Raw genomic sequence first — 115,343 nt, 5'->3', positions numbered from 1 at the left:
GGTGCCCGCCACCGGCACCGTGCGGGTCGTCGACTCCAACGGCACCGCGCTGCTGGAGCAGACGGTCAGCGCCGGCGACATCTTCCGCGCCTGCCAGACCAAGGACATCCCGATCCGCGACTGGGTGAAGCTGGCCGTCACCCGCGCCCGCGCCACCGGCGACCCGGCCGTGTTCTGGCTGGACGAGGGCCGTGCGCACGACGCGAACCTGATCGCCAAGGTCAAGCAGTACCTCCCCGAGCACGACACCGAGGGCCTGCAGATCGAGATCATGTCCCCGGTCGAGGCGACGAAGTTCTCGGTGGAGCGCATCCGCCGCGGTGAGAACACCATCTCGGTGACCGGCAACGTGCTGCGTGACTACCTCACCGACCTGTTCCCGATCCTGGAGCTGGGCACCAGCGCCAAGATGCTCTCGGTCGTACCGCTGATCAACGGCGGCGGTCTCTTCGAGACCGGCGCCGGCGGCTCCGCGCCCAAGCACGTCCAGCAGCTGGTCAAGGAGAACTACCTGCGCTGGGACAGCCTGGGTGAGTTCCTCGCGCTCGCGGTGAGCTTCGAGCACCTCGCGCAGAAGACGGGCAACGCGCGTGCCCAGATCCTCGCCGACACCCTCGACCGCGCCACCGGCACGTTCCTGGCCGAGAACAAGTCGCCCAGCCGCAAGCTCGGCGGCATCGACAACCGCGGCAGCCACTTCTACCTGGCCCTGTACTGGGCCCAGGAGCTGGCCAAGCAGACCGAGGACGCCAAGCTGGCCGAGGCGTTCGCGGAGCTGGCCAAGACGCTGGCCGAGCAGGAGCAGACGATCGTCGACGAGCTGATCGCCGTCCAGGGCAAGCCGGCCGACATCGGCGGCTACTACCAGCCCGACTCGGCGAAGGCCGCGGCCGTCATGCGCCCGTCCGCGACGCTGAACAAGGCCCTCGCCGCGCTCAGCGCCTGACGCGCCCCGGCCCCGTCGCCGTACGCGAACCGCCCCTCCCGGCTCCGTGCCGGGAGGGGCGGTCCCTTTCTGCGGGAGGCGGCGCCGCGCGGACGCGATGACCGGGACGGCGCCGTTGCCGTCGCGGGCGCTCACGCCGCGGCGTCGAAGAGGTGGTGCATCGCCCGCCGGAGCCCCATCAGGTCCCGCACGGGCGTGGGGAAGTCGAAGCGGGCGTCGAAGGTCTGCGTCTCGGGGTCCGAGAAGCGCACCCGCAGACCGAAGCGGTCCAGCGCCACGGGGACGACGGAGCCGCGCGCCGCGCAGATCTGCCCGGCCCGGTCGCCGAGCAGCCCGCACAGGTCGCGTACCTGCTCGCCGTGGGCGGTGTGCAGGTGCTGCAGGAGCTCGGCCTCGTGGCCCGCCACGGGGTCCGGGGCGGCCTGCGCGAACTCCTCCGGCTCGACGGAGGCGGCGCCCCACAGGTCGTCCACGGTGGCCTCGCCGACCTCCAGGCGCAGCATCATCCAGGGGGCGCGCTGCACGGCGCCCGGGGACGGGTCGGGGCGCAGTGCCTCGCCGATGCCCAGCAGCTCCCCGACGGGGTGCCGCTCGGCGAGCAGCCGGGCGGCGTGGGCCCGGTCCTCGCCGCGTACGGGGGTGAGCCAGCCGGCGATCCAGGCCCGGCCGCGGATGCGGTGGGGCACCGAAACGGGTGCGACGTCCGTGAGTTCCATCACGGCGGTGACGTCGTCGTCCTGCGCGTGAGCTGCGGCGCGAGCGGCTGCCGAGTCCCCAGGAACCAGCAACAGCACGTCTCCTGAGCCGTCGACCGTTCTGCAGGCGGGCGCGGCGAAGCCGGTGTCGTCGGGATCGTGGACTCCGGGAATGGTCAGGGACGCCATAGCATGGGAATCCACGAGGGTTCGCACACGCTCGGCGGCGGTGGGCTGCTGGGCGTCTTCCGTGGGACGCGGCTGACCCGCCTCTGTGCTCTGGTCTGCACTGGGCAGGGGGTTCCCAGGTCGAAACATGCGGTCTCCTCGCGCTGCTAAGGTAAGCCTCACCTAACTTACATGGAGGTCCGTTCCACGTGAACCAGTCGCGTCCCAAGGTCAAGAAGTCCCGCGCGCTCGGCATCGCCCTGACGCCGAAGGCCGTCAAGTACTTCGAGGCCCGTCCCTACCCGCCCGGCGAGCACGGCCGTGGCCGCAAGCAGAACAGTGACTACAAGGTCCGCCTGCTGGAGAAGCAGCGTCTGCGTGCGCAGTACGACATCAGCGAGCGCCAGATGGTGCGCGCCTACGACCGCGCTCGGAAGGTCGACAGCAAGACAGGCGAAGCGCTGATCATCGAGCTTGAGCGCCGTCTGGACGCGCTCGTCCTGCGTTCGGGTCTCGCCCGGACGATCTACCAGGCCCGCCAGATGGTGGTCCACGGCCACATCTCGGTGAACGACCGCAAGGTCGACAAGCCGTCCTTCCGCGTCCGCCCCGGCGACGTGGTGATGGTCCGCGAGCGCAGCCGCGAGAAGCACCCCTTCCAGGTCGCCCGCGAGGGTGGCTACGCGGGTGAGGGCGAGACCCCGCGCTACCTGGAGGTCAACCTCCAGGCGCTGGCGTTCCGCCTGGACCGGGACCCCAACCGCAAGGAGATCCCGGTCATCTGCGACGAGCAGCTGGTCGTCGAGTACTACGCCCGCTGAGCGAGCCCGGTGCTCCGCGCGCCGGGCGACTCGCCCGGCAGCGCACGGCTCGCGCGCCGCACTCCGGCGCGCACCGCGTCAGCCCGCCGTCTCCCCGCCGTTCGTGGCCGGGGAAACGGCGGGCTCGCCCGTTTCCGGGGCCCGCTCGCCCGCGGCGGAGCCACGCGGCCGCGGCAGGCCGCCCAGCACCCGCCGCACGGCCGCGTCCAGGCCCAGCGCCTCGCCCCGCCGCACGGCCGCCGCGTACCCCGCGTCACCCAGCTCCGCACGCGCCAGCCGCTCGCACAGCTCGTGCGGCCGGTTGAAGCTGCGCGAGCCGAACAGCTGCGGCCCGACCGACGGCCAGATCCGCGCCGCGACGCCCTGCAGCACCGCCGCCTCCGCCGCGTCCCCCTCGTCCGCCGTGACCAGTGCCAGCAGCTCCACCGCCAGGACCGCGCCCAGCAGGTCGTGGAAGGCGTGGTCGATCGCCAGGCACTCGGTCAGCAGCCGGCGGGCGCCCGCCAGGTCCCGCCGCGTCCAGGCCGCATAGGCCAGCACGTACAGCGCGTACGCCCGTGCCCAGCGCTCACCGTGCTCCGCGCACACCTCCCGCACCTCGGCGCACAGCTCCTCCGCCGCCGCCAGGTCCCCGCCGAACGCCACCGCCATCGCCAGCTCGACCTGCGCCATCAGCACGTTGCTGTTCAGCTCGCCGACCTCCCGGTAGGCGGCCAGCGCGGCCCGCAGCAGCGTCTCGGCGCGCGGCATGTCGTCGCCGGTCAGCGCCAGGCAGCCCAGCCTGTGCTGCGCGTAGGCGGCGGCCCGCGCGTTCCCCGCGTACCGCGCCTCCGACCAGCACTGCTCCAGGACGCGCCGGGCCCTGGCCGGATCACCCTGGAGGACCGCGACGTAGCCGGTCACCCACAGCGCCTTCAGCCGCGCGTCGTGGTGGTCGGCGGGCAGCGCCAGGGACCGCTCCAGCCAGTGCCGCCCCTCCGAGAGCCGGCCGCAGCCCACCCAGAAGAACCACAGCGTCCCCGCCAGGAACTGCCCCAGGTACGCCTCCTCCGGCACCTCCAGGCTGTGCTCCAGCGCCAGCCGTACGTTGGGCAGCTCCACGTCGATCCGCGTCGCCACCTCGTCCTGCCGGGGCCCGAACCAGTCCAGCTCGCACCAGGTGGCCAGGCCCACGTACCAGTCGCGGTGGCGGCGCCGCAGCCGCTCGGTGTCGCCCAGCGCCGCCAGCCAGTCGGCGCCGTAGGCCCGTACGGTGTCCAGCAGCCGGTACCGCACCCCGGCCCGGGTCTCCTCGCGGACCACCACCGACTGCCCGACGAGCTCGGACACCACGTCCATCAGGTCCTCGGCCGGCAGGTCGGGCCCCGAGCACACGTACTCGACCGCCGCCAGGTCGAACTGCCCGCCGAACACCGACAGCCGCGCCCAGAGCAGCCGCTCCGCCGGCGTGCACAGCTCATGGCTCCAGCCGATGGCCGTGCGCAGCGTCTGATGGCGGGGGAGGGCGAGCCGGTCGGCCCCGGTCAGCAGCCGGAAGCGGTCGTCCAGGCGGTCCACCACCTGCTGGACGGAGAGCACCCGCAGCCGGCCGGCGGCCAGCTCCAGGGCCAGCGGGATGCCGTCGAGCCGGTGGCACAGCTCGGCCACCGCGGCACTGTTCGAGTCGTCCACGGTGAAGCCGGCGACCACGCAGCCCGCCCGGTCGGCGAACAGCTCCCCGGCGTCCGCGTCGGGCAGCGGCAGCAGCGGCTGGTTGTGCTCCCCGGGCAGGCCCAGCGGGCGCCGCCCCGCCGCCAGCACCCGGAGCTCAGGGGCCCGCCGCAGCAGCCGCGCCACCAGCGGGGCGCACGCGTCCACCAGGTGCTCGTAGCCGTCCAGGATCAGCAGCAGCTCGCAGTCGGCGAGGTCGTTGCAGAGCGCGTCCCGCGTCGGCCGGCCGCTGTGGTCGGCCAGCTCCAGCGCCTCCGCCACGGCGTGGTCCAGCAGGTGCGGCTCCCGCACGTCGGACAGCTCGACCAGCCACACGCCGTCGCGGAAGCGGTCCCGCAGCGCCCGGCCGGCCTGCGTGGCGAGCCGCGTCTTGCCGACCCCGCCCATGCCCGTGAGCGTCACCAGCCGCGCCTCCGCCACCCCCGCGGTCAGGGCGGCCAGTTCGTCCGCGCGTCCGACGAACCGGTTCAGTTCCGCGGGCAGATTTCCCGGGTGCGGTGGTCGGCTGCGGTGGTCTCGGAAGGCGGGATCCGGTCCCCGGGAGCGTCGCATGGCACACGGAGCGTACTCGGCACTGTGCGGACCGTACAATCGCGCCGCGGTGCTGCCGGTACGCGGTCGCTGCCGCGTGGCGAACCCTCGGGACCGGCCGTGGCACACGGGAACACGGTGCGGACGGGGAGCCCCGGCGCGATAGGGTCGACACCTGCCGATCGAGCAGGACGAGACAAGCAGAGAACCAGTCGGAAAGTGGTGTGCGCGTGTCCGGTGGAGAGGTGGCCGGGATCCTCGTGGCCGTCTTCTGGGCGATCCTCGTGTCGTTCCTCGCCCTCGTGCTGGTGAGGCTCGCACAGACGCTGAAGGCGACGACGAAGATGGTCTCCGAGGTGTCCGAGAAGGCCGTGCCGCTGCTCGCCGACGCGTCCGAGACGGTCCGCTCCGCGCACACCCAGCTCGCGCGCGTCGATGCGATCACCTCCGACGTGCAAGAGGTCACGGCCAACGCCTCCGCGCTCTCCTCGACCGTCTCCTCCGCCTTCGGCGGACCGCTGGTCAAGGTCGCGGCGTTCGGCTACGGCGTCCGCCGCGCGATCGGCCGGAAGGGCGCGCCCGCGCCCGAGCCCCCCGTCGTCGTCGGCCGCACCCTGCCCGCCGCCCGCCGCAACGGGCGCCGCAACCGCCGTACCAAGGACTGATCACCGCGATGTTCCGCCGCGCATTCTGGTTCACCACCGGCGCCGCCGCCGGGGTGTGGGCCACCAACAAGGTCCACAGCAAGCTGCGCAAGCTCCAGCCCGACAGCCTCGCGGCCCAGGCAGCGGACAAGGCGGTGGAGACCGGCCACCGGCTGCGCCGATTTGCATTGGACGTACGCGACGGAATGGCGGACCGTGAAGAGCAGTTGCACGAAGCGCTCGGTCTGACGGAGACCGGGGCGGCGCGCGAACTGCCGCCTGCCCGCCGGACCGAAGCGCTCGCGCCACACCACCCCACGACACGTATCACCCGGACAACCGGACCGAACCGAAACGAGGACCACTGATGGAGTCGGCTGAAATCCGCCGCCGCTGGCTGAGCTTCTTCGAGGAGCGCGGGCACACCGTCGTGCCCTCGGCGTCGCTCATCGCGGACGACCCGACGCTGCTGCTGGTCCCCGCGGGCATGGTGCCCTTCAAGCCGTACTTCCTCGGCGAGGTCAAGCCGCCGGCCCCGCGCGCCACCAGCGTCCAGAAGTGCGTGCGCACGCCCGACATCGAAGAGGTCGGCAAGACCACCCGGCACGGCACGTTCTTCCAGATGTGCGGCAACTTCTCCTTCGGCGACTACTTCAAGGAAGGCGCCATCACGTACGCCTGGGAGCTGCTGACCAGCTCGCAGGCGGACGGCGGCTACGGCCTGGACCCGGAGAAGCTCTGGATCACCGTCTACCTGGACGACGACGAGGCCGAGCGCATCTGGCACGAGGTCGTCGGCGTGCCCAAGGAGCGCATCCAGCGCCTGGGCAAGAAGGAGAACTACTGGTCCATGGGCGTGCCCGGCCCGTGCGGCCCGTGCTCCGAGATCAACTACGACCGCGGCCCGGAGTTCGGCATCGAGGGCGGCCCGGCCGTCAACGACGAGCGCTACGTGGAGATCTGGAACCTGGTCTTCATGCAGTACGAGCGCGGCGAGGGCACCGGCAAGGAGGACTTCGAGATCCTCGGCGAGCTGCCCAGCAAGAACATCGACACCGGCCTCGGTCTCGAACGCCTCGCCATGATCCTGCAGGGCGTACAGAACATGTACGAGACCGACACCCTGCGCGTCGTCATCGACAAGGCCACCGACCTCACCGGCGTCGCCTACGGTGCCGGCAAGGACACGGACGTCTCGCTCCGCGTCGTCGCCGACCACATGCGCACCTCCGTCATGCTCATCGGTGACGGCGTCACGCCCGGCAACGAGGGCCGCGGCTACGTGCTGCGCCGCATCATGCGCCGCGCCATCCGTAACATGCGCATCCTCGGCGCCACCGACCCGGTCGTCGCCGACCTGGTCGACGTGGTCATCAAGACGATGGGCCAGCAGTACCCGGAGCTCATCCAGGACCGCAAGCGCATCGAGACCGTCGCCCTCGCCGAGGAGGCCGCCTTCCTCAAGACGCTGAAGGCCGGCACCAACATCCTCGACACCGCCGTCAGCGAGACCAAGGCCGCCGGCGGCACGGTCCTCGCCGGCGACAAGGCGTTCCTGCTCCACGACACCTGGGGCTTCCCGATCGACCTCACCCTCGAAATGGCCGCCGAGCAGGGCCTTTCGGTGGACGAGAACGGCTTCCGCCGCCTGATGAAGGAGCAGCGGGAGCGCGCCAAGGCCGACGCCCAGGCCAAGAAGCACGGCCACGCCGACATGTCGGCCTACCGCGAGGTCGCCGACAAGTCCGGCTCCACCGTCTTCACCGGCTACACCGACACCGATGGCGAGTCCACGGTCGTCGGCCTGGTCGTCAACGGCGCCTCCGCCCCGGCCGCCCACGAGGGCGACGAGGTCGAGGTCGTCCTGGACCGCACCCCGTTCTACGCCGAGGGCGGCGGCCAGCTCGCCGACACCGGCCGCATCAAGACCGACACCGGCGCCGTGATCGAGGTCCGCGACGTCCAGCAGCCGGTCCCGGGCGTCACCGTCCACAAGGGCTCGGTCCAGGTCGGCGAGATCACCGTGGGCTCGCCCGCGTTCGCCACCATCGACGTCAAGCGCCGCCGGGCCATCGCCCGCGCCCACAGCGCCACCCACCTCACCCACCAGGCGCTGCGCGACGCCCTCGGCCCCACGGCCGCGCAGGCCGGTTCGGAGAACTCCCCGGGCCGCTTCCGGTTCGACTTCGGCTCGCCGACCGCCGTGCCCGGCACGGTCCTCACGGACGTCGAGCAGAAGATCAACGAGGTGCTCTCGCGCGAACTGGACGTCACCGCCGAGGTGATGAGCATGGACGACGCCAAGAAGCAGGGCGCCATCGCCGAGTTCGGCGAGAAGTACGGCGACCGCGTGCGCGTGGTCACCATCGGCGACTTCTCCAAGGAGCTGTGCGGCGGTACGCACGTCCACAACACCGCCCAGCTGGGCCTGGTGAAGCTGCTCGGCGAGTCCTCCATCGGCTCCGGCGTGCGCCGCGTGGAGGCCCTCGTGGGCGTCGACGCGTACAACTTCCTCGCCCGTGAGCACACGGTCGTCTCGCAGCTGACCGAGCTGGTCAAGGGCCGGCCCGAGGAGCTGCCGGAGAAGATCTCCGGCGTGCTGGCCAAGCTCAAGGACGCCGAGAAGCAGATCGAGCAGTTCCGCGCGGAGAAGGTCCTGCAGGCCGCGGCCGGGCTCGCCGAGGGCGCCAAGAACGTCGGTGGCATCGCGCTGGCCTCCGGTCAGGTGCCCGACGGCACCTCCGCCGACGACCTGCGCAAGCTCGTCCTGGACGTGCGCGGCCGGATCCCGTCCGACCGCCCGGCGGTCGTCGCCCTGTTCTCGGTGGCCAACGGCCGCCCGCTGACCGTGATCGCCACCAACGAGGCGGCCCGCGAGCGCGGCATCAAGGCCGGCGACCTGGTCCGTACGGCCGCCAAGACGCTCGGCGGCGGTGGCGGCGGCAAGCCGGACGTCGCCCAGGGTGGCGGCCAGAACGCCGCGGCCGTGCCCGAGGCCCTGGAGGCCGTCGAGCGCCTCGTCGCGCAGGCCGGCTGAGGCACGTGAGCGGTATGCGACGCGGCAGGCGGATCGCCGTCGACGTCGGGGACGCCCGGATCGGGGTCGCCTCGTGCGACCCCGACGGGGTCCTCGCGACCCCGGTGGAGACCGTGCCGGGACGTGACGTCCCGGCCGCCCACCGGCGCCTGAAGGCGATCATCGAGGAGTACGAACCGCTGGAGGTCGTCGTCGGCCTGCCCCGCTCCCTGAACGGGGGAGAGGGGCCGGCCGCGGCCAAGGTGCGGGCCTTCGCCAAGGAGATGGCGAAGAACATCGCGCCGGTGCCGGTGCGGCTGGTCGACGAGCGGATGTCGACGGTCACCGCGGCCCAGGGGATGCGCGCCTCCGGCGTGAAGGCCAAAAAGGGCCGTTCCGCCATCGATCAGGCGGCGGCCGTGGTCATCCTTCAGAGTGCACTGGAAACCGAACGCACGTCCGGACAGGTCCCTGGTGAGAGCGTCGAGGCGGGCGGCTGATCGCGGTACGGTAACGTTCCGCGCGACCGGCCGCGTTCGAACAGTGGCGCGCGCAAGAAGAGGCGGTCAGAAAATAAGCCGCGCTGCGACCACGGAGCGCACCGCCTCGCGGCTCTAGGGGATCGATGACTGAGTACGGCCGGGGCTACGGCTCCGAACCCTGGCATCCGGAGGACCCTCTCTACGGAGAGTCCTACGGTGACCAGGGCGCCTACGGCGGCCAGGCTTCCTACGGGAACCAGGACCCCTACGCGGGGCAGGGTCAGCAGCAGGGCTGGGGCGGCGCCCCCGACCCGCAGCAGCACCAGTACGGCCACCAGCAGCAGTACGACCCGTACAGTCAGGCCGGACAGAACGGCGGCGTGCCGTACGACCCGTACGGCCACCAGTCCGACCCGTACGGTCAGGCCGACCCCTACGGTCAGCAGCCCGACCCCTACTACGGCCAGGCCGACCCGTACGGCCGGCAGCCCGACCCCTACGGCGGCGCCGGACCGGACCACTACGGCACGCCCGACGGCTACCCGGCGCCGCACCAGGCCCAGCCGGTGCGGCACGACCAGACGGCGCCCATGCCCGCCGTCCCCGGCGGCGCGCAGGGCGACGACTGGCAGGAGGCCGGGCACGACGCGCCCTGGCAGGACGAGCCGGCCCGGCCCGAACCCGAGCCGGACCATGCCTTCTTCTCCGGCGGGGACGCGGACGGCGATCCCGACGAGGAGCCCGCGCCGCGCGAGAAGCGCCGGTCGGTGGGTGACCGCCGCGGCCGGGAGCAGCGCCCGAAGCGGCGCGGCCGGGCGGTCGCCGCGATCGTCGCCCTCGCGGTGATCGGCGGCGGTGGCTACCTCGCCTACGACCGCTTCGCCCCGCCGCCGGACTTCGAGGGCGAGGGTTCCGGCAGCGTCCAGGTGGAGATCCCGGACGGCTCGCCCGTGCTCCAGATGGGGCTGCTCCTCAAGAAGGAAGGCGTGGTCAAGAGCGCCGATGCGTTCACCGCCGCGGTCACCGAGAACCCCAAGGCGAAGGCGGGGCTCCAGCCCGGCGCCTACACGCTGCGCAAGGGGATGTCGGCCGCGTCGGCGGTGGAGCTGATGCTCAGCCCGGCGAGCCGCAACGGCCTGACGATCCCGGAGGGCATGCGGGCGGTCTCGGTCTACGAGCGCATCGACAAGAAGCTCGACGTGAAGGCCGGTACGACCAAGAGCGTCGCCGCGAGCGAGGCGAAAAACCTCGGCCTGCCGTCCTGGGCGGACGACGACCCCGACATAAAGGACCCGCTGGAGGGCTTCCTCTATCCCTCGACCTACGCGGTGAGTCCGAAGGCGAAACCGGCGGACGTCCTCAAGCAGATGGTCGCGCGGGCCAAACAGAATTACGCCCGCTACGACCTGGCGGCGAACGCGAAGAAATTCGGGCTGAAATCCCCGATGCAGCTCGTCACGGTGGCCAGCCTCACCCAGGCCGAGGGCACCAGCCACGACGACTTCCGGAAGATGGCCGAGGTGGTCTACAACCGCCTGGACCCGGCCAATCCCGAGACCTACGGCAAGCTCGAATTCGACTCGACGTACAACTACATCAAGAACCAGAGCGAACTCGACATTCCGATCAGCGCCATCAAGAACTACAACAACCCCTACAACACGTATTACTACAAGGGGCTGCCGCCGGGCCCGATCGGCAACCCCGGTGACGATGCGCTGAAGGCCGCGGTCAACCCGACCGACGACGGCTGGTACTACTTCGTCGCCATCGACGGAAAGACGAAGTTCGCCAAGACCTACGCCGAGCACGAAAGGCTCGTCGCGGAATTCAACAAGACCCGTTAGCCCTGGCGACCGCCAGGACAGGACCCGTGAGAGAACGGCTGAGGGCAGTACCCGTGTCAGGAACCCACCACAAGGCGGCGGTCCTCGGATCGCCCATCGCCCATTCGCTCTCCCCGGTGCTGCACCGCGCCGCGTACGACGAACTGGGGCTGGCCGGCCGCGAGTACGGCCGCTTCGAGGTCGACGAGGCGGCGCTGCCCGGCTTCCTGGCGGGACTGGACGACGCCGAGTGGGCGGGCCTCTCGCTGACCATGCCGCTCAAGCGCGCGGTCATCCCGCTGCTGGACGCCATCAGCGACACCGCCGCCTCCGTCGAGGCGGTCAACACCGTCGTCTTCACCGAGGACGGCCGCCGCCTCGGCGACAACACCGACATCCCCGGCATCCAGGAGGCGCTGCGCGAGCGCGGCGTGACGAGCGTCGAAAGCGCCGCCATCCTCGGCGCCGGCGCCACCGCCTCCTCGGCGCTGGCCGCGCTCGCCCGGATCTGCACCGGCGAGGTGACCGTCTACGTGCGCAGCCAGGCGCGCGCCGATGAGATGCGCGGCTGGGGCGAGCGGCTGGGCGTCGCCGTCCGCACCGCCCCCTGGGACGAGGCGGCGGGCGCCTTCGACGCGCCGCTGGTGATCGCCACGACCCCGGCCGGGACCACCGACGCGCTGGCCGCGGCCGTGCCCGCCCGGCCCGGCACCCTCTTCGACGTGCTGTACGAGCCGTGGCCCACCGCGCTGGCCGCGGCCTGGTCCGAGCGCGGCGGCGCGGTCGTCGGCGGCCTGGACCTCCTGGTCCACCAGGCAGTTGAGCAGGTTGCGCTGGCTGACGGCGGGGGAGTCGCACGGCCCCGCACTGGTGGCGACGCTGGAGGGCCTTCCGGCCGGCGTCCCCGTGACCACGGACATGGTGGCGGACGCCCTGGCCCGTCGCCGGCTCGGCTATGGCCGCGGTGCCCGGATGAAGTTCGAGCGCGACGAGGTGACCTTCCTCGGCGGCGTCCGGCACGGTCTGTCGCTGGGCTCGCCCATCGCGATCATGGTGGGCAACACCGAGTGGCCCAAGTGGGAGAAGGTCATGGCGGCCGACCCGGTCGACGAGGCGGAGCTGGCCGAGCTGGCCCGTAACGCGCCGCTGACCCGCCCGCGCCCCGGCCACGCGGACCTGGCGGGCATGCAGAAGTACGGCTTCGACGAGGCCCGCCCGGTGCTGGAGCGCGCCTCGGCGCGCGAGACCGCGGCCCGTGTCGCGCTGGGCGCCGTGGCCCGCTCCTTCCTCAAGGAGACGGCCGGCATCGAGATCGTCAGCCACGTCGTCGAGCTGGCCGCCGCCAAGGCCCCGTACGGCGTGTACCCCAAGCCCTCCGACGTCGAGAAGCTGGACGCCGACCCGGTGCGCTGCCTCGACGAGGAAGCCTCGAAGGCGATGGTCGAGGAGATCGACCAGGCCCACAAGGACGGCGACACCCTCGGCGGTGTCGTCGAGGTGCTGGCGTACGGCGTACCGGTCGGCCTCGGCTCCCACGTCCACTGGGACCGCCGGCTGGACGCCCGGCTGGCCGGTGCCCTCATGGGCATCCAGGCGATCAAGGGCGTCGAGGTCGGCGACGGCTTCGACCTGGCCCGGGTGCCCGGCTCGAAGGCGCACGACGAGATCCTGGCGACGGACGACGGGATCAAGCGCGCGTCGGGCCGCTCCGGCGGTACCGAGGGCGGCCTGACGACCGGCGAGCTGCTGCGCGTCCGCGCCGCGATGAAGCCGATCGCCACCGTGCCGCGCGCCCTGGCCACCATCGACGTGACGACCGGCGAGGCCGCCGCGGCCCACCACCAGCGCTCCGACGTGTGCGCCGTGCCGGCGGCCGGCATCGTCGCCGAGGCCATGGTGGCCCTGGTCCTCGCGGACGCCGTCGCGGAGAAGTTCGGTGGCGACAGCGTGCCGGAGACCCGCCGCAACGTGCAGTCCTTCCTCGACAACCTGGCGATCCGGTGAGCGAGCCGGTGACCGGGCCGGCCGTCGTGCTGGTCGGCCCCATGGGCGTGGGCAAGACCACGACCGGCATGGCGCTGGCCGAGCGGCTGGGCACCACCTTCCGGGACACCGACGCGGACATCGTCGCGGGCGCCGGCAAGCCGATCTCCGAGATCTTCATCGACGAGGGCGAGCCGCACTTCCGGGAGCTGGAGCGGCAGGCCGTGGCCGCCGCGGTGCGCGACCACGCCGGGGTCCTGGCGCTCGGCGGCGGCGCGATCCTGGACGCGTCCACCCGCGAGCTGCTGTCCGGACTGCCCGTCGTCTTCCTGGAGATGGGCGTCGCCGAGGCCGTGAAGCGGGTGGGCCTGGACGCGCCGCGCCCGCTGCTGGCCGTCAACCCCCGGCAGCGCTGGCGCGAGCTGATGGCCGAGCGCCGGCCGCTGTACATGGAGGTGTCCCGCGCGGTGGTGTCCACGGAGGGGCGCACCCCCGAGGACGTCGCCGAGGCCGTCCTTGACGCATTGGAGCTGAGGAAAGCATGACCGACGCACCCACTCGCATCCACGTCGGCGGCTCCGCCGGTGCGGACCCGTACGACGTGCTGGTCGGCCGGCAGCTGCTGGGCGAGCTGCCCGAGCTGATCGGCCACCAGGCCAAGCGCGTCGCGGTCCTGCACCCCGAGGCGCTGGCCACCACCGGTGAGGCGCTGCGCGAGGACCTCGCGGGCCAGGGCTACGAGGCCATCGCGATCCAGCTGCCGAACGCCGAGGAGGCCAAGACCGCCGAGGTCGCGGCGTACTGCTGGAAGGCGCTGGGCCAGACCGGCTTCACCCGTACCGACGTCGTGATCGGCGTCGGCGGCGGCGCCACCACCGACGTCGCGGGCTTCGTCGCGGCCACCTGGCTGCGCGGGGTGCGCTGGATCGCCGTGCCGACCACCGTGCTGGGCATGGTGGACGCGGCCGTGGGCGGCAAGACGGGCATCAACACCGCCGAGGGCAAGAACCTCGTCGGCGCCTTCCACCCGCCGGCCGGCGTGCTGTGCGACCTGGCGGCGCTGGACTCGCTGCCGGTGCACGACTACGTCTCGGGGCTGGCCGAGGTCATCAAGGCGGGCTTCATCGCCGACCCGGCCATCCTGGACCTGATCGAGGGCGACCCGGAGGGCGCGAAGCGGCCCGACGGGCCGCACACCGCCGAGCTGATCGAGCGCGCCATCCGCGTCAAGGCCGAGGTGGTCTCCTCCGACCTCAAGGAGTCGGGCCTGCGGGAGATCCTCAACTACGGCCACACGCTCGCGCACGCCATCGAGAAGAACGAGCGGTACAACTGGCGGCACGGCGCCGCCGTTTCGGTGGGCATGGTCTTCGCCGCCGAACTGGGCCGGATCGCCGGGCGGCTGGACGACGCGACCGCCGACCGGCACCGTGCCGTCCTCGGCTCCGTCGGCCTGCCGCTGACCTACCGCGGTGACCAGTGGCCCAAGCTGCTGGAGACCATGAAGGTCGACAAGAAGTCCCGGGGCGACCTGCTGCGCTTCATCGTGCTGGACGGGCTGGCCAAGCCGACCGTGCTGGAGGGCCCGGACCCGGCGATGCTCCTCGCGGCGCACGCCGAGATCGCCGCCTGACGCCCGCCGGGCACTTCCCGCCGCCCCCGGCCGTTCCCACAACTACGGCCGGGGGTTGTACCGTTCGGGAGAATCCCGGGCCTGACGACCCCACCACCTCACCCCACGAGACGGAGAGCCACCGGATGCAGCACCCAGGGGGGGCTCCGCTGCCATCGCCTCACCAGCCGGGCGGTGCCGGCGCCTGGGCCGAGCCCCAGGCCCGTTCCATACCCTCCGGGCCGCAGCGGCCCCCGGCGCCCGTCGCGCCGCCGCCTCCGCCGCAGGGTGCACCGACGGGCCCGCCGCCCCCGCAAGGGGCGCCCACGGGCCCGCCGCCCCCGCCGCAGGGCGCGCCCGCGGGCTGGACCGGTAACCACCAGGCGCCGCGGCCGGAAACCACGGGCCACATCCAGCTGCCCACCGGCAACCCCGTCGCGCTGCCCACGCCGCCGCCCGGCACGGCCACGCCCGACGCCGCGCACGCCGCCGTCGCGGTGCTGCTCATCGGCCCGGCCGGCGCCGGCAAGACCAGCGTCGCCCGGCACTGGGCCGACATCCGCCGCGTCCCCACCGCGCACATCAGCCTGGACGACGTGCGCGAATGGGTCCGCTCGGGGTTCGCCGACCCGCAGCAGGGCTGGAACGACCACTCCGAGGCGCAGTACCGCCTCGCGCGCCGTACCTGCGGCTTCGCCGCGCGCAACTTCCTCGCCAACGGCATCTCCTGCATCCTCGACGACGCCGTCTTCCCCGACCGCCCGGTCGTCGGGCTCGGCGGCTGGAAGCGCCATGTGGGCCCGGGCCTGCTGCCCGTCGTCCTCCTGCCCGGCCTGGAGATCGTGCTGGAACGCAACGCCCAGCGCAGCGGAAACCGCCGGCTGACCGACGAAGAGGTGGCCCGTATCCACGGCCGGATGGCCGGCTGGTACAGCTCGGGGCTGCCGATCATCGACAACTCCCAGCACGACGTCGCGACCACCGCCCGGATGCTCGACGAGGTCGTGGCCCGCAGCCTGGCCAGCCCGCCGGCCTGGTGACCGGCTGACGGCCTGGTGACGGGCTGACGGCCCGGTGACGGGCTGCCGGCCCGGTGCCGTCGCGGGCGGCCGCACCGTACGGCCGCGACCGCCCGCACCCACCGGGCCGGGAACCCCCTCAGACGCGCTCAAAGCGCGCGAGGCCCGACGTACTCGTACGCTCGGTACATGCCAGACATGTACGCAACCCGACGCGCCCGGTTGCGTGACCGCTATGCCGCGGCCGGCACCGGCGCGGGCGCGCCCGACACCGCGGCGGCGCTCGTTTCGAGCCCCGCCAACATCCGCTACCTCGCCGGCTGCGCGCCGCGCGGGGCCGCTCTGCTGCTGCACGGTGGCGGCGACACCCTGCTCTGTCCCAGCGCCCCCACCGGCGAGCCCTCGGAGGGGCGGCCGGCGGAGGACCTGCGGATCAGCCTGCTGCCCGCGCACACCGGCGACCCGGTCGTCGCCGCCGCCGACCTCGCCGTGAAGGCCGGGGCCGAGGCGCTCGCCGTGGAGGAGCACCACCTCACCGTGGCCCGCCACCGCGCGCTGCGCTCCGTGGCGCCCGACCTGCGCCTGGCGGATCTGGGCTGCGCGGTGGAGGCGCAGCGGCTGGTGAAGGACCAGGACGAGATCGCGTGCCTGCGCATCGCGGCGGAGATCACCGACCAGGCCCTGGGCGAACTGCTGGAGTCGATCCTCGTGGGCCGCACCGAGCGCCATCTCGCGTTGGAGCTGGAGCGCCGGCTCGTCGACCACGGCGCGGACGGCCCGGCCTTCGCCACCTCCGTGGCCACCGGCCCGAACTCCGGCCGCCCGGGCCATCTGCCCACCGATCGACGGGTCGAGGAAGGCGACTTTCTCACCGTGAGCCTGGGCGCCGACTACCGCGGTTACCGTTGCGAGATCGGCCGCACGTTCGTCATCGGCACCACGCCGGCGGACTGGCAGATCGAGCTCTACGACCTCGTCTTCGCAGCCCAGAGGGCCGGGAGGGAGGCTCTCGCGCCGGGGGTCGAGTGTCGCGAAGTGGACCGCGCGGCGCGTCAGGTGCTGGCTTCAGGGGGGCACGAAGAGGGCCTCGGACCGTGGACCGGACACGGTGTCGGGCTCGAAATCGCCGAGGACCCTCAGCTGTCACCTGCGGCCATGGGTAAACTGGACGCTTGCGTGCCGGTCACCGTCGATCCGGGGGTCCACCTCCCGGGCCGCGGCGGTGTCCGGATCGACGACACACTCGTCGTCCGCCCCGAGGCGGACGGCGGGCCAGAGCTACTCACGATCACGACCAAGGAGCTGCTCGCCCTCTGAGCCTTGACGGGCTCGGAGCGTGCGTCTTCCGGGTCCCCACCACCTGCAGTCCAGGAGATACCGCAACCGTGGCATCCACGAACGACCTCAAGAACGGCATGGTGCTCAAGCTCGAAGGGGGCCAGCTGTGGTCCGTTGTCGAGTTCCAGCACGTCAAGCCCGGCAAGGGCCCGGCCTTCGTCCGTACCAAGCTGAAGAACGTGCTCTCCGGCAAGGTGGTGGACAAGACCTTCAACGCCGGCGTGAAGGTCGAGACGGCCAACGTCGACAAGCGCGGGATGCAGTTCTCGTACATGGACGGCGAGTACTTCGTCTTCATGGACATGGACACCTACGACCAGCTGCACGTCGACCGCAAGACCGTCGGTGACGCCGCGAACTACCTCATCGAGGGCTTCGAGGCCGTCGTGGCGCAGCACGACGGCGAGGTGCTCTACGTCGAGCTGCCCGCCGCGGTCGAGCTGACCATCAAGGAGACCGAGCCGGGCGTCCAGGGCGACCGCTCCACCGGCGGCACCAAGCCCGCCACGCTGGAGACCGACCACGTCATCCAGGTTCCGCTCTTCATCACCACGGGTGAGAAGATCAAGGTCGACACCCGCTCCGGCGAGTACCTCGGTCGGGTGAACAGCTAACCGTGGCTGCCCGTAACAAGGCCCGCAAGCGCGCCTTCCAGATCCTCTTCGAGGCCGACCAGCGCGGCGCCGACGTGCAGACCGTGCTCGCGGACTGGATGCGGCACGCCCGGACCGACCCCCGGCAGCCCCCGGTCAACGAGTACACCCTGGAGCTCGTCGAGGGGTACGCGGACCACGTCGAGCGCATCGACGAGCTGATCGCGCAGTACGCGGTCGGCTGGACGCTCGACCGGATGCCGGTCGTCGACCGCAACATCCTGCGGCTCGGCGCCTATGAGCTGATCTGGGTGGACGCGACTCCCGACGCGGTCGTGATAGACGAGGCCGTGCAGCTGGCCAAGGAGTTCTCCACCGACGATTCGCCGTCCTTCGTGAACGGCATGCTCGGCCGCCTGAAGGACCTCAAGCCGAGCCTGCGCCGGGGCTGACGCCGGCGCCCAGGCTCCGCACGCATCCACCGGGCCCGGAGACGGAAGGGGTTTCTTCCGCCCGGGCCTGGTGCCGTTGCGGCGCCTGCCCTACGTTCGGCCGGATGTCCGCATCTGCCGCACCTCGCGCCGCCGGGGACGACCCCGGCACCCTCCTCGCCCGCCTGGACGCGCTGCGCGCCGCCGACCTGCCCGTGCGCGGCGGCCGGACCATGGCGTACGTCTACGACTCCGGGCTGCCCGGCACCGAGGAGCTGGCGACCGCCGCGTACGCCCGCTTCGCCGGGGTCCACGGCCTGGACATGACGGCCTTCCCGAGCGTCGTGGCGCTGGAGAACGACCTCGTACGCGCCGCCGCCCGGCTGCTGGGCGGGACGGGGGCCACCGCCGGCACCTTCACGAGCGGTGGCACGGAGAGCTGCCTCCTGGCCGTGCTCACGGCGCGTGAGCACGCGCGGCGTACGCGCGGGGTCGACGCGCCCGAAGTGCTCCTCCCCGAGACGGCGCACGCCGCCTTCCACAAGGCAGCGGCCCTCTTCGGACTGCGCGCAGTAACCGTCCCCGTCGACCCGGCCACGTTCCGGGTGCGCGCCGCGGACGTCGCCGCGGCGCTCACCGACCGCACCGCGCTCGTGGTGGCCTCCGCGCCCTCGTACGCGCACGGGGTGATCGACCCGGTCGCCGAGGTCGCGGCGGTCGCCGCGGCGCGCGGCGTGCTCTGCCACGTGGACGCCTGCATCGGCGGCTGGTACCTGGGCCATCTGCGGCGGGCCCCCGACGCGCCGGAGCTGCCGCCCTTCGACCTGTCCGTCCCCGGCGTCAGCTCGCTCTCGGTGGACCTGCACAAGTACGGCTACACGCCCAAGGGCGCCTCGATCCTGCTGCTGCGGAACGCGGAGCTGCGCCGGTACGGCTGGTTCGCGCACGCCGCCTGGCCCGGCTGTCCGGTCGTCAACGCCACCCTGCAGGGCACCAAGTCCGCGGGGCTGCCGGCCGCGGCCTGGGCAGTCGTGGAACACATCGGTACCGAGGGCTACACGGAGCTGGCGCGGCGGGTGCACCGGGCGACCGGCGAACTGGTGCGCGGCATCGGCGCCATCGACGGCCTACGGGTGCTCGGGTCGCCGGACGCCTCGCTCGTCGCGGTGGCGGCGGACGAGCCGGGCCTCGACCCGTTCGTGGTCGCCGACGAGATCCGGCAGGCCGGCTGGTACCTGCAGCCGCAGCCGGCGTACGGGAGCTCGCCCGCGACCCTGCATCTGACGGTCACGGCGGCGGTGGCGGGGGAGGAGAGCGTCGCCGCGCTGCTGGAGGCGCTGACGGCGGCGGTGGCGCGGGCCCGCGAGCGCGGCCCGGCGGTGGTGGACCCCGCGCTGCGGGCCGCCGCGGCTGCGTCGGACCCGGACGCGCTGACGCCCGAGGAGATCGACGTGGCGCTCGGTTCGGCCGGAATCGGCACGTCAGGGGCGCTGCCCGACCGTATGGCGCCGGTGCTCGCGGTCCTGCAGGCGATGCCGCCCCGGCTCACCGAACGGCTGCTGCCCGAGGTCATCGGGCGGCTGTACCGGGCGGCGGAGTGAGCGGTGGCCGCCCATGGAGACGCCTCGGGGCGGGAGCAAGCGGCTCCCGCCCCGAGGCGTGTCGTTTCTGCTGCGGTGCCGAGGCTCAGATGTCCTCGTGCTGTACCGCGCGGCGCGCGTCGGCGTCCAGGACGCCCCAGCTGATCAGCTGCTCGGTGAGGACCGAGGGGGACTGGTCGTAGATGACCGCGAGCGTGCGCAGGTCGTCCTGGCGGATCGACAGCACCTTGCCGTTGTAGTCGCCGCGCTGGCTCTGGATCGTCGCGGCGTAGCGCTGCAGCGGGCCGGCCTTCTCCTGCGGGACGTGGGCGAGCCGCTCCAGGTCCAGCACCAGCTTCGGCGGGGGCTCGGCGGCGCCGCCCGGGGTCGTGCCCGGAAGCAGCTCCTGGACCGGCACGCCGTAGAAGTCCGCCAGCTCGGCCAGGCGCTGCACGGTCACGGCACGGTCGCCGCGCTCGTACGAGCCGACCACCACGGCCTTCCAGCGACCCTGGGACTTCTCCTCGACACCGTGGAGGGAGAGGCCCTGCTGGGTGCGGATGGCGCGGAGCTTGGCCCCGAGCTGTTTAGCGTATTCGCTGGACATAAAGCTCCCCAGACAGCTGTCTCGATATGCGGCTCGGCCGCGCGGCTGGTAACTCACTGTGAGGTTACGCAGCGTAATTTGGCTTCGTCAAGCCGAATGAGGCATACCGTGTAACGGCAGGGGTGCTTACGGCCGATGTTCGGGCCCCTGGTACCGTGAATGCGGTAAATCCGACGTCCTTTAAGGTCCGTCCCGTGAGGCGGAGAAGGAGGTCCGTTTCGTATGGACGCAACACCTGCGACTCCGGCGCGCCCCGTTCTGGAAGGCCCGGACATCGCGCGGATGCTGACCCGCATCGCCCACGAGATCGTGGAGCGCGCCAAGGGCGCCGAGGATGTGGTCCTGCTCGGCATTCCCACCCGCGGGGTCTTCCTCGCCCGCCGGCTCGCCGCCAAGCTCGAAGAGATCACCGGCCGCGCGGTCCCCGTCGGCTCGCTCGACATCACCATGTACCGCGACGACCTGCGCCTGGGCCCCGCCCGTACGCTCGCGCGCACCGACATCCCCGGTGACGGCATCGAGGGCCGCGTGGTCCTCCTCGTCGACGACGTGCTCTTCTCGGGCCGCACGATCCGCGCGGCCCTGGACGCCCTGAACGACATCGGCCGGCCGCGTGCCGTGCAGCTCGCCGTCCTGGTCGACCGCGGCCACCGCGAGCTGCCGATCCGCGCCGACTACGTCGGCAAGAACCTCCCCACGTCGCTGCGGGAGACGGTCAAGGTCCAGCTCGCCGAGGAGGACGGCCGGGACGCCGTGCTGCTCGGCGTCAAGCAGGACAAGCAGGCGCAGGCCGCTCAGGCCGCCGAGCGCTAGGCCCTCCCGTACGCCCCGGCCGTGCCCGGGTGCGTAGCCATGCCCGCTCGACGGACATTTCCGCATACCTGCCTCACTCACGGAGTAACCGGATGAAGCGTCATCTCATCTCGGCCGCCGATCTCTCGCGCGACGACGCCGTCCTGATCCTCGACACCGCCGAGGAGATGGCCCGGGTCGCCGACCGGCCGATCAAGAAGCTGCCCACCCTGCGCGGGCGCACCGTCGTCAACCTCTTCTTCGAGGACTCCACCCGTACCCGGATCTCCTTCGAGGCCGCCGCCAAGCGGCTCTCCGCGGACGTCATCAACTTCTCCGCCAAGGGCTCGTCCGTCTCCAAGGGCGAGTCGCTGAAGGACACCGCGCTGACCCTGGAGGCGATGGGCGCCGACGCCGTCGTCATAAGGCACCACGACTCCGGCGCGCCGCACCGCCTGGCCACCTCCGGCTGGATCGGCGGCTCGGTGATCAACGCCGGGGACGGCACCCACGAGCACCCCACCCAGGCCCTCCTGGACGCCTTCACCATGCGCCGCCGGCTGGCGGGCGGCGAGGGCGACCTGAACGGCCGCCGCATCACGATCGTCGGCGACATCCTGCACAGCCGCGTCGCGCGCTCCAACGTCCACCTGCTGACGACGCTGGGCGCCGAGGTCACGCTCGTCGCGCCGCCCACCCTCGTCCCGGTCGGCGTCGAGACCTGGCCCTGCGAGGTCTCCTATGACCTGGACGCCGTGCTCGCCAAGTCCGACGCGGTGATGATGCTGCGCGTCCAGCGCGAGCGGATGAACGCCGCGTTCTTCCCGACCGAGCGGGAGTACGCGCGCCGGTACGGCCTGGACGGCGAGCGGATGGCCCGGATGCCCGAGCACGCCGTCGTGATGCACCCCGGCCCGATGAACCGCGGCATGGAGATCACCGCCGAGGTCGCCGACTCGCCGCGCTGCACCGCCGTCGAGCAGGTCACCAACGGCGTCAGCATCCGTATGGCGGTCATGTACCTGCTTCTGGGCGGCAACGAGCCGGCCCTCTCGACCCCCAGCACGACCAGCACCACTCGCACCGAGGAGAGCAAGTAACCATGGGCAAGATCCTTATCCGCGGCGCGAAGGTCCTCGGCGGCGAGCCGCAGGACGTGCTGATCGACGGCGAGTCCATCGCCGAGGTGGGCACCGGCATCGAGGCGGGCGACGCCCAGGTGATCGAGGCCGACGGCAAGATCCTGCTGCCGGGCCTGGTCGACCTCCACACCCACCTGCGCGAGCCCGGCCGCGAGGACTCCGAGACGGTCCTGACCGGCACCAGGGCCGCCGCGGTCGGCGGATACACCTCCGTGCACGCGATGGCCAACACCTTCCCGGTCGCCGACACCGCCGGCGTCGTCGAGCAGGTCTGGCGGCTGGGCAAGGAGTCCGGCTACTGCGACGTGCAGCCGGTCGGCGCCGTCACGGTCGGCCTGGAGGGCAAGAAGCTCGCCGAGCTGGGCGCCATGCACGACTCCGCCGCGAACGTCCGGGTCTTCTCCGACGACGGCAAGTGCGTCGACGACGCGGTGATCATGCGCCGCGCCCTGGAGTACGTGAAGGCCTTCGACGGCGTCGTCGCACAGCACGCCCAGGAGCCCCGCCTCACCGAGGGCGCCCAGATGAACGAGGGTGTCGTCTCCGCCGAGCTGGGCCTGGGCGGCTGGCCGGCCGTCGCCGAGGAGTCGATCATCGCCCGCGACGTGCTGCTCGCCGAGCACGTCGGCTCCCGCGTGCACATCTGCCACCTCTCCACCGCCGGCTCCGTCGAGATCATCCGCTGGGCCAAGTCCCGCGGCATCGACGTGACCGCCGAGGTCACCCCGCACCACCTCCTCCTCACCGACGAGCTGGTGCGCACGTACAACCCGGTCTACAAGGTCAACCCGCCGCTGCGCACCGAGCGCGACGTTATGGCGCTGCGCGAGGCCCTCGCCGACGGCACGATCGACATCGTCGCCACCGACCACGCCCCGCACCCGCACGAGGACAAGGACTGCGAGTGGGGCGCGGCGGCCATGGGCATGGTCGGCCTGGAGACCGCGCTGTCCGTGATCCAGCACACGATGGTCGACACCGGCCTGCTGACCTGGGCGCAGGTCGCCGACCGGATGTCCGTACGCCCCGCGGCCATCGGCCGCCTGGCGGGCCACGGCCGTCCCGTCTCGGCTGGCGAGCCCGCCAACCTCACCCTGGTCGATTCCGCTTACCGTGGACCTGTGGACCCCGCAGGGTTCGCCTCCCGCAGCCGCAACACCCCGTACGAGGGCCGCGAGCTGCCGGGCCGCGTCACCCACACGTTCCTGCGGGGCCGGGCAACGGTCGTGGACGGGAAGCTGGCGTGACACCTGATTTGACCTTGATCCCTCTGGCCGCCGCGCAGAAGTCGGCCGAGGTCACCAACTGGCCCGCGCGCATCGGCTGGGTCGTCGGCCTGCTGCTCTTCATCGCGCTGCTGTACTGGCTGATGCGCGAGGGCTGGAAGTGGCGCGGCACGCTCCAGGGCGACCTGCCCGAACTTCCGCAGACCCCCGAGGCCCTCGGTGAGCCGCGGCTCACGATGGCCGGCCGGTACCACGGCTCCACCACCGCGGGGCAGTGGCTCGACCGGATCGTGGCGCGCGGGCTCGGCACCCGCAGCCGGGTCGAGGTCACGCTCACGGACCAGGGCGTGGACGTCGTACGGCCCGGTGCCCAGGACTTCTTCATCCCGGCAGCCGACCTGAGCGGCGCCCGCCTGGACAAGGGCATCGCCGGCAAGGTCCTGCCCGAGGGCGGGCTGCTGGTGATCACCTGGCGGCTGGGTGACAAGGAGATCGACTCCGGTTTCCGCTCCGACCAGGCCGCCGAGCACCCCGCCTGGGTGACCGCACTCAACGAGACCATTCAGCGCAACGAGGCGCTGACCAGCACGACCACCGAAACGGAAGGCGCACGATGACGACCTCCACCCGGGGAACCGAGAAGGTTCCCGCCGTACTCGTCCTGGAGGACGGCCGCAGCTTCCGCGGCCGTGCTTACGGGGCCGTGGGGGAGACCTTCGGCGAGGCGGTGTTCTCCACCGGCATGACCGGCTACCAGGAGACCCTGACCGACCCCTCCTACCACCGCCAGGTGGTCGTCATGACCGCCCCGCACATCGGCAACACCGGCGTCAACGACGAGGACCCCGAGTCCAAGAAGATCTGGGTCTCCGGCTACGTCGTCCGCGACCCCGCCCGGGTGCCCTCCAACTGGCGCTCGGTCCGCACCCTGGACGACGAGCTGGCCGCCCAGGGCGTCGTCGGCATCAGCGGCGTCGACACCCGCGCGCTCACCCGCCACCTGCGCGAGCGCGGCGCCATGCGCGTCGGCATCTTCTCCGGCGAGGCGCTGCCCGACGAGGGCACGCTGCTGGAGAAGGTCCGCCAGGCCCCCGAGATGAAGGGCGCGAACCTCTCCGCCGAGGTCGCCACCCAGGAGACGTACGTCGTCCCGGCGATCGGTACGAAGAAGTTCACCGTCGCCGCGATCGACCTGGGCATCAAGGGCATGACCCCGCACCGCATGGCCGAGCGCGGCATCGAGGTGCACGTGCTGCCCGCCACCGCCACGATCGAGGACGTCTACGCGGTCGACCCGGACGGCGTGTTCTTCTCGAACGGCCCCGGCGACCCCGCCACCGCCGACCACCCGGTCGCCCTCATGCAGGGCGTCCTGGAGCGGAAGACCCCGCTGTTCGGCATCTGCTTCGGCAACCAGATCCTGGGCCGCGCGCTCGGCTTCGGCACCTTCAAGCTGAAGTACGGCCACCGCGGCATCAACCAGCCGGTGCAGGACCGCGTCACCGGCAAGGTCGAGGTCACCGCGCACAACCACGGCTTCGCCGTCGACGCGCCACTCGACAAGGTCTCCGACACCCCCTACGGCCGCGCCGAGGTCTCCCACGTCTGCCTGAACGACAACGTGGTGGAGGGGCTCCAGCTGCTCGACCAGCCGGCCTTCAGCGTCCAGTACCACCCCGAAGCGGCGGCCGGCCCGCACGACGCCGCCTACCTGTTCGACCGCTTCGTTAGCCTGATGGAGGGCCAGCGTGCCTAAGCGCACCGATATCCAGTCCGTCCTGGTCATCGGCTCCGGCCCGATCGTCATCGGCCAGGCCGCCGAGTTCGACTACTCCGGCACCCAGGCCTGCCGGGTCCTGAAGTCCGAGGGTCTCCGTGTGATCCTCGTGAACTCCAACCCGGCGACGATCATGACCGACCCGGAGATCGCCGACGCCACGTACGTCGAGCCGATCACCCCCGAGTTCGTCGAGAAGATCATCGCCAAGGAGCGCCCCGACGCGCTGCTGCCGACGCTGGGCGGCCAGACGGCCCTCAACACGGCGATCTCCATGCACGAGCAGGGCGTCCTCGACAAGTACGGCGTCGAGCTGATCGGCGCCAACGTCGAGGCGATCAACAAGGGCGAGGACCGCGACCTGTTCAAGGAGGTCGTCGAGGAGGTCCGCAAGAAGATCGGCCACGGCGAGTCCGCGCGCTCCTACATCTGCCACTCCATGGACGACGTCATGAAGGGCGTCGAGGAGCTGGGCGGCTACCCCGTCGTCGTCCGCCCCTCCTTCACCATGGGCGGCGCGGGCTCCGGCTTCGCGCACAACGAGGAGGAGCTGCGCCGCATCGCGGGCCAGGGCCTCACGCTCTCCCCGACCACCGAGGTGCTCCTGGAGGAGTCCATCCTCGGCTGGAAGGAGTACGAGCTGGAGCTGATGCGCGACAAGAACGACAACGTCGTGGTCGTCTGCTCCATCGAGAACTTCGACCCGATGGGCGTGCACACCGGTGACTCGATCACCGTCGCCCCGGCGATGACGCTGACCGACCGCGAGTACCAGATCCTGCGCGACGTCGGCATCGCGATCATCCGCGAGGTCGGCGTCGACACCGGCGGCTGCAACATCCAGTTCGCGGTCAACCCCGTGGACGGCCGGGTCATCGTCATCGAGATGAACCCGCGCGTCTCCCGGTCCTCCGCGCTCGCCTCGAAGGCCACCGGCTTCCCGATCGCCAAGATCGCCGCCCGGCTCGCCGTCGGCTACACGCTGGACGAGATCCCGAACGACATCACCGAGAAGACCCCGGCGTCCTTCGAGCCCACGCTCGACTACGTCGTGGTCAAGGTGCCGCGCTTCGCCTTCGAGAAGTTCCCGGCCGCCGACGCCACGCTGACCACGACCATGAAGTCGGTCGGCGAGGCCATGGCCATCGGCCGCAACTTCACCGAGGCCATGCAGAAGGCGCTCCGCTCGACCGAGAAGAAGGGCAGCTCCTTCACCTTCACCGGCGACCCCGGTGACAAGGCCGAGCTGCTGGCCAAGGCGCAGATCCCGACCGACGGCCGGATCAACACCGTCATGCAGGCCATCCGCGCCGGGGCCACCCCGCAGGAGGTCTTCGACGCCACGAAGATCGACCCGTGGTTCGTCGACCAGCTCTTCCTGATCAAGGAGATCGCCGACGAGATCGCGGCCGCCGACAAGCTCGGCCCCGAGATCCTCGCCGAGGCCAAGCGGCACGGCTTCTCCGACGCCCAGATCGCCGGCATCCGCGAGCTGCGCGAGGACGTCGTCCGCGAGGTCCGGCACGCGCTCGGCGTCCGCCCGGTCTACAAGACGGTCGACACCTGCGCCGCCGAGTTCGCCGCGAAGACGCCGTACTTCTACTCCTCCTACGACGAGGAGACCGAGGTCGCGCCGCGCGAGAAGCCCGCGGTGATCATCCTGGGCTCCGGCCCGAACCGCATCGGCCAGGGCATCGAGTTCGACTACTCCTGCGTCCACGCCTCCTTCGCGCTCAGCGACGCGGGCTACGAGACCGTGATGGTCAACTGCAACCCGGAGACCGTCTCGACGGACTACGACACCTCCGACCGCCTGTACTTCGAGCCGCTGACGCTGGAAGACGTGCTGGAGATCGTGCACGCCGAGCAGGCCGCGGGCCCGGTCGCGGGCGTCGTCGTGCAGCTCGGCGGCCAGACCCCGCTGGGCCTCGCGCAGGCCCTGAAGGACAACGGCGTGCCGATCGTCGGCACCTCGCCCGAGGCCATCGACCTCGCCGAGGAGCGCGGCGCCTTCGGCCGCGTGCTCACCGAGGCCGGCCTGCCCGCCCCGAAGTACGGCACCGCTTTCTCGTACGACGACGCCAAGAAGATCGCCGCCGAGATCGGCTACCCGGTCATGGTGCGTCCGTCCTACGTGCTCGGCGGCCGCGGCATGGAGATCGTCTACGACGAGCCGTCGCTCGGCGAGTACCTGGAGCGGCACGCCGGCCTCATCGACCAGCACCCGGTGCTGATCGACCGCTTCCTCGACGACGCGATCGAGATCGACGTCGACGCGCTCTACGACGGCCAGGAGCTCTACCTCGGCGGCGTCATGGAGCACATCGAGGAGGCCGGCATCCACTCCGGCGACTCCGCCTGCGCGCTGCCCCCGATCACCCTCGGCGGCTTCGACATCAAGCGGCTGCGCGCCTCCACCGAGGCCATCGCCAAGGGCGTCGGCGTCCGCGGCCTGATCAACATCCAGTTCGCCATGGCCGGCGACATCCTGTACGTCTTGGAGGCCAACCCGCGCGCCTCCCGTACGGTGCCCTTCACCTCGAAGGCCACCGCGGTACCGCTGGCCAAGGCCGCCGCCCGGATCTCGCTGGGCGCGACCATCGCCGAGCTGCGCGCGGAGGGCATGCTCCCGAAGACCGGCGACGGCGGCACGCTCCCCATGGATGCGCCGATCTCCGTCAAGGAGGCCGTGATGCCCTGGTCGCGCTTCCGCGACATGCAGGGCCGCGGCGTGGACACCGTCCTCGGCCCGGAGATGCGCTCCACCGGCGAGGTCATGGGCATCGACTCGGTCTTCGGCACGGCGTACGCCAAGTCCCAGGCCGGCGCGTACGGCGCGCTGCCCACGAAGGGTCGCGCGTTCGTCTCCGTCGCCAACCGCGACAAGCGCGCGATGATCTTCCCGGCCCGCGAGCTGGTCCAGCACGGCTTCGAGCTGCTCGCCACCTCCGGTACGGCCGAGGTCCTCAAGCGCAACGGCATCAACGCCACCGTCGTGCGCAAGCAGTCCGAGGGCGAGGGCCCGAACGGCGAGAAGACCATCGTCCAGCTGATCCACGACGGCGAGGTCGATCTGATCGTCAACACGCCGTACGGCACCGGCGGCCGCCTGGACGGCTACGACATCCGTACGGCGGCGGTGGCCCGCTCCGTGCCCTGCCTGACCACGGTCCAGGCCCTCGCGGCCGCCGTACAGGGCATCGAGGCGATGTCCCGCGGCGAGGTGGGCGTGCGCTCCCTCCAGGAGCACGCGGAGCACCTGACCGCGGCCCGCGACTAAGCAGCCCGTCGATCGAGGGGGACACCGGCCACCCGGTGTCCCCCTCTTCATGAGGACACCCCTGTGTACAAGCTGTTCTTCAACCTGATCTTCAAGCGCATGGACCCCGAACAGGCCCACCACCTGGCCTTCGGCTGGATCCGGCTGGCCGCGCGCATCCCCGTCCTGCGGACCTTCGTGGCCGCCGTCCTCGCGCCCCGCTACAAGGAGCTGCGCGTCGAGGCCCTCGGGCGCCGCATGCACGGCCCCTTCGGGCTCGCCGCCGGCTTCGACAAGAACGCCGTCGCGATCGACGGCATGACCATGCTCGGCTTCGACCACGTCGAGATCGGCACGGTCACCGCGCAGCCGCAGCCCGGCAACCCCAAGAAGCGCCTCTTCCGCCTCGTGAAGGACCGCGCGCTCATCAACCGCATGGGGTTCAACAACGAGGGCTCCGCGGCCGTGGCGGCCCGCCTGGCGGCTCGCAACCCGGTGTTCAGGACCACCCTCGGCGTCAACATCGGCAAGACCAAGGTCGTGCCTGAGGCCGAGGCGGTCGGCGACTACGTGACCTCGACCGAGCGGCTGGCCGGCCACGCCGACTACCTCGTCGTCAACGTCTCCTCGCCGAACACCCCCGGGCTGCGCAACCTCCAGGCCGTCGACCACCTGCGCCCGCTGCTGTCCGCCGTGCGCGAGGCCGCCGACCGCACGGTCACCGGCCGCCGCGTCCCGCTCCTCGTCAAGATCGCTCCCGACCTGGCCGACGAGGACGTCGACGCCGTCGCCGACCTCGCCGTGGAGCTGGGCCTGGACGGCATCATCGCCACCAACACCACCATCGCGCGGGACGGGCTGGGCCTGAAGTCCGACCCCGCGCTCGTCCAGGAGACCGGCGGGCTCTCCGGCCGCCCCGTCAAGGAGCGCTCCCTCCAGGTGCTGCGCCGCCTGTACGCCCGTGTCGGCGACCGCATCACCCTCATCGGGGTCGGCGGCATCGAGAACGCCGAGGACGCCTGGCAGCGCATCCTGGCGGGCGCCACCCTCGTGCAGGGCTACAGCGCCTTCATCTACGAGGGCCCGTTCTGGTGCCGCGCGATCCACAAGGGCCTGGCCGCGCGACTGCGGAACAGCCCGTACGCCACCCTCGCCGAGGCCGTCGGCGCCGAGCACAAGAAGGTGACCGCATGACCTCCCAGGACACCGCGAACGGGGCTCCGGAGCCGTTCGGCGCCCGGCTGCGCCGCGCCATGGACACCCGCGGCCCGCTCTGCGTCGGCATCGACCCGCACGCCTCCCTGCTGGCCGACTGGGGCCTGAACGACGACGTGGCGGGCCTGGCGCGGTTCACCCGTACCGTCGTCGAGGCGCTCGGCGAGACCGTCGCGGTCTTCAAGCCGCAGGCCGCGTTCTTCGAGCGCTTCGGGTCGCGCGGCCTCGCCGTACTGGAGACGGCCGTCGTCGAGGCACGGGAGCGGGGCGCGCTGGTCCTGATGGACGCCAAGCGCGGCGACATCGGCTCCACGATGGCCGCCTACGCCGACACCTTCCTCGGCAAGGACAGCCCGCTCTTCTCCGACGCGCTCACGGTCAGCCCGTACCTGGGCTACGGCTCCCTGAAGCCCGCCGTGGAGCTGGCCAAGGAGAACGGCTGCGGCCTCTTCGTGCTGGCACTGACCTCCAACCCCGAGGGCCAGGAGGTGCAGCACGCGGTACGGGCCGACGGCTCGACCGTCGCCGCCACCATGCTCGCCCACCTCAAGGCCGAGAACGCCGGCGCCGAGCCGCTGGGCTCCTTCGGTGCGGTCGTGGGCGCGACGCTGGGCGATCTGTCCGCGTACGACCTCGCCGTGAACGGGCCGCTGCTGGCACCCGGCATCGGGGCCCAGGGGGCGACGCCCGCCGACCTGCCGACGGTCTTCGGGGACGCCGTGCGCAATGTGGTGCCGAGTGTCAGCCGGGGTGTTCTCCGTCACGGTCCGGACGCCGCAGGTCTGCGCGATGCGGCGGCTCGGATCGCCGCGGATGTGGCCGCAGCGGTCGGTTAGTGGCAGGCACCGGCACTTTCACCGGTGCTTTGGTCCCGAAATGTCCTGGTCGGCAGAGGCTGACCAGGACTTTTCGTCTGTTCTCGCTGACTCCGGCGCCCTCGCCCGCTAGTCTCCGACGAGAGCACCGCACGTAAGCGCGTTGTTCGTTGCTCCGCAGGTGCGGGGCGACTAGGTTCCACACCGGTCCGTATCCGACAGTTCGACATCCGAGGTGACGTAGGCGTGGCTCTTCCGCCCCTTACCCCTGAACAGCGCGCAGCCGCGCTCGAGAAGGCCGCCGCGGCTCGCCGGGAGCGCGCCGAGGTCAAGAATCGGCTCAAGCACTCCGGTGCCTCCCTCCACGAGGTCATCAAGCAGGGCCAGGAGAACGACGTCATCGGCAAGATGAAGGTCTCCGCACTGCTCGAGTCGCTGCCCGGCGTGGGCAAGGTCCGCGCCAAGCAGCTCATGGAGAAGCTGGGCATCTCCGAGAGCCGTCGTGTGCGCGGTCTCGGGTCCAACCAGATCGCCGCACTTGAGCGTGAGTTCGGCAGCAGCGCAGCCAGCTAGTGCCGGGGCACTACCCGGAAGCTGGAATAATTGCTGCATGAGTTCTGCAGTCTCCCGGGGGGCGACCCCGGCAACCCCGGACAGACAACCGCGGCTGACCGTGCTCTCCGGCCCCTCCGGGGTCGGCAAGAGCACGGTCGTCGCCCATATGCGCAAGGTCCACCCCGAGGTGTGGCTGTCCGTCTCGGCCACCACCCGTAAGCCGCGTCCCGGCGAGCGGCACGGAGTCCAGTACTTCTTCGTCGAGGACGAGGAGTTCGACAAGCTGATCGCCAACGGCGAGCTGCTGGAGTGGGCCGAATTCGCGGGCAACCGCTACGGCACCCCCCGCCAGGCGGTCCTGGACCACCTGGCGGCGGGCGAGCCGGTCCTGCTGGAGATCGACCTCCAGGGCGCCCGGCTGGTCCGTGAGTCCATGCCCGAGGCGCGGCTGGTCTTCCTGGCCCCGCCGAGCTGGGACGAGCTGGTCCGCCGGCTCACCGGCCGCGGCACGGAGTCGCCCGAGGTGATCGAGCGCCGGCTGGCGGCCGCGCGTGTCGAGCTGGCGGCGGAGAAGGAGTTCGACGAGACGCTCGTCAACACCTCCGTCGAGGATGTCTCGCGTGAGCTGCTAGCCTTGATGCTGAATAACTCCGGAGAATGATCTTCGCGCTCTTCTTTGCGGAAGACGCGGAATTCCCGGAAATTCCCTGATCACACCCTTCGGAAGGCAGAGAGTGTCCTCTTCCATCACCACGCCCGAGGGCATCATCAACCCGCCGATTGATGAGCTTCTCGAGGCCACCGACTCGAAGTACAGCCTCGTGATCTACGCCGCGAAGCGTGCGCGCCAGATCAACGCGTACTACTCGCAGCTCGGCGAGGGCCTGCTCGAGTACGTCGGCCCCCTGGTGGACACCCACGTCCACGAGAAGCCCCTCTCCATCGCGCTGCGCGAGATCAACGCGGGTCTGCTGACCTCCGAGGCCGTGGAGGGCCCGGCCCAGTAAGGGCCTGCTCCGGCGAAAAGTTTCATGGACCAAGGGCCCGGCGGCCGCGCTGCCGGGCCCTTGGTGTGTCATGGGTACGTACACCGCGTACGGGTGGAAGTGTTCGGCGCATGGGCGCCCTGGCTCGGGAGCAGCGAAGACGATGGACAAGCCCAAGGTCGTCCTGGGAGTCAGCGGCGGGATCGCCGCGTACAAGGCGTGCGAGCTGCTGCGGCGGCTGAGCGAGTCCGGGCACGACGTCCGCGTGGTGCCGACGGCCTCCGCGCTGCACTTCGTGGGTGAGGCCACCTGGGCCGCGCTCTCCGGGAACCCGGCCTCCACCGAGGTCTGGGAGTCGGTCCACGAGGTGCCGCACGTCCGCATCGGGCAGGGCGCCGACCTGGTCGTGGTGGCTCCCTGTACGGCCGACATGCTGGCCAAGGCGGCGCACGGCCTCGCCGACGACCTGCTGACGAACACGCTGCTGACCGCCCGCTGCCCGGTGATCTTCGCCCCGGCGATGCACACCGAAATGTGGGAGCACCCGGCCACCCAGGAGAACGTCGCCACCCTCCGCGCCCGCGGCGCAATCGTCATCGAGCCCGCCGTGGGCCGCCTGACCGGCGTCGACACCGGCAAGGGCCGCTTCCCCGACCCGGCCGAGATCTTCGAGGTCTGCCGCCGGGTGCTGGCCCGCGGCCCCGAGGCGGTCACCGCCGATCTGTCCGGCCGGCACGTCGTGATCAGCGCGGGCGGCACCCGCGAGCCGCTGGACCCCGTCCGCTACCTCGGCAACCGCTCCTCGGGGAAGCAGGGCTACGCGCTCGCCCGTACGGCCGTGGCGCGCGGCGCCAGGGTCACGCTGGTCGCGGCGGAGACCGGGCTGCCCGACCCGGCCGGCGTGGACGTCGTCCGCATCGGCACGGCCGTGCAGCTGCGCGAGGCGGTGCTGAAGGCGGCGGCCGACGCGGACGCGGTGGTCATGGCGGCGGCCGTGGCCGACTTCCGTCCGGCCCGGTACGCCCCCGGAAAGATCAAGAAGCAGGACGACGTGGAGCAGCCGCCGCTCGACCTGGTCCGCAATCCGGACATCCTCGCCGAAATCTCTGCCGATCGGGCGCGTCCCGGACAGATCGTCGTCGGGTTCGCCGCCGAGACCGACGACGTCCTGGCGAACGGCCGCAAGAAGCTCGCCCGCAAGGGCTGTGACCTGCTGGTCGTCAACGAGGTCGGGGAGCACAGGACCTTCGGCTCCGCCGAGAACGAGGCGGTCGTACTGGCCGCCGACGGCACGGAGACCCCGGTGCCGCACGGGCCCAAGGAAGCCCTGGCCGACACGGTCTGGGACCTGGTCGCCGAACGATTTTCCTGATCGGCGGACGAGCCCGTTCCGGCCCGTGCGTCACGGCAAAATCCCTTGTCGCGACCTGCCGTTGGGTGGCGCACCGGGGCCGGCGGGCAGGGTGTCCCTGGTCACGGCGCATCCACAGAACGAGACTCCGTGCCCGAACAGGGCGTCCGACCGATAAACTGGCCGTGGATCGCGCCGAGCGCAGCTCTCGGCAGATCCGTCAATGATCAGACAGCAGCCGCTGCAACCCCAGGGAGCGATGTGTCCCGCCGCCTGTTCACCTCGGAGTCCGTCACCGAGGGCCACCCCGACAAGATCGCTGACCAGATCAGCGACACCATCCTCGACGCCCTCCTGAAGGAGGACCCCGCCTCCCGGGTCGCCGTCGAGACGCTGATCACCACCGGCCTGGTCCACGTGGCCGGCGAGGTGACCACGAAGGCCTACGCCGACATCCCCAACCTCGTACGGAACAAGATCCTGGAGATCGGTTACGACTCCTCCAAGAAGGGCTTCGACGGCGCTTCCTGTGGTGTCTCCGTATCGATCGGCGCGCAGTCCCCGGACATCGCCCAGGGCGTCGACACCGCCTACGAGAAGCGGGTCGAAGGTGCCGCCGCAGGTGAGGATGGCGACGAGCTGGACAAGCAGGGCGCCGGCGACCAGGGCCTGATGTTCGGGTACGCCTGCGACGAGACCCCGGAGCTGATGCCGCTCCCGATCAACCTCGCGCACCGCCTGTCCAAGCGGCTGTCCGACGTGCGGAAGAACGGCACCATCCCCTACCTCCGTCCCGACGGCAAGACCCAGGTCACCATCGAGTACGACGGCCACAAGGCGGTCCGGCTGGACACCGTGGTCGTCTCCTCGCAGCACGCCTCGGACATCGACCTGGACTCGCTGCTCGCTCCCGACATCCGCGAGTTCGTCGTCGAGCACGTGCTGAACGAGCTGATCGAGGACGGCATCAAGCTCGACACCGAGGGTTACCGCCTCCTGGTCAACCCGACCGGCCGCTTCGAGATCGGCGGCCCGATGGGCGACGCGGGCCTCACCGGCCGCAAGATCATCATCGACACCTACGGCGGCATGGCCCGCCACGGCGGCGGCGCCTTCTCCGGCAAGGACCCGTCCAAGGTCGACCGCTCCGCCGCGTACGCCATGCGCTACGTCGCGAAGAACGTCGTGGCCGCGGGCCTGGCCCAGCGCTGCGAGGTCCAGGTCGCCTACGCGATCGGCAAGGCCGAGCCGGTCGGTCTCTTCGTGGAGACCTTCGGCACCGCCACGGTCGACGTGGAGAAGATCGAGCAGGCCATCTCCGAGGTCTTCGACCTCCGCCCGGCCGCGATCATCCGCGACCTCGACCTGCTCCGCCCGATCTACGCCGAGACCGCCGCCTACGGCCACTTCGGCCGCGAGCTGGACGCCTTCACCTGGGAGCGCACGGACCGCGTCGACGCGCTCCGCAAGGCGGCGGGTCTGTAGGACCCGTGAGCCGTTGAGGCTCCGCTTTTCCCGGGCTTTTCCTGGGCTTTCCCTGGGCTTTCCCTGGGCTTTCCCCGGTTTCACGCCTCCGGGCCCGTACCGCCGTCGCGCGGTACGGGCCCGGAGGCGTTTCCGGCCCCCGTCGCCCCGCGGCCACTGTCGGTGGGGTCTGCTAAGACTGGGGGTGTGAGCAGCGAGAACGGGGCGGGGGCCGGGGAGCAGGGAGAGCAGCTGGCCCTGATCCGGGAGACCGTCCGGGAGGCCAAGAAGAAGGCGCCGAAGGCCCGGCCGCGGACCTGGCGCGGCGCCGAGCTGGCCAAGGAGCGGCCGGTGGCGCGGGTGCTGGTGGACAAGGGCCCGGTCCACCTCGACAAGCTCTGGGACTACGCCGTGCCCGCCGCGATGGACGAGAAGGCGCAGCCCGGTGTCCGGGTCCGGGTCCGGTTCGGCGCCGGGACCGGCCGGGTGCGCGAGGGCCGGCGCGAGGGCGGCGGCCTCCTGGACGGGTACATCGTCGAGCGCATCGCCGAGTCCGACTACCGCGGCCCGCTGGCCGCCCTCGCCCAGGTCGTCTCGCCGGAGCCGGTGCTGACGCCGGAGCTGCTGGCGCTGTGCCGCGCGGTGGCCGACCGGTACGCCGGCTCGCTCGCCGACGTACTACAGCTCGCCATCCCGCCGCGGCACGCCAAGCCCGAGGCGGAGCGCTTCCCCGCGCCGCCGCCCCCGCCTCCGGTGCCGTCCCTGGCCAGCTGGGAGCGCTACCCGGACGGGCCCGGGTTCATCGAGACCCTGGCCGGCGGCGGCTCGCCCCGGGCGGTGTGGACCGCGCTGTCGGGGCCGCACTGGCCGTGGGAGCTGGCCGCCGCGGTGGCGGCGACGCTGGCGTCCGGGCGGGGCGCGCTGGTCGTGCTGCCCGACGGGCGGTCGGTGGCCCGGGTGGACGCCGCGCTCACCGAGCTGGTCGGGCGCGGAATGCATGCGGTACTGGTGGCGGATTCGGGCCCCGAGGAGCGGTACCGCCGCTGGCTGGCGATACGTCGGGGTGCGGTGCGCGCGGTGGTGGGGACCCGCGCGGCGATGTACGCGCCGGTGGCGGATCTCGGGCTCGTGGCGATCTGGGACGACGGACATTCGGCGCACAGCGACGACCATGCGCCGTATCCGCACGCGCGCGACGTCCTGCTGCTGCGTGCCGTGCACGAGAAGGCGGCGTGCCTGATCGGCGACCTGGGGCGCACCGTCGAGGCAGCGCAGCTCGTGGAGAACGGCTGGGCGCGCTCCCTGGAGGCCGGCCGCGACCAGGTGCGCGCCGCGGCGCCGCTGGTCCGCACGATCGGCGATGCGGAGACCGCCCGCGACGAGGCGGCGCGCGCGGCCCGGCTGCCCTCGCTCGCCTGGCAGACGGCGCGCGCGGGACTGGCCCGCGGCCCGGTACTGGTCCAGGTCCCGCGGCGGGGCTACGTACCCCGGCTGGCCTGCGCCCGGTGCCGCGAGCCCGCGCGCTGCCGGCACTGCGCGGGGCCGCTGGAGGCGCAGGACCAGGACGCGGCGCTGTGCTGCGGCTGGTGCGGACAGGAGGCGCCGGACTGGCACTGTGCGGAGTGCGGGAACGCGCGGCTGCGGGCGCAGGTCGTGGGGGCGCGGCGGACGGCGGAGGAGCTCGGGCGGGCGTTCCCCGGCGTACCGGTGCGGACGTCCGGGCGGGATCATGTGCTGGACACGGTGCCCGACCGGCCGGCGATCGTCGTGTCGACGCCGGGTGCGGAGCCGGTCGCGGTGGGGGGCTATGCGGCGGCGTTGCTGCTGGACGGCTGGGCGTTGTTGAACCGACCCGATCTGCGGGCCGGGGAGGAGGCGTTGCGGCGGTGGCTGGGCGCGGCGGCGCTGGTGCGCGGGGCTGAGGACGGGGGCGTCGTCGTGGTGACCGGGGAGCCCACGTTGCGGCCCGTGCAGGCGCTGGTGCGGTGGGACCCCGTCGGGCACGCGGTACGGGAGCTCGCGGAGCGGGCGGAGCTCGGGTTTCCGCCGGTGTCCCGGATGGCTTCGGTCGCGGGGCGGGCGGAGGACGTGGCGTCGCTGGTGCGGGGGGCGGCTCTGCCGCCGTCGGCCGAGGTGCTGGGGCCGGTGCCGGTGTCGGCTCCCGCCTCCGGTCGTCCGCGGCGGGCGGGGGAGCCGCCGGTGGGCGAGGAGTGGGAGCGGGTGCTGGTCCGGGTGCCGCCGGGGGAGGGGGCCGCGATGGCCGCCTCTTTGAAGGCCGCTTGGGCGGCTCGGATGGTGCGGCGGGAGGGGGGTGCGGTTCGGTTGCGGATCGATCCGCTGGATGTGGGGTAGTCGGTGCCTGTTGTGGCTTTTGGCTTTTGGCTTGTGGCTGGGCTGGTGCCCCCAGCGGTGCCGTTTCGTCGGGGCGCGCCTCGGGGCGTTGTCCTCAAGCTCCCCCAGCTACCGCTGGGAGGTGCCCCCAGGACGGGCTGGGTTGTGCTGGGTGCGGTGGCGGCCCTCCGCGGGTGGGGGTTCGGACTGCTTCGCTTGACGTCCGAACCCCCACCCGCTGCGGTCCACCCCCTCCCGTCGGGGGGAGGGTGCACGGTGTGTTGTGGCGCGCGTGGGTGGGGCGGTGTCGTTCCGTAGTACGTCGGCGTGCGTACGGGGCGTCGGTGTGTCAACCGTTGCGGGGGCCCGGGAAGGCGTTGGGGCGGTCCTGGGCGGGGTGGGGCGGCATGGCGCGGGCGGCGGGGACGGACGCGGGGGTCACGGAGACGGCGCGGGCGGCTGCGGCGTCGGGGGTGCGGGGCGCGTCCGGGGTGTCGGCCGGGGGCTGGGCCGCGGCGCGGCGGGCGCCGTAGCGGCGGTGGACGGCCTGTTTGGTGACGCCGAGTGCCGAGCCGACCGCGTCCCACGAGAAGCCGAGCGAGCGGTCGAAGTCGACCGCGGCCGTGACGAGCGTTTCGACGCTGTCCCGCAGCTCCTGGGCGAGGCGCACCGTGGGTGCCGGGGCGCGTCCGTACACGACGAAACCCGTGGACGGGCCGGTGCGCCGCGGACGGTAGACGTTACCGAGCTGCGCGGTCAGCGTACGCAGTGCGTCCACCTGCCGGCGGACCCGCTCGATGTCCCGCACCAGTAGATGAAGACTGGCGCGTGCCTGGGCGTCGTGGGTTGCGTGGTCGGCCATGAACAAGCCTCTCGAACCGGCGTTGATGCGGAAGGTGAATGCGTGGACCGGCTGGCGGCCCGGTGTGGTCAATGTCGTTTGACCAACGCGGCAGCGCCGGGTGGGGTCACGGTATGGGGGCGTACGAGCTTTCAGCTGGGGCGCGCGGTAACCCGTACGCCCCCGTGTCTGACGCCCCATAGACTGGTGTGTCCTTCCGCAGCGCTGAGAGGTAGTACGCCACCCATGAAGCTCGTCTTCGCCGGCACCCCCGAGGTCGCCCTTCCCGCCCTGGACGCCCTGATCGCGTCGGACCGGCACGAGGTGGTGGCCGTCGTGACCAGGCCCGACGCGCCGGCCGGTCGCGGTCGCCGGCTCGTCGCCAGCCCGGTCGCGCAGCGTGCCGAGGAGGCCGGCATCGAGGTGCTCAAGCCCGCGCGGCCGCGGGACGAGGACTTCCTGGCCCGGCTGCGCGAGATCGCGCCGGACTGCTGCCCGGTCGTCGCGTACGGCGCGCTGCTCCCGAAGGCCGCGCTGGAGATTCCCGTCCACGGGTGGGTGAACCTGCACTTCTCGCTGCTGCCCGCGTGGCGCGGCGCGGCACCCGTGCAGCACGCGGTGCTGGCGGGCGACGAAGTGACCGGAGCCTCCACCTTCCGGATCGAGGAGGGGCTGGACTCCGGGCCGGTGTACGGCGTGCTGACCGAGGAGGTCCGGGCGACCGATACCAGCGGCGATCTGCTGACCCGGCTGGCGTTCGCCGGGGCCGGGCTGCTCGCCGCGACCATGGACGGCATCGAGGACGGCTCGCTGAAGGCGGTGCCGCAGCCGGCCGAGGGCGTCACGCTCGCGCCGAAGATCGAGGTCGAGGACGCGAAGATCGACTGGTCGGCGCCCGCGCTGCGGGTGGACCGGGTGGTCCGGGGCTGCGCGCCCGCGCCGGGTGCGTGGACGCTGTTCCGTGGGGAGCGGCTGAAGGTGATGTCGGTGGCGCTGGTGCCCGACCGTACGGATCTCGCGGTCGGTGAGGTCGCGGCCACGAAGAAGGCCGTGTTCGTGGGGACCGGCAGCCATGCGGTGCAGCTGCAGTGGGTGCAGCCGCAGGGCAAGAAGCCGATGGCCGCGGCGGACTGGGCCCGCGGCGTGCGCATCGCGGAGGGCGAGCGGGTCGGGGACTGAGCGGTCCCGGCCGGTGATTGCTCAAGTTTGACTAGGGGGGGATCGGGTAGAGGGTGGATTGAGTAGTCAAGTTTGAATAGAGGGGGTTGTGATGGGGGAGTTCTTGGTGCCCGAGGCGGGCGGTTACGTGCCTACGGAGCGGGAGCTGCGGGAGGTCGAGGAGTGGTTCGCGCGGTATGACGCGTTGAGTGTGGGGGTGGATGTCGAGGGGATGGCGGACATGGCCGTCTTTCCGCTCAACCTCGTCAGCGACGGCTCGGACGGCAACGGCTGGACCGGGCAGTGGGGCCGCGCGGAGTTCGTGCGGACGATGCGGGAGGTGATGGGCGGTGACGAGGAGGTGTCTTTCGACTCGGTGCGGACACCGCACTTTCTGAGTGCGGGGATCGTGGTGGTGTTCACGGACGCGGTGTTCACCGTGGGCGGGCGGTCGCAGTCGGTGCGGTACGCGGACGTGCTGGTCAGGCGGGACGGGGGGTGGGCGTTCCAGACCATGATCCAGGGCGGCTGGGGTGACCTGCTGCGACGGTAGGCTGGTGGGGATTCGTCCTCGTCAGCAGCGGAGCACCTTACTCGTGAGCGACCAGCCTCGTCGTCGTCCCGGCAAGCCCCATCGGAGGCCGAAGAAGGACCCCGTACGCATCCTCGCGTTCGAGGCCCTGCGTGCGGTCGACGAGCGGGACGCGTACGCGAACCTCGTCCTGCCGCCGTTGCTGCGCAAGGCGCGCGAGAAGGGGGATTTCGACGCGCGTGACGCCGCGCTGGCGACCGAGCTGGTCTACGGGACGCTGCGCCGGCAGGGCACGTACGACGCGATCATCGCGGCGTGTGTGGACCGGCCGCTGCGGGAGGTCGATCCGCCGGTGCTGGACGTGCTGAGCCTGGGGGCGCACCAGCTGCTGGGTACGCGGATCCCGACGCATGCCGCGGTCAGCGCCAGTGTCGAGCTGGCGCGGGTCGTGCTGGGGGACGGGCGCGCGAAGTTCGTCAACGCGGTGCTGCGGAAGATCGCCGCGGAGGACCTGGACGGCTGGCTGGAGCGGGTCGCGCCGCCGTACGACGAGGACCCGGAAGATCATTTGGGTGTGGTGCACTCGCATCCGCGGTGGGTCGTCTCCGCGCTGTGGGACTCGCTGGGTGGCGGCCGGGCCGGGATCGAGGATCTGCTGGCGGCGGACAACGAGCGGCCCGAGGTGACGCTGGTCGCGCGGCCCGGGCGGGCGACCCCCGAGGAGCTGCTCGACGCGGTCGGCGAGGAGAACGGGCTGCCGGGGCGCTGGTCGCCGTACGCGGTGCGGCTCAGCGAGGGCGGTGAGCCGGGCACGCTGGACGCGGTACGGGAAGGCCGCGCGGGTGTGCAGGACGAGGGCAGTCAGCTGGTGGCCGTCGCGCTGGCCAATGCGCCGGTGGACGGGGCCGACGAGCGCTGGCTGGATGCCTGTGCGGGGCCCGGCGGCAAGGCGGCGCTGCTGGGGGCGCTGGCCGCGGAGCGGGGGGCTTCGCTGCTCGCCGCGGAGAAGCAGCCGCACCGCGCCCGGCTGGTGGCGCGGGCGCTGGCGGGCAACCCGGGGCCGTACGAGGTGGTCGCCGCGGACGGTACGCGTCCGGTGTGGCGGCCCGGCTCCTTCGACCGGGCGCTGGTGGACGTGCCGTGCACGGGGCTGGGGGCGCTGCGCCGCCGTCCCGAGGCGCGCTGGCGGCGGCGGCCCGAGGACCTGGACGGTTTCGCGCCGCTCCAGCGCGATCTGCTGCGGCAGGCGCTGAACGCCGTACGGGTCGGCGGGGTCGTCGGGTACGCGACCTGCTCGCCGCACCTGGCGGAGACCCGCGCGGTGGTGGACGACGTGCTGAAGGAGCACGGCGAGGCGACCGCCGAGCTGATCGACGCCCGGCCGCTGATGCCCGGCGTGCCTGCTCTGGGGGACGGGCCCGACGTGCAGCTCTGGCCGCACCTGCACGGCACGGACGCGATGTACCTGGCCCTGCTGCGCCGCACGGCCTGAGGGGCAGTTGGGGGACGCTCTGTTCCCGAAGGGGGAGTCGGTTGCGGGTGGAGGGGGGCGGGGTGCCGCCGCCGAGCGGGAGCGCGCGGCAGGGGACGAGGCGGTCCGCGTCCTTGACCCGCTTATGGTTGTCGCGGCCGGCGCGACATACTAGGTGGCATGGCCTTGATCAACCCCAGCATTCTGTCCGCCGACTTCGCCCGGCTCGCCGAGGAGGCGAAGGCCGTCGAGGGCGCGGACTGGCTCCATGTCGACGTCATGGACAACCACTTCGTGCCCAATCTGACGCTCGGCGTCCCCGTCGTGGAGTCGCTGCGGAAGGCGACCGACACCCCCCTCGACTGCCACCTGATGATCGAGGACCCGGACCGCTGGGCGCCGCAGTACGTCGAGGCGGGGGCCGGCTCGGTCACCTTCCACGCCGAGGCCGCGGCCGCGCCGGTCCGCCTCGCGCGGGAGATCCGGGCCAAGGGCGCCCGTGCGTCGATGGCCCTGAAGCCCGCCACGCCCATCGAGCCGTACGAGGATCTGCTCCCCGAACTCGACATGCTGTTGATCATGACGGTTGAACCGGGCTTCGGCGGGCAGGCGTTCCTCGACATTATGCTTCCGAAGATCCGCCGCACCCGCGCGCTGATCGCCAAGCACGGCCTGGAGCTGTGGTTGCAGGTGGACGGTGGGGTGTCCGCCACGACGATCGAGCGCTGCGCCGAGGCGGGTGCCGACGTCTTCGTCGCGGGGTCGGCCGTGTACGGCGCCGAGGACCCGGCGAAGGCCGTGCGCGATCTGCGGGACAAGGCCGACGCCGCCACCGCGGCGGCCGGCTGGGGCTGCGCACACTGACGCGGCCGAGGGGCCGCGCGCACGGCGTGGCCCCCTACCTGGGGCGGCGCTGCCGGGCGACGGGGATTGACCTCGCGGCCATGCAGCGTTCATCGCGGACCGAGCGGTCACGGTCCACGCCGACCTCGGGTTTCTGGAAGGATGAGCGCAGAGTCGATCAGGTGCGCAGTAGGGGAGATTTTCGTGGTTGCCAGCCGCCCACATTCCGGGATGGGCCCCGCCGAGCTGGTGCAGGCTGCGGCCATGGCCCGCCGGTTCTATCTCGAGGGCAAGTCCAAGATCCAGATCGCCGAGGAGTTCGGCGTCAGCCGCTTCAAGGTCGCGCGGGTGCTGGAGACGGCACTGGAGCGTGACCTGGTGCGGATCGAGATCCGGGTGCCGGCCGAACTGGACGCCGAGCGCTCGGACGCGCTGCGGGCCCGGTACGGCCTGCGGCACGCCGTCGTCGTGGAGTCCGCCGCCGACTCCGACGACGCGCCCGACCCGGAGAACCTCGGTGAGGTCGCCGCCGACCTGCTCGGCGAGCTGGTCACCGAGGGCGACGTGCTCGGCCTCGCCTGGGGCCGGGCGACGATCCACATGGCCTCGGCGCTGCACCGGCTGCCCCCGTGCACCGTCGTCCAGCTGACCGGGGTGTACGACGCGGGCACCGCCGACCGCGGCTCGGTGGAGGCGGTGCGCCGCGCCGCCGACGTCTCCGGCGGCGAGGCGCACCCCATTTACGCGCCGATGCTGCTGCCCGATTCGGCCACGGCGGCGGCGCTGCGGGGCCAGACGGGCATCGCGCGGGCGTTCGACTACTTCGACAAGGTCACCGTCGCCTGCGTCTCCATCGGCTCCTGGGCGCCCGGCATCTCGACGGTCTACGACATGCTCTCGGAGGGCGAGCGCGAGCACTACGCCTCGCTCGGCGCCGCCGCGGAGATGTCGGCGCACCTCTTCGACGCCGAGGGCCGGCGCATCGGCCGCGACCTGGGGGAGCGCTGCATCACGGTCGAGGCCGACCGGCTGCGCCGCATCCCCGAGGTGGTCGCGATCGCCGGCGGCCACCGCAAGGCCCACGCGATCGGCGCGGTCCTCAAGTCCGGCCTGGTCACGAGCCTGGTCACGGACACCGCAGCGGCCGACCACCTCCTCCTGGAGGCCACCCCCGGGCCGCGCCCGGCCCTGGACCGCGCGGACCCGGACGGCTCCTGACCGCCACGCGCCACCCCGGCCGCCGTACGCGGTGATCCGTACGGCGGCCGTTCGCCCGGCGCGGCGGCCGGGGCTGTGACAGCATCGCGGCATGCCCGAAACCCCCGGAGTTCCCGGCCAAGGTGCCGGCCCGCGCGACGGCGCCCGCACCGAGAAGGACGGCGTGCCCAGGTCGCTGTCCGCCGTGCTCGACGGACGGACGCTGCCGGGCGTGCTGTCCTGGCCCGCGGGCCGGCCCGTGCAGGAGGCGTTGGACGCGGCGCTCGCCGCCGGCTGGCAGGGCACGGTGCTCGACCTCGAAGGCGTCACCGACAAGGCGGAGTTCATGACGCGCGCCGCGACGGCGCTGCGACTGCCGTCCTGGTTCGGAGCCAACTGGGACGCGCTCGCCGACTGCCTCGGCGACCTGTCCTGGTGGCCCGCCGAGCACGGCGGCCGGCTGCTGGCCGTACGGGCCTGGCAGGGGTACGCCGCGGCCGAGCCCGAGGAGTGGCGGGTGGCGGAGTCGGTCCTCGCGGACGCGGTGGCCCGCTGGCGGGACACGGACACCGGGCTGGCCGTGCTGCTGACCCGCGACGCGGGCGGCCCGGCGGCGGCCCGCCGCTGAACAGCCCGCGCCGACCGCTTACAGCACCCGCTCGAAGCACCACGACGACGCCGCGCCCGCGTACGCCCCGAAGTTGGGTATGCGGGCATACCCCGCGCGGGTGTAGAAGCGCACCGCGGCGTCCTGGCGGTCGCCGGTCTCCAGCCGGAGCCGGTGCCAGCCCCGGCCGCGTGCCCAGTCCTCCAGGGCGCGCAGGATCTCCGCCGCGGCGCCCGAACCGCGCCGGTCCGGCACCACGTACATCCGCTTGATCTCACCGGTCCCGTCGCCGAGGGCGCGCAGGCCGCCGCAGCCGACCGGTATGCCGTCGTCCTCGTACGCGACGAAGAACGCGGCGCTGTCCGCCGCCGAGGGCGGGACCCCGGGCTCGCTGTCCGGGGTCCCGTAGATCTCGGCGATCTCCGTCCGCTGCCGGGCCCGCAGCACGGCCGCGTCCGGATCCTCCCAGGCCACCTGCTCGATCTTCATGGCCGGGATTCTGCCGACGCCGCGTTTCGGGTGCGTTACGCCGCGGGGCCCTCGCAGAACGGGTCAGTCGTCGAGGTGGTCCAGCAGCACCGAGCCGCCGAAGTCCTCGTCGTCGGTGCCCCACAGCGCCCGGTCGCCGGGCAGCAGCGCGACCGCCTCGATCTTGCGGTTGTCCGCCGTGGTGTACCGCCGGACCTCCTTCGGCCTGCTCAGCTTCAGCTCGGGGCGGCCCTTGTCGACCGCCAGCCGGCCCGCTTCGAAGACCGCGGAGCTGAACGGTCCGGAGTTCTTGTTCGGGTCCTGGGCCGCCGACAGCACCACGGTCCCGTCCGCCGCGATCTTCAGGTCGCTGATGTGCCGCACCTCGTCCCGCGCCGGCCACGGCGCGCGGAACGCGACCGGGTCGGTGACGTGCGAGAACACCGCCTTCGCGGACGCCGACGGGTGCAGGACGGCCGACCGCACCTGCGAAGCGGTGCCGTTGCTGCCCCGGGTCGCCCAGACGGCGACGTCCTTCCCGGTGGCCCGGTCCCGGTGGACCGCGAACGCCTCGTAGTTCTGCGTGTCGTCGCCCTTGTAGTGCCTCGTCTCGGGCAGCGGGGTCGACCAGCGGACCGTCGCCGTGTCGCCACTGATCTTCAGGCCGTAGACCGTCGGGCGGAACTTCCCGCCGTCGCCGCTGCTCAGCGTGGTGTACTCGCCCGGCCGGCCGGGCACCGCGGCCACCGACTCCAGATCCTTGGGCACCTCGCTCCCGGCCCACTGCAGATCCCGTACGACGGGTGCGTGGCCGGGCGCCAGCCGTACGGCCGACAGCCGGACCTGGCCCGCTTCCTTGTTGTCCCGCGCCACGATCGTGTCGATCCGGCCGTGACCGGTACCGGCGACGGCCAGCCCGCTGACGCCGCCGGTCATCCCGTCGCCGACCTTCTGCCACCCGGACGCCGCGGTGGCCGGCCGCTCGGTGCCGTCGGCGAAGGCGACGGTGGCTGCGATGGTCGCGAGGGACACGCCGGCGATGCCCGACGCGAGAAGTGCTTTTCTGATCATCACGGCACGGTAAGCGAGCATGTCGCTCCGCAAGCCGTCCGTATGCAGAGGGTTTACCTTCACCCGCACAATTTCGGGTGAAGCCACAGCCTGCGCGAGCACCGGTCGGGTGATGACACAGAACCTGGCCGAACGGCGGCCGAAGCTCGTCAATCCGGTGCCCGATCGGCGATGATGGACTAGGAGCTTGATGCCTGATCCGCTGCCGGCACAGCCGTACCCGCCGCCGGACCGGTGCTGACTCCCCGCCCGCTACCGAAGCACAACCGCAGGTGAGAGAGTTAGCATGCGATTTCTGAACGATTCGAAGCCGCCGTACGACCTGACGTACGACGACGTGTTCATGGTGCCGAACCGCTCCGCGGTCGGCTCCCGGCAGGGCGTGGACCTCTCCTCGCCGGACGGCACGGGCACCACCATCCCGCTGGTCGTGGCGAACATGACCGCGATCGCCGGCCGCCGGATGGCCGAGACGGTGGCCCGCCGCGGCGGTCTCGTCGTCATCCCGCAGGACATCCCGATCGACGTCGTCACCGACGTCGTCAGCTGGGTCAAGCGGCGCCACCTGATCTTCGACACCCCGATCGTGCTCTCGCCGATCGCGACCGTCGCCGACGCGCTGGCCCTGCTGCCCAAGCGGGCGCACGGCGCGGGCATCGTCGTCGAGGGCGGCCGGCCCATCGGCATCGTCACCGAGCACGATCTGACCGGCGTGGACCGCTTCACCCAGGTCGCCGAGGTCATGTCCAAGGACCCGCTGGTCCTGGACGCCGACATCGACCCGCGCGAGGCGTTCAACCAGCTCGACGCCGCCAACCGCAAGCTCGCCCCCGCGGTCGGCAAGGACGGTCAGCTGGTCGGCATCCTGACCCGCAAGGGCGCGCTGCGCGCGACCCTCTACACGCCCGCCACCGACGCGAACGGCAAGCTGCGCATCGCCGCCGCCGTCGGCATCAACGGCGACGTCGCGGGCAAGGCCAAGCAGCTCCTCGACGCCGGCGTGGACACCCTCGTGGTGGACACCGCACACGGCCACCAGGAATCCATGATCAGCGCGATCAAGGCGGTCCGGGCGCTGGACCCGCAGGTCCCGATCGTGGCGGGCAACATCGTCGCCGCCGACGGCGTGCGCGACCTCATCGACGCCGGCGCCGACATCATCAAGGTCGGTGTCGGACCGGGCGCGATGTGCACCACCCGCATGATGACCGGCGTGGGCCGTCCGCAGTTCTCCGCCGTCCTGGAGTGCGCCGCCGAGGCGAAGAAGTACGGCAAGCACGTCTGGGCCGACGGCGGCATCCGGCACCCGCGCGACGTCGCCATGGCGCTCGCCGCCGGCGCGTCCAACGTCATGGTCGGCTCGTGGTTCGCCGGTACGTACGAGTCGCCCGGCGACCTCCAGCAGACCGCCGACGGCCGGCTCTACAAGGAGAGCTTCGGCATGGCGTCGGCCCGCGCGGTGCGCAACCGCACCAGCGAGGAGTCGGCGTACGACCGCGCCCGCAAGGGCCTCTTCGAGGAGGGCATCTCCACCTCGCGGATGTTCATCGACCCGGCCCGGCCCGGCGTCGAGGACGTGATCGACTCGATCATCGCGGGCGTGCGCTCGTCCTGCACCTACGCGGGCGCCTCCAACCTCGCGGAGTTCGCCGAGAAGGCCGTGGTCGGCGTGCAGAGCGCGGCCGGCTACGCCGAGGGCAAGCCGCTGCACAACAGCTGGAGCTGATCCGACGGCACGGCCGACGACCGCTCCGAGCGGCCGGCCGTCCCGCCTCACGGGCCCGGTCCCGCGCGCACGCCGCGTGGGACCGGGCCCGTGCGCGTGGTGGGGCCCGCATTCTGCCGGGTCCCGGGCGGCATCGCGGGGACCGCGCGGCGTGAGATCGCTTACTTCCGGGCCGACACGGCTGCACGCCCGATATCGCCGCCCTTGGAATCCATGGCCTCAACACGCCGCCAAGGCGCAACAAATGGCCGCCGTGGCCGTTCGTGCGCAAGGATCGTGCGCGAATGCGCAAGGAACCCGCATTACGGCAGGTCGCGCGCGGGCCTTAAGGTCAGGCAAGTTACGTGGAGTGGCGGGGACCGTCCGCTCGGCGGTTCCCCCCGTGCGGGTTGCTTCGTGCTGCCCGAATGTGGACCGCCTCGGTCACCGCCGCCTGATTGGCAGCGATTAAGGAGCCACCCCGTGTCGGACACCGGCGCCCCGCCTGACCTGGGTACCAGCAGCTACTCCCCGCCCCCGCCGCCCCGCGGGGGCAAAACCGGCACGCTCGGCGCCCTGATGCGGCGCAAGCCCGTCGAACGCCTGGTGGCCGATGCCGGCCACGGTGAGGGCGGCAGCCTCCGCCGCTCGCTGGGCATGTGGCAGCTGACGATGATCAGCATCGGCGCCACGCTCGGCACCGGCATCTTCGTGGTGCTGGGCGAGGCCGTCCCCGACGCGGGCCCCGCCGTCGTCATCTCTTTCGTGATCGCGGGCATCACCGCGCTCTTCTCGGCGCTGTCCTACGCCGAGCTGGCCGGCACCATCCCGGTCTCCGGCTCCTCCTACTCCTACGCGTACGCCACGCTCGGTGAGCTGGTCGCCTGGGTCTGCGGCTGGTGCCTGATCCTGGAGTACGGCGTCTCGGTGGCCGCGGTCGCGGTCGGCTGGGGGCAGTACCTCAACGAGCTGCTGTCGGGCACCGTGGGCTTCACCATCCCCGACGTGATCGCCGCGCCGCCCGGTGACGGCGGCATCTTCAACCTGCCGGCGCTGCTGGTCGTGCTGCTCGCGATGGTCTTCCTGCTGGGCGGCGCCAAGGAGAGCGCCCGGGCCAACGCCATCATGGTCGCCGTGAAGATCGCCGCGCTGCTGCTCTTCTGCGGCGTCGCCTTCCAGGGCATCCGGGCCGGCAACTACGCCCCCTTCATGCCGCTCGGCATGGCCGGTGTCAGCGCCGCCGGCGCCACCCTCTTCTTCTCCTACATCGGCTTCGACGCCGCCTCCACCGCCGGCGAGGAGGCCAAGAACCCGCAGCGCGACCTGCCGCGCGCCATCATGCTCTCGCTGGTCATCGTCACGGCGCTGTACTGCCTGGTCGCCGCGGTCGCCGTGGGCGCGCTGCCCTGGAAGAAGTTCTCCGGCACCGAGGCCGCGCTCGCCGGGATCATGAAGAACGTCACCGGCCAGAACTTCTGGGCCGTGCTGCTCGCCCTCGGCGCGGTCGTCGCCATCGCCTCCGTCGTGCTGACCGTGCTCTACGGCCAGACCCGCATCCTCTTCGCGATGTCCCGCGACGGCCTGGTGCCCAAGGTCTTCTCCAAGGTCCACCCGAAGACCGGCGCGCCCCGCGCCAACACCGTCATCGTCTCGCTGTTCTGCGGCATCCTGGCCGCCGCCGTGCCGCTCGGCCAGCTGGCGGACGCCACCAGCATCGGTACGCTCTTCGCGTTCGCGCTGGTCAACGTCGCGGTCATCGTGCTCCGCAAGACCCGCCCCGACATGCCGCGGACCTTCCGTACGCCGCTGTCGCCGCTCTTCCCCGCGATCGGCTTCGTGCTCTGCCTCTGGATGATGGGCAGCCTCGACCTGATCACCTGGGTGGTGTTCGGAGTCTGGATGGTGGCCGGTCTCGTGTTCTACTTCGCTTACGGCATGCGCCGCTCCCGATTGGCCACCGACCAGAAGTGAACAACCCCTCGTGCGACTGAACGACCTCGACGAACGCATCGTCCACGCCCTCGCGGAAGACGCCCGCCGCTCCTACGCCGACATCGGACAGGAGGTCGGGCTCTCCGCACCGGCCGTCAAACGCCGGGTGGACCGGCTGCGGACCGAGGGAGCCATCACCGGGTTCACCGTACGGGTGGACCCGGCGGTGCTCGGCTGGGAGACCGAGGGCTTCGTCGAGCTGTACTGCCGTCGCAACACCTCGCCCGAGGCCATCCACCGCGGCCTCGCGCGCTATCCCGAAGTGGCGTCCGCCTCCACCGTGACCGGTGAGGCGGACGCCCTCGTTCAGGTCTTCGCCTCCGACATGCGCCACTTCGAGCGGGTCCTGGAACGCATCGCGGGCGAGCACTTCGTCGAGCGGACCAAGTCCGTCCTGGTGCTCTCGCCGCTCCTGCGGCGCTTCTCCTCCGGCTCCCCCGTCTGACACCCCCGCCCCGACCCCCTCGGGCGTACGGACCTGCCCCCTCGGGCGTACAGACCTGACCCCCCTCGGGCCTCGGGCGTGCGGACCTGCCCCCTGTCGGGCGTACGGACGCGCGCGGGAGCGCAACGAATCGCCGAAAGCGGCTCGAAAGGCGCAACGAATCGGTACGTGGAGCGCAATGGTGCAGCCTTGTACCACTTGCTCCGCGGACCGTACCGTCTAGACGTCTTCCGGTCCTCCGGCAGCGCGCCCCTTCGGCGGGGCGCCTCCCGGGCGACGTCTTCCGCACACCCGTACGGCACGTAGCTGCCGTACGCACCATCCGAGGGGTCCCATGTCTGCGCTGCGCACCGCCCTGCTCCAGAGTTCGGGACGGCCCGGCGACGTGGCGTACAACCTCAAGGCGCTGGCCCGGGCCGCCGAGGACGCGGCCGCTGCCGGCGCCGGGCTGCTGGCCTGCCCGGAGCTGTACCTGACCGGTTACGCCATCGGCTCCGGCGTACGCGAGCTCGCCGAGCCCGCCGACGGCGAGAGCGCCGACGAGATCGCGCGGATCGCCGCCGAGCACGGCATCGCCGTCGCCTACGGCTACCCGGAGCGCGCCGGCACGGAGGTGCACAACTCCGTGCAGCTGATCGGCCCGGACGGCACGCGCCTCGCGAACTACCGCAAGACCCACCTCTTCGGCTGCTTCGAGCAGGAGATGTTCACCCCCGGCGACGAGCCCGTCGTCCAGGCCGAGCTGGCCGGCGTCCGGATCGGCCTCCTGATCTGCTACGACGTGGAGTTCCCGGAGAACGTCCGGGCCCACGCCCTGGCCGGCACCGACTTCCTCGTGGTGCCCACCGCGCAGATGCACCCGTACCAGTTCGTCGCCGAAGCGATGATCCCGGTCCGCGCCTTCGAGAGCCAGCTCTACGTCGCGTACGTCAACCGCACCGGCCCCGAGGGCGAGTTCGAGTTCGTCGGGCTCTCCACCCTGGCCGGGCCCGACGGGGTCGTACGGGCCCGCGCCGGGCGCGGCGAGGAGATGGTCCTCGGTGACGTCGACCCCGGCTTCCTCGCGGCCTCCCGCGAGGCCAACACCTACCTGTCGGACCGCCGCCCGGAGCTGTACGGCTCCCTGGGCTGAGCCCGCCCCGCCCGCCTCCCGGCCGTCCGGCCCCGGCCGCCCCGGTGCGGCTCTCGCCTGCCCGTTTCCTCCCTTCCCGCATGGTTTTCCAAGGAGCCCCGCCCTCATGACGTCCACGGTGCCCACCGCTGTCCAGCACACCGACGCTCCACCGGCCGACGGCCGGGGGCGCCCCCTGCCGCCGATCACCATGTTCGGACCGGACTTCCCCTTCGCGTACGACGACTTCCTCGCCCACCCCGCGGGCCTGGGCCAGATACCCGCGACCGAGCACGGCACCGAGGTCGCGGTCATCGGCGGCGGCCTCTCCGGCATCGTCACCGCCTACGAGCTGATGAAGATGGGCCTCAAGCCCGTCGTCTACGAGGCCGATCAGATCGGCGGCCGGCTGCGCACCGTCGGCTTCGAGGGCTGCGACCCCTCGCTCACCGCCGAGATGGGCGCCATGCGCTTCCCGCCGTCCTCCACGGCGCTGCAGCACTACATCGACCTGGTGGGGCTGGAGACCAAGCCGTTCCCGAACCCGCTCGCGCCCGAGACGCCCTCCACCGTCGTCGACCTCAAGGGCGAGTCGCACTACGCCGAGACCGTCGACGACCTGCCCGAGGTCTACCGTCAGGTGGCCGAGGCCTGGAACGCCTGCCTGGAGGAGGGCGCCGACTTCTCCGACATGAACCGGGCCCTCCGTGAGCGCGACGTCCCGCGCATCCGCGAGATCTGGGGCAAGCTCGTCGAGAAGCTCGACAACCAGACCTTCTACGGCTTCCTCTGCGACTCCAGCTCCTTCAAGTCCTTCCGGCACCGGGAGATCTTCGGCCAGGTCGGCTTCGGCACCGGCGGCTGGGACACCGACTTCCCCAACTCCATCCTGGAGATCCTCCGCGTCGTCTACACCGAGGCCGACGACCACCACCGCGGCATCGTCGGCGGCAGCCAGCAGCTCCCGCTGCGCCTGTGGGAGCGCGAGCCCGCGAAGATCGTGCACTGGGCCCAGGGCACGTCCCTCTCCTCGCTGCACGACGGCACGCCCCGCCCGGCCGTCACCCGGCTGCACCGCACGGCCGGCAACCGGATCACCGTCACCGACGCCTCCGGCGACATCCGCACCTTCCGGGCGGCGGTCTTCACCGCGCAGTCCTGGATGCTGTTGTCAAAGATCGAGTGCGACGACGCACTGTTCCCCATCGACCACTGGACGGCGATGGAGCGCACCCACTACATGGAGTCCTCCAAGCTGTTCGTGCCCGTCGACCGGCCGTTCTGGCTGGACAAGGCCGTCGACGACAACGGGAACCCGACCGGCCGCGACGTCATGTCGATGACGCTGACGGACCGGATGACCCGTGGCACCTACCTCCTCGACAACGGCCCGGACGAGCCGGCGGTCATCTGCCTCTCCTACACCTGGTGCGACGACAGCCTGAAGTGGCTGCCGCTGAACGCCAACGAGCGCATGGAGGTCATGCTCAAGTCGCTCTCGGAGATCTATCCGAAGGTCGACATCCGGAAGCACATCATCGGCAACCCGGTGACCGTGTCCTGGGAGAACGAGCCCTACTTCATGGGCGCGTTCAAGGCCAACCTGCCGGGCCACTACCGCTACCAGCGCCGTCTGTTCACGCACTTCATGCAGGACCTCCTTCCCGAGGACAAGCGCGGCATCTTCCTCGCCGGTGACGACATCTCCTGGACCGCTGGCTGGGCCGAGGGCGCCGTGCAGACCGCGCTGAACGCCGTGTGGGGCGTGATGCACCACCTCGGCGGCGGCACGGACGCCACCAACCCGGGCCCGGGCGACGTGTACGACGAGATCGCCCCGATCGAGCTGCCGGAGGACTGATCCGGGGCGGCGGCCCGCGCTCGCCGGGGTTCGGAGGGGGAGCCCCGGCGGTCGTCAGCCGCTGGTCCACCGCGGTCCGGGAGCCGGTGCGAGCTCCCGGACCGCCGTCATATCCCGGCCGCGCGCGCCGCTTCGTACACCTCCGCCGCCAGGTCCTTCAGCTCCTCCGCATCCCGGCACCGGCCCTGGAGGTCGAGCAGGATCTCCCCGACACCCACCTCGGCATGGGCCGCCAGGTCCGCCACGATCTGCGCGACGCTGCCCTGGAACGGGGCGCGGTCCTGGCCTTCGTACGCCTTCGCCGTGTGCTGGGTGTTCACCCGCACCACGTTGTCGAACGGGGCCGTGCGGCCGCGCTCGGCGGCCAGCTCCTGCAGCTGCCGCCACTGCTCGGCCAGCTTGTCGGCGCCCATCGCCGCCGGCATCCAGCCGTCGGCGCGGTCCACCAGCCGCCGCTGCGCCCGCGGGCTGTTGGCCGGCAGCAGCACCGGGATCGGCCGGGCCGGCTTGGGGCCGACCTCGGACGGCGCGATCGTGGTCAGCTCGCCCTCGTACGCCACCGGGTCCGGGCCCCACACCGCGCGGCACACGTCCAGCAGCTCGTCCAGCACCTTGCCGCGCTTCTCGAACGGAGCCACCGCGGCCGCCGCGTACTCGTCCAGGGACCAGCCCGTGCCGAGCCCGGCGACCACCCGGCCGCCGCTCGCCGCGTCCAGCGAGGCAAGGCTGCGGGCGAGCTGGAACGGCACGTGCAGCGGGGCGACGAGCACGCTCGTGCCCAGCCGGGCCCGCTCCGTGGCCGCCGCCGCCAGCGTCAGTGTCACCAGCGGATCGGCCACCGAGCGGTACTGATCGGGCCAGGGCAGACCCGGTATGCCGTACAGCCCCTGGGTCGCGGGCTCGGGGAAGAGCACGCGCTCGAAGACCCAGAGGCTGTCGTAACCGGTCTGCTCCGCGGCGCGCGCCACGTCCGGCACGTCGCGGCCGAGGTCGTACTGGCGCATCTGCGGGAGGCTCAGTCCGAGTCGGACAGTCATACCGTGCTCCTTCGGATCCGGTTCGCCGGCGGGTTACGTGCGATCAACGTCCGCCGTACGCGCAGGAGTTCCGGCCGCCGGGGGCGCAATGGCGCGCGGCACCGGCGTGCACTGCCGGTGAGGTTCCGGGCATGGCTTTGGTCCGATCCGGTCACACCCCCACCGCGCCGTCCCTGCCGCCCGCCCGCCCCTGCCACGCTGATCGGCATGACGACGATGCAGCCGAGCTGATCGGCATGACGACGATGCAGCCGACAGGCGCGACGGTGGGCGTGGCACGGGTCCTGGCACGGATGCGCACGCTGGACGCGACGCTGCCGCCGCGCGACGGCGTCGCGGTCTTCAACCGGGTGTACCTGCAGGCCACCGAGGAGGTCGGGCGGCAGATCGGGGCGGGCGGCTTCCGGGACGCGGGCGCGGCCGCCGAGCTGGACGTACGGTTCGCGCTGCGGTATCTGGGCGCGGTGGACGCCGTCACTGCCGGGCTCCGGCCACCGGCGTGCTGGCGCCCGCTGTTCCAGCTGCGCTGCCATCCCGGCGTCAAGCCGCTGCAGTTCGCGCTGGCCGGGATCAACGCCCACATCGGGCACGACCTGGCGCTCGCCCTGGTGGACACCTGCCGGGCGCTGGGGTGCGAACCGGCCGCGCTGGAGGCGGACTTCGACCGGGTGGGGCAGGTGCTCACCGGCCTGGAGGAACGGGTGCGGGAGCGGCTGATGCCGGGGCCCGACCTGTTGGACATCGCCGACCCGCTGACCCACCTGGCCGGTGCGTGGAGCCTGGAGGCCGCCCGGGACGGTGCGTGGACGGCGGCCCGCGCGCTGTGGAGCCTGCGCGGGCTGCCGGAGGTGGCGGAGGAATTCGTGCAGCGGCTCGACGCGGGCGTCGGCCTGGCCGGCCGCATACTGCTGACGCCGCTGCGCGGCTGAGCCCCGCCGCGCCCAGCGGCTACTTCTCCGCCGACCCCGCCGACCCCGCCGACTCCGCCGACTCCGCCGACTCCGCCGATTCCTCGTCGTATGCCGACGTGCCCTCGTCCAGGAGAGGCTGCTGGGTCTTGAGATGGGCCGGGGCCAGTGCGCGCAGGACGTGGTAGCCGGAGAGGACGACGATCGTGCCGAGGGCGATGCCGCCCAGCTCGAAGTTGTCGGAGATCTTCAGGCTGACGCCGCCGACGCCGATGATGACGCCTGCCGCGACCGGCACGAGGTTCAGCGGATTGCGCAGATCGACCTTGTTGTGGACCCAGATCTGCGCGCCGAGCAGGCCGATCATGCCGTACAGGATGACCGTGATGCCGCCGAGCACCCCGCCCGGGACCGCGGCGACCACCGCACCGAACTTCGGGCAGAGGCCGAAGAGGAGGGCGAAGCAGGCGGCGGCCCAGTAGGCGGCGGTGGAGTAGACGCGGGTGGCCGCCATGACGCCGATGTTCTCGGAGTACGTGGTGTTCGGCGGACCGCCGAGCGCGGTGGAGAGCACGGAGGCGGCGCCGTCGGCGGAGATCGCGGTGCCGAGCTTGTCGTCCAGCGGATCACCGGTCATCTCGCCGACGGCCTTCACGTGCCCGGCGTTCTCGGCGACCAGCGCGATCACGACCGGCAGCGCGACCAGCACGGCCGACCACTGGAAGCTCGGCCCGTGGAAGGACGGCAGGCCCACCCAGTCGGCCTTGGCGACGGCGGAGAAGTCCAGCCGCCAGTGGTCGGTGACCTTTCCGGCGCCGTTCTGGGAGTGGATCATCCCGAAGACCAGGTCGAAGAGCCAGGAGACGAGGTACCCGAAGACCAGCCCGAGGAAGATCGCGATGCGGGACCAGAAGCCGCGCAGGCAGACCACGGCCAGCCCGGTGAACAGCATGGTCAGCAGCGCCACCCACTGGTCCTGCGGGAAGTAGGTGCTCGCGGTCACGGGGGCGAGGTTGAAGCCGATGAGCATGACGACCGCGCCGGTGACGACCGGCGGCATGGCCGCGTGGATGATCCGCGCGCCGAACCGCTGCACGGCCAGCCCGATGGCGAACAGCACCGCGCCGACCACGAGCACCGCGCCGGTCACGGTGGCGCTCGTACCGCCCTGGGCCCGGATGACGGCCGCGACGCCCACGAAGGAGAGGCTGCACCCGAGGTAGGAAGGCACCCGGCCGCGGGTCGCGAGCAGGAAGATCATCGTCGCGACGCCGGACATCATGATGGCGAGGTTCGGGTCCAGGCCCATGAGGACCGGGGCCACGAACGATGCGCCGAACATCGCCACGACGTGCTGCGCGCCGAGGCCCGCGGTGCGCGGCCAGGACAGTCGCTCGTCGGGTCTGACCACGGCTCCCGGCGCGGGGGTGCGCCCGTCTCCGTGGAGGGTCCAGCGCACGCCGAGGCCCATGGAAGCTCCCGTTCTCGTCAAGTCGTCGTGAGGCCACCGACCGGCGGTGACCGGCCAATGTTAGTGCGGGCCAGGTCCGCTTCCTCCGGCTATGGGCGGATTGAGCGCGCATGGTCTCGGTCACGCGGCCCGGCGCCGCAGCAGTCTAAGCGCATGCTTACGATGAGATGGTTCAACTTTTGAACGCCTCTGTACGCCTCGGTCCCGAGCACCCGGCCATGCCTCGTCGCCTCGGTCCCGAGCGTGCCGGCCATGTCCCGCCGTATCGGCTCGGGCGTGACCGACCCCGTTCGATCCCGTCCGACCGCACCGCAGCATCAGGAGTACGACCGTGAGCGCCCCCGCCCCGTATACCGCCGAGACCCTCCCGTACGGCGAGCTGGTCCCCGTGACGGTTCACTTCGACGACCTCGACGCGCTGGGCATGCTCCACAACTCGCGCTACCCGCTGCTCGTCGAGCGCGCCTGGGGCGCGTACTGGCACTCCTACGGCTTCGGGTTCACCGGCGACTGGGCGACCGCGGGCGACATGGCCAACGTCATCAAGGAGATGCGCGTCTCCTACGAAGCGCCGATCACCCGCCCCGGCACCTTCGCCGCCCACCTGTGGGTCGAGAAGCTGGGCCGGACCAGCCTCACCTACGGTTTCCGGATCTGCTCGGCGGACGGCGCTACCACGTACGCGCAGGGCCACCGCATCCTGGTCCGCGTCGACGCGCAGACCCTGCGCCCCACGCCCTGGACCGACGAGGCCCGTGCGATCGCCCGCAAGCTGGCCCGCCCGGAGGCGCTGCCCGACGCGAGCTGACCGCGGCCGCGGGGCCCGGCCCCGCCCCGACCCCCGCCCCGGCCTCGGTCGGCCCGCCCCGGCCTCGGTTGGCCCGCCCCCGGCCTCGCCCCGGCCTCGCCCCGGCCTCGGGCGGCCGTCACGAACCCTTGAGATCGAAGGTGGCGGAGCTGACCGAGGCGCGGCGCTCCGGTACGCGGAGGACGCCCGCGGCCAGCACCAGGCCCGCGGCCAGCGCCGTGACCAGGAGGAAGGAGCCGGTGAGCGAGGTGGCCTGGGCGATCGAACCGATCGCGGAGGGCGCGATCAGGCCCGAGGTGTAGGTGATCGTCGCGACGCCCGCGATGGCCTGGCTCGGTGCCGGGCCGCTGCGCCCCGCCGCGGCGAACGCCAGCGGCACGACCACCGCGATGCCCAGGCCGATCAGCGCGAAGCCCGCCACCGCCATGGCCGGGTGCCGCGCCGTCACGATCAGCAGCCCGCCCGCCGTGGCCAGCAGGCCGCTCGCGCGCACCGTGCGCACCGGGCCGAACCGGGCCACCACGTGGTCGCCGGCCAGCCGGGCCGCCGCCATCATGCAGGTGAACGCGGTCGTCGAGGCCGCAGCGAGCCCGGCCGACGTGCCCAGCACGTCCCGCAGGTACACCGCCGACCAGTCCAGGCTCGCCCCCTCGGCGAACACCGCGCAGAACCCCACGGCACCGATGATCAGCGCCGACTTCGGCGGCAGCGCGAACCGCGGCGGCGGGTGCTCGTCCGGGGCGCTGCGCAGGTCCAGTACGCCCTGGCAGGAGACCGTGCCGAGCACGGTCAGCACGCCCGCCGCGAGCGCGAGGTGCAGCCGGGCGTCGGTCTCGGCGTGCGCGGCGACGGTACCGGCCGCCGAACCGAGCAGCGAGCCCACGCTCCACATGCCGTGCAGCCCCGACATGATCGGTTTGTCGAGGCGCTGCTCGACCTCGACGCCCAGCGCGTTCATCGCCACGTCGGACATCCCGGCGGTGGCTCCGTAGACGAGCAGGGCGCCGCACAGCGTGAGGAGGTTCGGGGCGACCGCCGGAAGGATCAGCGAGAGCGTCCAGAGGGCCAGGAGGCCGCGCAGCGCCGCACGGGCGCCGAAGCGGTGGCTGATCCGGCCCGCCAGCGGCATCGCCAGGGACGCGCCGATCGCGGGAAAGGCGAGCGCGATCCCGAGCTGCCCCGTGCTGACCCCGGTGTGCTCCTGAATCCAGGGAACGCGGGTGGCGAAGTTGCCGGTCACCGCGCCGTGCACGAGAAAGACAAGCGCCACCGACCAGCGTGCGCGGCGCAGTTGGCGGGGCGGTGCGGCCGTGGGGGAACCACCGTTGGCTGGCATGACGAGGAAACTATCAGGGTCCCTTCCTATTAGCTTCCGAATAACTGGCCAGCCGCCGCATCACTGTCAGCCTCCGTATCGCTGTCAACCTCCGAACAAGGCGGTGCGCACGGTCTGGAAGGATTCCGCCATGCCTGACACCACCGCGCGACCCGGCCGTACGCCCGCACGTGCCGCCCCCCGGGCCCGGTCCCGTACGGCGTCGCCGCGCACCGCGCGGGCCATCAACGACCGTCTCGCGCTCCAGCTCCTCGAAGCGGACGGGCCGTTGACGGCCCATCAGCTCAAGGAGCGGACCGGACTGTCGCGGCCTACGGTGGCCGATCTCGTGGACCGGCTGGGCGCCGCCGGGCTGATCGAGGTCGTCGGCGAGGCGGGCGCCGACCGCCGCGGCCCCAACGCCCGGCTCTACGGCATCGTCGCCGGCCGCGCCCACCTCGCCGGGATCGACGTCCGCACGCACGGTGTCACCGTCGCCGTCGCCGACCTGCTCGGCACCGTCCGCGCGCAGGAATCCGTGCCGGTCGCCGAGGACGCCCTGCCCGAGGAGGCGGTGGCGCGGGCGTACGCCGCGCTGGACCGGGCGCTGGCGCGTGCGGGCGGGGTCCGGCCGCACACCGTCGCGGTCGGTGCGCCCGGCCTCGTCGATCCCGCCACCGGCCGGCTGACCGGCACCGGAACGCTGCCCTCGTGGCACGGCGCGCTGGTCGCGGGGTTGCGCGACCGGCTCGGCGCACCGCTGCTCCTGGAGAACGAGGTCAACCTCGCCGCCATCGCCGAACGGCGGGACGGCGCGGCCCGGGACCGGGACACCTTCGTCCTGCTGTGGCTGGGGCACGGGGTGGGGGCCGCGGTCGTGCTGGACGGCCGGCTGCGCCGCGGTGCCTCCGGTGGCACCGGCGAGATCGGCTTCCTGCCCGTGCCCGGTACGCCGGCCCTGCCCAGCGCCACCGGCTGCGACGGCGGCTTCCACTCGCTGGCCGCCTCCGGGGCGATCGTCGAACTGGCCGGGGAGTACGGCTTCGCTGCCGCATCCGACGGCCCCGCCGCAGCCGGGTACGAGGCGGGGTCCGGTGCCGACGACGACGCGCCCGCCGCCGAGCGCGTCGTCCGGGCCGCGGTGGCCGCCGGGGCCGCCGGGGCGGACTTCCTCGACGCGTTGGCGCGGCGGATCGCCGTGGGTGTGGCGGCGGTGACCGCCGTGCTCGACCCCGGCTGCGTCGTGCTCGGCGGCGAGATCGGCCGGGCGGGCGGTGCGGCGCTCGCCACGAGAGTGGCGGCCCGGGCGGCCGGCATGTCACCGCTGTGCACCGAGGTACGGGCGAGCACCGTCGGCGGCGGTGCCGTGTTGCGCGGTGCCGTGCTCGCGGCCAAGGACGCGGCTCAGGACGACCTGTTCGCCCCGGACGACGCGGCACGCTGAACCGCGCCCGTCGAGGCGAGAAGAACCCTCACGGCGTCGGCGACTCGGGCGCGTCCTGCGGCCACGGGGACGGATCGCCGGCCCAGTCGGAAAGCAGGCGGTCGAGGGCGGTCAGGCTCAACGGCGTGGCCAGGTGCGCGTCGAAACCGGCCCGGGGCGACCGGTCGCGGTCGGCCTGTTGGCTGAATCCGGAGACGGCGATCAGCCGCGTACGGTCGGCCGGCAGGGACTCCCGCAGCCGGCGGGCCATGTCGTGGCCGTGCACATCGGGCAGCGCCAGGTCGCTCAGTACCAGGTCGAAGGGGGCGGCGCGGGCGGCGGCCAGCCCTGCCACGCCCGTGTGACGCACCGTCACCCGGTGGCCGCCGCGCTCCAGCAGGGCGCGGTGGCCGGCGGCCAGGTCGGCGTTGCCCTCGATCACCAGGATGCGCAGCGACGGGTGGTGGAGCGCCGTGATCCGCTCGTCGGGCGGGCGCTGCGGCGGGGGAGCGGGGGAGGCCAGCGGCAGGCGGATGCGGAAGCACGCGCCGCTGTCGGGGCCGTCGCTGTGTGCCCGTACGGTGCCGCCGTGCAGCTCGACGAGGCCGCGGACGACGGGCAGGCCGAGCCCGCCGGCCGTGGTGTCCGAGGGCGGAGCGGCGCGGACGAAGGCGCCGAAGAGGGTGTCGGCGACGGCCGGGTCGAAGCCGATCCCGTCGTCGCGCACGGTCAGCACCGCATGGCCGGAGTCCGTCGCAGCGGAGCCGGCCACCGTCTCCAGTTCGAGCTCCACCCTGCCGTTGGGCCCGGTGTACTTGCGGCCGTTGTTGAGCAGATCGGCCGTCAGCTGCGCGAGCCGGGCCCGGTCCCCTTCGACGGGCACGGGGCCGGACGGCATCACCACCAACAGCCTGCGCCGCGTCCGGGAGAACTCGGGCAGCATGTCCTCGGCCGCGGTGGTGACCACGGAACGCAGGTCGAGCCGCTCGCGCGCCAGGTTCAGCCGGCCGGTCAGCGCCCTGGTCGCGTCCAGCAGGTCGTCGGTCATCCGCGCCGTGTGCGTGATCTGCCGCTGCAGGGCGGCCAGCGCCTCGCGCGCGGGCGGACCGTCCACGCAGAGCAGCTCGCCGGCGGCCTGGAGGGCGGCCAGCGGGTTGCGCAGTTCGTGCGAGAGGGCGGCGAGGAACCGGTTCTTGGCCTCCTGCTGCTCGCGCAGCGCGGCCCCGGCGGTGGTCAGCGCCTCGTTGGCCTGCCGCAGCCGCTGGTTCGCCGCCCGCACCGCACGGCTGCGGGCGAAGAGTTCGCCGTCCATCCGGTCGGCGCACTGCCGCGGTTCGGCGGCCGCCCGCCGCCGCCGGCGCCGCCCGGCACGGCGCACCCGCACGGACTCGGTGACGTCCTCGACCCGGTGGATGATGTGCGTGAGCGTGCCGGCGGCGTCCAGGACGGGGGTGTTGACCGGCGACCAGTACCGCTCCACGAAGGCGCCGCCGGGGCCGGCCGGGATGTCGTACCGCTGCGTGGCCATCGTGTCGGGCCGGCCGGTCGCCAGCACGGTGCGCAGGGAGCGGGCCAGGTTGCGGACGCCGTCCGCTGCCGGGTGGGCCGGGTCGTCGGGGAGAACTTCGAGGATCGGCCGGCCGATGAGGGACCGGCGTTCGGTGGCGGTGGCGGCCAGGTACGCCCGGTTGACCTCGACGATGCGCAGTCCGGGGTCGAGGACCAGGTACGGCGAGGGGGCCGCGTCGAACAGCGCGTGGTAGTCCGGTGCGGCGGGGACGTGGGCAGCGGTGCGGTCCCGGTCGTCGGGCCCCTGAGCCATGGCAGGTCACCTCGTGCGGAGTGCGGGTGTGTCAGGTGCTCAGCCGTCCGTCGCTTCGTCGGTTCCCACCACCCGCAGTCCCGGTATGTGCCCGCCGCGCTCGGCCAGGAAGTCCGCGTAGCGGAGCTTGCCGACCGCATGGTCGGGGGTCAGGTTCCCGCCCGCCCGCAGCGCCCGGTAGGTCGCGCCCGGCAGCAGCACCGGTAGCGCCAGGCGGCGGCGCCCGCCCGCGCGCAGCGTGAGAGCGACCAGGTCACGGGCGGCGAGCACCTCGGGGCCGCCCATTTCCGGGACGTGCCCGGCCGGCTCCCCGTACGCCAGCTCCACCAGCCGCGCGCCCACCTCGCGGACGTCGACGGGCTGCACGCGTACGCCCGCCGGGGCCGGCAGCACCGGCGACCGCGCACCGGCCTTCACCAGCCGCAGCACCAGATCGTGGAACTGCGTCGTGCGCAGCACCGTCCACGGCACGTCCGACTCCGCCAGGAGTCGCTCCACCTCGCGCTTGGTGCGGTAGTAGCGCAACGGCACCCGGTCCACGCCGACGATGGAGATATACACCAGATGCCGTACGCCCGCCGTCCGGGCCGCGTCCACCAATTGTCCTGCCGCGGCCAGGTCGCCCCCGGTCGGCGAGGAGGCGCAGTGCACGATCACCTCGACGCCGGCCGTCGCGTTCGCGAGCCCCACACCATTGCGCAGGTCGACCGCGTACGCGCGCAGCCTGGGGTGTTCCGTCCGGGTGTGCGGCCGGCGGCTGAGCACCCGGACGGTGTGCCCGTCGGCCAGCAGCCGGTCCACCACGACCCGCCCCAAGGTCCCCGTGCCGCCGGTCACCAGAAACGTCGTCATCGCCCGCTCCTCCCGGAGACTGTCCTGTCATTCGACCGCGCCGGGGCGCGGTCCGTCACCGTAAGAACTCCCCGGGAACGCGCGGGAAACTCCCGGGGCCGGTGCGTACCCGCACCGCTACCCGGTGTGAGTCAGCCCACAGGGACGCCCCTTCATGGCCGACGATCAGACGTGGCAGACTGGAGGGGTACTGACATACGCAGCGCACTCCGGGGTCGGTGAAAGTCCGAACCGGCGGTTACAGTCCGCGACCCGTCCGCAGCCAGCGGCCGGTTGAGCAGGTGAAATTCCTGCACCGACGGTTAAAGTCCGGATGGGAGGCAGTGCGCGGCGGTCGAGCAACACCGGTACACCGCCGCCGGCGGTCCCGTCCACGAAAGTCGGGATCACCCGCCCGGCCTCGGTGATCGTGCTGTTCCGTACCGCTCCTGTCGCTCGCGACAGCCCCGGAGTCCGTGCCCGAAGAGGCAGGAGGACCCGGTGGCCGCCACAGCCCCCGCTGAGACCACGGCGATGCGCCGGGCCATCGAGCTCGCGGCGCGCGGCCTCGGGCACACCAGCCCCAACCCCGTCGTCGGCTGCGTGATCCTCGACGCGCACGGCGTCGTCGCCGGTGAAGGCTGGCACCGGAAGGCGGGCGGCCCGCACGCCGAGATCCACGCCCTGCGGGCGGCCGGCGAGCGTGCCCGCGGCGGTACGGCCCTGGTCACCCTGGAGCCCTGCAACCACACCGGCCGTACCGGTCCCTGCGCCCAGGCCCTCATCGACGCCGGCGTCGCCCGGGTCGTCTACGCCGTACCGGACCCCAACCCCGCCGCGACCGGCGGCGCCACCACCCTGCGGGCGGCCGGCGTCGACGTCGAGGGCGGGCTGCTGGTCGACGAGGCCGCCGCCGGGAACGAGGCCTGGCTGACCTCCGTACTGCGCCGCCGCCCCTTCGTGCTGTGGAAGTACGCCGCCACCCTGGACGGCCGCAGCGCCGCCGCCGACGGCACCAGCCGATGGATCACCTCCCCGCAGTCCCGCGCCGACGTGCACCGGCTGCGCGCCGAGGCCGACGCGGTGATCATCGGCTCCGGCACCGCCCGCGCCGACGACCCCCAGCTCGCCGCCCGGCTGCTGGACGCCGAGGTCACCCAGCCGCTGCGGGTGGTCGTCGACTCCTCGGCGACGGCCGTGAAGCCCGGCGCCCGGGTCCTGGACGGTACGGCCCCGACCCTGATCGCGGTCGCCGAGGACGCCGACGCCACCCACCTCGAAGCGCTCGCGACGGTCGTCCGGCTGCCGCGTGCCGCCGGGGGGCGGGGCCTGGACGTCACCGCCCTGCTCGGCGCGCTCTACGACCGCGGCGTGCGCTCCGTCCTCCTGGAGGGCGGACCGACCCTCGCCGGGTCCTTCCTCGCCGCCCGCGCCGTCGACAAGGTCGTCGGCTATCTCGCCCCCGCACTGCTCGGCGCCGGCCCGGCCGCGCTGGGCGACGCCGGAATCTCCACCATCGCCCGGGCGTTGCGCCTCGACGTGACCGACACCGAACGGCTCGGTCCCGACCTGCGCATCACCGCCACCCCCGCCCTCCACGAGGAGAACTGAAGTGTTCACCGGAATCGTCGAAGAACTGGGTGAGGTCGTCGCCGTCGAGGAGCTGACCGACGCCTCCCGCTTCCGGCTGCGCGGCCCCGTCGTCACGGAGGGCGCCAAGCACGGCGATTCCATCGCCGTCAACGGCGTCTGTCTGACCGTCGTGGAGACCGAGCACGGTGAATTCACCGCCGACGTGATGGCCGAGACGCTGAAGCGGTCCAGCCTGGGCGCGCTGGAGAAGGGCTCCCGGGTCAACCTGGAGCGTCCGATGGCGCTCGGCGGGCGGCTCGGCGGCCACCTCGTCCAGGGGCACGTGGACGGTACGGGCACCATCGCCGAGCGCACCCCCGGCGAGCACTGGGAGATCGTGAAGATCGCCCTGCCGGACGGGCTGGCCCGGTACGTCGTCGAGAAGGGCTCCATCACCGTCGACGGCGTCAGCCTCACGGTCGTCGAGGCCGGGGACGACTACTTCACCATCAGCCTCATCCCCACCACCCTCGACCTCACCACCCTCGGCATCAAGAAGATCGGCGACCCGGTCAACCTGGAGGTCGACGTCCTCGCCAAGTACGTCGAGCGGCTGCTCGGCAAGGCCGGCAAGGACAGCGACGGAGGCGCGCGATGACCGCACTGAACTGGCTGAACGGCGAGGCGTTCGCCGCCTTCGGCCAGCACGTCATCTGGTCCGACATGATCGGCAACACCGTCGGCCTGATCGCCCTGGCGCTCGGCTGGCGGCGCTCCATATGGACCTGGCCCGCGCAGTTCCTCTCCGGCGTCATCCTCGTCGCCGCCTACGCCTCCGCGCAGCTCAGCGGCGGGGTCGGCAAGCAGCTGCTGGTCATCGGCGTCGCCCTGTGGGGCTGGCGGCAGTGGCAGCGCGGCCGGCAGCAGGCCCAGGACGGCACCATCGCCGTCCGCTTCGCCACCTGGCGCGAGCGCTCCACCCTCCTCGCCGGCACCGCCGTCGGCACCCTCGCCGTCGGCTTCCTCTTCACCCAAGTACCGCAGCTGAGCTGGAACCCCTGGCCGGACGCCTACATCTTCGTCGGCACGCTCGCCGCGATGGTGGCCCAGGCCCGCGGCCTCGTGGAGTTCTGGTTCGCCTGGCTGCTGGTCGACGTGGTCGGCGTCCCGCTGGCCTTCAGCAGCGGCCTGGCCTTCTCCGGCCTGGTCTACGTCGTCTACCTCGGTCTCGTCCTGTGGGGCCTGCGCGACTGGTGGCTGCGCTCCCGCACGAGCCCGCAGCCCGTCCTGGAAGGAGCGGCGGCATGACCGCACAGCAGAACTGGTACGAAGGCCCCGACGCGACCGACCTCACCCTCGACCCCGTCGAGCGCGCCATCGCCGACATCGCGGCCGGCCGCCCCGTCGTGGTCGTCGACGACGAGAACCGCGAGAACGAGGGCGACCTGGTCATGGCCGCCGAAATGGCCACGCCCGAGATCGTCGCCTTCATGATGAGCGAGTGCCGCGGCCTGATCTGCGCCCCCATGGAGGGCCCGGAGCTGGACCGGCTGGAGCTCCCGCAGATGGTCCAGCACAACACCGAGTCCATGCAGACGGCCTTCACCGTCTCCGTGGACGCCACCGGCGAGCACGGCGTGACCACCGGCATCTCCGCCGCCGACCGCGCCATGACGCTGCGCCTGCTGGCCTCCGGTGAGTCCGCGCCCGGCGACTTCGTGCGCCCCGGCCACATCTTCCCGCTGCGCGCCAAGCCCGGCGGCGTCCTCGTACGCAACGGCCACACCGAGGCCGGCGTGGACCTCGCCCGGCTCGCCGGGCTGCGCCCCGCCGCCGCCATCGTGGAGATCGCGGGCGAGGACGGCACCATGCTGCGGTTGCCCGAGCTGATCCCGTTCGCCCGCAAGCACGGTCTTGCGATCATCTCCATCGAGGACCTCATCGCGTACCGGCGCAGCTCCGAGCCCACCGTCCGCCGCGAGGCCACGACGAGACTGCCCACCGCCTTCGGCGACTTCACCGCGCACGGCTACCGCTCCATCGTCGACGGCGTCGAGCACGTCGCGCTGGTCGCCGGCGACCTCGACGACGGCGAGGACGTCCTGGTCCGGGTCCACTCCGAGTGCCTGACCGGCGACATCTTCCACTCGCTGCGCTGCGACTGCGGCCCGCAGCTCCAGGAGTCGCTGCGCCGCATCAGCGAGGCGGGGCGCGGCGTGGTCATCTACCTACGCGGCCACGAGGGACGCGGCATCGGACTGCTGTCCAAGCTGCGCGCCTACGAGCTCCAGGAGCGTGGCCGGGACACCCTGGACGCCAACCTGGAGCTGGGCCTGCCCGCCGACGCGCGGGACTACGCGGCCGGCGCCCAGATCCTCACCGACCTGGGCGTGCGCTCGCTGCGCCTGATGACGAACAACCCCGAGAAGACCGCGGCCCTGGCCGGGTACGGCCTGCACATCACCGGCCGCGAGCCGATGCCGGTCCAGGCCGGCGAGCACAACCTGCGGTACCTGCGCACCAAGCGGGACCGGATGGGGCACGACCTGCCGTGGCTGGACCCGGCGGACCGCGCCTCGGCCTGCGGCAGCCAGTAGGCCACGGCAGCCGGCAAGACACGTACGTACACACCCACCCCCGATTTCGCACCATCAGCACGAGGAGCAACGTGAGCGGCAAGGGCGCACCCGAACTGTCCGTGAAGAACTGTGGCGACCTGCGGGTGGCCGTCATCGCGGCCCAGTGGCACACCCAGGTCATGGACGGTCTGGTGAACGGCGCGCTGCGCGCCCTCTCCGAGCTGGGCATCGACGAGCCGACCCTGCTCCGCGTGCCGGGCAGCTTCGAGCTGCCGGTGGTCGCCAAGGTTCTCGCCGGCCGCGGCTACGACGCGGTCGTCGCGCTCGGCGTGGTCATCCGCGGCGGCACCCCGCACTTCGAGTACGTCTGCCAGGGCGTCACCCAGGGCCTGACCCAGGTCTCGATCGATACCGGCGTGCCCATCGGCTTCGGCGTGCTGACCTGTGACGACGAGCAGCAGGCGCTGGACCGCGCGGGCCTCGAAGGCTCCCGCGAGGACAAGGGCCACGAGGCGGTCACCGCGGCCGTCGCCACGGCCGCCACGCTCCGTTCAGTATCCGAACCCTGGCGTTAGTCCGGGGCGGGCGACCGCTAGGGTAGGTACCACCATGTCCAAGAAGACGTTCGAGGAGCTCTTCGCCGAGCTCCAGCAGAAGGCCGCCACCGGCGACCCCGCCACTTCCCGCACCGCCGAGCTGGTCCAGTCCGGCGTCCATGCGATCGGCAAGAAGGTCGTCGAAGAGGCCGCCGAGGTGTGGATGGCGGCGGAGTACGAGTCCCACGACGCCGCCGCCGAGGAGATCTCCCAGCTCCTCTACCACCTTCAGGTGATGATGGTCGCCAAGGGCATCAGCCTGGACGATGTCTACGCCCACCTCTGAGCCTTCTCGCACCGCTCCCGTTCCACCCGGTCACACCGAACACCCACCTCCCCCGAAGGAAGATTCCCTCATGCTGCGCATCGCCGTCCCGAACAAGGGTTCACTGTCCGAGCCTGCGTCGGCGATGCTCCATGAGGCCGGCTACCGCCAGCGCAAGGACCGCAGGGAGCTGGTCCTGGTCGACGCCGAGAACGAGGTCGAGTTCTTCTTCCTGCGCCCCCGCGACATCGCGGTCTACGTCGGCTCCGGCAAGCTGGACATCGGCATCACCGGGCGTGACCTGCTGCTGGACTCCGGGGCCAAGGCCGAGGAGATCATGCAGCTCGGCTTCGCCGGCTCGACCTTCCGGTACGCCACCACGCCCGGCACCGCCAAGGACGTCAGCGAGTTCGGCGGCATGACCGTCGCCACGTCCTTCTCCGGCCTGGTCACCCAGCACCTCGCCGACAACGGCGTGGACGCCTCCGTCGTGCACCTGGACGGCGCGGTGGAGACCGCCATCCAGCTCGGCGTCGCCGAGATCATCGCGGACGTCGTGGAGACCGGCACCACGCTGCGCAACGCCGGCCTGGAGATCATCGGCGAGCCGATCCTCAAGTCCGAGGCCGTCGTCATCCGCGGCAAGGGCGCGCCCGTCGACGACCCGAAGGTGCAGCAGTTCCTCCGCCGCATGCAGGGCGTCCTGGTGGCCCGCCGCTACGTGATGATGGACTACGACATCCGCGTCGAGCACGTGGAGAAGGCCGTGGCCCTCACCCCGGGCCTGGAGTCGCCGACCGTCTCCCCGCTGCACCACGAGGGCTGGGTCGCGGTCCGCTCGATGGTCCCCTCCAAGGACGCCCAGCGCATCATGGACGAGCTCTACGCCCTCGGCGCCCGCGCGATCCTGACCACCGGCATCCACGCCTGCCGCCTCTGACCCCTTACGGCCGGGCCGTACGTACCTTTACGTACGGCCCGCGCCGCCACCCCCGCCACGGAAGACGACGACGTGTCCGCGTCCCTGCCCGACCTGCCGGTGACCTTCCGGCCCGCCCGCACCCGTGCCGTCCTGTACGTCGTCGGCATCGCCCAGCTGGTGGCCCTGACGGTCATCGCGTTCCTGCTGCCGGCCCTCAGCGGCGGCGAGCGGATCAGCTTCGTGTTCACCGGCCTGATCGTGCTGGCCGTGCTGCTGCTGCTCGCCCGGCCCAAGGTCGTCGCCACCGAGCACGGGATCACCGTCGTCAACCTCACGACCAAGCGGACGCTGGCCTGGGCCGAGGTCCTGCGGGTGAATCTGCGGGTCGGCGACGCCTGGGTCCATCTCGACCTCGCCGACGGCACGAGCCTGCCGGCGATGGGCATCCAGCCCGGCATCGCCAAGCAGCAGGCCGTTCAGGACGCCCGTACGCTGCGCGCTCTCGCCGAGGCGCACGGCAGCGGCGACCACGCCGGCTGACCGGTTCCGCCGCCCCGTACGTATCCGGACGGACCGGATCTGCGGCATACCGCACGCCCGTCCGCTCTCCCCTTGCCGCGCCCGGCCTGTTTACTCTGTAGCCGGGGCCGTGCCGCGGCCCCGCCCCCCACGCGGGGACCCTGCGACCCGAGGAGTGACTCCTTCCAGCAATGGACGGATCGTCCTGTAGTACCTGCGCCGCCCCTCCCGGACAGCGCCCGCGCACCGCGGCTGTCCTGCGTACCACGGAGGCGGCGGCATGACAGTCCCCCTGCTGTTGCTCGCCGCGGCCTTCGTGCTGATCCTGGCGAACGGCTTCTTCGTGGCCGCCGAGTTCGGCCTCGTCACCGTGGAGAAGGCGGCGGCCGAACGGGCCGCCGAGGCCGGTGACCGCCGCGCCCGTACGGTCGTCACCGCGCTGAGCGAGCTCTCCTTCCAGCTCTCCGGAACCCAGTTGGGCATCACCATCACCTCGCTGGTGGTCGGCATGCTCGCCGAGCCCGCGCTGGCCGACCTGCTCGGCGGGCCGCTCGCCGCGATCGGGCTGCCCGCCGGCGCGGTGCCCGGCATCGCCGTCGTCATCGGCATGCTGCTGGCCTCCGCCGTCCAGATGGTGATCGGCGAACTGGTCCCGAAGAACTGGGCGGTCTCCAAGCCGCTCACCGTCGCGCGCTTCGTCGCCGGGCCGCAGAACGCCTTCTCGCGGTTCTTCCGCCCGGTCATCGCGCTGCTCAACACCGTGGCCAACCGCCTCGTGCGGGCCCTCGGCGTCGAGCCCACCGACGAGCTGGCCTCGGCCCGCACCCCCGGCGAACTGGTCTCGCTGGCCCGGCACTCCGCACAGGCCGGCGCCATCGAGCAGGACACCGCCGACCTCTTCGTACGGACCCTCTCGCTCGGCGAGCTGACCGCGGAGAACGTGATGACCCCGCGGGTACGGGTCTCCGCGCTGCAGTCCTCCGCGACCGCCGAGGACGTCCTGAACCTCACCCGCGCCACCGGCCTGTCCCGCTTCCCCGTCTACCACACGCGGATCGACGAGATCGTCGGCATGGTGCACCTCAAGGACGCGCTCGCCGTGCCCGCCGAGGAGCGGCTGCGCACCCCCGTCGGCCGGATGACGGTCGCCCCGCTGCTGGTCCCGGAGAGCCTGCCGGTGCAGCCGCTGCTGGAGCGGCTGCGCAGCGAACAGCCCATCGCCGTGGTCGTCGACGAGTACGGCGGCACCGCCGGCGTGGTGACCCTGGAGGACATCATCGAAGAGCTGGTCGGCGAGGTCCGCGACGAGCACGACCGCGCGGACCTGCCGGAACTGGTGCTCGCGCCCGCCGAGGACGGCCACTCCGCCTGGGACGCCGACGGCGGCTGCCGCGTCGACACCCTCCGCAGGATAGGGCTGACCGCGCCGGACGGCCCGTACGAGACGGTGGCCGGACTGGTCGCCCACATTCTCGGCCGGATCCCCGCGCCCGGGGACACCGCCGAACTGGACGGCTGGCGGCTGCGGGTCCGGCTGGTCGCGCACCACCGTGCCGACCGGGTGCGCCTGATACGGACGGGGCCGGCGCAGCCCGCTGTCGCCGCGCAGGCCGGCGAGCGGGCAGGTGTCCGATGAGCGCACTGCAGCTGTTCTTCGCCGCCCTCCTCGTCCTCGTCAACGGCTTCTTCGTCGGCGCGGAGTTCGCGCTGGTCTCCGTACGCCGCAGCCAGATCGAGCCGCTCGCCTCCGAGGGATCCAAGCGCGCGAAGCGGGTGCTGTACGGCCTGGAGAACCTGCCGCAGATGATGGCCGCCGCGCAGTTCGGCATCACCGTCTGCTCGCTGACGCTGGGCGCGGTCGCCGAGCCGACCGTGGCCCGGCTGCTGGAGCCGCTCTTCCACGCCGTACACCTCCCCGAGGCACTGATCCACCCGCTCGGCTACGCCCTCGCCCTCGCCCTGGTGGTCTTCCTCCACCTGGTCATCGGCGAGATGGTGCCGAAGAACCTGGCGATGGCCGCGCCGGAGAAGGCCGCCCTCTGGTTCAGCCCGGGCCTGGTCGTCTTCGCCCGGCTGTGCCGCCCGGTCACCGCCCTGCTGGGCGCGTGCGCCCGCGGCGTCCTGCGGCTCTTCCGAGTCGAGCCCAAGGACGAGGTCGAGGCGGTGTTCACCACCGAGCAGCTCACCCACCTCGTGGCCGACGCGGGACAGGCCGGGCTGCTGGACCCGGGGGAGCAGGAGCGCCTCTCCGACGCCCTGGAACTGGGCCGCCGCCCGGTCACCGAGGTGCTGATCGACCGTGCGTCCCTGGTCACCGTCGACCCGTCCGTCACGCCGCGGCAGGTCGAGGAGCTGACCGTGAAGACCGGCTTCTCGCGCTTCCCGGTGTGCGCGCCGGGCGGCGCCTACATGGGCTACCTGCACGTCAAGGACGTACTGGACCTGGAGGAGCGGGACCGGGCCGTGCCGCAGCACATCTGGCACCCGATGACCACGCTGCGCGCCGAACTCCCGCTGGACGACGCGCTGACGGCGATGCGCCGGGCCGCCTCGCACCTCGCGGCGGTCTCCGACGGCGCGGGCCGGGCGCTCGGCCTGGTCGCGCTGGAGGACGTACTGGAGAAGCTGGTCGGCGAGATGCGCGACCCGGCCCACCGCGACCCGGCCCACCGCGACCCGGCCCACCGCGAAGCGGCGGAGCCGGTCCGGATCGCCGAACCGCGCGGCGCCGGCGATGCCCGGCCCCGGGAAGTGCAGCCAGGGGAGCGGGCGATGGCGGGCTGACCACGGGCTACGGGGCCGGCCCGGTGCGCACCGCCGGGCCGGCCCCGGTCACGGCTTCGGCACGGGCGTCGGCTCCGGTCTCGGCCTCGACCCCGGCGTCGGCTCCGGTCTCGGACCGCGCTCAGGTCACGGCCTCGGCTCCGGCGTCGGCTCCGGTCTCGGACCGCGCTCAGGTCACGGCCTCGGCTCCGGCGTCGGCTCCGGTCTCGGAGCAGGCTCAGGTCACGGCCCCGGGTCCGGCGTCGGCCCCCGCCCCGACAGCACCTCGCCGTACGCCTGCATCAGGTCCGGCAGCCGCAGCGTGGCCAGGTCCTCGCGGGACGGCGTGCCCGACCACGTCGACAGCCGCAGGTCCCGGTAGGCGCAGCTCTTCTCGTACAGCGTGCGCAGGAAGCGGCCGTTGCCCAGCTCGTCGATCCAGCCCTGGTCGACGACGTGCCCGGCGATGCTGCGCAGCTCGTCCAGCGACTCCTCATCCCAGCGGTCGCCGTTGTCCGCGGCCAGCACCTCGCCGATGGCCGTCAGCTCCAGCGGCCGGTAGCTGGGGAAGTCCACCCTGGTGGTGAAGCGCGAGGAGAGGCCGGGGTTCGCGGCCAGCAGCCGGTCCATGCCCTCCGGATAGCCGGCGAGGATCACCACCAGCCGGTCGCGGTTGTCCTCGGCGCGCTTCAGCAGCACCTGCAGGGCCTCGTCGCCGTACGCGTCGCCCTTGGTGTAGCCGGAGTTGGAGAGGGAGTACGCCTCGTCGACGAAGAGCACGCCGCCCAGCGCCGAGTCGATCAGTTCGTTCGCCTTCACCGCCGTCTGGCCGAGGAACTCGCCCACCAGATCGGCGCGTTGGGCCTCCACGAGATGGTCGCCGCCGAGCAGCCCCAGCGCGTAGAAGACCCGCCCGAGTATCCGGGCCACGGTCGTCTTGCCGGTCCCGGACGGGCCCGAGAAGACGAAGTGCCGCTTGGGCGGCTGGACGGGCAGCCCCTGGCCGGCCCGCAGCCGCGCCATCCGCAGCTGCGCCGACAGCGCCCGCACCTGCCGCTTCACCGGCTCCAGGCCGACCATCCGCTCCAGCTCCTGGAGCGCCTGCTCCAGCAGGACGGGATCGGCGGGCCCGGCCGGCAGCTGATCGGAGCCGCGCTGCTCCGGCACGCTCTTGAAGCGGGCCGGTCCGGCGCCGGCGGCCGGCGTGCCGAGCAGGTCACCGTCGTCCGGCCCGTCCGGATCGGCCGTCGTCAGCAGGTCCCGGCCGTCCATCGGGTCCAGCGGCGCCAGCGGATCGAGGTCCCCGGCGTTCTCCTGGCCCAGCCCGGCCGACACGGTGGCCAGGTCGGCGCCCTCCTCCAGCCCGTCGCACTCGGCGATGGCCGCGAGCCGGGCCGCGGTGTCCATGAAGGCCGGATCCACGCGGTGCACGGCGCGATACAGCGGGAGCGCCGCGGCGCTGCGCCCCGTGCCCTCGTGCGCCCGCGCCAGCCAGTACCGCAGCTCCTTGCGCTGCGGCTGCTCGCTGCGGCACCGCATCAGCGCGGCCGACAGCAGCGGCTCGGCCTGTCCGTACATCTCCAGCCGGACCCGGGCCATGCCGCCGAACAGCCCCGACTCGATGCCCAGCAGCGGGTCGTCGATCAGCGGCTCGGTGTGCCGTACGAGCTGCTCCCAGTCCTTGACCAGGTAGGCGCGGCAGGCGTGCAGGAAACGTACCTGCGGGTCGGTGTCGACCGGCGGGCAGCCGGCCAGCGCCTGGTCCAGCTCGGCGACGTGCCGGCCGTCGAGCCAGTGCGAGGCGTGCGCGAGCAGCAGGTCGCGGCCGGTCTCCAGCACCGGCTGCACCCACCAGCCCAGCCAGTACCAGGAGTTCAGGGTGCGGCGGTGGCGGGCGCGCTGCTCGCCGAAGCGGTCGCGGTGCCGGTACATGCGCAGCAGCGCCGTGGTGGTGTCCGCGCGCAGTGCGTGCAGCCCGAGCCAGGCGTCCGCCATCGTGGGGTCGATCCGCACCGCGGCCCGGAACTCCTCCTCGGCCTGCGCGTACGCGCCCATGGTGTACGCGTCCACCGCGCGCAGCCAGGCGAGTTCGGCCGGGGCCGCCGTGCCCTGCGCGCCACAATCCATCCTGTCCCCCACAAAAGATCCCCCACGCCCTGCCCGCCAGGTGGCTACCCGGCAGCGGCGTGATCGAAGCGGCGTGCTGTGGACGGGATCTGCACGCCGTCGCGCGCCCGTCGATTCGTGTCCGTATCAAATGGCCCGGGGCCAAGGTATGGCACGAACTGGCATCGTACCTGCGGTGCGGACCCCTGCCGTAGAGGGACGCAGCGGGGAAGCTGGGACTCGGCGGCGCGAAGGGGCCGGTGACCGAGGGTGAGGGGGAAGCGGCGCGAAGCGCGGGATTCGGGGGATGAGGACAGAACGAAGCCCCCGATCACGGGGGAACAACCGGGGGCTTCGCGTCTGCGGGCGGTCCGTCAGAACCGCACATTGAGAACGTAAGTCCTGTACGGCCCCCAGGTCAAGCCGAGTTGAGGCACTCGGCGGGAGCCTGTCGGCCCTCCTCCGTGTACCGGCCCCGACCCGTCACGGAGTGTGAAGGAATGGGGGAGTCAACGCGCGTCCACCGACCTCGCACGCCACTCGTATCTCACCTGTCCCTGTGTCACCAGTAGGTCGGCGTAGGGGCGGGAAGGATCGACCGCGAAGTGCGCGCGCTCCGCAGGAATCCAGCCATCCCAGAACGCTGCCTGCTGCGGCCCGTCCCGCCGCCGCCCCCGTGACCAGGCGGTATCTTCGGCCAGCTCCATCCACAGCAGACATGCCAGATGCGGGCGCAGTGCGCGGCGGCCGGCTCCCACGCCTTCCAGGAGCACGATCGGGGCAGGCGCCAGCGTGCGCTCCCGCGCGAAGCGCCGTTCCACCCAGTCGTACACGCCGTACCGCGCACTCCGCCCGGCGGAGAACGGTTCGATCACCTGTTCCCGCAACCGCCCGTCCCACGCGAACAGCTCCTCGTGCGTGGCCAGGTCATCGAGGTGAACGACGGGAACGGCGGTGGCGGGGCCGCCGCTCCTTGGGGAACCGGTCGCCGCCGCCTCCTCGGCCCTCACCCCCGCCCCCGTTCCGGCCGCCGCGGCCTCGCCGAGCGTCGCCGCCAGCCGCCCCGCGAACGTGCTCTTGCCCGACCCCGCATGCCCGTCCACGGCCACCAGCCGCACCGGACCGCACGACGGGGGCAGGGCGCGCAGACGCGCCGCGAGCGCGCCGAGACCGTGATCGACGGGGCTTTCCATCACGCCAGCGTACGACACTGGTCCACACCAATATTTCGTCCCGCGACGCGCGTCGAACCGCTGGCCGAACAGCGATCGTGCGGTGATAGTTGAGCCACGACTGCCGTGACGCTCATCCCGCACCCGACTGGGGGACCTGACGCCCATGACCAGATACGCTCCCCGCCGCACCGTGCTCGCCGCGGCCCTCGCCGTCGCCGCCGGAGCGGCGGCCCCGCTCCCCGCCTTCGCCGCCGGCCGCCCCGGGACGCCCGACCCGCAGGGCGCCGCGCACCCCGACGCCGGCCCGCTCGTGGACTACCACGGCTGGACCGGCGTGGCCGACTGGCTCGCGGGATCGGGACAGGGCACCCGCATCGAGCCCGGCGCTCGCCCCGGCGTGCAGATCGCGGTCCCGATCGGCACCATCGACTACCGCGACCCGCACCTGAACAAGACCTCCACCTGGGAGTACGCCACCTGGACGGCCCCGGTGCACGAGCTCCGGGTCCCCGCCACCGAGCTGATCGCGTCCTGGAACGCGCACACCCCCGCCGGCACCTGGATCGCCGTCGAGGTGCGCGGCACGTACTCCGACAAGACCCGCACCCCGTGGTACGTCATGGGCCGCTGGGCCGCGGGCGACCAGGACATCCGCCGTACGTCCGTGGACGGCCAGACCGACGACAAGAGCACGGTCTACACCGACACCCTCTCGGTGGACTCCCCGGCGAGCGGCCTCCGCCTGGTCTCGTACGAACTCCGCGTCACCCTCTACCGCAAGCCCGGTACCGACCTCACGCCCACGGTGTGGCGGGTGGGCGCCATGGGCTCCGACATCCCGGACCGCTACACCGTCCCGGCCTCCAAGCCGGGCATCGCCAGGGGCCGTGAACTCGCGGTGCCGTGCTACTCCCAGGAGATCCACAAGGGCCAGTACCCCGAGTACGACAACGGGGGAGAGGCATGGTGCAGCCCCACCTCCTCCCAGATGATCATCGAGTCCTGGGGCCGCCGGCCCAGCCCCGACGACCTCGCCTGGGTCAACCCCGACTACGCCGACCCGCAGGTCTGCCACGCCGCCCGCTACACCTTCGACTACCAGTACGAGGGCTGCGGCAACTGGCCCTTCAACGCCGCCTACGCCGCGACGTACCACGACCTCCAGGGCGTGGTGACCCGCCTGCGCTCCCTCACCGACATCGAGAAGCTCATCCACGTCGGCATCCCCGTCATCACCTCCCAGTCCTTCATCGCCTCGGAACTGGACGGCGCGGGCTACGGCACATCGGGCCACCTGATGACGGTCATCGGCTTCACCCAGTCCGGCGACATCATCGCCAACGACCCGAACTCCCCCACCAACGCCGCCGTCCGCCACGTCTACAACCGCCGCCAGTGGGAGAACATCTGGCTCCGCACCAAGCGCAAGGACGCCAGCGGCAAGGTCAAGTCCGGCACCGGCGGTGTCTGCTACCTCTACTTCCCGGCCAACCCCACGGGACCCCAGAAGCGTGCGCTGCGGGAGCTGGGGATCTGCGCGTAACCGCACCTGAACCCACTTCCAGCGGCAGGTGACAGCGGCCGACCGTGATCTTGATCGACCGGTGCCCGAGCCATCGGGGCGCCTCGTGAAGGGACACCCCATTCGTCAAGGTCACGGTCGCCCACTTGTGCCGGAGATCTTCAAGGCTTGGAAGGTCGCGTTCGCCGCCATCGGTGGGGATTACTCGGACACCTCCGCGGGTGCCACCCCCCGTACCAAGGCGTCGATGGCCTGTGGCCATGGTCCGAATCGTGCTACCCAGTCGGCTACCAGGTAGATCACCCCGTTCTCGTCCATGCCGAGGAAGAACCGCCCCTGGTCCAGCTCCCCGAGCGGGAACAGCTGAAGCCCCAGCTCTTCACCCCATTCGGAGAAGCGGTCTTCCTCGCCCAGGCAGAGTAGCGGTTCCAGTTCGAACGGCTCACGGGCGCAGTTGATACCGGGGCCCGAGATGTCGACGTTCAGGCCGCCGAATTCGGCGAGGAAATTCCGCACCGCTTGGTGTGCTTGGATTCCTCGCTCCTCGAACGCATTCGTCCATTGCGCGGTGTCCACGGTTCGCTGAGGGGTCCAGCCGGATGAGCGGAGGACGTCCGCTACTTCTGGGGAGAAATTCGCTGCCATCCTCACCCTCCTGTGATGAAGTCGATTCCGTCATGGCGGACCAGCGCCTTGCAGCTGTCGCAGGGGGTCCCTGCCCTCATGCAGTGCCGCGGAAAGCGCCTGGGGCAATCCGCATGGACGCGGTTCAGGGCGTGATACGCGCGTGCTCGTCGTAGGTGAGCTGGAAAGGCCGGCCGGACGAGTCGTAGATCTCGTTGTGGTTGCCGTCGCCGTCGCCGTCGCCCCGGGGTTTCCCAGGGTGTGGCCCACAAGCGGTGGCCGCCTCCCCGTTGGTGGCTTTCGCGGGGCGGACTACCTCAGGCCGAGGCGGCCCTGGACCTCGTTGTTGTCGGCTGCGGCCACGGAGCAGACCTTGTTGAAGCCGCCGACGCTGTGTTCCCTGGCGGCGTTCAGGAGCCAGAAGGCCTGGCGGAGTTGGGCGTCCCGCTCATGGGGGAGCGGACGGGAGATCGGGTTCGGGTCGCCGAGGTATCTCGCGGCCAAGGTGATGGCGCGTCCCCGCTCGAACTTCGTCACGATGGATTCATTGCCGTGTGCTTCCTGCAGCACCCGGCACGCATCGAAGCAGTCGTACGCCCGCCGGGCATGGTCGGCTGCCTGTTGTGCGGTGTCGGAGCCGGGCTCCGGGGCGAGACCGTGCGTCTTCTGGTAGCCGGTGATGAGGTCGTCCGCCCGGTGCAGGTACAGCTTGCCGAGCCCGCTCAGCAGCCGCACGCTGGTGAATTCCGTCAGCAGTAATTCGCCGAGCAGCTCGGACGCGTACTGGCCCGGATCCTCGACCCCGACGAGTGCCTCCGCCGGGTCGGTCGGCAGAGCGCCCTCCTGGTCGTTGTCCGGGGACAGCGCGGGATCGTCGCCGTCACCGGACGGGCTGTTGGCGGTGGCGGTGGCGGTGGTGGTGGGGGCGGCGGTGGCCTCGGGGACGTAGCCGTATTTGCGCAGGAGTTGGGTGAGTTGGTCCGGGTCCACCGAACCGGCGCCGCCCTTGACGGTGAAGCGGGCGCGGTCGCCGACCTGGTCGGAGGTCCGGTCCCGGCCGTAACGGCGGCGGTCCAGGAAGCGTCCCACCGTCCCCGCGTAATCACCGCCGACGACGGATTCGAAGGCCTCGTCGACGGGGGCCCAGTTCACCGGCTGGCCCAGCCGGAGCGCCAACCGCTCCCGCAACACCATGACCAGCCCGCCCTGGATGTTCGGGCTGAACGCGGCGTCGAGGTGGTTCTGGGCGGCGACCAGCCGGTCGTGCTCGTCGCGCCGCTGCGCCCGGGGCGTGTACTCCAGGTCGGCCAGCAGCGCTTCCGCCGCGGACAGGTGTGCGCTGCGCCTGACCTCGCCGTTCGGCGCGGTCCGGGCGAGGTACTCGTACAAGGAGACGGCCTTGGCGTAGTCCCACACATAGCGGTGGAGGGCGGCTTCGGCGGCGATCAGCCGGGCGTCACCGGGCCATCGGGTCGCGGCATCGCGGTAGATGGCGAACAGGGGGGCGTTGTCGACCTGCGGGGTCCTCGTCGCGGGGCCGGGGCCGCGACCGTACTTGGCGTCCTGCTTCGCCTGTTTGAAGTCCAGGACGCTCGACCAACGGCGGTACTCGCGTTCCAGCCGGGACTCCAGGGCGCAGAGGGCGATCGAAGGGCCGTACCGGTGCCGGTGGGTCTGCAGCTTCTGCCGGCGCTCACGGTGCAGCGCATCGATGAGCAGCCGCTGCCGATGGACCTTGATCTGCAGGAAGTCCTCGCCCCCCGGCAGGCGTCGCTGGGCGGCACCCCGCAGGCTGCCCTCCTCGGCCCAGTCGGAATCGATGCAGGAGATGTCGAGCATGGCATGCGCGTACGAGCGGCTGTCCTGCTCGGCCAGCCAGCCGCGTACCTCCTTGACGCAGGCCCGCCGGCGCTTGGCCGCGGCGTCCCCGGCCGCCCCGGTGCGCGGTGTCATCCGTCGGATGTCGAGGATCTGCCGCAGCCAGACCGAGTAGGAGAACGTGCTCGGGGAGAGCCGCACCGCGGTGTGGGCGCAGTGCGCGGCGCGCTCCAGACGGTTGCGTGCCGCGCCGGTCCGCCCGTTCTCCCGGAGGACGTAGGAGGAGAAGCCGTATGCCTGGGCGAGGGCGCTGAGGACCTTCGCGGCCTCCTTGCCGTTCGCGGGGGTGCCGGCGGCGGGGTCCGCACTCCGCGCCTCGGGCAGCTGCTCCAGCAGGTCGACGGCCTCTTTGGCGCCGCTCTGCCGCAGGGCGGGATCGGAGCAGCGCAGGTGGAGCTTGCGCAGGAAGCGGGCCGCGGGCACGCTGACGCTCGGCGGCCAGCACGCACGATCGCCCCAGCATTCCTCCAGGGCGTCCGTGACGAGGAGCCGGGCTTCGCTCAGCTCCTCGTCGGTGCGACTCTGCTGGACCACCAGCAGCGCCGCGTCGAACAGCCGCGAGGTCCACAACGCCGGCGAATCGCCCTGGGCATGCGCGAGTCGCAGGCCGGCGACGACGCTGAGCGCGCCGTCGAGCAGCGCCTGCCGGCTCTCCGCGGTGTCGGTCAGCAGACGGCCGCGCAGCCGGGCCGTACGGCTGTGGAGCTGGAGCCTGGACGACACGCTGCGCGGCGCGTCGTCCTGCGGAAGCTCCTCCCGCACCAGAAGGTCGGCCTGCTCGACCAGGGTCCCGGCCTCCTCGATGCGGTCGGCGTCGATCAGCGCGTCGGCCGTGTTCAGCAGCCAGGACACCGTCAGGGTGATCCTCCCGGCCTGTCCGGGGCCGCGCCGGCGCGCCCCCGTCAGCAGCATGTCGACCGCGGCGAGCCGGACGCCGAGGAGTCGTGTCCGCAGGCCGAGCCGGTTGCCGGTGAACGCCAGCGAGGCGTCCGCGGAGCGCAGCAGGGTGTGCGGGACCTGCTCGGCGTCGCAGTCGGCGAGTGCCGCGGAGACCTCCTCCGCGGCGGTGGTGAAGCGCGCACCCGTCTGCTCGGCCGGCCCCTCGGCACGGGCGGCCAGGGTCAGCGACGCCACGGCGTGGTACAGGCGGTAGAGCGCGGCCAGAGAGGTGACGCCCTCCTCCTCGGCCGGCTGCTCGGCCGGGGCGGGCTCGGGTCGGGGGACGGTCTGCTGCTCGGTGGTGGTCGGGGGCGCCAGCGGCTCGCCCGACGTGGGCCGGTAGCTGGCGTCGCCGGAGGGGGCGAGGACGAGCGGGCGGATGGCCTCGTGCAGAGCCGGCAGGCGTTGGTCGCCTTCGTCCTCGATCCAGCCGAGCGCCTGCCGCAGCTTCACCCGGTAGGCGCCGTCCACCTCGTCGTTCTTCGGCGCGCCGGCCGTGAAGAGCGGCAGGGCGGCCGTGGCCAGCCGGTGGTCCAGGTCGGTCGGGGTGAGCCCCTTGGGGATCAGCGCCTGGAGGAGCGCGGCATCGACGAGTGGCCGGCCGGGCTTGTCCGCCTCGTCCAGGTCGCGGTGGACCGCGGCGAGGACGACGTTGCGCAGCGCCTGTTCGCCGGCCTGGCCGAGCAGGAGCTGCCCGGAGTCGGTCCGGGAGAGGACGCGGGCGTCCAACAACTGGTCCAGGATGTCGCGCGGGAAGCCGACGGCGGGGTCGAGCAGAACGTGCTGCGGCAACGGCAGTTGGTCCGCGAGCGCCCACGCCGCGAGCACGGCGAGCGGCTCCGGGGCACCGGGCACGCCGGGGGTGGCGGGAAGGCCGCAGCCGAGTTCCCGCAGGGTCCGGATCGTGCTGGAAGTGGTGCCTTCCACCAGGCCGGCGGCCATGGCGACCGCGTCGTGCACGCCCGTACCGCCGGCCCTGTTGCGGCGGAGGTAGTCCTTGGCGCTCTGGCTCAGTACGCCCGGGAGGCGCAACCGGCGGTCCGCGATGCCGTTCATCACCTCCGCGCCGTCGACCGTCACGCGTTCCTGGGCCATGAGGGCGGTGAGCAGGTCGGCGGCCTCTTCGGGGGGCAGCTCCTCCAGCAGCACGGGGATCTGGTGGTCGAGTTGTTCTTCGCTGTGGACGGGCTCGTTCAGCTCGACACGGGAGATGACGATGTTGGCGGTGTCCCGGAAGTACGGGTGCGCGAGCAGCTCGTCCAGCTCGGCGCTGATGCGGTGCGAGTCGTACCCGAGGCGTCCGCAGTCGATGACCAGCAGCAGAGTGCGGCCACGCGCACGCTCGCGGAGCCGGTCGATGACCAGGTCACGGCGCGAGTCGCCGTCGGCCTCGGTGCCCTGGCCGCCGCCCTGGAGGTCCTGGAGCCCGACGTCCAGGGCGGAGGCCAGGGCCTCCATGACCGGGGACTCGGCACTGGCGTTGATGACCGTCAGCTCCAGCAGCAGCCAGGGCTGTTCGACGGGCTCGGAGCCCTTCACCTCGGAGGCGGCCAGCAGCTGGCGGACGAAGGCCGACTTACCGGCGTAGCGCGGCCCGTACACCGGCAGTACCGTACGTTGCCGGAAGCGGTTCCGCGCTTGCTCCAGCTCTGTGGTGCGGCCGACGAAGAGGGCTTCGGGGACCGGCCAGGCGGAGAACCCGTGCGGGACGGCCGGCTGGGGTCCGGCCGGCCGGCCGGTGGCGAGGTCTGCGTAGTCGTACGGGGTACGGGTCGGTCTGACGTGCCGGCGGTTGCGCAGCCACGGCCGTTGTGCCCAGGCGGCCGGTGCGTGGTGCGGCAGCATCTTGGCGCCGTCCGCTCCGGCCGTGCGGGCGATGATGTCGCTGACGGCCTCGAAGACCCACTGGACGGAGAGGCTGGGCTGAGTGAGCGGCACACCCTCGAACGACTTGAGCAGGGCTCCGGTGAAGAAAGTGGTCCTGCGGTCGGCATCCGCGCGGGCGAACTCCTCCGGCGCGCACGCGGTGATGACGTGCCAGCCGTTCTCGCTGCCGGCCGTGGACGCCTCCGCCGGCATGGCCTTGATGGCGCTGCCGGAGAAGCAGCAGTCGAGGATGAGCAGCAGCCGGTCGGCCATCCGCTCCTGTGCGGCCACCGTCTCGTAGATGTCGGTGATCGACACCATGGACTCTTCGGGGAACAGCGGGTTCCCGGCGTCGTGCGGCGCCAGGTACAGCATGCCCTTGCTGTCCTGCTGCGCGTGGCCCACGAAGTAGAGGACGAACAGACCACCCGGGTCCGTCATCCGGTAGGTGTTGCGGATCGCCTTCAGCATCCGGCTGCGCGTCAGGTCGAGGTGTGACTGCACCTGGTCTTCGACACCCCACAGCTCGGGGTTCTCGAAGGCCTCGGCGAGCTCGCGGAGGTTGGTCCCGGCGGCGGGGACGGGCGCCAGCTGGGTCCCCGGATACTCGCTTCCGCCCAGCAGGAGCACGGCGGAGCGGGACGGGTCCACCCGCTCCTCGTCCGGATTGGCTTCGGTGTTCACTGCAGTTCCTTGAGAGCCGCAGTGACGTCCTTCGCCTTCCCCTCCAATATCAGCTCGGTGCGGCGGGTGCCGTCGGGGAGGTCGGTCCGCACGGCGTGGATCTTGAGGTCCGCACGCTTTGGCTGCCAGAGCCGCTGTGCCGTGTAGTCGTACAGCGCCTGGAGGACGATGGGGAGCGCGACGTTCTCCCCGAGGAACTGGAGCACCTCGACGGCTCCGAGCGCGCCCTGCTGCACCTCGCTGACGGTGCGCACCGTTCTGACGCCCTGCGGCTTCAGCTTGTTCTTCACGGCTCGCTCAAGACTGCCGAGCTCGTCCGCGCGCCCGCCCTCGATCGTCACCACGACGTCCACGTGTCCCCCCGAGTGTCCGCATCCTGACGAGCCCCACGCGTCAAGAAACTCTATTTTCATGTTAGTTCAAAAAGGCGGACCGCTGGATGCTCCCGGGTCTCACTTGTGTTGCTGCCCGGTGGCGCCTGCGGGGCCCGGGGCAGGCAGCCGGCCCGGGGCGGAGGGGTGTGCCGGGGGACGGGCGGCCCTCCGCTCCGGAGGTCAGTCGGTGATCTTGGTCAGGCGGAAGGGGCCCGCCGCGCCGGGGCCGTACATGGCCGGCAGGTCCTGGCCCCGGGGGACGACGACGAGGGGCTCGTCGCGGTACTCCTTGAGGAATTTCTCCAGGGGCTGCCAGATGAGCTCCTGGTAGCCGGACTCGGTTCGCTGGCGTTCGAAGGACAGGGTGAGCGCAGAGTCCATGACGGTGACGCTCACGCAGTTCACCTCGAGCCATGCACCCCCGATCCAGGCTTCAAGCCGCACGTAGGACATGGCGTAACACTGCCTTGTCACGCGGGCCGCTCGCAATCGGCCACGGCCACGCGCGTCACTTCCGTACCTCCCGGCCCGCCGGCTCGTCCGACTGGTGTGCGAAGGGTGAGGCGGACGGGGGAGTGCATCCATTGCTGCGATTCGTGCGTCTCAAGAGTGAGCGGCACTCTCGTGTGACCGCACGGCAGGGTAATGGAGTAGTCGATTTGAACATTGGCATCAATGGCACGCGTCGTGCGTCCGCGGTCCTGGTGACCGCGGGAGCGGTCCTGGCCGCGGGGGCGTTCGCCGCTCCCGCGCAGGCCGCCACGCCCAAGGCGCCCTCGATCACCGCCAAGGGCGGGTTCGTGATGAACAACGGCACGGGGAAGAGTCTCTTCACCAAGGCCGCCGACACCCGGCTGTCCACCGGGTCCACCACCAAGATCATGACCGCTCGGGTGGTGCTCGCGCAGAAGAACCTGAACCTGGACTCGAAGGTCACGGTCCAGAAGGCGTACAGCGACTACATCGTCGACAACAACTGGGCCTCCTCGGCCAAGCTGATCGTCGGCGACAAGGTCACGGTCCGCCAGCTGCTGTACGGGCTGATGCTCCCCTCGGGCTGCGACGCCGCGTACGCGCTGGCCGACAAGTTCGGCACCGGGTCCACCCGGGCCGCGCGCGTGAAGTCCTTCATCGGCAAGATGAACACCACGGCCAAGAGCCTCGGGCTGAAGAACACCCACTTCGACTCGTTCGACGGCATCGGGAAGGGCGCGAACTACTCGACCGCGCGCGACCTGACGAAGCTGGCCAGCAGCGCGATGAAGTACTCCACGTTCCGTACGGTCGTGAAGACGAAGTCCACCAAGCAGAAGGTCACGACGAAGAGCGGCGGCTACCGCTACATGTCGTGGACCAACACCAACAATCTGCTCGGCAGCTACTCCGGCACCATCGGCGTCAAGACCGGTTCGGGTCCGGAGGCCAAGTACTGCCTGGTCTTCGCGGCCACCCGCAGCGGCAAGACCGTCATCGGCACCGTCCTCGCGTCCTCCTCGGTGGCCAACCGCACCGCCGACGCGAAGAAGCTGATGGACTACGGCTTCAAGAAGTAGATGGACTACAGCTTCAAGAAGTAAGTGCAGCACGGAAGGGGCCGGGCCGGCCGGGGGCGCGTCCCCCGCGCCGGTCCGGCCCCTTCTTCGGCGGTCTTCGGCGGTCTTCAGCGGCCTTCAGCGGTCTTCGGCGGTCTTCCGCGGCCGTCAGGCCGCGGCCGCGTCACGTACCGGTACGTGGCCCAGCGAGCGGGAGCGCAGCCGGGCGTAGCCGGGGCGGATGACCTCGTCGACGAGGGCGGTGCGCTCGTCGAAGGGCAGGAAGGCCGCCTTGGCCGCGTTGACGGTGAATTCCTCCAGCTCCGCCGGGCCGTAGCCGAACGCGGTGGCCAGGTGCTGGAACTCCTGGGTCATCGTGGTACCGCTGACCAGGCGGTTGTCGGTGTTGAGGCAGACCCGGAAGCCGAGCCGGCGGAGCAGGTCGATCGGGTGGCCGGGGTAGCTCGTCGCGGCGCCGGTCTGCAGGTTGGAGGTGGGGCAGACCTCCAGCGCGATCCGCATGTCGCGTACGTAGGAGGCGAGCCGGCCGAGGCGTACCGAACCGTCCGCGGCGATCTCGATGTCGTCGGTGATGCGGACGCCGTGGCCGATGCGGTGGGCGCCGCAGCGCAGCACCGCCTCCCGGATGGACTCCATGCCGACGGCCTCGCCGGCGTGCACGGTCACCCGGGCGCCCTCGCTGCGCAGGTGGTCGAAGGCCGCGGCGTGCCGGCTCGCCGGGTTGCCGATCTCGCCGCCCGCGATGTCGAAGCCGGCCACCCCGCGGTCGCGGTGGGCGACGGCCAGCTCGGCGATCTCCAGCGCGCGGTCGGCGTGCCGCATGGCGCACAGCAGCGTGGAGACGCGGATCCGCCGGCCGGCGGCCGCGGCCCGGCGCTCGCCCTCGCGGAAGCCGGCGTTCACCGCGTCGACGACCTCGTCCAGGGTCAGGCCGGCGGCGAGGTGCTGCTCGGGCGCGAAGCGCACCTCGGCGTAGACCACGCCGTCGGCGGCCAGGTCCTCGGCGCACTCGGCGGCGATGCGGAACAGCGCGGGGGCGGTCTGCATCACGGCGCAGGTGTGCGCGAAGGTCTCCAGGTAGCGCTCCAGCGAACCGGAGTCGGCGGCGTCGCGGAACCACTCGCCCAGCGCGGCGGGGTCGGTGGTGGGCAGCGCGTCGTAGCCGGCCTCCTGGGCCAGTTCCACGACGGTGCGCGGGCGGAGGCCGCCGTCGAGGTGGTCGTGGAGCAGCACCTTGGGGGCCTGGCGGACCAGGTCCTCGGGCAGGGGGTGCGCCGGGGAGTGCGGGAGAGCATCGGTGTACTTGTCAGACAGCGTCATGGGGCCGGAGTATGACACGGCGTCCCGGGTGCGGGCGACCGCGTCTCAGTGACGGGCGGTCCGCACCGCACCCGAGGCGCCCGGCGAGAGCCCCGTCGGCACCCGGGAGTTCGGAACGAGGCGGCGTCAGCGCGCCTGCCACACCGGAAGCGCCGGCGCCCCCGGCGGCAGCATGTGCTTGGCCGCGAGCAGCGGGGTGCGGTCCAGCCGTACGACCTGGGTGACCAGGACGGCGGGGGAGTCCGCCGGGCGGCCGAGCTGCTCGCCGCGCTGGCGGCCGAGCGTGGTCGCCACGATGCTGCTGCTGCCCGTCAGCGGCAGTTCGCGGCCGGCCTCCAGGAGGAGCCGCAGCATGGACGAGGTCGTCGAGGCGGGCCCGTCGAAGGCGGCCGCCGCGTCCGGCAGCAGCTCGGCCAGCGTCTCGTCGCGGGCCGCCCACTCCTGGGTCAGGCAGGCCGGCAACCCGTCGACCTCTATCAGGCTCTCCCAGAAGCGCACCCGGCTGGTGCCCGGCAGCAGCAGGTGCTGGGTGGAGAAGTCGGTCGGCTCCTCGTAGGCGCGGGCCAGCGCCGAGGTCCGCACCTGCCGGCCCTCGCTGAGCAGCTGCTCGACGGACTTGAGGTACTCGAAGCCGCGCGGCGGCAGGTGCGGGCTGACCGTACGGCCCACCCCGCGCCGTACGGTGATCGCGCCGTCCTCCTGCAGCAGGATCAGCGCCTCGCGCAGCGCGGGGCGGCTGACGCCGAGCTCGGCGGCGAGCCGCGGCTCGGTCGGCAGCGTGGAGCCCGGCGGGTAGGTGCCGTCCCGGATGGCCTCGATCATGCGCTCGTACAGCGCGACGACCGGCCGCCGTTGTGGCGGTGCGGGCTGTCTGCCGGCCATGTTCATCTCCCTGGGGCCGCGGTCCGACGTCGCCCCCGCGAGGGGTGGCGCTCCGCGCGCTCGCGGAAGCGCGCGGCCCCAGTTTCGCATCGCGGGAAGCGGCCGTACGCAGCTCGAACGGTGGGCCGTCCGGTGCCGGGCGCAGCGTCGGTGATCTTCCGGCGGACTCTTGACACCCTCAGGGGCGCGGGGTAGACCAGAGCGCACGACGCGTTCCTGTCTGACAAGTGACGCCGAACGAGCGTCGCCGATGCCACGTGACGCGCACGAGCGTCGCCGGCGCCCTCCGTGCGGGACGGGCGCCCGGTGCAGCGGGCCGCGAACCGGCCGCGACCGGTGCGACGCGTCCGCCCGCCGTCCCGCCCCTCAGCCCCAGGAGCCGTCATGCCTTTCCGGAGCCGCGAGCGCGCTCGCACCGCGCCGCCGCCCGCCACCCCGCGCTTCCTGCTGCCCGCGCTGGTGCTGGCCGTGCTCGGGTACCAGATCAACGCGACGATGCTCAGCCCGGCGCTGCCCGACATCGCCCGTCGGCTGGACACCAGCAGCAGCCTGGTCGGCCTGTCGCAGACGCTGTTCTTCCTGCTCGCCGCCGTCGGGCAGGTCACCATGGCGCGGCTCAGCGACTACCGCGGCCGCAAGCCGATCATGCTGCTCTGCGGCGCGCTGCTCATCCTCGGCAACCTCGCCTGCGCCCTGGCGCCCGACATCTCCGTCTACCTCGCCGGACGCGTCTTCCAGGGCGTGTCGGCCGCGATGTTCTCGCTCTCCTTCCTCACCCTGAACGACCTGCTCCCGCCCGCCGCCTTCGGCCGCGCCGCCGGCATCATCAGCGCCGTCAACGGCGGCTTCGCGGGCGTGGACGCCATCGTCGGCGGCCGGCTCGCCGACACGGTCGGCTTCCGCGCCATCTTCCTCGGCGGCCTGCTGCTGTCGGTCGCGGGCACGGCGGCCGTGGCCCGGTACGTGCCGAACGTGGCGCCGAAGGCCCAGGGGACCATGGACTGGCTGGGCGCGACGCTGCTCGCGCTGGGCCTCTCCGGCCTGCTCGTCGGCCTGGCGCAGGGCGCCGGCTGGGGCTGGACCTCGGCGGCCACGCTCGGCTGCGTCCTCGGCGGCCTGGCCGCGCTGACCGCCTTCGTCCTGGTCCAGCGGGCCCGCTCGACCGGCGGCGGCACGGGCCCCGGCACGGCATCCGGTACCGGCGCCCGCACCACCACCCCCGTCATCGACATCCGGCTGCTCGCCTCGCGCCGGGCCTGGCCGCTGCTGCTGACCGTGACCCTCACCCTCGCCGGCGCGTTCGGCGCCCTCGCCCTGACGGTGCCGCTCTTCACCCAGGACCCGCACGCCGGCTACGGCCTCTCCGCGACCCGCGCGGCGCTGCTGTACGCGACGCCCGCCGCGGCGATCGGCGTGATCGGCGCCCCGCTCGCGGGCTACTTCGGGCCGCGCGTCGGCTGGCGCCGCGTCGCCCTGGCCGGCTCCGCCGGCTCGCTGCTGGCCTTCGCCGTCGCCGTGCCGTTCCGGGACCAGCCCTGGGTGCTCTTCGCCGCGCTCGTCGTCCTGGGCCTGACGTACAACGGCCTCAGCATCACCGGGCTGAACGGCTTCGCCGTCGTCTCAGCGCCCAAGGACCAGCAGGGCGCGCTCACCGGCCTGACCGGCGCGTGCTTCGGCATCGGCGCCTCCCTCGGCACCGCACTCGCCTCCGGGCTGATCACCGCGGCCGGCGCCGGCGGCGCCACCGGCTCCGCCGCGTACACCGGCGCGTTCGTGGTCGCCCTCGTCCTGCTGGCCCTCGCCATGGTGACGGCCCTCGCGATCAAGGCGGTACCGGAGGACGCGGGGAACGCGGCCCGCGACGTGGAGCGGGTGCCCGCCGTCCACCTCTGACGCCACCCGGCCCGGCCGGTGCCGGCGCACTCTGCGAACGTGTGCGCATGATTCCGCACGCAGTGATCGGTGTCGACATCGGCACCTCCAGCAGCAAGGGCGTCCTGGTCGGGCCGGACGGCACACTGCTCCGCTCGGCCGTCCGCGAGCACGCCGTCGACCGGCCGGCACCGGGCCACGTCGAGATGGACGCCGCCGTGTGGTGGGAGGAGTTCGGCTCGCTCGTCCGCGAACTGACCGCGGACGGCGCGCCGCCGGTGGGCGCCGTCGGCGTCAGCGGCATGGGCCCCTGCGTCCTGCTCACCGACGCCGACGACGTACCGCTGCGGCCCGCGATCCTCTACGGCGTCGACACCCGCGCCACCGAGCAGATCACCCGGCTCACCGACCGCCTCGGCGAGGAGGAGATCAGGGCACGCTGCGGCTCAGGGCTCAGCAGCCAGGCCGCCGGAGCGAAGATCGCGTGGGTCGCGGACGAGGAGCCGGAGGTGTTCGCGCGCGCCCGCCGCCTCTACATGCCCAGCTCCTGGCTGGTCCGCCGGCTCACCGGTGCCTACGTCCTGGACCACCACTCCGCGAGCCAGACCACGCCGCTCTACGACACCACCGCCCGCACCTGGTACGCGCCGTGGGCCGAGCTGATCTGCCCGGACCTGGAACTTCCGCCGCTGCGCTGGTCCGGCGAGGCCGCCGGCACCGTCACCGCCGAGGCCGCCCGGCTGACCGGACTGCCCGCCGGCATCCCCGTCATCACCGGCACCGTCGACGCCTGGGCCGAGGCCCTCAGTGTCGGCGCGCACGCCGTCGGCGACCTGATGCTGATGTACGGCACGACGATGTTCCTCGTCCACACCGTCCCCGACCTGCTGACCGCGCCCGCGCTGTGGAGCACCGTCGGCGCCCTGCCCGGCACCCGCAACCTCGCCGGCGGCATGGCCACGTCCGGCGCCGTCACCGGTTGGCTGCGCGACCTGACCGGCGCACCCGACTACGCCGACCTGCTGCGGGAGGCCGACGCGTCCGGCACCGGGGCCAACGGCCTGTTGATGCTCCCCTACTTCGCGGGCGAACGCACCCCGCTCATGGACCCCGAGGCCCGCGGCGTCCTCGCGGGCCTCACCCTCTCCCACACCCGCGGCGACCTCTACCGCGCGGCGCTGGAGGCCACCGCGTACGGCGTGCGGCACAACATCGAGGCCATCGAGGCGGTCGGCGGCGACATCCGGCGGGTCGTCGCGGTGGGCGGCGGCACCCAGGGCCGGCTCTGGACGCAGATCGTCTCCGACGTCACCGGCCGGGAGCAGGAGGTGCGCACCACGTCCATCGGCGCGAGCTACGGCGGCGCGCTGCTCGCCGCCCAACTCCTCGGCGACGTCTCGGCCGACGACTGGAACCCGGTACGGGAGACCGTCGTACCGGACCCCGAGGCCGCCGCGGAGTACGCCGAGCTGTACGGGCTCTACCGCGACCTCTACCCGGCGACTGCGGACGTCGTGCACGCCCTCGCCGCCCGGCAGAGCCGCTGACCACGGCGCGGACGCCCGCCTCGACCGCCGGATCACCCGACGCACCGGAAACCGTCCGCGCGGCCGGGGTCGCCGCCGGCATAGCGCGGCCACGTCGGCCAGGCGCAGAGCGGACGCGTACGGCCGTGCCCGGCGGGGGAGTTGTCGGCGACCACCGGGTGCGCGGGTGCGGTGCCCCGCTCCACCCAGGTGTCGAGGGCGCCGAGCGAGTCCCAGCCCGCGGCGAACGCGGCGTCGACGTTGGCGTGGTTGGCGCCGGGCACGAGGTAGAAGCGCGAGAACGCGTCCGCGGCGCGCTTCCCCATGGTCTTCCGCATCCGCTCGACGTACTCCACGGTCGACCGGTGGCTGACCAGTTCGTCCGCGGTGCCGTGCAGGAGCAGCAGCCGGCCGCCGGCCGCCGCGAAGGGACGCAGGTCCGCGTCGTTGACGTCCTGCAGGGCCGAGAGCGCGCTGATCCGGTCCCGCCAGGCGCCGGGGCGGCGCGGGTCCACCGACAGCGCCGACCGGTCCGGATCGCGGGTGACGAAGTGCTTCACCCACTGGTCCCAGAACTTGACGCCGTACCCGGCGGTCGCCGGCATCGGGTCGGCCGGCGCGGCGGTGCCCATGCCCAGCCGCGGCGTCGTCATGTCGGCCCCGGAGAGGAACGGGAAGCCGGGATAGCCGGTCTCGCCGCTCGCGATCCGGTACGGCCAGGTGAAGCGGGAGGACAGCGTGCGGACGGCGCGGATCTGCCGGTCGGAGAGGCAGCCGTCACCGCGGTCGGCGCCGCCCCGGCAGCGCAGCACGCGCGGGTCGAACCGGCAGCCAGCCTCATCCGAGACCACCCCGTCGCGGAGCCCGTCGTCGCCGTCGCAGGCCGCCAGCACCCCCTCGTACAGCAGGCGCTGTTCCGCCTGGTTCAGGAAGGCGCCGGGGCGCGCGAGGACCTGCGCCTCGTACCCGAAGAACAGGTCCAGGCTCGCCGCGTTCCAGGCCGGGTACGCGGAGATCACCCCGTCGAAGTCGCGCGGCCGGCGCTGCGCGACGGCCAGCGCCTCCCGGCCGCCGGTCGAACCGCCCGCGAAGTAGGCGCGTGCGGGCGGCCCGTCGCCGTACCGCTTCCCGATGACGTACAGCGCCGCGTCCCGGGTCTTCTTCAGCGCGTCGCCGGCGAAGTTGCGCAGCGCCTCGTCGTTGCGCGCGAACGCGCCGTCCAGCGAGGGATCGGCCGCCGTCGAGCGGTGGCCGGAGTCGCTCGCGAAGGTGGCGTACCCGCGCGCCAGCGGCGTCGGGCCGCCGGCCGGCCCGAACGGCACGTTGCCCGCGACGTCCGGCACGGCGCCGTCGTAGCCCCCGCCGCCGAACATGACCGCCTTGTGGTTCCAGTCGGCCGGCAGCCCGATCCGTACGGTGATGTCCGGCGCCGCCGGGTCCACGGGGTGCACGGCCAGCTCCACGCGGCAGTACGCGCCGAGGGCCGGGGTGCCGGGCACCTCCTGGGCCGCCGTCACCTCGCCGCCCGTGGTGGGCAGTCCGATCGCGGTGGCCGGTACCGCCGTGCCCCGGAGGCCCGCGCAGTCCGAGGGGGCCGCGCCGTGCGCCGGGGGCGCCGGCACGGTGCCGAGCAGCAGGAGCAGCCCCGCCGCCGTGCAGGAAAGAACGTGTCGCATGCGCACCTCCGGGCACCCGTCGTCCACCACCGCACCGGATCCTGCGCGCGGGCACGGCGCACGGCAATGTGAACGGGCCCCACCCCCGGGTGCCGGATCCTGTGCGCACCGGGGGTTCCGCCACCCGGCGGGGCGCCGCGCTGAGGCACGCGCCGGTACCCCGTCGGCGCGGTACCGCCGTGGTAGATGTTGCTTGCCCCGCGCCGTGGACAGGAGAATGCGCATGACCGAGCAGAATCCGGACCCGGACCCGCGGCGCACGCCGGGACTGGAGCCCGGCGGCGGTGTGCCGCCGGGCGAGACGCCGCCCGCCGAGGGCAGCACGCCCTGGGCGGGTCCGGAGGAGACCTACAACCCGGCCAAGGGGTGGTCCAAGGGGCCACTGATCGCGATCGGCATCGTGGTCGTGCTCATCGCGGTCTTCTTCATCGCCTACGCGCTCATGCTGTGAGCCCCCGCGGCCGTCCCCGGCCGGCTCAGGGGTAGGAGACCACCGTCGACGGCACCGTGTCGGTGCCCGAGGTGCCGGCACCGGTGTCGTTGATGACGTGCTCGAACTGGCCGTGACCGCTGAGCGAGACCACGAGCAGGTCGTGGAACTTCACGCCGGACTTGCGGGGCGCCGCGAAGGCGTGGTCCTGGCGGATGGACGGGTCCACGTTGTAGTAGCAGTAGCTGCCCAGGCCCCAGCCCTCGTGCGTGGTGACCGCGTCGGCGACCTTGTACGCCGCGAACCCTTTGGTGGCGCCGTCCTGGACGGCGGCCTGGTTCGGCGCGTCGTAGGACTTCTCGTTCTGGAAGAAGATGGTGCGGCCGCGCTCGCCGTGCCACTCCACGTCGTACTTGTTGAAATGTTCCACGAACAGGCCGGTGGCGAGGACGTCGGCGCCGTTGACGCGGACGCCGTAGTCGGCGCGGTTGGTCTCCCAGCCCACGCCGTCGCCGTGGTCGGCGCGCCAGACCCAGGTGTGGTCGACGATGGTGTGGTTGCTGTTGATCACCATGCTGGTGGTGGCCTTGCCGGGGCCGGCGCCGCCGATCCGGAGGAACACGTCCTGCACGGTGGTCGGGTTGGCGGCGTGGTTCGCCGACGCGCCCTGGGGCCCGACCTCCAGCAGCGTGGTGGAGTTGACCGTACCGGCGTCGATCAGGAAGCCGGCCAGCCGTACCCCGTCCACGTCGGCGACCTTCAGGGCCGTCACGCCGTTGTCCGGGACGAGGGTCGCGTAGCCCAGGCCGAGCACCACCGTGTTGGCGCGTTTGACCTCGACCGCCCGGTCCAGGTGGTAGATGCCGGGCGTGAGCAGCAGGTGCAGGCCCTGGTCGAGGGCGGCGTTCAGGGTGGCGGCGGTGACACCGGGCTTGGCGACGTAGAACTGGCTCAGCGGCACGGACGTGCCGCGCGGGGTGCCGCTGCCCCAGGTGGTGCCGCGCGCGTCGGTGCGCTTCTCGGGGAGGAAGACCCGGTACGCGCCGCCGTCCAGGTACAGGAACGGCTTCTCGCGGGAGACCGGCGTGGTGTTCAAGGTGGTGTACGGCGGGTTGGGGAAGCTCTGCGCGGGGGCACCCTCGACGCCGGAGAAGACCATGTTCCAGACGGCGTTGGTCCAGCCACCCACCGAGCTGTCGCGGGTGTACCACTGCTGCTGCGAGTACGGCCCCACGGTGCCGTCGATGCGGCTGTCGGCGATGTAGCCGCCGCTGGCCCAGCCGTAGCCGTCGGGCGCCAGGTTCAGCCCGCCGCGGATGTGCATCCGGCGGAACGGCGCCGCCTGCGCGACGGCCCAGCGGTTGGTGCCGTTGACCGGGGTGAGGGCGAGGTTCTCGGCGGAGCGCCAGAAGTTCTGCGTGGCGTTGCCGTCGAACCAGCCGGCGTCCACGGTGACGTCGCCGTTGATGGCGGTGTCGTCGGGGGAGAGGCCGAGGCCGGCGATGGAGGTGTAGAAGCCGAGCTGGGCGTTGAGGCCGCTGTACGTGCCCGGCTTGAAGAACAGGGCGTACCGGCCGGTGCCGAACTGGGCTCTCTCCTGCTTCCGGAAGATTTCGTCCAGCTTGCCTTGGATGTCGGGCGTGCCGGGGTCGAAGACGATGACGTTGGGGCCGAGGTCGCCGCCGCCGGGCAGCGCGCCGGCGGCGGGTGCGGCGGGGGCCGCGGAGGCGGTGGTGGCGAGGGCCGGGAGACCGGCTGCGGGGAGTGCGGCGGCCATGGCGGCCAGGACGGTGCGGCGTGCGGGCATGGCGACTCTCCTGAGTTCAGGAAATGAACAGTGGAATTTCCTGGGAGCGCTCTCTTGCTCGACGCATGTTCATTGCTTGAGCGTTCACCGTCAAGAGGTCCGGACCAACCCGGCCCGTATTGCCCCCGGTTGACGCCACGACACGAGGGAGCCGGCCGCTGACCGCGGCCGGCTCCCTCGGATGTTCCGCTCCCTGGCTTACTCCTTGCCGACCTCCCTGTTCACCGCGGCGGGGGAGTCGTACTCCGACTCCGGCAGGTTCTTGAGCGCGCCCATGATGTCCTTGTTCGCGCCGTGCTGCTCGGCCTGCCGCATGATCTCGTCCTTGGAGGCCGGGTAGCTGACGCCGCCCAGGCACTTCTGCATTTCGATGGGGTCCACGTTGTTGTCCATGTGGCGGAGGTACCCGGGCGGCCGGCCCGCGCTGCGCCCGCCGGCCCCGTACCGCCCCGATGGAGCAGGATCCGATGCGCCGTTCAGCGGCGCGGCGGCAGCCGGTGCAGCGTCACGTCACTCAGCCGGCCGTCCGCCGCCGTCAGGGTCAGGTACGTGCAGTACGGCTGGCGGCGCCGGTCCGTGGGGGAGCCGGGGTTGAGCAGCCGCAGGCCGCCCGGCGCGACGGTGTCCCAGGGGATGTGGCTGTGTCCGAAGACCAGCACGTCCAGGTCGGGGAAGCGCTCGGCGCACCGGCGCTCGCGGCCCTGCGCCGCGCCCGTCTCGTGCACCACGCCGAAGCGCAGGCCGCCCAGCTCGGCGCGCGCCACCTCCGGCAGCCGGGCCCGCAGCTCCGGCCCGTCGTTGTTGCCGTACACCCCGATGACCCGGCGGGCCCGCGCCTCCAGCAGGTCCAGCGTCGCGGCGTCCACCCAGTCGCCGGCGTGCAGCACGGCGTCGGCGCGCTCGATCTCCGCGAGGAGCGGGTCCGGCAGGACCTTGGCGCGCTTGGGCAGATGGGTGTCGGCGGTCAGCAGCAGACGCACCGGCGGCCTCCCTGTGACGTACGGGCTCGTCACGGTACACGTGGTCCGCCCCGCGGCCCGGTCGCATAGGCTCACCGGGCGATGAAGAACACTCAGGTGCCGCCGGCGGCGAAGGCGGACAGATCCACCGTGCGGCGGCACAACCTCAGTCTGGTGCTGCGGGTGGTGCACGACGAGGGCGAGGTCACCCGCGCGGCGGTGGCGGCGCGCGTGGGGCTGACCCGCGCGGCGGTGTCCTCGCTGGTCGAGCAGTTGCTGGCGGGCGGCTTCCTGGTCGAGTCGGGCAAGACGTTCAGCGGCCAGGCGGGCCGCCCCGGCACCGTGCTGAAGGTCGCGGGCACCGGCCCGGCCGGGCTCGGCGTCGAGATCAACATCGACTACGTCTCGGTGTGCGTGGTGGACCTCGCGGGCACCGACCGGGTCCGGCTGACCACGCACCTCGACAACCGAGGCGCGGCGCCCGAGGAGGTCCTCGACCGGGCCGCCCGGATCGCCGCGCGCACCCTGGACTCGGCGGCGGAGCAGGAGCTGCGCCCGGCCGGGGTGCGGCTCGCGGTGCCGGGCCTGGTCTCCGGCGGCACCGTGCGCCAGGCCCCCAACCTCGGCTGGAACGGGGTGGCGGCCGAGGGGATGTTCGCGCAGGCGTTGGCCCGGCTGCGGCCCGGGGCACGCGCGCTGCCGGTCGGCTCGGACAACGAGGCGAACAGCGCGGCCCTCGCCGAGCTGTGGTTCGGCGGCCTGGACCGGGCACGCAGCTTCCTGTACCTCACGGGCGAGACCGGCGTCGGCGGCGCGCTCGTCCTGGACGGTGAACTGCTGCGCGGGGCGCACGGTTTCGCCGGCGAGATCGGGCACGTGGTGGTGGACCCGGACGGGCCCGAGTGCCGCTGCGGGGCGCGCGGCTGCCTGGAGCAGTACGCGGGTCAGGCGGCGCTGCTGCGCAACGCGGGGCTGGAGCAGGGCGCGGCAGGCGCGCCGGCCGTCACGGAACTGGAGCGGCGGGCGCGGCAGGGCGAACCGCGCGCGGTCGCGGCGATCGAGGAAGCCGGGCGGCGGCTGGGGCTGGTGCTCTCCGGCGCGGTGAACCTCTTCGACCCGGACGCCGTGGTGCTGGGCGGCAGTTACCGGCTGCTCATGCCGTGGCTGGCGCCCGCCACCCACGCCGAACTGGCCCGGCGGGTGGTGTCGGGCCTGTGGAGCGCGGACGGCGGGCGGCTGCGCGCCTCGTCCTCCTCGGGTGACGCCGCGCGGGGCGCCGCGGCCCAGGTGGTACGGGAGGTCCTGGCGGACCCGGTGGCGTACACGGAGGGGCAGCCGGGCTGACCGGCTGCCCCCGGGGGACGCGCGGCCCCGTGTCCTGACGGTGCGTCAGCGGACCGCGAGCAGGTGCTCCATCGCGAGCTGGTCGAGGCGCTCGAAGGCCATCGAGCGGCCGGCCGCCGCCGCCACGTCGAACTCCTCGAAGGCGCTGCGGTCGGCACGCAGCGCGGCGAGGCCGTCGGCGGCGGTGGGCTGCGCCAGCTCGTCCAGGCGGGAGTCGCGCAGCGCCTGCTGGACCTCGGGGTCGGCGCGGAAGGCGGCGGCGCGCTCGCGCAGGATGAGGTAGTTGCGCATGCAGTTCTTCGCGGACTCCCACACGCCGTCGTAGCCGTCGGTGCGCACCGGCTTGAAGTCGAAGTGGCGCGGGCCCGCGTACCCGGCGGTCTCCAACAGGTCCACCAGCCAGAACGCCTGCCGCAGGTCGCCGGCGCCGAAGCGCAGGTCCTGGTCGTACTTGATGCCGTTCTGGCCGTTGAGGTCGAGGTGGAAGAGCTTGCCCGCCCACAGGGCCTGCGCGATGCCGTGCGGGAAGTTCAGCCCGGCCATCTGCTCGTGGCCGACCTCCGGGTTCACGCCGAACAGCTCGGGCTTCTCCAGCCGCTCGATGAAGGCCAGCGCGTGCCCGACGGTGGGCAGCAGGATGTCGCCGCGCGGCTCGTTGGGCTTCGGCTCGATGGCGAAGCGCAGCCCGTAGCCCTGCTCGGTGACGTACTCCGCCAGCAGGTCGAAGGCCTCCTTCATGCGGTCCAGGGCGCACCGCACGTCCTTCGCGCCGCCGGACTCCGCGCCCTCCCGGCCGCCCCACGCCACGTACGTCTCGGCGCCCAGCTCGGCCGCGAGGTCGATGTTGCGCATGGTCTTGCGGAGCGCGTAGCGGCGGACGTCGCGGTCGTTGGCGGTGAAGCCGCCGTCCTTGAAGACCGGCTGGGTGAACAGGTTGGTGGTCGCCATCGGCACCTTCATGCCGGTGGCCTCCAGCGCGGCGCGGAACCGCTTGACGATCGCGTCGCGCTCGGCGTCCGGCGTGCCGAAGGGGATCAGGTCGTCGTCGTGGAAGGTGACGCCGTACGCGCCCAGCTCCGCCAGCCGCTCGACGGACTCCACCGGGTCCAGGGCCGCGCGGGTGGCCACGCCGAAGGGGTCGATGCCGGTCCAGCCGACGGTCCACAGGCCGAACGTGAATCGGTCCTCGGGGGTGGGGGTGAAGCTCATGGGGCACCTCTCTTGCGTCGCACCTATTAGTAAAGGCAGGAAACAAATTAGTATGCGACGCAGTCACGGGGAAGCCCCCGCGGCGGGCCGACCGGGAAATCCGTCAAGGAGGAAACGTGCGCGGACAGCAGCGCGTGGTCATCGGTGTGGACAGCTCGACGCAGGCCACCAAGGCCGTCGTCGTCGACGTCGAGACCGGCCGTATCCAGGGGCAGGGGCGCGCCCCGCACACCGTCACCGGCGCGGACGGCGCCCGGGAGAGCGACCCGGAAGCGTGGTGGAGCGCGCTCGGCGAGGCCGTCGCCGCCGGGCTGAAGGACGCGGGCGCCGACCCCTCGGCCGTCACCGGCATCGCGGTCGCGGGGCAGCAGCACGGACTCGTCGTCCTGGACGCGGCCGGCCGCCCCGTGCGCCCCGCGCTGCTGTGGAACGACACCCGCTCGGCGCCGCAGGCCGCCGCCCTCACCGAGGCGCTCGGCGGCCCCGGCGCCTGGCTCGCCCGCACCGGCTCCGAGCCGGTCGCCTCCATGACCGCCACCAAATGGCAGTGGCTGCGGGAGCACGAGCCGGCCGCCGCCGACGCCGCTGCCGCCGTCCGGCTGCCGCACGACTTCCTCACCGAACGCCTTGCCGGTACGGCCGTGACCGACCCCGGCGACGCCTCGGGCACCCTCTGGTACGCCACCACGACCGGCGGCTACGACCCCGAACTCCTCGACCTCGTCGGCATGGACGCGAACCTGCTGCCCGAGGTCGCGCCGACCGGCGCGGCCCGCGTCGGGACGCTGACCCCGGCCGCCGCCGAAGCGCTGGGCCTGCCCGCCGGGACCGTCGTGGCCGCGGGCACCGGGGACAACATGGCCGCCGCCGTCGGCCTCGGCCTGGGCGGCGCCGGCCTGCTCGACCACCCCGTGGTCAGCCTCGGCACCTCCGGCACCGTCTTCGCCGCCAGCCGCACCCGGCCCGCCGCGCCCGGCATCGCCGGCTTCGCCGCCGCCGACGGCGGCTACCTCCCGCTCGGCTGCACCCTGAACTGCACGCTCGCCGTCGACCGGATCGCGGCGCTGCTCGGCCTGGACCGCGCGGACGCCGAGCCGGGCGGCGCGGCCGTCCTCCTCCCGTACCTCGACGGCGAGCGCACCCCCGACCTGCCGCACGCCTCCGGGCTCCTCACCGGCATCCGCCACGACACCACCCCGCGGCAGCTGCTCGGCGCGGCCTACGAAGGCGCCGCCTTCACCGTGCTGCGCGCCCTGGACGAACTGCTGCGCGCCTGCGGCCTGGACCCCGCGGCGCCCGAAGTACGGGACCGCCCGCTGCGGCTGACCGGCGGCGGCGCGCAGGGCCGGTTCTGGCGGGACACCGTACGGCGGCTCTCCGGACGCCCGCTCGTCGTGCCGCACCACACCGAACTGGTCGCGCTCGGCGCCGCGGCACTGGCCGCCGGCGCGGTGACCGGCGACGACCCGGTGGCCGTCGCGGCCGCCTGGGGCGCGGGCGAGGGCGAAGCGCTACCGCCGCTGCCGCGCGATCAGGAGGCCTGGGACCGGATCGGGAGCGTGCTGGACCGGGCGGCACCGACACTGCTGAGCTGAGCCGGGCGGGGACGCGGGCCCGCGGCCGGACCCGGGTGGCGGCCCGCGGGCGCTCCCGTCAGGCCACCGCGTCCCCGAACTCCCGTACCGCCTCGTCCACGATGGTCTGGAGCTTGGCGTGGTGGGCCCCGCGCCAGTACACCCGGTCGCAGGCGGTGCACTGCGCGAACACGTCGTACGTGCGCCGCGTGCCGTGCTCCAGCCGCTCGCGCACCGACTCCTTGTCCGCGTCCGTCAGCTCGCCGTTGCACGCGGTGCAGCGCGTCCAGGGGGCCAGCCGGGGCGCGAACCGCCCCAGTACGTCCGGGAGTTGCTCGTCCGGCCGGTCGCTGTAGACGAACGCGCCGGCCCACAGCTCCCGGCGGCGCAGCAGGCCGCGGTCCCGGGAGAGCAGGACCCGGCGCTGCGCCGCGGAGCGGCTGGCCAGCTCGGGATCACCGATGTCCTCGCTCTCGTACGCCGCGTCCACGCCCAGCAGCCGCAACCGGCGCGCGAGCGTGCCGAGATGGACGTCGAGCAGGAAGCGCAGCGGCGCGCCGGGCACCTGCTGCGGCCGGCGGACGGCCAGCACCTCGACGCGCTCCTTCTCCCGCGGCACGTGCGAGACCGGCCGCTCGCGGCCGTCGACGAGCACCGCGCCGACCTCCGTGAGCGGCACACCGAGCGATTCGACGAGGTGGCCGAGCGTGGACGACCCGTCGGTGCGGAGGGCGGTGGGGCCGCCGCGGCGGGCGGGGGCGGCGAGAGCGTGCAGCTCAGGGGCGAAGTCGATGGTGATCTCCGGACCGTTCACCCCCACAGCATGCCATCATCGCGCGGCCCCGGACCGGGGATTTTCCGCCGTGCCGACGACGACGGTCCGCAAAGCCGCTCCGGTGCTGCGGTCGCGGCTGAGCAGTGGCCGGCGCGGGCGGGCCGCGGGGCACCTCTACGGCTGTGCGGCAGGCGGGGCCGGCCGGCGGCGGACCTGCACGGTGCGTGTCCGGACGGTCGCGGAACACCCCTTTTCAGCGGCGTTACGGCGGAGTAGGGTGCGAAAAACTTGCACCGCTAGTTTATGGATCAGCGGTGCCGTCGTACACAGCGTCGTACACGGCGAACAGGAGCATCCGCACATGACCACCCTGTCCCTGGCCACGATCCTCGCCGAGGCCGCCCGCCGCCGCCCCGACCACCTCGCGCTCGTCGAGGGCGAGCGGCGGCTCACGTTCGCGGAGCTGTGGCAGCAGGCCAGGACGCAGGCCGCGGCGCTCGGCGCACTGGGCGTACGGCCCGGCGACAAGGTGGCCCTGATGGCGCCGAACACCGCCGAATTCCCGCGCGCCTACTACGCGATCCTCGCCGCGGGCGCGGTCGTGGTCCCCGTGCACCTGCTGCTCTCCGCGGGCGAGGTGGCGCACGTGCTCCGCGACAGCGGCGCGAAGCTGCTGCTCTGCCACGCCGGCCAGGCGGCGACCGGCGGCGAGGCCGCGGCCGCCACGGACGCGCGGATGGTCACCATCGGCCCCGAGATCCGAGTGCCCGGCGCCGACGGCCGCCTGGAGGACCTGGCGGAGACCGTGGAGCCGCTGCCCACCTACGTCACCCGCGAGGCCGAGGACCCGGCCGTGGTCTTCTACACCAGCGGCACGACCGGCGTCCCCAAGGGTGCCGTCCTCACCCACCTCAGCCTGGTCATGAACGCCACCACCAACGCCTTCGACTCCCATGAGGTGCAGCAGGACGACATCACTCTCGGGGCGCTGCCGCTGTACCACACCTTCGGGCAGACGGCGAGCATGAACTCCTCCTGGCGGCGCGGGGCCACGCTCGTCCTCCAGCCGCGCTTCGACGCCGCGGCGGCCCTGGAGCTGATGGTGCGCGAGGGCGTCAACACCTTCCAGGGCGTGCCGACGATGTACGTACGGCTCCTGGAGGCCGCGGGCGAGGCGGCCGAACTGCCCCGGCTGCGGCGGTGCGTCTCGGGCGGCGCCTCGCTCCCGGTGCCGGTGCTGGAGAAGTTCACCGAGGTCTTCGACACCGAGGTGTACGAGGGGTACGGGCTTTCCGAGACCTCGCCGACCGCGGCCGTGAACCAGCCGGTCTTCGGCACCCGCGCGGGCACCGTCGGCCACGCGATCTGGGGTGTGGACGTGGAGATCGCCGCGCCCGAACCGGCCGACCGCATCGAGCTGCTGCCCGCCGGCGAGCCGGGCGAGGTCGTCGTCCGCGGCCACAACGTCTTCGCCGGCTACCTCGGGCGGCCCGAGGAGACCGAGGCGGCGCTGGTCGACGGCTGGTTCCGCACCGGGGACCTCGGTACGAAGGACGACGACGGGTTCCTGCGCATCGTCGACCGCAAGAAGGACCTGATCATCCGCGGTGGGTTCAACGTCTACCCGCGCGAGGTGGAGGAGGCGCTGCTGCGCCACCCGGGCATCGCGGAGGCCGCGGTGATCGGGCTGCCGCACCCGACCCACGGCGAAGAGGTCTGCGCTGTCGTCATCCGGGACGAGCACGCGGCTGCGGCGCCCACCGCCGAGGAGATCATCGACTGGTCCCGGGAGCGGCTGGCGAAGTACAAGTACCCGCGCCGCGTCGAGTTCGTCGACGCCTACCCGCTCGGCCCCAGCCACAAGGTCCTCAAGCGCGAACTGCGCGCCCGTTTCGCGGACGGGGCCGCGTAGCGGCCGTCAGCGGTGGCCGCTGAAGTCGGGCGCGCGGCGCTCGCGGAAGGCCGCGACGCCCTCCACCGGGTCCGGGCCGGTGAGGTCCAGCGCCGCCGCGAGCCACTCCTGGTCCAGATAGTCGCGCAGCGAGGGCGAGTTGCCGGCCGCGGTCAGCATCCGCTTGGTGAGCATCAGGGCGTCGGGCGCCCCGGCGGCCAGCCGGACCGCCAGCTCCAGCGCCTCCTTGAGCGCGCTGCCGTCCGGCACCACCCGGTTGACCAGCCCCAGCGCCTCCGCCCTGGCGGCCGGCAGCCGTTCGCCCAGCATCGTCAGCTCCGCGGCGCGCCGGGTGCCGACCGCCTGGGCCAGGAACCACGCGCAGCCGCCGTCCGGTACGAGGCCGCGCTCCACGAACGGCGAGGCGAAGAAGGCACTTTCGCCGGCCACGGTCATGTCGCAGGCCAGCGCGTAGGACCAGCCGATGCCGACCGCCGCGCCCTCCACCGCCGCGAGCACCGGTTTGGGCAGCCGGTGCAGCCGGTCGACCGTGCCCTGCAGCAGCCCCAGCCGCTTGGCCGGGCCCGCGACGCCGCGGCCCGGCATGCGGGGCGCCTTGAGGTCGGCGCCCGCGCAGAAGTGACCGCCGGTGCCGGTCAGGACGACGGCCCGCACCTCGTCGTCCGCGGCCTCGTGCACCGCGTCGTCCAGGCCGCGGATCGCGCCGTTGCCCAGCGCGTTGCGGCGGGCCGGACCGTCCAGGACGATCTGCAGCACGCCCGGTGCGGGAGTGGTGGTGTGCACCTGGGTCTCGGGCGTCCCGCTCACGTCGTTCACTCGGCTCCTCCGGCTCCTCGGCCGGCTCCTCCGGCTCCTCGGCGCGTCACCACGCTAGAGCGCGCTGATCAGCGACGTCCACCCTTGCGACAGAGAAAGGTGCATTCGGCAGGTACCGCTTGGTATGCGTCGGTCGCGTGTCCGGCCGGGCTTCCGGCGTCCGTACCGTGACAATGGCCGGAGGCGCGGACGGTGGCGGACGGCGGCGGAGAGCGAGGCGGGGACATGCGGGTGGGGTTGCTACGAGCGGTGGGCGCGGCGACGGCCCTGTACGGCGTGGCCGTGACAGCCGTGCCCGACCTGCTCGCCCGCCCTTCGGGGCTGGCGGACGCGGACGGCCGGGTGGCGGAGGCGACCCGGGTCTCCCTGCGGCCGCTCGCCTGGCGCGACGCGGCGAGCGGCGCCGCGCTGGCGCTGGCTCCCGAGGGACCGGCGCTGCGGACGGCCGCCCTGGTCCGGATCGCCGCCGACTTCGGGGACGCCGTCCTGCTCGGCGGCACGCTCCCGGACCGGTCGACCCGCCGCAAGGCCGTCGCCGTCTCCGTGGGCTGGGGCGCCCTCTCCGTCGTCGGCCTCCTCGCGCGCGGCAGGCGGGCGTAGCGGCCTCCTGCCTCCTGGGTCTCGTCAAAAGACCTGGCGTCGAGCCTTCCGTATCCTGGCGGTCATGAGGCGCACTTCCTTTGCCCACTGGCCCTGCTCGATCGCCCGCACGATGGACCTGCTGGGCGACTGGTGGACGCCGCTGGTGCTGCGCGAGGCGTTCTACGGTATCCAGCGGTTCGACGCGTTCCAGGAGGCGCTGGGCATCGCCCGCAACACCCTGACGGACCGGCTGCGCCGGCTGGTGACGGAAGGGCTGCTGGAGAAGCGGCCGTACCAGACCGAGCCGGTGCGCTACGACTACGTCCTCACCGAGAAGGGCCGCGACTTCTTCACCGTGCTGCTGGCCATGAACCGCTGGGGCGACCGCTGGCTGGCCGGTGAGCAGGGGCCGCCGGTCGTCTTCCGGCACGACGCGTGCGGGCACGAGAGCCGCCCCGAGGTGGTCTGCGCCGACTGCGGCGAGCCGATGACGGCGGCGAACACCCACGCCCGGATGGGCCCCGGCTACCCGACCGAACTGGCCGAACGCCCGGACGTACGGGAGCGGTTCGCCCGCTGAGCCGCTTACTCCGCGCGGGCGGCGGTAACCCTTGACAGGTAAGTCCATCTACGAAACTTTGGAGGTCAGAGCCCTGCCAGGGGCGGTACTGAGGAGGCTTGCCAGGCATGGAGTGGACGGGCGCACGGTACGTGGACGGGCCGACGGTCGAGGTGGACACCTGGATCGGAGCGCCGCCGGAGCGGGTCTGGGACCTGGTGTCCGACATCGAGCTGATGCCCGAGCTGAGCGGCGAACTGCAGGCCGCACGGTGGCTGGACGGCGTGACCGGCCCGGCCCTCGGCGCCCGCTTCACCGGCAGCAGCGCGCACGAGGCGCTCGGGGAGTGGCGGACCACCTCCTACGTCGTGGAGTGCGCCCCGCCGCGCGCCTTCGCCTGGGCCGTCGAGGACCCCGAACACCCCGCGGCGACCTGGCGGTTCACCCTCGCCCCCGAGGGCGGCGGCACCCGGCTGCGGCAGTGGGTCCGGCTGGGCCCCGGCCGGTCCGGTCTCTCACAGGCCATCGAGCGGATGCCGGAGAAGGAGCAGAAGATCGTCCACGTACGGCTGCGGGAGTTCGAACGGAACATCACCGCCACCCTCGGCGCGCTCAAGGAACGGGCCGAGGGCGCGGGCGCCGCTGCCGGGACGGCGGGCGCCTGATGCGTACCGCCACCACCATCGAGGCGTCCGGCGCCCCCTGGCCGGAACTGGTCCAGTACGTCACCGAGGCCGAGCGGCTGGGCCTGGACATCTGCTGGGTGGCCGAGGCCTGGGGCGCCGAGGCGCCGTCCGCGCTGGGCTACCTCGCCGCGCGCACCGACCGCATCCTGCTCGGCTCGGGCGTCATCCAGCTCGCCACCCGCACCCCGGTGGCCATCGCCCGCGCCGCGCTCACCCTCTCGCAGCTCTCCGAGGGCCGCTTCCTGCTCGGCCTCGGGCCGTCCGGGCCACAGGTGATCGAGGGGCTGCACGGCGTGCCGTTCGCCCGGCCGCTGACCCGGATGCGGGAGACCGTCGAGATCGTGCGGCAGGCGGTGGCCGGCGAGAAGATCGACTACTCGGGACGGGAGTTCACCGTCCCGCTGCCGGGCGGCGAGGGCCGGCCGATGCGCCTGTCGCTGCGCGCCGAACACGACATCCCGATCCACCTCGCCACCCTCTCGCCGAAGACGCTCCGGCTGACCGGCGAGATCGCCGACGGCTGGCTCGGCACCTCCTTCGTGCCCGAGGGGGCGAAGGAGGCGTACTTCGACCACCTGGACGCGGGGTTGGCCGCCGCCGGCCGGACGCGCGCGGACCTGGACGTCTGCCAGGGCGCCGAGGTGGCGTTCGCGGAGGACGAGGACGCGCTGCGCGCCATGGTGGCCGGGCGGAAGAAGGAACTGGCCTTCAGCCTGGGCGGCATGGGCTCGACGCACACCAACTTCTACAACGCCGCCTACAGCCGCCAGGGCTGGGCCGAGGCCGCGGCCGCGGTACGGGAGCGCTGGCAGGCCGGCGACCGGGACGGCGCGGCCGGGCTGGTCACCGACGCGATGGTGCTCGCCACCACGCTCATCGGCACCGAGGACATGGTCCGGGAGCGGCTGCGGATCTGGCAGGCAGCGGGCGTGGACACCGTACGCCTCTACCCCGCGGGCGACACCCCGGCCGCCCGCCTCGCCACCCTGGGGCGCGCGGTGGACCTGGTACGTCAGGTCACGGCGGAGCGGGCGGCGGCCTAGCGCGTCCAGCGGCTCGTGGCGGCGTCCCAGCGCCACAGCACCGTGACCCCGTCCTGCGCGCCCATCACGTGCCACGCGTTCCCGATCCACTGGATGCAGGGGATGGGCTCGGCCGCGAGCGGCGGCGGCGGAGCGAGCCCCACGACGTCGAGCTGCGGCAGTGCCTCGGCCGGGATGTCCACCGGGATCAGCACGTGCCAGCCCTGCTCGGTGCGCAGGCCGAGGGGCCGGGGCGACTCGGCCTGCGGGACCTCCGCGCGCCGCCCCGACTCGCGGCGCAGGAACCGGCGTACCGCGGCCCGGGTGCCGTCGTCGATCGCCCCCGCCAGCTTGGTGCCGAAGTGCGCGGCGACCGCCTGGAGGAAGGGCGTCACGGCCATGGTCACCGCGGCGGTGGTGACCAGGTCCGCCATGCCGCTGCCGGGCTGCGGGTACCCGTACGACTGCCCGGGCGGCTGTGGATACCCGTACCCCTGCCCGGGTGGCTGTGAATACCCGTATCCCTGCGCGGGCGGGTAGCCGTGTCCGTGCCCCTCGGGCGGGGGCGCGCCCTGCCACGCCTCCTGTTGCTCTTCCGGCTCCCCCATGACGCCTCCCTCAGGGGCCCACCGTGCCATCGATGGCCTCGCGGAGGAAGTCCGCGTGGCCGTTGTGGCGGGCGTACTCCAGGATGACGTGGAGCATGACGAGGCGGAGCGAGACGTCCTCGCCCCATCGCGCGGCGTGGGCGGTGACGTCGAGCGAGGGCGCCGCCGCCTCGATGCGGCGGGCGTGCGCGACCTCCGCCTGCCAGGCCGCGAACGCCTCCTCGCGGGTGGCGGTGCGCGCGTCGTACGCGACCTGGTAGTCCCCCTCGTCCGACCAGACGAGGGGGACGTCCTCGGCGTCGATCACCCGGCGGAACCAGGAGCGCTCGACCTCGGCCATGTGCCGTACGAGGCCGAGCAGGCTGAGCGTGGACGGCGGGCTGGAGCGGTGGCGCAGCTCCTCGTCGGTCAGGCCCTCGCACTTCATCGCGAGCGTGGCGCGGTGGAAGTCGAGGAAGGCGCGCAGCGTCTCCCGCTCGCCGCCGCGCGGGGGCGGTCCGATCCGTTCGACACCGCCGGCACTTTCGGTGGTCACCGATGCTCCTCCCTCGTGTTCCCCTCGTGCTTCCCCCGTGCCGCGCCCGTGCCGCGGCCTCGGCGGGAGGCTACCGCGTGGCCACCGGAGCCTCCCCCTATCCGTACAACCCTTCAGGCTCGCCGTGGGTCATCTCGAAGTTCGTATGTACGTACCGGAGAGGAACCATGTCCCAGCCCCCTCGCAAGCGCTCCCGGCGTCCCGTCGCCCTGGGCGCCACCGTCGTCGCTGCCGCCCTGGCCGGCGGCCTGCTCATCGCCCTGCCCGGCAGCGCGAGTGCCGCCGCGTCGGGCCTCGCCGACGACTTCAACGGCGACGGCTACCGCGATCTGGCGACCGCCGCCCCGGGCGCGGTCGCGAACGGGAAGGCCAAGGCGGGTGCCGTGGTCGTCAACTACGGCTCGTCGAGCGGGATCGGTGCCGCGCGCCACAAGACCACGACGCAGAGTTCCGCCGGCGTGCCGGGCGCCTCGGAGGCCTCCGACCGCTTCGGCACCGAACTCGCGCACGGCGACCTCAACGACGACGGCTACGGCGATCTCGTCGTGGGCACACCGCTGGAGGACGTCGGCGGCGATGCCGACGGCGGTTCGGTCACCATCCTGTGGGGCGGCGCCTCCGGCCTGTCGGGCGGCACGACGGTCAGCGATCCGAACCCCTCGGGCCACGACCGGTTCGGCCAGTCCCTCGCGGTCGGCGACTTCACCGGTGACGGGAAGGCCGATCTGGCGGTCGGTTCCACCGGCAAGGACGTGTGGATCTTCAAGGGCGGCTTCAGCAAGTCCGGCGGCGCGGCCGGGAAGCTGCGCTTCGACGCGCAGATCGAGTCCGGCGGGTACCCCAAGGGCGCCGTTCACCTGGCCGCCGGGGACTTCGACGGCGACGGCGCCGACGACGTGGTGGTGGGGTCCGCCGCGGGCAACTTCGTCTACCGCGGCGCCCCGACCGGGCCCACCTTCCAGACCGAGGCGGGCCCGGGCTACGCGGGCGCGCTCACCGTGGCCGACTTCGACCGCGACGGGCACGACGACCTGGTCGTCGGCACCGACTTCCTCGACCTCTTCGACCGGCCGGCCGAGGGCGGCTACGCCACCGTGTTCTACGGCGGCGCGGCGGGCGTCGACACCACGCGCAGCGCCGTCTTCAGCCAGGCGACCGCGGGTGTGCCGGGAGCGGACGAGTCCGACGACATGTTCGGTGGCACACTCGCCGCGGGCGACGTCAACGGTGACGGCTACCCGGACCTCGCCGTCGGCGCGGTCTTCGAGTCCATCGGCTCCGCGTCCCACGTCGGCAACGTCTGGGTGCTGCGCGGTGGCGCCGCCGGTCTGACGGGGGCCGGCGCCCAGTCCTTCCACCAGGGCACCCCGGGTGTCCCGGGCGCCAACGAGTCGTCGGACATGTTCGGCACCGCGGTCCACCTCGCCGACCACGACAAGGACGGCCGCGCCGACCTGTCGGTGGGCGCGGGCGGCGAGAACAGTGACGACGGCGCGGTGTGGGTCCTGCGCGGCTCCGCCGGAGGCACCACGGCCACCGGCGCCGTGAGCTTCGGTGCGTCGTCCGTCGGCATCGGGAAGTCGGGGGAGGACCCCATGTTCGGGGACGCCATGTCGGGCTCCTGAGCCGGCGGACGGGTAACCGGAAGGGGCGGCACCGGAGGATTCCGGTGCCGCCCCTTCCTCGTGCCGGCTCACGGCCGGCGGTGTGCCCGTGGCACACCAAGCCGTCAGCCCGCTTCGGTCTCCGCCGCCGGGGTTGCCGGCTGCTTCCCCAGCACGCTGTGGCGTCGCCCGTAGCCGAAGTACAGCGCCAGGCCGACCGCCAGCCAGACCAGGAAGCCGATCCAGGTGAAGACCTGGAGGTTGAGCATCAGGTACAGGCAGCACAGGAGCGAGACCAGCGGGATGACCGGCACCCAGGGCGTACGGAAGGCCCGCGGCAGGTCGGGCGCTGTCCGCCGGAGGATGAGCACGCTCGCGGAGACCGCGCCGAAGGCGAAGAGCGTGCCGATGTTGACCATCTCGGCGAGCAGGTCGAACTTCAGGAACGCGGCCAGGCACGCCATGAGGGCGCCCAGCACCCACAGGTTGATCTTCGGGGTGCCGTGCTTCGGGTCGACCTTGCACAGCGCCTTCGGCAGCAGCCCGTCGCGGGCCATCGCGAAGACCACCCGGCTCTGGGAGCGGAAGCAGATCAGGCTCACGGCGGTCAGGCCGACCACCGCGCCCACGCTGATGACGGTGGCGAAGCCCGGGTGCCCCTTGGCCGTGAAGGCATCGGCGAGCGGCGCCTGCACCGACAGCTCCGAGTAGTGCTGCATGCCGGTGACCACCAGGCACACCGCGACGTAGAGCACGGTGACGATGACCAGCGAGGCGATGATGCCGATCGGCAGGTCGCGCTGCGGCTTGCGGGTCTCCTCGGCGGTGGTGGCGACCATGTCGAAGCCGATGTACGCGAAGAAGACCAGCGCGGCGGCGCTGAGGATGCCGGACACGCCGAACGCGGTCGGGGTGATGCCCGTCAGCACCTGCAGCAGCGGGGCCTGGAGCCCGGAGACCTTGCCGGTCGGCTGCGCGTCGGGGATGAAGGGGTGGTAGTTCGCGGTGTCGATGAGGAACGCGCCCGCGACGATCACCAGCAGCACGATGGCCAGCTTGACCGCGACGAGCACGTTCGTGACGCCCTTGGACAGCTTGCCGCCGGCGATGAGCACACCGGTCAGCACGAGGATGAGCAGTGCGGCCGGCAGGTTCATGACGGAGCCGTCGCCGCCGCTCACGGCGGCCGGCAGGTGCAGGCCGATGCCGTGCAGCATCGAATTCAGATAGCCGGACCAGCCGACCGCGACCACCGAGGTCGCCAGCATCAGCTCCAGGCTCAGGGCCCAGCCGATGATCCAGGCGGGCAGCTCGCCGAGCGAGGTGTAGGAGTAGGAGTACGCGGACCCGGCGACCGGCACCGAGGACGCGAATTCCGCGTAACACAGCGCCGCGCAGCCGCAGACCGCGGCGGCGACGACGAAGGAGAGCGCGACGGCCGGGCCCGCCATGTTCCGGGCCACCGTGCCGGTCAGTACGAAGATTCCGGTGCCGAGAATGACACCTACCCCGAGGACGGTGAGATCCAGCGCGGAAAGATCACGGCGCAGGCGCTGTTCGCCTTCTCCGCGAGCCTCCTTCATTGCGCGTTCGAGGGGCTTTTTTCGTAGCAGACTCACGGTGTTTTTCCGAACTCTCAGGGTTACCCGGGAACAGAGGGTGGTGTCCCCGACCAGGGAGTGTCGGACAGTCGCGCAGCTCACCGCAACGCGACGCCCCGGTGTCTCACATGGTGATACGTATTTTCCGTGCCCGTATGTGTCCGGTCACATCACCGTACCGATGTGCCACGGCACGAATTCTTCCTCGCCGTATTCCATCGATTCGCTCTTCGTCGGCTCTCCCGAGGCGACCGCGAGGACGCGTTCGAAAATGGCCCGCCCCGTTTCCTCGACGGTACCGGTGCCGTCAATGATGCCGCCGGCGTTGATGTCCATGTCTTCGGCCATGTGCGCGAAGAGCGGGGTATTCGTGGCGATTTTCAGGCTCGGTACGGGCGCGCAGCCGAAAGCCGAGCCGCGCCCCGTGGTGAAACAGACCACCTGGGCGCCGCCGGCGACGATGCCGGTCACCGAGACCGGGTCGTAGCCGGGGGTGTCCATGAAGACGAAGCCCTTGGCGGTGACCGGCGCGGCGTAGTCGACGACGTCGGTGAGCGCGGTGGTGCCGCCCTTGGCGACGGCGCCGAGCGATTTCTCCAGGATGGTGGTGAGGCCGCCGACCTTGTTGCCGGGGGAGGGGTTGTTGTCCATCGAGCCGCCGTTCTTCGCGGTGTACTCGCGCCACCACGCGATCCGCTCCAGCAGCTTCTCGCCGACCTCCCGGGTGACCGCGCGGCGCACGAGCAGCTGCTCCGTGCCGTAGATCTCCGGGGTCTCGCCGACCACCCCGGTGCCGCCGTGCCGGACCAGCCGGTCCACGGCGTTGCCGAGCGCCGGATTGGCGGTGATGCCGGAGGCGGAGTCGGAGCCGCCGCAGTTCGTGCCGAGGATCAGCGCGCTCGCCGGCACGGTCGTCCGGCGGGCGCGGTCGGCTTCGGGCAGCATGTCGGTCAGCCGCTCGACGCCGGCCGCCACGGTCTTCCGCGTGCCGCCCAGCTCCTGGATGGTGCTCGCGAAGACCGGCAGGTCGGCGCGGAGCGGCAGCCCGTCGGTCAGCGTCTTGACCTGGTTGTCCTCACAGCCCAGCCCGAGGAGCAGGAAGCCGGCGAAATTCGGGTGCGTCAGGTAGCCGCGCATCACGCGCCGCAGTACCTCGATGCCCTCGCCGTCCGCCGCCAGCCCGCAGCCCTGGCCGTGGGTGAGCGCCACCACGCCGTCGATGTGGTGGTAGTCGTCCAGGATGCCGGAGTGCCGCAGCCGTGCCGCGATCTGCTTGGCGGCGGTGGCCGAGCAGTTGACGCTGGTGAGGATCCCCAGGTAGTTGCGGGTACCGACCGTGCCGTCGGCGCGTACGTACCCCTGGAAGGTGGCCCGCTCGGACTCCGGCAGCAGCTCCGTGGGCCGGGCGTCCACCGAGAACTCGCAGTCCCGCTCGAACTCCCGGTACTCCAGATTGTGCAGGTGGACATGGTCGCCGGGCTCGATGTCCACGGCTGCGAAGCCGATGATCTGGCCGTACCGCAGGACCGGCGCGCCCCGGCGGACGGCGCGCAGCGCGACCTTGTGGCCGCGGGGGACGTCGGCCCGGAGCGGTACGGCCCGGCCGTCCGCGTCGACCGGGGTGCCCGCCGGCAGGTCGGTGACCGCGGTCGCGACATCGTCCTGCGGCTGGAGGCGGAGGGTGCGGGCGGTGGCGGGCGGGACCATGAGCACCTCGATACGGGGACGGAGCGGGCGACCGGACTGTCGGGTGTTCGAGATATCGGTCAGCGGTTGATATCCGGAGCACGCTAGGACCGGGGGCGAGGGGGTGTCAACGATGCCTCCCCGCTCGCTCCGCGGGCGGGCGCACCCTGATGTGCCCTCAAAAGCGGCCCGCTCCCCGCTCATTGACGCCGCTCAGAGGGCGGCTTTACGCTCCCGCTCAACAGGTCGGACAGCGTTCGAAATATCGAACGTAAGCAGAGAGGCTCCCATGCTGACGACGCCCCTGAGCGGTGTGATCCCGGTCGTCCCGACGATCTTCGACGACGACGAGGAGCTGGACCTCGCCGGCCTGGCCCGGGTCGTCGACTACCTCATCGACGGTGGCGCCGACGCGCTGTGCCTCCTCGCCAACTACTCCGAGCAGTTCTCGCTGACCGACGAGGAGCGCGACCAGGTCTGCCGTACCGTCCTCGAACACACCGCGGGACGCGTCCCGACGGTCGTGACCACCAGCCACTACAGCGCCCGCATCGCCGCCCGCCGCAGCAAGGAGGCGCAGGCCATGGGCGCCGACATGGTCATGCTGATGCCGCCGTTCTTCGGCGCCACGATGGCCGTCCCCGAGGCGGCACTGACCGACTACTTCACCACCGTTGCCGCCGCCACCGACCTGCCGCTCATGGTCCAGGACGCCCCGATGTCCACCACCCCGCTCCCCGTCGGCCTCCTCGTCCACCTGATCAAGGAGGTGCCGCAGCTGCGGTACGCCAAGATCGAGACGCCCGGCGCCGCCGACAAGCTCCGTACCCTCATCGCCGCCGTCGGCGACCAGCTGGAGGGCCCGTTCGACGGCGAGGAGGCGGTCACCCTCATACCGGACCTGGACGCCGGCGCGGTCGGCACCATGTCCAGCTCGACGGTGCCCGACCGGCTCGGCCGGATCGTGCGCCGCTACCACGCGGGCGACCGGCAGGGCGCGGTCGAGGACTGGGAGGCGCTGCTGCCGCTGATCCACTACGAGAACCGGCAGTGCGGGCTGCGCGCGCAGAAGATCCTGCTCGCGGAGGGCGGCGTCATCGGCTCGGACCGCACCCGCGCCCCGTTCGGCCCGGTGCCGCCCGAGACCCGCGAAGGCCTCCTCGAACTGGCCCGCCGCCACGACCCGCTGGTACTGCGCTGGGCGCGCTGACGCCCGCCGCGGCAGGAGAACGACCGGGAGCCACTGCCCATGCCGGCGGGCGTCGGCCACGGGGGGGGGAGGCGTCGGCGATGGGGGGAGGCGTCGGCCACCGGGGGAGGGGACGGCCACTGGGGAAGAGACGGACACGGGGGGAGGCGGCGGCGTCAGGAGTCCCGGTCCTCGACCAGGACGATGTGGCGGAGGTAGTGGCAGCCGAGCCGGACGAGCAGGCCGGCCTGATGGCGGTCCAAGCGCACCTCGATCCGGTCGTGGCGCGCGTCGGTCGCGAGGTTCAGCAGATCGGAGGCGCAGCCCACGCTGAGGAAGTGCAGCCGGGACAGGTCCACGACCAGGCCGCCGCCGGGTGCCACGCGCGTGAACGCCTCGCGCAGCGCGGCCAGCCAGTCGACCCGGGTGGCCAGGTCGGCCTCGCCGATGAGCCGGACGCGCCCCGCCGTGTGCAGCGCCCGCAGCATGCCGGGCGCTTCGAGCAGGTTCTGCGGGTGGGCCGCGCGCACGGCAGCGAGCACGGCCGGCTCGAACGCGCCGGTGTCGTACGCGCAGACCTCGCTGTACGGGCGGGCGGTGAACAGGTGCGCCGCGTTCGCCTCACCGGCCACCACCTCCTCCACGTCCGCGCCGAGGTCGCTGACCCAGTGCATGTCGAGGTAGGTGCGCAGTCCGGAGTAGCGATTCGCCAGGGCCTGCTCGGTCTCCTCCCGGATGCGCTGCCACTGACGGGCCGCGGTGAAGCGGGGAGCGGGGTGGAGCAGCCTGCGCATGCTGGAGAACTCCAACTGCCCTCGCTCGCACGCGAAGTCCAGCGGGGCCCCGTACTCCTCCAGATGTGCGCGGACCTCGTGCTCGCCGGTCTGCGGCGGGGGACAGACGAGCACCCGCTCACCGCGCTCCAGGCCCCGCCAGACGAAGGCGGCCACCAGGTCCCACGCCGGCCGCGCCGCGTACCGGCAGAACGCATGGTCCCCCGAGCGCATCCGTTGGACAGGCAACGTGCCGCGGCGTCGCTGCTCCCCGGCCATCACCCGTCGCCTCCCGTCGCGCCGCCGTCCGGAGCGCACCCACGTCACTGCCGCAGCAGAACATAGGCGAACCGGCCCGTGCCGCAGCCCGCCCGACCGGCAACTGCACGAGTGTGTCGCACAACCGACCGGCTGAGCCCACATCCGACCGATCCGATGCCGTATACCCACCGATGCTGTCGGCGCCATGCTGTCGGCGCCTTCCCGAGGCGCGGCCGCCGCCCGCTACCGCCATCCCGCGGCTGCCTTCCCGAGGCCGCCGTCGTCCCCGCGATCGCCGTCGTCCCCGCGATCGCCGTCGTCCCCGCGATCGCCGTCGTCCCCGCGATCGCCGTCGTCCCCGCGGCGGCCGAACGGTCCGGCCGAACGGTCGGGCCGAACGTTCCGCCCCCTGCGGCCGATCCGGTGGCGGCGGACACCGGAGGAAGGGACCATCGGTGGGTGACGGATTCGCGACCGCTGCTCATGCTCGACGTCGACGGCCCGCTCAACCCCTGGCTCGCGCCGGAGGCGCGCCTCGCCGGTTACGCCGTGCACCGGATGCGGCCGCCGGGCTGGGAGCCGCCGCACGATCCGCTGCTCGTCCGGCTCAACCCCGCGCACGGCCCGGCGCTCCTCGCCCTCGGTTGCGAACTGGTGTGGGCCACGACGTGGAAGGACGCCGCCAACGCCTGGATCGCGCCGGTCCTCGGCCTGCCCGCGCTGCCCTACCTCGACTGGCCCGACGGTCACCACGTGGACCCCACCGGCGTGCACTGGAAGACCCGGCACCTGGTGCGCTGTGTGGCAGGCCGCCCCTTCATCTGGGTGGACGACGAGATCGGCCCGACGGACCGCCGCTGGGTGGCCCGCCACCACACCGGGCCCGCGCTGCTGTACCGGGTCGACCCGGCGGTCGGCCTGCGCCCGGACGACTTCGACACCCTCGCCGCCTGGGCCGCGCGCCCCACCCCGGGCCCGGCAGCTGACAAGCCCTGACCACCTCGCCCGCTACGGCAGGAGGGCCAGCCACCTTGTCCGCTACGGGACGAAGGCTGACCACCGTGCCCGCGACGGGACGAGGGCCGGCCACCCGGCGTCGCGCGGACCCGGGCCGGGCGGATCGCCGCGCCGGATCGCCGCGCCGTAGAGCGGACGTCAACCCTCCGCTGTCCGCCGGACGCAGGACCGCGCACGGGCCCATTGACCGGCGGAGCGCCGACCCATACGTTCGAGCCTCGGCGCGCGGTGCGACACGTGTGCCACCGACCGGCCGACGACGCACGTGCGCAGCGCCCTCCCCCTCTGTCCCGCGCCCCCGAGTGGCGCGCCGTCCGAAGGAGGCCCAGGTGTCCGTCACCATCTGCTCCCTGCTGTGGGACGCGAACCGGCACGGCGCCGGTACCCAGAAGATCTCGTACGGCAGCGACGGCTACCACCTCGTCCGGTTCCCGTACGGCGAGACGGACGAGAACTACGACCCGTGGCGCATGCACGACCCGGCCAACGGCGGCGGCTCCGCCTCGACCTTCCCCGACGCCCGCTCCGGGCTGATCTGGCCCAGCCACGACGGCTGGGGCGTCCTGTCCGCGATGGTCTTCTGGGCCGCCGACGCCCGCCCCAACGAGTACCGCGCCCGCTTCGTCCGCGACCCGCTCGGCACCGGCAGCGGATACGACTCCACGGCCACCACGGACACCTGGAAGACCGGCGGCGGCCAGTACAAGACCTACATGTGGCAGATCTTCGTCCACCCCGGCACCCCGCTCGGCCTCAAGATCTCCGCCCGCGGAACCGGCGACACCAAGGTGCCGGTCCCCATCACCCACGCCCAGTTCAAGCTGGCCATCCACACGGACGTGAAGCGGCCCTGAAAGTAGGGCTGACCTGGCCTGATGTCCAGTGGCTGGCGGAACCGAAGGCGCCGACTCGATAGTTCGGTATCCGTCGGGCCAAGGTGGATGTGGGCGCATCGCAGCGGCCGGGGCGGGGTCACTCGTCTTCAGGTGTGTGGTCTTCTGCGGTCAGCTTCAGTCGACCTCATGCTGACCTCTTGCCGACTTTCCTGACAGGGCGTCACCCAAGAGAGCGTGCTGAAGGAAGGGGGAGGCGTAGTCCTTCGATTGCGTCTTCCTTGCACGATAGCCATAGCTAATCTGGGCTCAGAGGTCTCCGGCGCCCGACTGCGCCATGGATGCTGGCCAGGTGTAGGGGTGGGCAGTGGTCGATGTCTAGAAGCTCTATGACCTGCGAAGATGTGAGTGACGCGCTTAGAACTCCTAACGAAATGATCTTCGAGGTGGTTGGATCGCTCCGGGACTGATGATCTGGGGGCGTGGGGTGGCTCGGCCGAAGCCGTGGGAAGTCGA

Annotated in this window: 100 protein-coding genes, 1 pseudogene and 1 riboswitch (1 of these 102 running past the window's edge); of the genes and pseudogenes, 70 read left to right on the top strand and 31 right to left on the bottom strand. The window is 72.5% G+C overall.

Translation table 11 applies throughout. The features are described from left to right. A protein-coding gene (locus IF20_RS27965; protein ID WP_052868132.1) for an NADP-dependent isocitrate dehydrogenase crosses the window boundary here: on the top strand, positions 1-946 show its final stretch. It extends 1,277 nt beyond the left edge of the window; the window shows 946 of its 2,223 coding nt (coding positions 1,278-2,223); its start codon lies beyond the left edge, outside the window; its stop codon occupies positions 944-946. Positions 947-1,077: 131 nt separating this feature from the next. On the opposite strand, the gene IF20_RS27960 is transcribed toward IF20_RS27965, so the two are convergent. Beyond that, positions 1,078-1,830 carry a DUF2470 domain-containing protein gene (locus tag IF20_RS27960; protein WP_052868131.1) on the bottom strand — a complete coding sequence of 251 codons (753 nt, stop codon included), beginning with the start codon at positions 1,828-1,830 and terminating at the stop codon, positions 1,078-1,080. Between the two features lie 188 nt (positions 1,831-2,018). On the opposite strand from IF20_RS27960, the gene rpsD reads away from it, so the two are divergent. After that, the gene (gene rpsD, locus IF20_RS27955) at positions 2,019-2,630 is read left to right on the top strand and encodes a 30S ribosomal protein S4 (RefSeq protein ID WP_052868130.1); all 612 of its coding nucleotides are present in this window, start codon (positions 2,019-2,021) and stop codon (positions 2,628-2,630) included. Between the two features lie 78 nt (positions 2,631-2,708). Here rpsD and IF20_RS27950 read toward each other — a convergent pair whose 3' ends face one another. Continuing rightward, a complete protein-coding gene (locus IF20_RS27950; protein WP_052868129.1) occupies positions 2,709-4,892 on the bottom strand; it encodes an ATP-binding protein in 2,184 nt (727 codons plus the stop codon). 209 nt (positions 4,893-5,101) lie between these two features. Here IF20_RS27950 and IF20_RS27945 point away from each other — a divergent pair, with 209 nt between their 5' ends. From IF20_RS27945 to IF20_RS27880, 14 genes and pseudogenes are all read left to right on the top strand, one after another. Beyond that, entirely contained in the window at positions 5,102-5,536 is a 435-nt protein-coding gene (locus IF20_RS27945; RefSeq protein ID WP_234426848.1) for a DUF948 domain-containing protein, read from the top strand. 8 nt (positions 5,537-5,544) lie between these two features. Beyond that, the gene (locus IF20_RS27940; RefSeq protein ID WP_052868127.1) at positions 5,545-5,883 is read left to right on the top strand and encodes a DUF6167 family protein; all 339 of its coding nucleotides are present in this window, start codon (positions 5,545-5,547) and stop codon (positions 5,881-5,883) included. Beyond that, positions 5,883-8,552 (top strand): alanine--tRNA ligase, encoded by a 2,670-nt coding sequence (alaS, locus tag IF20_RS27935; protein WP_052868126.1) that lies wholly within the window; start codon positions 5,883-5,885, stop codon positions 8,550-8,552. The genes IF20_RS27940 and alaS overlap by 1 nt, the downstream gene beginning before the upstream one ends. A gap of 14 nt (positions 8,553-8,566) precedes the next feature. After that, the gene (ruvX, locus tag IF20_RS27930; RefSeq protein WP_052868125.1) at positions 8,567-9,031 is read left to right on the top strand and encodes a Holliday junction resolvase RuvX; all 465 of its coding nucleotides are present in this window, start codon (positions 8,567-8,569) and stop codon (positions 9,029-9,031) included. A gap of 125 nt (positions 9,032-9,156) precedes the next feature. Then, on the top strand, positions 9,157-10,860 hold the full coding sequence (gene mltG / locus IF20_RS27925) for an endolytic transglycosylase MltG (RefSeq protein WP_052868124.1): 1,704 nt from the start codon (positions 9,157-9,159) through the stop codon (positions 10,858-10,860). Between the two features lie 53 nt (positions 10,861-10,913). Further along, positions 10,914-11,720: pseudogene (locus tag IF20_RS27920) on the top strand (shikimate dehydrogenase); the annotation flags it as partial. Then, positions 11,659-12,843: a chorismate synthase gene (aroC, locus tag IF20_RS27915; RefSeq protein WP_052868123.1), complete on the top strand. Its 1,185-nt coding sequence runs from the start codon at positions 11,659-11,661 to the stop codon at positions 12,841-12,843. The pseudogene IF20_RS27920 and the gene aroC, both read left to right, overlap by 62 nt. Positions 12,844-12,851: 8 nt before the next feature. Beyond that, positions 12,852-13,367, top strand: a complete 516-nt coding sequence (locus IF20_RS27910; RefSeq protein WP_052868236.1) for a shikimate kinase — start codon at positions 12,852-12,854, stop codon at positions 13,365-13,367. Then, positions 13,364-14,455 carry a 3-dehydroquinate synthase gene (aroB, locus tag IF20_RS27905; RefSeq protein ID WP_052868122.1) on the top strand — a complete coding sequence of 364 codons (1,092 nt, stop codon included), beginning with the start codon at positions 13,364-13,366 and terminating at the stop codon, positions 14,453-14,455. Before IF20_RS27910 ends, aroB begins: the two co-directional genes overlap by 4 nt. A 125-nt stretch (positions 14,456-14,580) precedes the next feature. Then, on the top strand, positions 14,581-15,474 hold the full coding sequence (locus IF20_RS27900; protein ID WP_052868121.1) for an AAA family ATPase: 894 nt from the start codon (positions 14,581-14,583) through the stop codon (positions 15,472-15,474). 177 nt (positions 15,475-15,651) lie between these two features. Beyond that, entirely contained in the window at positions 15,652-16,770 is a 1,119-nt protein-coding gene (locus tag IF20_RS27895) for an aminopeptidase P family protein (protein ID WP_407702564.1), read from the top strand. Positions 16,771-16,838: 68 nt separating this feature from the next. Continuing rightward, positions 16,839-17,405, top strand: coding sequence for an elongation factor P (gene efp, locus IF20_RS27890; protein WP_052868119.1), 567 nt, complete (start codon positions 16,839-16,841; stop codon positions 17,403-17,405). Between the two features lie 2 nt (positions 17,406-17,407). Then, a complete protein-coding gene (gene nusB / locus IF20_RS27885; RefSeq protein WP_052868118.1) occupies positions 17,408-17,836 on the top strand; it encodes a transcription antitermination factor NusB in 429 nt (142 codons plus the stop codon). Positions 17,837-17,940: 104 nt separating this feature from the next. After that, positions 17,941-19,416: a pyridoxal phosphate-dependent decarboxylase family protein gene (locus IF20_RS27880; protein WP_052868117.1), complete on the top strand. Its 1,476-nt coding sequence runs from the start codon at positions 17,941-17,943 to the stop codon at positions 19,414-19,416. 85 nt (positions 19,417-19,501) lie between these two features. On the opposite strand, the gene bldD is transcribed toward IF20_RS27880, so the two are convergent. Continuing rightward, positions 19,502-20,002 (bottom strand): transcriptional regulator BldD, encoded by a 501-nt coding sequence (bldD, locus tag IF20_RS27875; RefSeq protein WP_030610427.1) that lies wholly within the window; start codon positions 20,000-20,002, stop codon positions 19,502-19,504. 222 nt (positions 20,003-20,224) lie between these two features. Between bldD and pyrR the strand changes: the two genes are divergently transcribed. The 14 genes from pyrR to IF20_RS27805 all read left to right on the top strand — a co-directional run bounded on the left by pyrR (position 20,225) and on the right by IF20_RS27805 (position 36,936). Then, positions 20,225-20,815 (top strand): bifunctional pyr operon transcriptional regulator/uracil phosphoribosyltransferase PyrR, encoded by a 591-nt coding sequence (gene pyrR / locus IF20_RS27870; protein ID WP_052868116.1) that lies wholly within the window; start codon positions 20,225-20,227, stop codon positions 20,813-20,815. Between the two features lie 92 nt (positions 20,816-20,907). Beyond that, on the top strand, positions 20,908-21,894 hold the full coding sequence (locus IF20_RS27865) for an aspartate carbamoyltransferase catalytic subunit (protein ID WP_052868115.1): 987 nt from the start codon (positions 20,908-20,910) through the stop codon (positions 21,892-21,894). Positions 21,895-21,896: 2 nt separating this feature from the next. Next, entirely contained in the window at positions 21,897-23,183 is a 1,287-nt protein-coding gene (locus IF20_RS27860) for a dihydroorotase (RefSeq protein WP_052868114.1), read from the top strand. Then, positions 23,180-23,779 (top strand): PH-like domain-containing protein, encoded by a 600-nt coding sequence (locus IF20_RS27855; RefSeq protein WP_052868113.1) that lies wholly within the window; start codon positions 23,180-23,182, stop codon positions 23,777-23,779. The genes IF20_RS27860 and IF20_RS27855 overlap by 4 nt, the downstream gene beginning before the upstream one ends. Then, positions 23,776-24,918, top strand: a complete 1,143-nt coding sequence (gene carA / locus IF20_RS27850) for a glutamine-hydrolyzing carbamoyl-phosphate synthase small subunit (RefSeq protein WP_052868112.1) — start codon at positions 23,776-23,778, stop codon at positions 24,916-24,918. Before IF20_RS27855 ends, carA begins: the two co-directional genes overlap by 4 nt. Further along, on the top strand, positions 24,911-28,219 hold the full coding sequence (carB, locus tag IF20_RS27845) for a carbamoyl-phosphate synthase large subunit (RefSeq protein ID WP_052868111.1): 3,309 nt from the start codon (positions 24,911-24,913) through the stop codon (positions 28,217-28,219). Before carA ends, carB begins: the two co-directional genes overlap by 8 nt. A 63-nt stretch (positions 28,220-28,282) precedes the next feature. Next, complete coding sequence (locus IF20_RS27840; protein WP_052868110.1) at positions 28,283-29,392, top strand: quinone-dependent dihydroorotate dehydrogenase; 1,110 nt, start codon at positions 28,283-28,285, stop codon at positions 29,390-29,392. Next, complete coding sequence (pyrF, locus tag IF20_RS27835) at positions 29,389-30,249, top strand: orotidine-5'-phosphate decarboxylase (protein ID WP_052868109.1); 861 nt, start codon at positions 29,389-29,391, stop codon at positions 30,247-30,249. The genes IF20_RS27840 and pyrF overlap by 4 nt, the downstream gene beginning before the upstream one ends. A gap of 225 nt (positions 30,250-30,474) precedes the next feature. Beyond that, positions 30,475-30,801: an integration host factor gene (locus IF20_RS27830; protein WP_052868108.1), complete on the top strand. Its 327-nt coding sequence runs from the start codon at positions 30,475-30,477 to the stop codon at positions 30,799-30,801. 37 nt (positions 30,802-30,838) lie between these two features. Continuing rightward, a complete protein-coding gene (gmk, locus tag IF20_RS27825) occupies positions 30,839-31,444 on the top strand; it encodes a guanylate kinase (protein ID WP_110944611.1) in 606 nt (201 codons plus the stop codon). Between the two features lie 73 nt (positions 31,445-31,517). Then, positions 31,518-31,790, top strand: a complete 273-nt coding sequence (gene rpoZ, locus IF20_RS27820; protein ID WP_030610454.1) for a DNA-directed RNA polymerase subunit omega — start codon at positions 31,518-31,520, stop codon at positions 31,788-31,790. Positions 31,791-31,932: 142 nt separating this feature from the next. Continuing rightward, entirely contained in the window at positions 31,933-33,141 is a 1,209-nt protein-coding gene (gene coaBC / locus IF20_RS27815; protein WP_052868106.1) for a bifunctional phosphopantothenoylcysteine decarboxylase/phosphopantothenate--cysteine ligase CoaBC, read from the top strand. A 240-nt stretch (positions 33,142-33,381) separates the two neighbouring features. Further along, a complete protein-coding gene (metK, locus tag IF20_RS27810) occupies positions 33,382-34,605 on the top strand; it encodes a methionine adenosyltransferase (protein ID WP_052868105.1) in 1,224 nt (407 codons plus the stop codon). A gap of 186 nt (positions 34,606-34,791) precedes the next feature. Continuing rightward, on the top strand, positions 34,792-36,936 hold the full coding sequence (locus IF20_RS27805; protein ID WP_052868104.1) for a primosomal protein N': 2,145 nt from the start codon (positions 34,792-34,794) through the stop codon (positions 36,934-36,936). A gap of 328 nt (positions 36,937-37,264) precedes the next feature. Here IF20_RS27805 and IF20_RS27800 read toward each other — a convergent pair whose 3' ends face one another. Further along, positions 37,265-37,777 (bottom strand): hypothetical protein, encoded by a 513-nt coding sequence (locus tag IF20_RS27800; RefSeq protein ID WP_052868235.1) that lies wholly within the window; start codon positions 37,775-37,777, stop codon positions 37,265-37,267. Positions 37,778-38,002: 225 nt separating this feature from the next. Between IF20_RS27800 and fmt the strand changes: the two genes are divergently transcribed. The 6 genes from fmt to IF20_RS27770 all read left to right on the top strand — a co-directional run bounded on the left by fmt (position 38,003) and on the right by IF20_RS27770 (position 43,585). Next, complete coding sequence (fmt, locus tag IF20_RS27795; RefSeq protein WP_052868103.1) at positions 38,003-38,935, top strand: methionyl-tRNA formyltransferase; 933 nt, start codon at positions 38,003-38,005, stop codon at positions 38,933-38,935. A 91-nt stretch (positions 38,936-39,026) separates the two neighbouring features. Next, positions 39,027-39,467 (top strand): hypothetical protein, encoded by a 441-nt coding sequence (locus IF20_RS27790; protein WP_110944624.1) that lies wholly within the window; start codon positions 39,027-39,029, stop codon positions 39,465-39,467. A 43-nt stretch (positions 39,468-39,510) separates the two neighbouring features. Beyond that, positions 39,511-40,938: an RsmB/NOP family class I SAM-dependent RNA methyltransferase gene (locus IF20_RS27785; RefSeq protein ID WP_052868102.1), complete on the top strand. Its 1,428-nt coding sequence runs from the start codon at positions 39,511-39,513 to the stop codon at positions 40,936-40,938. 159 nt (positions 40,939-41,097) lie between these two features. Continuing rightward, on the top strand, positions 41,098-41,781 hold the full coding sequence (gene rpe, locus IF20_RS27780) for a ribulose-phosphate 3-epimerase (protein WP_052868101.1): 684 nt from the start codon (positions 41,098-41,100) through the stop codon (positions 41,779-41,781). A 210-nt stretch (positions 41,782-41,991) separates the two neighbouring features. Next, positions 41,992-42,978 (top strand): sugar-binding transcriptional regulator, encoded by a 987-nt coding sequence (locus tag IF20_RS27775; protein WP_052868100.1) that lies wholly within the window; start codon positions 41,992-41,994, stop codon positions 42,976-42,978. Positions 42,979-43,069: 91 nt separating this feature from the next. Then, positions 43,070-43,585, top strand: coding sequence for a barstar family protein (locus IF20_RS27770; protein ID WP_110944610.1), 516 nt, complete (start codon positions 43,070-43,072; stop codon positions 43,583-43,585). Between the two features lie 18 nt (positions 43,586-43,603). Here IF20_RS27770 and IF20_RS27765 read toward each other — a convergent pair whose 3' ends face one another. Then, positions 43,604-44,053, bottom strand: a complete 450-nt coding sequence (locus IF20_RS27765; protein ID WP_052868099.1) for a GNAT family N-acetyltransferase — start codon at positions 44,051-44,053, stop codon at positions 43,604-43,606. A 63-nt stretch (positions 44,054-44,116) separates the two neighbouring features. Then, positions 44,117-45,103 (bottom strand): hypothetical protein, encoded by a 987-nt coding sequence (locus tag IF20_RS27760; RefSeq protein ID WP_199896770.1) that lies wholly within the window; start codon positions 45,101-45,103, stop codon positions 44,117-44,119. A gap of 286 nt (positions 45,104-45,389) precedes the next feature. Between IF20_RS27760 and IF20_RS27755 the strand changes: the two genes are divergently transcribed. The 5 genes from IF20_RS27755 (at position 45,390) to IF20_RS27735 (ending at position 52,217) form a co-directional block, all read left to right on the top strand. Then, the gene (locus IF20_RS27755; RefSeq protein ID WP_052868097.1) at positions 45,390-46,829 is read left to right on the top strand and encodes a GuaB1 family IMP dehydrogenase-related protein; all 1,440 of its coding nucleotides are present in this window, start codon (positions 45,390-45,392) and stop codon (positions 46,827-46,829) included. A gap of 462 nt (positions 46,830-47,291) precedes the next feature. After that, on the top strand, positions 47,292-48,779 hold the full coding sequence (locus IF20_RS27750; protein ID WP_052868096.1) for an amino acid permease: 1,488 nt from the start codon (positions 47,292-47,294) through the stop codon (positions 48,777-48,779). A gap of 10 nt (positions 48,780-48,789) precedes the next feature. Then, positions 48,790-49,245, top strand: a complete 456-nt coding sequence (locus tag IF20_RS27745) for an Lrp/AsnC family transcriptional regulator (RefSeq protein ID WP_052868095.1) — start codon at positions 48,790-48,792, stop codon at positions 49,243-49,245. Positions 49,246-49,579: 334 nt separating this feature from the next. Further along, positions 49,580-50,377 carry a carbon-nitrogen hydrolase family protein gene (locus IF20_RS27740; RefSeq protein WP_052868094.1) on the top strand — a complete coding sequence of 266 codons (798 nt, stop codon included), beginning with the start codon at positions 49,580-49,582 and terminating at the stop codon, positions 50,375-50,377. A gap of 106 nt (positions 50,378-50,483) precedes the next feature. Continuing rightward, positions 50,484-52,217, top strand: coding sequence for a flavin monoamine oxidase family protein (locus tag IF20_RS27735; protein WP_052868093.1), 1,734 nt, complete (start codon positions 50,484-50,486; stop codon positions 52,215-52,217). Positions 52,218-52,324: 107 nt separating this feature from the next. On the opposite strand, the gene IF20_RS27730 is transcribed toward IF20_RS27735, so the two are convergent. Beyond that, the gene (locus IF20_RS27730; protein ID WP_052868092.1) at positions 52,325-53,254 is read right to left on the bottom strand and encodes an LLM class F420-dependent oxidoreductase; all 930 of its coding nucleotides are present in this window, start codon (positions 53,252-53,254) and stop codon (positions 52,325-52,327) included. 245 nt (positions 53,255-53,499) lie between these two features. Between IF20_RS27730 and IF20_RS27725 the strand changes: the two genes are divergently transcribed. After that, positions 53,500-54,183 (top strand): DUF5995 family protein, encoded by a 684-nt coding sequence (locus tag IF20_RS27725; RefSeq protein WP_052868232.1) that lies wholly within the window; start codon positions 53,500-53,502, stop codon positions 54,181-54,183. 19 nt (positions 54,184-54,202) lie between these two features. Here the strand turns inward: IF20_RS27725 and IF20_RS27720 are convergent, their stop codons facing one another. Then, complete coding sequence (locus tag IF20_RS27720; protein WP_052868091.1) at positions 54,203-55,633, bottom strand: uracil-xanthine permease family protein; 1,431 nt, start codon at positions 55,631-55,633, stop codon at positions 54,203-54,205. 331 nt (positions 55,634-55,964) lie between these two features. Here IF20_RS27720 and IF20_RS27715 point away from each other — a divergent pair, with 331 nt between their 5' ends. Further along, on the top strand, positions 55,965-56,441 hold the full coding sequence (locus IF20_RS27715) for an acyl-CoA thioesterase (protein WP_052868090.1): 477 nt from the start codon (positions 55,965-55,967) through the stop codon (positions 56,439-56,441). Between the two features lie 118 nt (positions 56,442-56,559). Here IF20_RS27715 and IF20_RS27710 read toward each other — a convergent pair whose 3' ends face one another. Then, positions 56,560-57,777, bottom strand: a complete 1,218-nt coding sequence (locus IF20_RS27710; protein WP_052868089.1) for an MFS transporter — start codon at positions 57,775-57,777, stop codon at positions 56,560-56,562. Positions 57,778-57,907: 130 nt separating this feature from the next. Between IF20_RS27710 and IF20_RS27705 the strand changes: the two genes are divergently transcribed. Beyond that, positions 57,908-59,200 carry an ROK family transcriptional regulator gene (locus IF20_RS27705; RefSeq protein WP_110944609.1) on the top strand — a complete coding sequence of 431 codons (1,293 nt, stop codon included), beginning with the start codon at positions 57,908-57,910 and terminating at the stop codon, positions 59,198-59,200. Positions 59,201-59,228: 28 nt separating this feature from the next. Here the strand turns inward: IF20_RS27705 and IF20_RS27700 are convergent, their stop codons facing one another. Both IF20_RS27700 and IF20_RS27695 read right to left on the bottom strand, forming a co-directional pair. Continuing rightward, positions 59,229-61,001, bottom strand: a complete 1,773-nt coding sequence (locus tag IF20_RS27700) for a hybrid sensor histidine kinase/response regulator (RefSeq protein WP_052868088.1) — start codon at positions 60,999-61,001, stop codon at positions 59,229-59,231. A gap of 39 nt (positions 61,002-61,040) precedes the next feature. Then, positions 61,041-61,853 carry an SDR family oxidoreductase gene (locus tag IF20_RS27695; RefSeq protein ID WP_052868087.1) on the bottom strand — a complete coding sequence of 271 codons (813 nt, stop codon included), beginning with the start codon at positions 61,851-61,853 and terminating at the stop codon, positions 61,041-61,043. 200 nt (positions 61,854-62,053) lie between these two features. Further along, a riboswitch (FMN riboswitch) is annotated at positions 62,054-62,184 on the top strand. 182 nt (positions 62,185-62,366) lie between these two features. On the opposite strand from IF20_RS27695, the gene ribD reads away from it, so the two are divergent. The 10 genes from ribD to IF20_RS27645 all read left to right on the top strand — a co-directional run bounded on the left by ribD (position 62,367) and on the right by IF20_RS27645 (position 71,069). After that, positions 62,367-63,443 (top strand): bifunctional diaminohydroxyphosphoribosylaminopyrimidine deaminase/5-amino-6-(5-phosphoribosylamino)uracil reductase RibD, encoded by a 1,077-nt coding sequence (gene ribD / locus IF20_RS27690; RefSeq protein ID WP_052868230.1) that lies wholly within the window; start codon positions 62,367-62,369, stop codon positions 63,441-63,443. Position 63,444: 1 nt separating this feature from the next. Then, the gene (locus IF20_RS27685) at positions 63,445-64,062 is read left to right on the top strand and encodes a riboflavin synthase (RefSeq protein WP_052868086.1); all 618 of its coding nucleotides are present in this window, start codon (positions 63,445-63,447) and stop codon (positions 64,060-64,062) included. Next, entirely contained in the window at positions 64,059-64,712 is a 654-nt protein-coding gene (locus tag IF20_RS27680; protein WP_052868085.1) for a nicotinamide mononucleotide transporter family protein, read from the top strand. Before IF20_RS27685 ends, IF20_RS27680 begins: the two co-directional genes overlap by 4 nt. Next, the gene (locus tag IF20_RS27675) at positions 64,709-66,001 is read left to right on the top strand and encodes a bifunctional 3,4-dihydroxy-2-butanone-4-phosphate synthase/GTP cyclohydrolase II (RefSeq protein WP_052868084.1); all 1,293 of its coding nucleotides are present in this window, start codon (positions 64,709-64,711) and stop codon (positions 65,999-66,001) included. Before IF20_RS27680 ends, IF20_RS27675 begins: the two co-directional genes overlap by 4 nt. 71 nt (positions 66,002-66,072) lie before the next feature. Further along, positions 66,073-66,558: a 6,7-dimethyl-8-ribityllumazine synthase gene (gene ribH, locus IF20_RS27670; RefSeq protein WP_052868083.1), complete on the top strand. Its 486-nt coding sequence runs from the start codon at positions 66,073-66,075 to the stop codon at positions 66,556-66,558. A 34-nt stretch (positions 66,559-66,592) separates the two neighbouring features. After that, positions 66,593-66,865 (top strand): phosphoribosyl-ATP diphosphatase, encoded by a 273-nt coding sequence (locus tag IF20_RS27665; protein WP_030251465.1) that lies wholly within the window; start codon positions 66,593-66,595, stop codon positions 66,863-66,865. A gap of 70 nt (positions 66,866-66,935) precedes the next feature. Continuing rightward, positions 66,936-67,784 (top strand): ATP phosphoribosyltransferase, encoded by an 849-nt coding sequence (gene hisG, locus IF20_RS27660; RefSeq protein ID WP_030610537.1) that lies wholly within the window; start codon positions 66,936-66,938, stop codon positions 67,782-67,784. Positions 67,785-67,856: 72 nt separating this feature from the next. Beyond that, positions 67,857-68,306: a PH domain-containing protein gene (locus tag IF20_RS27655; RefSeq protein WP_052868082.1), complete on the top strand. Its 450-nt coding sequence runs from the start codon at positions 67,857-67,859 to the stop codon at positions 68,304-68,306. 259 nt (positions 68,307-68,565) lie between these two features. Continuing rightward, the gene (locus IF20_RS27650) at positions 68,566-69,921 is read left to right on the top strand and encodes a hemolysin family protein (protein ID WP_052868081.1); all 1,356 of its coding nucleotides are present in this window, start codon (positions 68,566-68,568) and stop codon (positions 69,919-69,921) included. After that, positions 69,918-71,069, top strand: a complete 1,152-nt coding sequence (locus IF20_RS27645; protein WP_052868080.1) for a hemolysin family protein — start codon at positions 69,918-69,920, stop codon at positions 71,067-71,069. The genes IF20_RS27650 and IF20_RS27645 overlap by 4 nt, the downstream gene beginning before the upstream one ends. Positions 71,070-71,291: 222 nt before the next feature. Here IF20_RS27645 and IF20_RS27640 read toward each other — a convergent pair whose 3' ends face one another. Together IF20_RS27640 and IF20_RS27635 are read right to left on the bottom strand one after the other, a co-directional pair. Beyond that, the gene (locus IF20_RS27640) at positions 71,292-73,175 is read right to left on the bottom strand and encodes an AAA family ATPase (protein ID WP_052868079.1); all 1,884 of its coding nucleotides are present in this window, start codon (positions 73,173-73,175) and stop codon (positions 71,292-71,294) included. Between the two features lie 488 nt (positions 73,176-73,663). Next, positions 73,664-74,347, bottom strand: coding sequence for a uridine kinase family protein (locus IF20_RS27635; protein ID WP_052868229.1), 684 nt, complete (start codon positions 74,345-74,347; stop codon positions 73,664-73,666). Between the two features lie 145 nt (positions 74,348-74,492). On the opposite strand from IF20_RS27635, the gene IF20_RS27630 reads away from it, so the two are divergent. Next, positions 74,493-75,872, top strand: a complete 1,380-nt coding sequence (locus tag IF20_RS27630) for a peptidase C39 family protein (RefSeq protein ID WP_110944608.1) — start codon at positions 74,493-74,495, stop codon at positions 75,870-75,872. Between the two features lie 180 nt (positions 75,873-76,052). Here IF20_RS27630 and IF20_RS27625 read toward each other — a convergent pair whose 3' ends face one another. The 4 genes from IF20_RS27625 to IF20_RS27610 form a co-directional block, all read right to left on the bottom strand. Further along, complete coding sequence (locus IF20_RS27625) at positions 76,053-76,496, bottom strand: SUKH-3 domain-containing protein (protein ID WP_110944607.1); 444 nt, start codon at positions 76,494-76,496, stop codon at positions 76,053-76,055. 291 nt (positions 76,497-76,787) lie between these two features. Then, complete coding sequence (locus IF20_RS27620) at positions 76,788-81,842, bottom strand: caspase family protein (RefSeq protein ID WP_052868076.1); 5,055 nt, start codon at positions 81,840-81,842, stop codon at positions 76,788-76,790. After that, a complete protein-coding gene (locus tag IF20_RS27615; protein ID WP_052868075.1) occupies positions 81,839-82,195 on the bottom strand; it encodes a hypothetical protein in 357 nt (118 codons plus the stop codon). The genes IF20_RS27620 and IF20_RS27615 overlap by 4 nt, the downstream gene beginning before the upstream one ends. A gap of 201 nt (positions 82,196-82,396) precedes the next feature. Then, complete coding sequence (locus tag IF20_RS27610; RefSeq protein ID WP_234426847.1) at positions 82,397-82,612, bottom strand: hypothetical protein; 216 nt, start codon at positions 82,610-82,612, stop codon at positions 82,397-82,399. 263 nt (positions 82,613-82,875) lie between these two features. Here IF20_RS27610 and IF20_RS27605 point away from each other — a divergent pair, with 263 nt between their 5' ends. Continuing rightward, on the top strand, positions 82,876-83,769 hold the full coding sequence (locus IF20_RS27605; protein ID WP_052868073.1) for a D-alanyl-D-alanine carboxypeptidase family protein: 894 nt from the start codon (positions 82,876-82,878) through the stop codon (positions 83,767-83,769). 147 nt (positions 83,770-83,916) lie between these two features. Here the strand turns inward: IF20_RS27605 and IF20_RS27600 are convergent, their stop codons facing one another. Next, positions 83,917-85,089 carry an adenosine deaminase gene (locus IF20_RS27600; protein WP_052868072.1) on the bottom strand — a complete coding sequence of 391 codons (1,173 nt, stop codon included), beginning with the start codon at positions 85,087-85,089 and terminating at the stop codon, positions 83,917-83,919. Between the two features lie 126 nt (positions 85,090-85,215). Then, the gene (locus tag IF20_RS27595; RefSeq protein ID WP_407702562.1) at positions 85,216-85,971 is read right to left on the bottom strand and encodes a GntR family transcriptional regulator; all 756 of its coding nucleotides are present in this window, start codon (positions 85,969-85,971) and stop codon (positions 85,216-85,218) included. A 384-nt stretch (positions 85,972-86,355) separates the two neighbouring features. On the opposite strand from IF20_RS27595, the gene IF20_RS27590 reads away from it, so the two are divergent. Together IF20_RS27590 and IF20_RS27585 are read left to right on the top strand one after the other, a co-directional pair. Then, entirely contained in the window at positions 86,356-87,864 is a 1,509-nt protein-coding gene (locus IF20_RS27590) for an MFS transporter (protein WP_234426846.1), read from the top strand. Between the two features lie 47 nt (positions 87,865-87,911). Further along, a complete protein-coding gene (locus IF20_RS27585; RefSeq protein ID WP_052868070.1) occupies positions 87,912-89,390 on the top strand; it encodes an FGGY-family carbohydrate kinase in 1,479 nt (492 codons plus the stop codon). A gap of 32 nt (positions 89,391-89,422) precedes the next feature. Here the strand turns inward: IF20_RS27585 and IF20_RS27580 are convergent, their stop codons facing one another. Beyond that, positions 89,423-91,045: a tannase/feruloyl esterase family alpha/beta hydrolase gene (locus IF20_RS27580; RefSeq protein WP_052868227.1), complete on the bottom strand. Its 1,623-nt coding sequence runs from the start codon at positions 91,043-91,045 to the stop codon at positions 89,423-89,425. 223 nt (positions 91,046-91,268) lie between these two features. Here IF20_RS27580 and IF20_RS27575 point away from each other — a divergent pair, with 223 nt between their 5' ends. Then, complete coding sequence (locus tag IF20_RS27575) at positions 91,269-91,496, top strand: DUF6480 family protein (RefSeq protein WP_052868069.1); 228 nt, start codon at positions 91,269-91,271, stop codon at positions 91,494-91,496. Positions 91,497-91,521: 25 nt separating this feature from the next. Here the strand turns inward: IF20_RS27575 and IF20_RS27570 are convergent, their stop codons facing one another. From IF20_RS27570 to IF20_RS27560, 3 genes are all read right to left on the bottom strand, one after another. Continuing rightward, positions 91,522-93,282 (bottom strand): hypothetical protein, encoded by a 1,761-nt coding sequence (locus IF20_RS27570; RefSeq protein WP_052868068.1) that lies wholly within the window; start codon positions 93,280-93,282, stop codon positions 91,522-91,524. Between the two features lie 198 nt (positions 93,283-93,480). Beyond that, positions 93,481-93,675, bottom strand: coding sequence for a DUF2795 domain-containing protein (locus IF20_RS27565; protein WP_052868067.1), 195 nt, complete (start codon positions 93,673-93,675; stop codon positions 93,481-93,483). Positions 93,676-93,758: 83 nt separating this feature from the next. Beyond that, entirely contained in the window at positions 93,759-94,262 is a 504-nt protein-coding gene (locus tag IF20_RS27560) for a metallophosphoesterase family protein (RefSeq protein WP_052868066.1), read from the bottom strand. Between the two features lie 81 nt (positions 94,263-94,343). Here IF20_RS27560 and IF20_RS27555 point away from each other — a divergent pair, with 81 nt between their 5' ends. Continuing rightward, on the top strand, positions 94,344-95,585 hold the full coding sequence (locus tag IF20_RS27555) for an ROK family transcriptional regulator (RefSeq protein ID WP_052868065.1): 1,242 nt from the start codon (positions 94,344-94,346) through the stop codon (positions 95,583-95,585). 45 nt (positions 95,586-95,630) lie between these two features. Here IF20_RS27555 and xylA read toward each other — a convergent pair whose 3' ends face one another. Continuing rightward, positions 95,631-96,794, bottom strand: a complete 1,164-nt coding sequence (gene xylA / locus IF20_RS27550; protein WP_052868064.1) for a xylose isomerase — start codon at positions 96,792-96,794, stop codon at positions 95,631-95,633. Between the two features lie 116 nt (positions 96,795-96,910). On the opposite strand from xylA, the gene xylB reads away from it, so the two are divergent. Further along, positions 96,911-98,389: a xylulokinase gene (gene xylB, locus IF20_RS27545; RefSeq protein WP_052868063.1), complete on the top strand. Its 1,479-nt coding sequence runs from the start codon at positions 96,911-96,913 to the stop codon at positions 98,387-98,389. 58 nt (positions 98,390-98,447) lie between these two features. Here xylB and IF20_RS27540 read toward each other — a convergent pair whose 3' ends face one another. Then, positions 98,448-99,182, bottom strand: coding sequence for a Mut7-C RNAse domain-containing protein (locus IF20_RS27540; RefSeq protein WP_052868226.1), 735 nt, complete (start codon positions 99,180-99,182; stop codon positions 98,448-98,450). A gap of 322 nt (positions 99,183-99,504) precedes the next feature. On the opposite strand from IF20_RS27540, the gene IF20_RS27535 reads away from it, so the two are divergent. Further along, a complete protein-coding gene (locus IF20_RS27535) occupies positions 99,505-101,055 on the top strand; it encodes a long-chain-fatty-acid--CoA ligase (protein ID WP_052868062.1) in 1,551 nt (516 codons plus the stop codon). Between the two features lie 6 nt (positions 101,056-101,061). Here the strand turns inward: IF20_RS27535 and IF20_RS27530 are convergent, their stop codons facing one another. Continuing rightward, a complete protein-coding gene (locus tag IF20_RS27530; protein WP_052868061.1) occupies positions 101,062-101,871 on the bottom strand; it encodes an enoyl-CoA hydratase/isomerase family protein in 810 nt (269 codons plus the stop codon). Between the two features lie 225 nt (positions 101,872-102,096). Between IF20_RS27530 and IF20_RS27525 the strand changes: the two genes are divergently transcribed. From IF20_RS27525 to IF20_RS27510, 4 genes are all read left to right on the top strand, one after another. Continuing rightward, positions 102,097-102,471: a hypothetical protein gene (locus IF20_RS27525; protein ID WP_052868060.1), complete on the top strand. Its 375-nt coding sequence runs from the start codon at positions 102,097-102,099 to the stop codon at positions 102,469-102,471. Positions 102,472-102,535: 64 nt separating this feature from the next. Further along, positions 102,536-103,033, top strand: coding sequence for a winged helix-turn-helix transcriptional regulator (locus IF20_RS27520; RefSeq protein ID WP_052868059.1), 498 nt, complete (start codon positions 102,536-102,538; stop codon positions 103,031-103,033). Between the two features lie 107 nt (positions 103,034-103,140). After that, positions 103,141-103,677 (top strand): SRPBCC family protein, encoded by a 537-nt coding sequence (locus IF20_RS27515; protein WP_052868058.1) that lies wholly within the window; start codon positions 103,141-103,143, stop codon positions 103,675-103,677. Continuing rightward, a complete protein-coding gene (locus tag IF20_RS27510) occupies positions 103,677-104,741 on the top strand; it encodes an LLM class flavin-dependent oxidoreductase (protein ID WP_052868057.1) in 1,065 nt (354 codons plus the stop codon). The genes IF20_RS27515 and IF20_RS27510 overlap by 1 nt, the downstream gene beginning before the upstream one ends. On the opposite strand, the gene IF20_RS27505 is transcribed toward IF20_RS27510, so the two are convergent. Beyond that, positions 104,738-105,328 (bottom strand): hypothetical protein, encoded by a 591-nt coding sequence (locus tag IF20_RS27505; protein WP_110944606.1) that lies wholly within the window; start codon positions 105,326-105,328, stop codon positions 104,738-104,740. The genes IF20_RS27510 and IF20_RS27505 overlap by 4 nt on opposite strands. Positions 105,329-105,338: 10 nt before the next feature. Then, positions 105,339-105,863 carry a DinB family protein gene (locus tag IF20_RS27500; RefSeq protein ID WP_052868055.1) on the bottom strand — a complete coding sequence of 175 codons (525 nt, stop codon included), beginning with the start codon at positions 105,861-105,863 and terminating at the stop codon, positions 105,339-105,341. Between the two features lie 167 nt (positions 105,864-106,030). On the opposite strand from IF20_RS27500, the gene IF20_RS27495 reads away from it, so the two are divergent. After that, a complete protein-coding gene (locus tag IF20_RS27495) occupies positions 106,031-107,488 on the top strand; it encodes an FG-GAP and VCBS repeat-containing protein (RefSeq protein WP_052868054.1) in 1,458 nt (485 codons plus the stop codon). 104 nt (positions 107,489-107,592) lie between these two features. Here the strand turns inward: IF20_RS27495 and IF20_RS27490 are convergent, their stop codons facing one another. Both IF20_RS27490 and IF20_RS27485 read right to left on the bottom strand, forming a co-directional pair. Beyond that, positions 107,593-109,050, bottom strand: coding sequence for an amino acid permease (locus IF20_RS27490; RefSeq protein ID WP_110944605.1), 1,458 nt, complete (start codon positions 109,048-109,050; stop codon positions 107,593-107,595). 183 nt (positions 109,051-109,233) lie between these two features. Continuing rightward, entirely contained in the window at positions 109,234-110,775 is a 1,542-nt protein-coding gene (locus tag IF20_RS27485) for a UxaA family hydrolase (protein WP_052868052.1), read from the bottom strand. A gap of 268 nt (positions 110,776-111,043) precedes the next feature. Between IF20_RS27485 and IF20_RS27480 the strand changes: the two genes are divergently transcribed. Further along, on the top strand, positions 111,044-111,964 hold the full coding sequence (locus IF20_RS27480) for a dihydrodipicolinate synthase family protein (protein ID WP_052868051.1): 921 nt from the start codon (positions 111,044-111,046) through the stop codon (positions 111,962-111,964). Positions 111,965-112,119: 155 nt separating this feature from the next. On the opposite strand, the gene IF20_RS27475 is transcribed toward IF20_RS27480, so the two are convergent. After that, on the bottom strand, positions 112,120-112,995 hold the full coding sequence (locus tag IF20_RS27475) for an MEDS domain-containing protein (RefSeq protein WP_199896769.1): 876 nt from the start codon (positions 112,993-112,995) through the stop codon (positions 112,120-112,122). Positions 112,996-113,460: 465 nt separating this feature from the next. On the opposite strand from IF20_RS27475, the gene IF20_RS27470 reads away from it, so the two are divergent. Then, on the top strand, positions 113,461-113,973 hold the full coding sequence (locus IF20_RS27470) for an HAD domain-containing protein (protein ID WP_052868225.1): 513 nt from the start codon (positions 113,461-113,463) through the stop codon (positions 113,971-113,973). 350 nt (positions 113,974-114,323) lie between these two features. Continuing rightward, positions 114,324-114,848, top strand: a complete 525-nt coding sequence (locus IF20_RS27465) for a hypothetical protein (RefSeq protein WP_052868049.1) — start codon at positions 114,324-114,326, stop codon at positions 114,846-114,848. The last annotated feature ends 495 nt before the right edge of the window (positions 114,849-115,343 follow it).

Source organism: Streptomyces niger, from assembly GCF_000718305.1.
GTDB lineage: Bacteria > Actinomycetota > Actinomycetes > Streptomycetales > Streptomycetaceae > Streptomyces > Streptomyces niger.
Note: the sequence above shows the minus strand (reverse complement) of the source record. Positions and strands in the feature narration are given on the sequence as shown.

Bases quoted from the DNA above. Each gene is read 5' to 3' on its own strand.
- IF20_RS27960 (WP_052868131.1), bottom strand. From the start codon at position 1,830: ATGGCGTCCCTGACCATTCCCGGAGTCCACGATCCCGACGACACCGGC.
- IF20_RS27950 (WP_052868129.1), bottom strand. From the start codon at position 4,892: ATGCGACGCTCCCGGGGACCGGATCCCGCCTTCCGAGACCACCGCAGC.
- IF20_RS27940 (WP_052868127.1), top strand. From the start codon at position 5,545: ATGTTCCGCCGCGCATTCTGGTTCACCACCGGCGCCGCCGCCGGGGTG.
- alaS (WP_052868126.1), top strand. From the start codon at position 5,883: ATGGAGTCGGCTGAAATCCGCCGCCGCTGGCTGAGCTTCTTCGAGGAG.
- ruvX (WP_052868125.1), top strand. From the start codon at position 8,567: ATGCGACGCGGCAGGCGGATCGCCGTCGACGTCGGGGACGCCCGGATC.
- mltG (WP_052868124.1), top strand. From the start codon at position 9,157: ATGACTGAGTACGGCCGGGGCTACGGCTCCGAACCCTGGCATCCGGAG.
- aroB (WP_052868122.1), top strand. From the start codon at position 13,364: ATGACCGACGCACCCACTCGCATCCACGTCGGCGGCTCCGCCGGTGCG.
- IF20_RS27900 (WP_052868121.1), top strand. From the start codon at position 14,581: ATGCAGCACCCAGGGGGGGCTCCGCTGCCATCGCCTCACCAGCCGGGC.
- IF20_RS27895 (WP_407702564.1), top strand. From the start codon at position 15,652: ATGTACGCAACCCGACGCGCCCGGTTGCGTGACCGCTATGCCGCGGCC.
- IF20_RS27880 (WP_052868117.1), top strand. From the start codon at position 17,941: ATGTCCGCATCTGCCGCACCTCGCGCCGCCGGGGACGACCCCGGCACC.
- bldD (WP_030610427.1), bottom strand. From the start codon at position 20,002: ATGTCCAGCGAATACGCTAAACAGCTCGGGGCCAAGCTCCGCGCCATC.
- pyrR (WP_052868116.1), top strand. From the start codon at position 20,225: ATGGACGCAACACCTGCGACTCCGGCGCGCCCCGTTCTGGAAGGCCCG.
- IF20_RS27865 (WP_052868115.1), top strand. From the start codon at position 20,908: ATGAAGCGTCATCTCATCTCGGCCGCCGATCTCTCGCGCGACGACGCC.
- IF20_RS27860 (WP_052868114.1), top strand. From the start codon at position 21,897: ATGGGCAAGATCCTTATCCGCGGCGCGAAGGTCCTCGGCGGCGAGCCG.
- carA (WP_052868112.1), top strand. From the start codon at position 23,776: ATGACGACCTCCACCCGGGGAACCGAGAAGGTTCCCGCCGTACTCGTC.
- pyrF (WP_052868109.1), top strand. From the start codon at position 29,389: ATGACCTCCCAGGACACCGCGAACGGGGCTCCGGAGCCGTTCGGCGCC.
- gmk (WP_110944611.1), top strand. From the start codon at position 30,839: ATGAGTTCTGCAGTCTCCCGGGGGGCGACCCCGGCAACCCCGGACAGA.
- coaBC (WP_052868106.1), top strand. From the start codon at position 31,933: ATGGACAAGCCCAAGGTCGTCCTGGGAGTCAGCGGCGGGATCGCCGCG.
- IF20_RS27800 (WP_052868235.1), bottom strand. From the start codon at position 37,777: ATGGCCGACCACGCAACCCACGACGCCCAGGCACGCGCCAGTCTTCAT.
- fmt (WP_052868103.1), top strand. From the start codon at position 38,003: ATGAAGCTCGTCTTCGCCGGCACCCCCGAGGTCGCCCTTCCCGCCCTG.
- IF20_RS27790 (WP_110944624.1), top strand. From the start codon at position 39,027: ATGGGGGAGTTCTTGGTGCCCGAGGCGGGCGGTTACGTGCCTACGGAG.
- rpe (WP_052868101.1), top strand. From the start codon at position 41,098: ATGGCCTTGATCAACCCCAGCATTCTGTCCGCCGACTTCGCCCGGCTC.
- IF20_RS27775 (WP_052868100.1), top strand. From the start codon at position 41,992: ATGGGCCCCGCCGAGCTGGTGCAGGCTGCGGCCATGGCCCGCCGGTTC.
- IF20_RS27770 (WP_110944610.1), top strand. From the start codon at position 43,070: ATGCCCGAAACCCCCGGAGTTCCCGGCCAAGGTGCCGGCCCGCGCGAC.
- IF20_RS27765 (WP_052868099.1), bottom strand. From the start codon at position 44,053: ATGAAGATCGAGCAGGTGGCCTGGGAGGATCCGGACGCGGCCGTGCTG.
- IF20_RS27760 (WP_199896770.1), bottom strand. From the start codon at position 45,103: ATGATCAGAAAAGCACTTCTCGCGTCGGGCATCGCCGGCGTGTCCCTC.
- IF20_RS27755 (WP_052868097.1), top strand. From the start codon at position 45,390: ATGCGATTTCTGAACGATTCGAAGCCGCCGTACGACCTGACGTACGAC.
- IF20_RS27740 (WP_052868094.1), top strand. From the start codon at position 49,580: ATGTCTGCGCTGCGCACCGCCCTGCTCCAGAGTTCGGGACGGCCCGGC.
- IF20_RS27735 (WP_052868093.1), top strand. From the start codon at position 50,484: ATGACGTCCACGGTGCCCACCGCTGTCCAGCACACCGACGCTCCACCG.
- IF20_RS27730 (WP_052868092.1), bottom strand. From the start codon at position 53,254: ATGACTGTCCGACTCGGACTGAGCCTCCCGCAGATGCGCCAGTACGAC.
- IF20_RS27725 (WP_052868232.1), top strand. From the start codon at position 53,500: ATGCAGCCGACAGGCGCGACGGTGGGCGTGGCACGGGTCCTGGCACGG.
- IF20_RS27720 (WP_052868091.1), bottom strand. From the start codon at position 55,633: ATGGGCCTCGGCGTGCGCTGGACCCTCCACGGAGACGGGCGCACCCCC.
- IF20_RS27710 (WP_052868089.1), bottom strand. From the start codon at position 57,777: ATGCCAGCCAACGGTGGTTCCCCCACGGCCGCACCGCCCCGCCAACTG.
- IF20_RS27705 (WP_110944609.1), top strand. From the start codon at position 57,908: ATGCCTGACACCACCGCGCGACCCGGCCGTACGCCCGCACGTGCCGCC.
- IF20_RS27700 (WP_052868088.1), bottom strand. From the start codon at position 61,001: ATGGCTCAGGGGCCCGACGACCGGGACCGCACCGCTGCCCACGTCCCC.
- IF20_RS27695 (WP_052868087.1), bottom strand. From the start codon at position 61,853: ATGACGACGTTTCTGGTGACCGGCGGCACGGGGACCTTGGGGCGGGTC.
- ribD (WP_052868230.1), top strand. From the start codon at position 62,367: ATGCGCCGGGCCATCGAGCTCGCGGCGCGCGGCCTCGGGCACACCAGC.
- IF20_RS27680 (WP_052868085.1), top strand. From the start codon at position 64,059: ATGACCGCACTGAACTGGCTGAACGGCGAGGCGTTCGCCGCCTTCGGC.
- IF20_RS27675 (WP_052868084.1), top strand. From the start codon at position 64,709: ATGACCGCACAGCAGAACTGGTACGAAGGCCCCGACGCGACCGACCTC.
- IF20_RS27665 (WP_030251465.1), top strand. From the start codon at position 66,593: ATGTCCAAGAAGACGTTCGAGGAGCTCTTCGCCGAGCTCCAGCAGAAG.
- hisG (WP_030610537.1), top strand. From the start codon at position 66,936: ATGCTGCGCATCGCCGTCCCGAACAAGGGTTCACTGTCCGAGCCTGCG.
- IF20_RS27650 (WP_052868081.1), top strand. From the start codon at position 68,566: ATGACAGTCCCCCTGCTGTTGCTCGCCGCGGCCTTCGTGCTGATCCTG.
- IF20_RS27645 (WP_052868080.1), top strand. From the start codon at position 69,918: ATGAGCGCACTGCAGCTGTTCTTCGCCGCCCTCCTCGTCCTCGTCAAC.
- IF20_RS27640 (WP_052868079.1), bottom strand. From the start codon at position 73,175: ATGGATTGTGGCGCGCAGGGCACGGCGGCCCCGGCCGAACTCGCCTGG.
- IF20_RS27635 (WP_052868229.1), bottom strand. From the start codon at position 74,347: ATGGAAAGCCCCGTCGATCACGGTCTCGGCGCGCTCGCGGCGCGTCTG.
- IF20_RS27630 (WP_110944608.1), top strand. From the start codon at position 74,493: ATGACCAGATACGCTCCCCGCCGCACCGTGCTCGCCGCGGCCCTCGCC.
- IF20_RS27625 (WP_110944607.1), bottom strand. From the start codon at position 76,496: ATGGCAGCGAATTTCTCCCCAGAAGTAGCGGACGTCCTCCGCTCATCC.
- IF20_RS27600 (WP_052868072.1), bottom strand. From the start codon at position 85,089: ATGACGCTGTCTGACAAGTACACCGATGCTCTCCCGCACTCCCCGGCG.
- IF20_RS27595 (WP_407702562.1), bottom strand. From the start codon at position 85,971: ATGGCCGGCAGACAGCCCGCACCGCCACAACGGCGGCCGGTCGTCGCG.
- IF20_RS27590 (WP_234426846.1), top strand. From the start codon at position 86,356: ATGCCTTTCCGGAGCCGCGAGCGCGCTCGCACCGCGCCGCCGCCCGCC.
- IF20_RS27585 (WP_052868070.1), top strand. From the start codon at position 87,912: ATGATTCCGCACGCAGTGATCGGTGTCGACATCGGCACCTCCAGCAGC.
- IF20_RS27580 (WP_052868227.1), bottom strand. From the start codon at position 91,045: ATGCGACACGTTCTTTCCTGCACGGCGGCGGGGCTGCTCCTGCTGCTC.
- IF20_RS27575 (WP_052868069.1), top strand. From the start codon at position 91,269: ATGACCGAGCAGAATCCGGACCCGGACCCGCGGCGCACGCCGGGACTG.
- IF20_RS27570 (WP_052868068.1), bottom strand. From the start codon at position 93,282: ATGCCCGCACGCCGCACCGTCCTGGCCGCCATGGCCGCCGCACTCCCC.
- IF20_RS27565 (WP_052868067.1), bottom strand. From the start codon at position 93,675: ATGGACAACAACGTGGACCCCATCGAAATGCAGAAGTGCCTGGGCGGC.
- IF20_RS27555 (WP_052868065.1), top strand. From the start codon at position 94,344: ATGAAGAACACTCAGGTGCCGCCGGCGGCGAAGGCGGACAGATCCACC.
- xylA (WP_052868064.1), bottom strand. From the start codon at position 96,794: ATGAGCTTCACCCCCACCCCCGAGGACCGATTCACGTTCGGCCTGTGG.
- IF20_RS27535 (WP_052868062.1), top strand. From the start codon at position 99,505: ATGACCACCCTGTCCCTGGCCACGATCCTCGCCGAGGCCGCCCGCCGC.
- IF20_RS27525 (WP_052868060.1), top strand. From the start codon at position 102,097: ATGCGGGTGGGGTTGCTACGAGCGGTGGGCGCGGCGACGGCCCTGTAC.
- IF20_RS27520 (WP_052868059.1), top strand. From the start codon at position 102,536: ATGAGGCGCACTTCCTTTGCCCACTGGCCCTGCTCGATCGCCCGCACG.
- IF20_RS27515 (WP_052868058.1), top strand. From the start codon at position 103,141: ATGGAGTGGACGGGCGCACGGTACGTGGACGGGCCGACGGTCGAGGTG.
- IF20_RS27510 (WP_052868057.1), top strand. From the start codon at position 103,677: ATGCGTACCGCCACCACCATCGAGGCGTCCGGCGCCCCCTGGCCGGAA.
- IF20_RS27505 (WP_110944606.1), bottom strand. From the start codon at position 105,328: ATGGGGGAGCCGGAAGAGCAACAGGAGGCGTGGCAGGGCGCGCCCCCG.
- IF20_RS27495 (WP_052868054.1), top strand. From the start codon at position 106,031: ATGTCCCAGCCCCCTCGCAAGCGCTCCCGGCGTCCCGTCGCCCTGGGC.
- IF20_RS27490 (WP_110944605.1), bottom strand. From the start codon at position 109,050: ATGAAGGAGGCTCGCGGAGAAGGCGAACAGCGCCTGCGCCGTGATCTT.
- IF20_RS27485 (WP_052868052.1), bottom strand. From the start codon at position 110,775: ATGGTCCCGCCCGCCACCGCCCGCACCCTCCGCCTCCAGCCGCAGGAC.
- IF20_RS27480 (WP_052868051.1), top strand. From the start codon at position 111,044: ATGCTGACGACGCCCCTGAGCGGTGTGATCCCGGTCGTCCCGACGATC.
- IF20_RS27475 (WP_199896769.1), bottom strand. From the start codon at position 112,995: ATGGCCGGGGAGCAGCGACGCCGCGGCACGTTGCCTGTCCAACGGATG.
- IF20_RS27470 (WP_052868225.1), top strand. From the start codon at position 113,461: ATGCTCGACGTCGACGGCCCGCTCAACCCCTGGCTCGCGCCGGAGGCG.